Below are 101,722 nucleotides of genomic sequence, written 5' to 3'. Positions count from 1 at the left end.
CGGTTCGCTCTGGTGTCTCGTCCCATAGGCTCCATCCATACTCACTTCGGAGCCTCCGGTGAAACCGGAGCGGTTCAACCTGTTCCCCTCTCGGCGGCAGGCTAGGCATGCGCCTGCCGGTCAGTGCATGAGCCGATCCGGAAACGTCTGGGACAACTCGGCCATGGAGAGCTTTTTCTCATCGCTGAAGACCGGGCGGATGGCTGGCAAGGTCTACCGCAGGCGCGACCACGCCCGGGCGGGCCGACGTGTTCGATGATATTGAACGATTCCAAAATCCTAGCCGCCGTCGTTCGAAACTCGGGTATCAAAGTCCCATGGCGTTCGAGGCCCGATCCATGCAACCCTAACCCGGTGTCCACAAAACCGGCAGCCGGCCACACCGCCTTCGTAGAGGCCGAATGGACTTGTGGGGTGGGTGAAGCCGGCAGATCAAGCGGATCCACCCACCCTACATAATTTACGACTCACCGCATGAACTTCTTGTGTTTCAGGCGCTTGGGTTCGAGGGCGTCCGCCCCGAGGCGGCGCTTCTTGTCTTCTTCGTAGTCGGTGAAGCCGCCTTCGAACCATTCCACATGCGCCTCGCCCTCGAAGGCGAGCATGTGCGTGCAGATACGGTCGAGGAAGAAGCGATCGTGCGAGATGACCACGGCGCAGCCGGCGAAGTCCACCAAGGCGTCCTCCAGCGCGCGGAGGGTTTCCACGTCGAGGTCGTTGGTCGGTTCATCGAGCAGGATGACGTTACCGCCTTCCTTAAGTAGCCGCGCCATGTGCACACGGTTGCGTTCACCGCCGGAGAGAAGGCCGACCTTCTTCTGCTGGTCGCCCCCCTTGAAGTTGAAGGCACCGCAATAGGCGCGGGAGTTGATCTCCGCATCGCCGAGCTTGATGATCTCCGCCCCGCCGGAGATCGCCTGCCAGACGGTGTCGTCGGGTTTCAGATCGTCGCGAGACTGGTCGACGTAGGACATCTGCACGGTGTCGCCCAGTTCGATCGTGCCGCTGTCGGGCTGTTCCTGCCCGGTAAGCATCTTGAAGAGCGTGGATTTGCCGGCGCCGTTGGGGCCGATCACACCGACGATGCCGCCGGGCGGCAGCGAGAAGGAGAGATCCTCGATCAGGAGCTTGTCGCCCATCGCCTTGTTCAGGTGCTCTACCTCGATAACCTTGGAGCCGAGGCGCTGACCGTTGGGAATGATGATCTGGGCGCGCGAGAGTTTTTCGCGCTCCGACTGGTTTGCCATCTCGTTGTAGGCCGCGATCCGCGACTTGGACTTCGACTGGCGCGCCTTGGCGCCCTGACGGATCCAGTCGAGTTCGCGTTCCAGCGTCTTCTGCTTTGCCTTGTCCTCGCGGGCTTCCTGCTCAAGCCGCTTGGCCTTTTGTTCAAGCCAGGCAGAGTAGTTGCCCTCGTAAGGGATTCCGCGGCCGCGGTCGAGTTCGAGGATCCAGCCGGTGATGCTGTCGAGGAAGTAGCGGTCGTGGGTGACGATCAGGATCGTGCCCTTGTAGTCGATCAGGTGCTGCTGCAGCCAGGCGATGGTTTCCGCGTCGAGGTGGTTGGTCGGTTCGTCGAGCAACAGCATGTCGGGCGCTTCGAGCAGCAGCTTGCAGAGCGCGACACGTCGGCGTTCACCCCCCGACAGAGTCGCCACGTTGGCGTCGTCCGGCGGGCAGCGCAGAGCCTCCATCGACACGTCGATCTGGCTATCGAGATCCCAGAGGTTCTCGGCGTCGATCTGGTCCTGTAGCTTGGCCATCTCGTCCGCGGTCTCGTCCGAGTAATTCATGGCAAGTTCGTTGTACTTGTCGAGAACGGCCTTCTTCTCGGCCACGCCCAGCATGACGTTCTCGCGGACGGTTAGGGATTCATCGAGTTGCGGCTCCTGAGGCAGGTAGCCGACCTTCGCGCCCTCGGCGGCCCAGGCTTCGCCGGTGAAGTCCTTGTCTATGCCGGCCATGATTTTCATCAGCGTGGACTTACCCGCGCCGTTGACGCCGACGACACCGATCTTCACCCCCGGTAGAAAGGAGAGACGGATGTTTTCAAAGCATTTCTTGCCGCCGGGGTAGGTCTTCGACACCCCGTCCATGTGGTAGACATACTGGTAAGAGGCCATTTCGCGTGCTCCCCTTCGGAAAAGCTGGTTCGGCAGGGGGAGTACCGCGTCTGGACGGCGCGCGCAATGCGGTGGGGGCCGGTGCTGCCGTGGCAAATTGTAGACGAAGTTTCATCGTACAGGGAGCTGGAGGCAGGGGGGAATTAATTCTCCGTTGAGGGGAAGTCACTATTCCGAAGCTTGATGATGGGGCAAATTCTGGCCCCGATGGCCGGACAGACATGAAGGAGCCTCCGATGCCCTTGCCGCCCGGAGTTAAGAAGAACCGCCGCAATCACTGGAAGCGTCTGACGCTGCGCTGGAAGTTGCCGATCCTGATCGCGGTGCCGGTGGTGCTTGCGCTTGTCGCCGTTGCCTTCGGTATGTACGAGCTCGGCGCGAAGGAAACCGCGCTGCAGCGGAAGGCGTCGATGCTACGGCTGCTGGACGTCAAGGTCAGAGAGACCGAGACCTGGTTCGCGAGCGTCGAACGACAGGCGCTGCAACTGGCAAGCAGCCAGGGCGCGCGTGATGCCGTTCGCGAGTTCGGCGCGGGCTGGGAGGCCTTCGGAGCGGATGCCCCGGCGCAACTGCGCAGGCTCTACGCCGAGCAGAACCCGTTTGCCCCGGAAGAACGTCGCGCGATGGACAGTGCCGATGACGGGTCCGCCTGGACGAAGGGGCACCAGCATTTTCACCAGAGCTTCCGGGAATTCATCCGCCTCGGACCCTTCTTTGACCTTTACATCTTGGACGTGGCGGGAAACGTCGTCTACTCCGTTGCGAAGAAGGACGATTTCGCGACCAACATGCGGGATGGCCCCTATGCGGACAGCGGCTTGGGTCGGGCCTATGCGGCAGCTCGAGAACTGTCGGCGGGTGAAGCGGCCTACTCGGGCTACGTCACCTACGGGCCCAGCGGCACACTGCCGTCGAATTTCGTCGCCGCCCCGGTCTTTGACGAAGCGGGCGACCGGATCGGGGCCGTGGCGCTGCAGGTCGATGTCGGCGAGCCCGCTCGGCAGATGGCGCACAGCACGCTGCTGGGAGATCACGGGGAGGTCTACGCCTTCGACGAGGCCGGACACGCGCTGACTGCGTCGGAACGCCCCGGCGGGTTGCAGGTGCTCGATCCCATCCCGGATCTCGACCACCTTGGCCGGGTGCTTGCGGGTGAGGACGTGAAGATCCCCGAAGCCCCCGGCCTGCGCGGCAATACCGTCGAGGTGGTGGGCATCACGCGCGAGATCGCCGGCCAGGAATGGCACATCGTGGCGGAGGATGACCTGTGGTACGCCCGCGCGCAGGAGCGCAAGCTTCTGCACTCGACGCTGATCCAGTCCGCCATCGTCGCCTTCATGGTCATGGGCATGGGTGTCATCGTGGCGGGCTACGTGACGAACCGCGTCCGGCTGTTGTCGGGAAGCGTGAGTGCGGTGGCCGCGGGCGACTACGAAAGCGAGATCCAGCAGACCAGGACCGGCGACGAGATCGGCGATATCGCGCGGGCGTTGAATTCCTTTCGCGGCGATCTTGGGGAGGTGGCGAAGACCCGCGCCAAGATACAGGAGGCTTCCGCGCATCAGGCGGATGTCGTGGGTACCCTGCGCGACAAGCTGGTACAGCTTGCCGACGGTGATCTGGGCTGCCGGATCGAAAGGGACCTTGGCTCTGACTACGAGGAGTTGAAGGGTTATTTCAATTCCACGGTAGACAGCCTGACGGCGATCATCGACGAAATGCGTGCCAGCGCCGAGTCGATCGATACGGATGCCCGGTCGCTGAGCGAAGGCTCGGAGGCGCTGTCGCGGCGGACGGAAAACCAGGCCGCCACGCTGGAGGAAACCGCGGCGGCGATGGACGAGATTTCTGAGAGCGTGAACGCCACGGCGCGCGGGTCGAAGGAAATCGTGACTGCCATCGGGCAGGCCCGGAGTCAGGCGGAACGCGGGCAGGAGGTGCGCAACCGCGCGGTGGAGGCGATGGGCCAGATTGAGGCATCTTCGCGACAGATTTCGCAGATCATCACGGTGATCGAGGACATCGCTTTCCAGACCAACCTCTTGTCCTTGAACGCCGGGGTGGAGGCCGCGCGGGCTGGTGAGGTGGGGCGCGGCTTTGCCGTCGTTGCAAGCGAGGTGCGTGCGCTGGCGCAGCGGTCCTCGGACAGTGCGGCGGAGATTCGCGGCCTGATCGCGGAGTCGGGGCAGAACGTGGCGCACGGGGTTCAGCTGGTGTCCGAGTTGGGCACGGCGATGGAGGGCATCCTCGAAGAGGTGGTCGCGGTCACCGAACGGGTGGGTCATATCGCCACCAGTGCGGGAGAGCAGGCTCAGGGCATCGGCGAGATCAACAACGGAATCGCGGCGCTGGATCAGGTGACGCAGCAGAACGCGGCCATGGTCAACGAAAGCGCGGCCTCGGGCAAGGCGCTCCAGGAAAAGGCTGGCGAGTTGCGCAATCTTGTGGCTCGGTTCCGCACCAGGGACGCGGGAACATTTGCAGCGCCCGCGCCGAAGATCGGAGAAAAGGCGCGTACCGCGCCCGCCGCATCGCCTGACAAGGCGGTGGTCAGCACGGCGAAGAAGAACGGGTCTGAATCCGGCGCGAAGTCCCATGCAGATACATCTGACCTGGGCTGGCAAAGCAAGGATGCGCGACCGATGCCCTCGGGCTCCGAGAAGCCAAAAGGGCCGTCTGCTACCAACGCACCGGTGCCCGAACCCGCAAAGGCGGCGGGCGGCGGCGGGGCCAGTCCGTGGCAGGATTTCTGAGACCGTTTCTGTCGGCCCCTGCTTGCCACTGGTCCGGCTGAAGACTAGGTTCCCACGCGGGTTAAGCATGGGAGGAGCCGCCTGTGACAATCGAGGACGGCCGCGCCCTGTTTCGCCCCGGCGCTCGGGTAGGTTTGCTGGGGGGGTCTTTCGATCCGCCGCACGAAGGGCACCTGCACCTTTCGTGCGAAGCCTTGAAACGCTTTGGGCTAGACGGCGTCGTCTGGCTGGTCAGTCCGGCAAACCCGCTGAAGGCGCACGCACCGGCAGCGATGGCGGTCCGGTTGGCGGCGGCCAAGGATCTGATCGACCATCCGCGGATAGCGGTCAGCGACATCGAAGTGGAACTGGGCACATGCTACACTGCCGAAACGCTGGCTGCGCTGACTGGTATGTTCCCGCAGGTGGCCTTTACCTGGCTGATGGGGGCGGACAATCTCGTGCAGTTCGACCGATGGGAGGATTGGCAGCAAATTCTGGACTTGGTGCCTGTGGGGGTATTGGCGCGTCCCGGACTGCGCGGCGCAGCGCTGCGATCGCGCGCGGCGCGGATCTATGCCGCCGCGCGTCTGCCCGCGCGGGACAGCCGGGCATTGGGCGGGATGCGGCCACCGGTCTGGTGTTTTGTCAACATGCCGATGCGGAGCGTCAGCAGCAGTGCTTTGAGGCAGGTAACGGCGGGCGAAGAGGCGCCGGATGCGCCTGTGAAACAGGGGGAAACGTGACGCGGGCGGCGAGACTGCCCTGTTGCAGCTCGGCTGTGGATTGGCTTAGATCGCGGATATGACACGGGGATTCTCAAGGCGTACCTTCCTGCGCGCGGCTTCGGCGGCGGCGCTGCTGATCGTGCCGTTGCAGGCGCGTGCAGGCGCACCGTCGGCTTCGCTGCGGCCGGTGGCACGTGGCGAGGATCTGCGGCGGCGGCTGCAACCGTCGGCAGAAGCGCTGATCGCGGCGGCGCGGCTCGACGGCAACGTGGGGTACTGCGTGGCAAACGCCCGCACCGGAGAGGTGTTGGAAACACACCACGCGGAGCTTGGCCTGCCGCCCGCCAGCGTGGCGAAGGCGCTCACGGCGGGCTACGCGCTGGCCCATTTGGGGGGGGGGCACCGGTTCGCGACGCAGGTGCTGGCCACTGGTGGCGTGAAGGACGGCGTAGTGCAGGGCGATCTGGTGCTGGCGGGCGGTGGCGATCCGACGCTGGACACCGACGGGTTGGCGACGCTTGCCGCGCGGCTGGCCGAGGCCGGGATCACCGGGGTGAAGGGAGCCTATCAGGTTTGGGGTGGGGCGCTGCCCTACGCCCGCGCCATAGACCCTGAACAGCCGGAGCATGTGTCCTACAATCCAGCCGTGTCGGGGCTGAACCTGAATTACAATCGGGTATTCTTTGAGTGGCGGCAGTCCGGTAAAGACTACGCAGTGTCGATGGATGCACGTTCGGAGCGCCACAAGCCGCAAGTGCATATGGCGCGGATGGCGGTGGAGCGGCGCAGCACGCCGGTCTACACCTATGCCGACGCCGGCGGGCGCGACAACTGGACGGTTGCACGCGGCGCACTGGGCAAGGGGGGCGCGCGTTGGCTGCCGGTACGCAAGCCAGAGCTTTACGCGGCGGAGGTGTTCCAGAGTCTCTGTGCCGGGCAGGGCATCACGCTGTCCGCGCCGGTCGTGATCCAGGTGCGCCCTGCGGACGGCGTGCTGTTGGCGCAGTATGAAAGCGCGCTGCTTACGGATATCCTGCACGACATGCTGAAATGGTCGACCAACCTGACGGCGGAGGTCGTCGGGCTGAGCGCCAGCGCAAAGCGGCTAGGTCGGGTGCCCGCAAGCCCGCGCGAATCGGCGGCGGCGTTGAATGTCTGGGCGGCGGAGACACTGGGCGTGAAGTCGCTGGCGCTGGAGGATCACTCCGGTCTGGGCGACGACAGCCGGGTGAAGGCGGCGGACATGATGACGGCACTTCTGGCGCTGCGGCCGACGCAACCACTGAAGCCTCTGCTGAAGGAATTCCTGATGCGAGACGCGAAGCGCCGGGTAATCGAGGACCACCCGATCTCGGTCCATGCCAAGACGGGGACGCTGAACTTTGTCAGTGGGCTGGCGGGATTCGCCGATCTGGCGGGCGGGACGGAGTTGGTCTTTGCCATCTTCGCTGGCAATCTGGAGCGGCGCGACAGATTGACCAAGGCCGAACGGGAGAACCCGGAGGGCGGTTCTGCATGGAACGTCCGGGCGAAGACCCTGCAGCAGAAGCTGATCGAACGCTGGGGCGTGATGTACGCGGAAACCTGAGGTGGGGCAGGTCAGGCCCCTTGGGTTCGAAAAGCGGACCGGCTCAGTTCTGGATGACTACGCGCATGTTTTGTTTTCCCACCTGCTGAGTGAGGCCAAAGAGTACCGCCGCGTGTTCGGGGTGCAAGCGTACGCAGCCAGCGGATGCAGGGCGGCCAAGCCGCGATATCTGATTCGTGCCGTGGATCGCGTAATTGCCGTTGAAGAAGATCGCAAAGGGCATGGGAGCGTTATCGTAAAGGCTGGAACGGTGGTTGCGCGACAGCCATTTCGCCGACCACGTTCCACGGGGCGTGTATTTCCCATTGCGGGCGGTGGAGACGGGCCACTGGTAGGTGATCTGACCGTTGTAGATCACCGTCATGGACTGTGCGGAAATGTCGACCTTCGCCACAAGCGGGGCGGCCCGGGTGGCGAGCGGCAGAAGGCAGGTCAGGGCCGCACCGAAGGCGGCCGCAAGAATGCGGGTCATGAAGTCCCTCCAGGAAAAGCGCCGCAGCGCGCCGGCTGAATGTTGCCTGAAGAAACTGTACAATCAGGTAAACGCTGTGCGAGTCCGGTAATCCCGACCTGCACGGCGGTTTTGTGGCGAGCGATGCAGGGAAACCCCACTCGGACCCCGCAACGTGCTGGAATGCCTCCCGGTTCGGCTGGCTCAGACCGACAAGTGCCGCGCCCGGGCGCCCCGTTCAATCGCGGCGGCGTGCAGCCGGTCGATGTTCAGTTCGTAGCGAATCTCTTCGAGCAGGCGCAGTTCGGTTTCGCGCAGGGTGCCATCGGCGGCAGCCACGTCGCAGGCCAGCGCATAGGCGGTTTCGAACAAGCGTTCGGGAAGGTTGGCGCGCACCAGTCCGAAAAGCGCGTCGAGCCCGTCCTCCTGTTCGAAGAGGTCGGCCACGAGCGAGGAGACCGTGCGCACCCGGTCGGCATCGAAATCGGCGAAGACCGGAAGCATGTTCACTGCCGAATCAATCTTGACCAGTTCGGCGGTCCGGATGTCCTCGTCGGACATGGAAACGGCGATCATGACCGCGACGAGGCAGTCCTGCGGGCTCAGCGGGTGTGTTTCGTCGGTCATCTGCGTTTTATGTCCATTGATGCGGCAATGCAGCGCAATTTATTGACGGTTCGCGCATGTCGCAATAGGAAGCGCTGGTTCAATCTCAGGAGATCCGGAAATGTCCGACACGCGCGAAGCCGCCATGAATGCCAAGGCCTGGCCGTTCGAAGAGGCGCGCCGGATCCTGAAACGCTACGAGAAGGCGCCGCCGGAGAAGGGCTACGTCCTGTTCGAGACAGGCTATGGCCCCTCGGGTCTGCCGCATATCGGAACCTTCGGAGAGGTGGCCCGGACCTCTATGATCCGCCGCGCCTTTCAGGAAATTTCGGACATCCCGACGCGGCTGTTCTGTTTCTCGGACGATATGGACGGAATGCGCAAGGTGCCGGGCAATGTGCCCAACCAGGAGATGCTGCGCGAGCATCTGCAGAAGCCGCTGACTTCGGTGCCCGATCCGTTCGGGGAATTCGAGTCCTTCGGCCACCACAACAACGCCATGCTGCGGCGCTTCCTGGACACCTTCGGGTTCGAGTACGAATTCTACTCGGCGACCGAATTCTACCGTTCAGGCGCCTTCGATGCGACGCTGCGCCTGGCGGCGGAACGGTACGACGATCTGATGAAGATCATGCTGAAGAGCTTGCGCGACGAGCGGGCGGCAACCTATTCGATCTTCCTGCCGATCCATCCAGAGACGGGGCGGGTTCTGTATGTGCCGATGAAGAATGTCGATGCTGCGAAGGGCGAGATCACCTTTGACGATGAGGACGGGCGCGAGTGGACGTTGCCGGTAACCGGCGGCAACGTGAAGCTGCAGTGGAAGCCGGACTTCGGTGCGCGCTGGGCGGCGCTGGGCGTCGATTTCGAGATGTACGGCAAGGACCATTCCACCAACACACCAATCTACGACGGCATCTGTCGGGCGCTTGGCAAAAAGCCGCCGGAGCATTTCACGTATGAGTTGTTCCTCGACGACAAGGGGCAGAAGATCTCGAAATCCTCCGGCAACGGGATTTCGATCGACGAGTGGCTGACCTATGCCTCGGCTGAATCGCTGTCCTATTTCATGTTCCAGAAGCCGAAGACGGCGAAGCGGTTGTTTTTCGACGTAATTCCGAAGGCTGTTGACGAGTACCACCAGCAGCTTCGGGCGTTCCGGGGGCAGACGCTGGACCAGCGGCTGAACAATCCGGTGTGGCACATCCACGGCGGCGACGTGCCGGAGAGTACCATGGTTGTCCCCTTCGCCATGCTGCTGAACCTCGCGAGCGCAGCCCATGCGGAGGACAAGGAGGCGATGTGGGCCTTCATCCGCCGTTACGCGCCAGATGCTTCGCCTCAGACGCACCCGGATGTGGACGCGGCCGCGGGCTTTGCCGTGAAGTACTACGAGGACTTCGTGAAGCCGTCGAAGGTCTTCCGCGCGCCCGACGCGCAGGAGCGGGCGGCGATGGAGGATCTTTCGGCACAACTGAAGGCTTGGGATGGCCCGGCGGAGGACGAGACGCTGCAATCGGCAGTCTTTGCTGTAGGCAAGGCGCACGGGTTCGAGAACCTGCGCGCGTGGTTCCAGGCGCTCTACGAAGTACTTCTGGGCCAAAGCCAGGGTCCGCGTTTCGGCGGTTTCATCGCGCTTTACGGGGTGACGGAAACGGCGAACCTGATCGACAAGGCTCTGGCGGGCGAGTTGGCGGCCTGAAAGCGTTCCGGCACTCAAAGCGACCGAGGGATTGAAAATTTTTTGGCAGCGCGTGGACGTGCTTCACCTTCGTCATAACTGAAGGGAGGTTCTGTCCATGCGCTATTGCCTTGTCCCGATCCTCTTCGTCTGGGGCCTGATGCTGCGCGCAGAGGAGGTTCCGCACTCGTCCGACAGAGAAGGGGTGGGCGCCGATCAGACAGAGGCTTTCCTGGGGGGCGATTTCTCTGCTGCTTTCCGCCGCGTCGGCCCCGGGCTACAGGGAACGTTCGGCACGCCCGACAGCTTTGGTGCCATGGTGCGGAACAGATACCCGGTGGTCTGACCCTCGGGCATTGTCCGGTTTGGCGCGCCGCAGGGCGCGGATGGCGGGCTATCGCCGGAGGTGCTGATTGAGGATCTGGAGGGGCAGCGTTTCCGCCTTGTCAATCGGATGGAATAGGTCGCGGGCGTGCAGGTGATCCCGGCAGCAACGTGTGTCTGGCCCGCCGCTACCAGGTCGAAAATTCGGGGGGCCGGCCCCCCGTCTCCCGAGGTATTTTAGAACCAAAGAAGCAGGGCGCCGCGCTTGGGTTCTTCCTTGGAGAAAATAGTCCGATGTGTGCCGCAGGGGCGGTGATAATGCCCGCTTCCGCCGCACCGAAGCACCGTGCGCTGCGGTCCGGGACCGTTAACCTGCCGTTGATACTGCCTCTTTCCGATCGGGGCTCGGGGCCTCTTCGCGTCGAAAGGGAACGAGATGAATAAGGCGATCACCGAAGGACTGGTTTTCATGCCACCCGCGTTTGCGGCCGGGAACCTGGGGTTGTTCTCTCGGGGTGACGGGGTTCCGGGCTCGGCGTCGTACCTGGGCTGGGCTTCGGCCGCCTTTGTGCCCGCAGACCAGGACTTCGATGGTTGCCTCGAAATTCAGAAGACCGATGCCATTCAGAAGCTACGGTATACAGGGCAAACGCCCCTACCCCAAGGGTGCTACCTGCGGGTGACCGTACGGGTGAAGGCAGTCGCCGGTGCGCTGCCGTCTGTGCGGATCGCCGCTTTTGCGGCGCGGGCCGGCGGGGCGGCGGTGAGCGGGGTCGTGACCGCTGGCGCGGAGGTAGCTTTGACCTCCTACGGTCAGGTGGTCGAGGTTTCGGCCATCGTCGGCGCGGGCGGCCGGGGCGGGGTGGATCTTATCTGGGGCACGAACGCGGTCTATGGGCATTTCGGCATCGACCTGACCGGGCCGAACGGCGGGGTCGTGCGGGTCGACGACATCGTGATCGAGGATGTCACCAGCGTATTCCTGCGCGACCTGATGAACTGGGTCGACGTGCGCGATTTCGGGGCAAAGGGCGACGGGGTGGCGGATGACTCGGCCGCCTTTGCCGCCGCCGATGCCGCTGCGGGCGGGCGCCGTGTGTTGGTCTCTGCCGGGACATATTACCTTGGAAGTTCAGTGACCTTGGAGAACCGGGTTCAGTTCGAAGGCACCGTGACCATGCCGACGGCAGCCATCCTTTCCCTGACCCGGGATTTCAACCTGGCGACCTATATCGACGCATTCGGGGGCGACGAGGAACTGGCATTCCGCAAAGCGGTGCAGTCGCTGCTGAACGGGGCCGATCACGAGAGCCTGGACCTTTGTGGGCGGCGTGTATCGGTAACGGGCCCCATCGATGGGCAGGCAGCGGTGCCGAACAGGACATCATTTGCGCAGCGCCGGGTGATCCGCAATGGACAATTGCGCGCCGAGGACACCGGCAACTGGACGCCTGAAACCGTGACCAGCATCGCGACCTATAGCGCGGCGGACCCGTGGACGCTGACCGGCGTGGGTAACGTCGCCAATATCCGCACTGGAAGTCTGGTAACCGCGGCGGGAGTCGGGCGCGAGGTCTACGTGCGGGCGGTTAACGTGGCGGCGCAGGAAGTCACGCTGAGCCAACCCCTGTCGGATGCGGTGGGGCTACAGACCTATAGTTTTACCCGGTTCCCTTTCCTGCTGGATCTGACGGGTTTCGAACGGCTCGATGGATTCGAGTTGGAAGGCATCGAATTTCAGTGCAATGCGCTGGCGAGCGGCGTGCTATGGCCCGCGTCGGGCGAAGGGAACGTGGTGCGCAACTGCGTCTTCAGCCGGCCTGGCCATCGGGGGCTGGTTTCGATCGGTGACGGGTGCCACGGTGGACTGATCGATCTTTGCCGGTTCGTCAGTTCCGAGGGAGACGTTCTGGCACAGAACCGCCAGACTGTGGCCATCGTCACCAACGCAAGCGATGTGAAGATCCGCAACTGCCGGGCGGATCGGTTCAAGCATGGCGTCGTGGTCTCGGGGGCGCGGAGCATGATCGCGGGGTGCCATTTCGCGCAGGGTGATGCCGCGACGAGCGGCGCGCGCACGGCGGGGATCGTGGTGGCGCAGCGGGCCTGCACCATCCAGATCAGCGGCAATACCATCGACAATTGCCACATCGAGTGGACAAATGAACGCGAGCCGGACCCCGATTACACTGGCGGCAACGGATTTGCTGGCTTGTCGATCACCGGCAACGTGATGGTGTGTTCCAGTGTGTCGGCGCTCCACAGCTTCATCGTGGTGAGGCCCTACGGCTCGGGGCATTTCATCGCGGGGATGACCGTTTCGGGGAATACCTTCCGGTCGGAGGATGTGGTGATCGAGCGGGGCGAGCGGGTGGACACGTCCTTTGGCCAGATGGTGAAGGAGAGCTTCCGCAGTGTGTCCTTTGTCGGCAATACCTATCACAAGGTGGCGGCGGAGGCGCGGAACCCGCTGACGGTGAAGCACGGTCAGAACACCCATGCGCAGGTGTGGGAGGTTTCCTCGGTCGGGGCGCTGCCTTTCGAGGGCAAGGCGCTGCAGGTGGACAGCGTGACGACGACCTCGAGGCCGCGCAACGCGTCGAACCAGTCGAACTACGCGATGCCCTATGCCACGGCGCAGACCGGGTCGAATGGCGACAGCGTTCAACTGATCTGGCCGGAGCCGGTGTTGGGGGATGTCGTGGTAGTGATGCGGTCGGATATGTGACGGGAGGGGACCCGTCCGGGTAATTTGTGCCGGAGGGCCCGTGACTCTCAGGCGGCTTGCGAGATGGCGAGGCGCGCGGCGTTCTGTACCGGGGCCAGCAGCAGGGCAAAGACAAGGCGCAGGAACTCTGCCGTCAGGTCCGCCAGGGTTGCTGTGGCAGCCATTGCTGCGCGCCCCACGAGACCGAGCGCCGCGCGCACGAAGCGCAGGGTGAGGTCTCCGATGCGGCGGGACAGGTGGGCGGCGTTGCTGATCGCCTCGACCATGCGGTCGAGCACGGTGATCCCCGCCGACAGCGCCAGACCGCCGAGGTTCAGAAGTGCCATGATCCCTGCCAGCGCCATGGATAGCGCCCGGTAGCCAAGCGCGGAGAACCCCTGCGACCGTTCTACGAGTCCAAGCCAGTAGTCCGGATCGCTTTTCACCGGGACGGGCGCAAGGGTTGGCCAGCCCTCGGCGGGCATGCGATTGCGATACTGGATGCGGTCGTGCGCCAGCGGTGTGATGCGGGCAAAGCCGAAGTCGAGCCCGGTGGCGCCGGTGGCGAAGTGCATGAAGGGCAGGAGCGGCAGCATCGGCACCGGGTCGGAGACGGAATAGACACGCCGCATGCTGGAGGGCGTCAGCACGCACCGCAGTGCGGTGTTCAGGCCGACGCCGCCAATGCGCGGCGTACCGAAGGTATAGAGGTGGCAGGCCCGCCCGCCTGTCGCCAGGCCGAAGTCCGCCATGGCGAGCGTCGCCATACAGCCGCCCAGCGAATGCCCGACGAAGTGCAGAACCTCCGGGTTGCCACGCGCGATCAGAGCGCGCAACTCGTCCCGCAGCGTGGCATAGATGCGGTTGAAGCCCGCGTGCACGATGGCCCCGCCCGGCCCGGCCTCCATCCCGACGTTCAGGTTGGAAACCCAGTCCAGCGCGGAGACCGTGCCGCGAAAGGCAATGACCATCTCTCGCGCCGGGGCGCGGCGTTCGAAGATCGCGCCGAAGCCGGAGTCCTGCTTCAGGTCAAAGGCCCCGGAACGGCCGGTAATCCCCGCGCAGGTGGAGAACGCCCCGAAGGTGCCGGCATTGCGTTTCTGAAGCGCCGCGAGCGAGCCTTGCGCGCGCCATTCGGCGGCGGCGCTGTCGGCGGCCACGGCGGTATCATAGGCGAGATCGGCGAAGGTCGCGGCCTGCGATGCCGTGAGCAGGGTCATGGCGCCTCGGCTCCGATCAGGCTGCAGGTGCCGAAATGGATGTCGTCGGCGTAGGGATCTAACAGCGTTCGGCATCGGATGTTGAAGGCCCTACCCATCGTTTCAGCGTTCAGGGCAAGTCCCCGGGTAGAGAGGGTAAGGAACTGGAAGGGGCCTTCGGGAAGGTCCGCAAAGTAGTCCTGCGTAACCGCTTCGCGCGCCGGGATGCGCTCGAACAGCCCGCGTTTCGGATGGACCGGGCCGAAAGAAAAGCGTCCCTCTGCATCGGTCACCGTGCTGTCCTCTCCGCGCTTGCCACGCCAGAACCACGAGCGACGCACAGGCGTGTCCGGGACTGGTGCGCCCTCGGGTGTCACCAGTTGTCCCGTCATGGGCGAGCAGAGATATTCCTTGGCGCGGGCCACGGAGGTCGATCCAATAAACAGAAGGGCCGCCAGCGCTGCGATGCGCAGGATGGGGGCCGGTGAACTCAATGACATTGCGTCCTTTGTGGCCGGGGCGGCGCCGGCGGGGTAGTCAGGAATACCTGACGCAGCGTCAGTAGTGGCCGGGCATGCTGGTCGAAGAGGGCAGGGGGAATCAGAACTCCGCCCAGAGGCCGAACTTCAGCCCCATGCTGCTGTCCCCCGCCAGCCCCCAGGCGCCTCCGAACTCTCCCTTGATGCGTTTGCGCAGGGGGAAGACCAAAGAGGGCGCGAAGCGGGCGAAGGCCGGGTCGTCCTGTTGCAGTCCGGTCTGCAGTTGCAAAATCAACATGAAATTGCGTGGCAAATTCCAGCCACGGGTGATGTCGAGTTTGGTATCGGCGGCACCCGTGGCGCGGATCTCTGCCACACCGTCCAGAGCGAGCCAGCCGTTCCGCAGCCCCCAGCCAAGCGAAAGACCGGGCCGCAGGACCGTTTCGCCAGAGATCTGCCCCAATCCCATCTGCGCGGCGATCTTCGGCCCCCTGTCGCGGTCGCGTAACGGCATCTGGAGAAAGGCCACCGTCTTGCCGGCACCAGAAACGGAGCGCCCGACGTCCAGGCCCAGCGTCAGCCGGTCGGTCAGCCCGTATTCGATATAGAGCGTCTGGTAATCTTCGGTCGGAGACAGCGATGTCCAAAGCGTGATGTCCTGCGGCCATGTGAGCCGGGTGGCCACTGCGAGGAAGCCCGCGCCCTTGTCGCGAGGCCATGCCCCCGCCTCGGCCTGCGCGGGCAACGCCAGGGTGAGGCAGGACAGCAGGGCGAGCAGCACGCGCATGACAACTCCGACGGGCATTCCGGGGCGGAAGGCCGAGAAACCTTGCGTCAACTGCGGTTAAATCCCGGTTAACCAAGTTCTGTGCCTCTGGCGGAGCAGACGGTGCCCCGGCCCCCTGCTGCGGGCGCGAAGGGGCTGGTATCCGGGCTGTCGCAGGGGCAGTATCGCCCGGAACAACGGGGGATGGACATGGCCGGAAAAGTGATCACGGTGGCCCAGCAAAAGGGCGGATCGGGCAAGACGACTTTGGCCGCGCATCTCGCGTTGGGGTTTCTGGCGGAGGGCAAGCGGGTCGGGCTGGTCGATCTGGATCCGCAGGGTTCGTTGGGGCGCTGGTACGTCACGCGGCTTGAGGCCGACGCGGCCGCTTGCGAGGGGCTGGACTTCGCCACATCCTCCGCCTGGGGCATTTCGATGGAGGTGCGCAAGATGGCCGGCACCTGTGACGTCGTCATCATAGATACGCCGCCGAAAGTGGACAGCGATCTGCGGCCAGCGCTGAGGGTCGCTCATCTGGTGCTGGTGCCGATCGCCGTCGGGCACATGGACCTTTGGGCGACCGAAGGGGTGATGGACCTCGCCGCGCGCGAGGACAAGCCGCTGCTGCTGGTAATGAACCGCACGCGCGCGGGCACCCGATTGGGCGCGGAGGTGGCAGAGGCGGCAAAGGCTTTGGGGGCGCCGCTGGCGAAGGCGATGCTGGCGCAGCGCGTGGGCTACGCAGAGGCCATGGGTCGCGGGCGCGGCGCGGTGGAGGCGAAGGGTCCTGCACGCGACGAAGTCACGGCCCTTGTCGCGGAGGTGGCGGAACGGCTGAAAGCGGGGTAAGGCCTGCGCGACAGACCCCGCCCGAGGAGAGCCCGATGACCGTTCCCAGCAGACCGCGCGCCGAGCACGGCGATATTCTCGGCGCCATTCACGCCTATCGGGGCGCCGAAGGGCAGCCCATCTCTCGGCTGGGCTACTTCACCGCACCGTTCCGTCCGGCAACCGGGCCGCTGGCGGATCGCGTCATCAAGGTCTACCGCAGCGCGGGATCGCGGGCGGCGACGGACCGGTTGGCGGAGTGCCACGCAGATTACGTCTCCGCGCTGCAGGCGGCAGGCGTACCGATGCCGGAGACGGAGTTTCATCTGGTCGGAATGCCCGTGGCAGGGCACACGGAGGTGACCCCGATCGTGGTGCAGGAGGCGCTCGACCCGGCCTGCCTGATGCGACCCCTGATGCTGTCATCCACAACAGAGCGGACGCTGGAGATGATGGAGGCCGCCGGGCAGGTGATCGCCCGCTTCTGGCATTGGGCAGAAGGGTTCGACGGGCGCGTCGGATTTCACCCTTCGATCCGGAACTTTGCCATTTTGGACGGCCGCGCGGTGTTCTTCGACACTTTCCCGCCGCTGATCCACTACACGCGCGACGAGATGGGGCAATTGCTGCTGCAATTCTCGGAAAAGCGGCTGATGCGGCTGGTCGGCCCCCTCGTGCAGAAGAAGGTAACGGGCATACAAGACGAATGGTACTCGCCCGCCGAAACGCTGGTGGGCATGGTCGGCTCCGCCTGCCGTCTGCGCCCGGATGACGCGCAGGCATACCTTTCTTGGGGCCGCGATTTCGTCGCGCGGGAGATGCAGCCCTGGGCCGACGAGGCGCTGCCGGGTCTGGCGGAGGCGCCGAAGCTGCCGGGCTACTGGACAGGTTTCCGCAAGGTTCTGGGGCTGCAGGGAGAACCGAACGTGTGAATGTGCAAAGCCGCCCTCGCAGGGCGGCTTTGACAGAGGTGCTACAGGAAGCGCTTCGGTAGGCCCGCGGTGCAGGTTGGTCAGGAATCGAGCTCTGGCAGTTCCTTCAGGGCTTTGACGCTGTGGTCGGTAATCAGGCGCTTGTTTTCCGAATCGTACTTGAGGTCCGACAGCGGCAAGGCGACTTCACGTTCGCCGATGCCGAGAAATCCGCCGACTTCGATCACGGCGCTGATGGGCCGCCCAGTGGCATCGGCGAGGATGTCCTCCACCTCGCCCACGGATTCCCCGTTGGCGAAGACCTCCATACCTTCCAGGTCCCGAACCGTGACAGTCACGGTTTCGCCCGCACCGGCGGTGGCGATCTCATCCGATACTTTTCCCGATCCCTCTTTTGCGCGCGGATCGTTGGTAGCCCCCTCGGGCAGCGGCTCGGCCTCGCCCGCGGTCACGTAGGGCTGGTCGTCGATATTGTCCTCGTCTTCGTCGCCCTTCACGTCCTGCATGGTTTCGTCGGCCGCCTGCTCGCTGGAAAGTTTCTCGAACTGGACCGAGCAGTCGCCAGCGGTGCCGGCGTCCTCCAGCATCCTGATGTGTTTTTCAGGGTCTTCAGTCTGGCTGATGGCATCGGCAATCGCGGCGCAGTTGACCGGAGAATCGGCCTCTGCGTTGTTTGTGGCGGACTTGACCTCGGGGAGGGTTTTCGTCTGGGGCCCATCCGTGGAGGATGCCTCACCCCGGGTGGTTTCTCCCCCAGACTGCGTTTCCCCGGAGGTCGAAATCGAATCCTCGGTCATCTGCGTCTCCGCGCTGGAGGAAGACGAGTTCTGGCCGGTCTGGCCTTGTGCTGTCTGGCCTTGTGCTGTCTGGCTCTGTGCGGCGGGGGCGGTAGCGTCGGTGTCCTGCGCGGTCGCGGTCTGCGCCAGCGCGCCGGAGGTCACAAGGATCAGGGCAGAGGTGCCGAGAAGGGTGTGAAGCGTTTTCATCTGTTTCTCTCCTGAGACGGTTCGGGAGGGAAACGTGCCTACGGCCCCAGACGTTCCGCGCGGCGGTGCCGCACCCGCTCTTTTCGGGCGTCAGGAACCAGGGCAGGGATTGCATTCAGGGATCAGGACCGGCACCCGCGGGGGGTGCCGGCCAGAGGCGTCTGTCAGACGATCTTGATGTTCGCCGCGGCGATGTCCTTGAGGAACTGATCGAGACCCTTGTCGGTCAGTACGTGGCTGGCCATCGCCTTGATCACGGCGGGCGGAGCGGTGGCGACGTCGGCGCCGATCAGCGCGCAGTCCTTCATGTGGTTCGCCGAGCGGATCGAGGCGGCAAGGATCTGCGTCTCAAACCCGTAGTTGTCGTAGATCGTGCGGATATCGCCGATCAGTTCCATGCCGTCGATGTTGATGTCGTCCAGCCGCCCGACGAAGGGAGAGATGAACGTCGCGCCCGCCTTGGCCGCCAGCACCGCCTGATTGGCGGAAAAGCACAGCGTGACGTTAACCATGCTACCCTCGTCCGAGAGTACCTTGCAGGCTTTCAGGCCGTCCCACGTCAGCGGCACCTTCACGGCGATGTTGTCGGCAATCTCGCGCAGCTTGCGGCCTTCGGTAATCATCTGGTCGGCGTCGATGGCGGTGACCTCGGCAGAGACCGGTCCGGAGACGATGGAGCAGATCTCCTTCGTCACTTCGAGGATGTCGCGGCCGGACTTCTTGATCAGCGAGGGGTTGGTGGTAACGCCGTCCACCATGCCGAGGTCGTTGAGTTCGCGGATGGCGTCGATCTCGGCGGTGTCTACGAAGAATTTCATGGTTCATCCCCTTGGGGTTTGTGGCAGGTGAGTCAGGGTTTCCGTGGCCTTGTAGCGGAAGGGAGACTGCGCGGGAAGGGTGGCGTTTGCGCTAACTTGGGTGGAGAGGGGGGCTCTGCCCCCGTCGCCCCTGCGGCGCGATTCCCCTGGAGATATTTGAACCAGGGAGAAGCAGGGGGCGTTGCGTACGGTCCCGGCTTGGGTCATCTGGAGGGGATGCAGGAGTTCTTTGACGCAGGGGAGCGCATCGGCGTTCTGACGACACAACCGCTGGACCGGGTGCTGGATTACCGCGCGCCGGGGGGGGGGTGTTTTCTGGGGGCCTTCGTCGAGGTGCCGCTGGGGCCGCGAAAGGTGCTGGGCGTGGTCTGGGGACCGGGAGCGGACGGTTTCGAAGCGTCGAAACTGCGTTCGGTCATCCGGGTACTCGACGCCGTGCCAATGCGCGAGGAGATGCGTGTATTCCTGGAAAAGGCCGGGGCCTACACGATGACGCCACTGTCCGCCATGCTACGGCTGGCCACGCGGGCCCCGGGTCTGGGCGATCCGCCGTCGATGCGCAAGGTCTACCGGCGCGGCGCCGGCGAACCGGAGCGGATGACCGACGCGCGAGCTCGGGTACTGGACGCGTCGGAGGAAATGGGCGGAATGTCGCTGACCTTGTCAGAGCTGGCGGAGGCCGCCGGGGTTACGTCCTCCGTCGTGAAGGGTCTCCTGAAGTCCGGTGCCATCGTCGAGGAGGAAAGCCCCCGCGATTCGCCTTTTGCCCGGCTCGACCCGGCGCACGGCGGCAAAACGCTGACTGACGACCAGGCGGGCGCCGCGGCGGTGCTGTGCGAAGGGCAGCGGTCCGGGCGGTACGGCACCGTGCTGCTGAAAGGGGTGACCGGGTCGGGCAAGACGGAAGTTTACCTTGAGGCCGTGGCGGAATGCCTGCGGACCGGGCGGCAGGCACTGGTGCTCCTGCCGGAGATCGCGCTGTCGGGCGAGTTCCTGCAACGGCTTGAGGCGCGGTTTGGCGCGCGCCCTGCCGAGTGGCATTCCGGCGTCACCATGACCGAACGCCGCCGCGTCTGGCGCATGGTGAGCGAGGGCCACGCGCAGGTGGTGGTGGGCGCACGTTCGGCGTTGTTCCTGCCTTTCCAGCGGCTTGGCCTGATTGTGGTCGATGAGGAACACGACACCTCCTACAAGCAGGAGGAGGGCGTGATGTACAATGCCCGCGACATGGCGGTGCTGCGGGCCTCGATCCTTGGCGCGCAGGTGGTTCTGGCCTCCGCGACGCCCTCGCTGGAAAGCTGGGTGAACGCCGATCTGGGCAAGTACCAGCGACTGGAACTGACCGCACGTTTCGGCCCCGCCGTCATGCCGGAAATGAAGACCATCGACATGCGCAGTCAGGAACTGGCGTCGAACCGCTGGGTCTCGCCGCGCCTGGTCACCGCAGTGAAGCAGCGCCTTGAGCGCGGCGAGCAATCGCTGCTGTTCCTAAATCGCCGCGGATATGCGCCGGTGACGCTTTGTCGGGCCTGCGGGCAGCAGATTGGCTGCGATCATTGCGACGCGCGCATGGTGGAGCACCGGTTTCTCAAGCGCCTCGTCTGTCACCAGTGTGGGGAGTCGAAGCCGATGCCGGAGACCTGCCCGTCGTGCGAGGCCGAGGGCAAGCTGGCAGCGGTGGGCCCGGGCGTCGAACGCATGGCGGAGGAAGCCGCCGAGCTTTTCCCGGACGCACGGGTGGCGGTGTTATCTTCCGACCTCTACGGCACGGCGCGCGAACTGAAGGCCCAGATCGAGGCTATCGCGCAGGGCGCCGCCGACATCATCATCGGCACGCAGCTTGTGGCGAAGGGACACAACTTTCCCAACCTTACGCTGGTGGGGGTGATTGATGCCGACCTGGGCCTGCAGGGATCGGACTTGCGTGCGGCGGAGCGAACCTTTCAGTTGATCCGGCAGGTGGCGGGGCGGGCGGGCCGCGCCGAGAAGCCCGGACAGGCGCTGCTGCAGAGCTTTCAGCCGGAGCACCCGGTGATCCGCGGCATTCTCGCGGGCGACGAGGAAGCCTTCTGGCGGGCAGAGGCCGACGAACGCCGCATCGGCGGCATGCCGCCCTTCGGCAGGCTGGCGGGTGTCATCCTGTCCGGGCCGGAGGTGGAACCGCTTTTCGAAATTGGAAACTGGCTTGCGCGGCACGATGGCCCGCTGCGGCAAATCGGGGCGCAGGTCTACGGTCCGGCGCCGGCGCCCATCGCCCGCGTCCGTGGCCGCCACCGCGTGCGTATGCTGGTCCGGGGTCCGAAAGAGGTCATGCTGCAATCGGCGCTGGCGGACTGGATCCGCCCCGTGCGTCTGAAGGGCGAGACCCGCCTCGCCATTGACATCGACCCGCAATCGTTCTTCTGAAAGCCCGCTCCCGACTTCTCTGTTTTTCCCGGTACTCTGAAGTGAAGCCCTCGCCCGGACGGCGCGCGAAACTCACAGTCAGGCGCGGTTAATACGCCCACCCGCTTGTCCCCGTGCGCCCTCGTCTCTACATGCGTTGACATGAAACGCTGGATCCCGTTTGTCAAAACCCCGCCCCGGGTCGCCGTCGTGCGGCTGCAGGGCGCCATCTCCGTGCCCACGCGGGGCAAGCTGAGCGATCGCACCATGGCGCCGCTGCTTGAAAAGGCCTTCCGCTGGAAGCCCGACGCCGTTGCGCTGGAAATCAATTCGCCCGGCGGATCGCCGGTGCAATCGTCCCTGATCGGCGCCCGTATCCGTCGGCTGGCGGAGGAACACGGCACCCCCGTATACGCCTTTGTAGAGGACGTGGCGGCCTCCGGGGGCTACTGGATCGCGTCCGCCGCGGACGAGATCTGGGCCGATCCGTCTTCGATCGTGGGCTCCATCGGCGTGATTTCCTCGGGCTTTGGCGCGCATGTCTTCCTGCAGCGACAGGGAATCGAGCGACGCGTGCATACGGCGGGCGAATCGAAATCCATGCTCGACCCCTTCCGCCCCGAAACCGAAGAGGACGTCGAGCGCCTGAACCGCCTGCTTGGCCAATTGCACAAGACCTTTATCGCGCAGATCAAGGCGCGGCGCGGCGCGAAACTGGCGGATGACCCGGAACTCTTCACCGGCGAGATCTGGATCGGGCAGGACGCGGTGGAGCAGGGGCTTGCCGACGGCGTTGGCCATATCGTGCCCAAGATGAAGGAACGCTTCGGCGAAAAGGTGCAGTTCAAGCGCTTCGAGGCGCGCCGGCCGCTGTTTCCGCGCTTTGGCCTCCAGATCGCGCAGGGTGCTCTGAACGAGATCGAGGAACGCGCGGATTACGCGCGGTTCGGTCTCTGAATGGTCGCAAAGCTCGTTCTCCTATTTCTCGTGATCATGGGCGTGATCGGTATTTTCGGCGGCTGGAAGACCAAATCCGCCAAACGCCTGCGTGACCTTGGCCGGATGACGCGGCTGGATGCGCAGAAATGCCCCGCCTGCGGCCGCTATAATATCGGCAAGGGACCGTGCGCCTGCGGCCGGGAGAAACGCTGACATGGTCTTTGTCTATGCCGTTCTCGGCCTTCTGATTCTGCTTCTGGCGGGCGACGCACTTGTGAAAGGCGCGGTAAACCTGAGCCTGCGGGTCGGCATTCCCGCGCTGATCGTGTCGCTGACCATCGTGGCCTTTGGCACATCCGCGCCGGAATTGCTGATCTCCACGCAGGCCGCGCTGCTGGGCGTGCCTGGGATCGCGCTGGGCAACGTGATCGGATCGAACACCGCCAATGTTTTGATGGTGCTGGGTATACCGGCGCTGATCACGGTACTGCATACCTCCGCTCATGATACCCGAAAGAGCTACCTGCAGATGTTGGGGGCCTCCGTGCTCTTCCTCCTGCTGGCTCTGCGGCAGACCTTTGACTGGGTCTCCGGCCTCGTGCTGCTGGTGGCGCTGGCCTACATGCTCTGGAACCAGATCCGCGAGGCACTGGCACACCGGCGCGCGGGTCAGGCATGCGAGGAGGAAGAACCGGAAGGCGCCGACCCGGACATGTCATGGTGGAAGATTGCCTTCTTCCTTGTCCTGGGGCTGATCGGCCTGCCTATTGGCGCGGATCTGCTGGTAGACAGCTCGACGGAAATCGCGCGCATGTTCAGCGTCTCCGATGAGGTAATCGGCCTGACGCTGGTCGCCGTGGGCACGTCCCTGCCGGAACTGGCCACAACGGTGATGGCGGCGATCCGCAAGCAGGCGGACGTGGCGCTGGGCAATGTGATCGGGTCGAACATGTTCAACCTGCTGGCCATCATCGGCGTGGCCTCGCTGATTGCTCCGATGCCCTTCCATCTGCCGGATCTGGCCTTTGATCTGGGCGTGATGCTGGCGGCCTCGCTGTTGCTGATCCCCTTCGTATTCCTAAAAAAGGACCTGACAAAGCTCTGGGGCGTGATCCTGTCGCTGCTTTACGTGGGCTATATCGTTTCGGTGCTTGTGTAACAAAGGCAGAATGGCATGACGGAAAAACGCGCACTGATCACCGGCGCGGGCAAGCGGCTGGGACGGGCGATGGCCCTCACACTGGCGGAGCAGGGCTACGACGTGGCCGTGCATTACGCAGGGTCGGAAGATGCCGCCGAAGAAGTCGCGGGTCTGATCCGTACCATGGGCTGCCGCGCCGAGACCGTTCAGGCGGACCTCCTGGAGGAACACGCCGTGCAGGGGGTGGTTGGACGTGCGGCGACGGCCCTCGGCGGGCCTCTGACGGTGCTGGTCAACAATGCCTCGATCTTCGAGAATGACGATTTCGCCAGCGCGACGCGCGATAGTTGGGATCGGGCGATCGGCAGCAACCTGCGGGCGCCCTTTGTTCTGACACAGCGTTTTGCCGAACAGGTCCCGGACCCGCTGCGCGATGCGCGCGGAGAGCCGGTGGCGCAGGGGCTGGTGGTCAACATGATTGACCAACGTGTGCGCAAGCTGACGCCGGATTTTGCCTCCTATACCATCGCGAAGGCAGGGCTCTGGACGCTGACGCAGACCGCCGCGCAGGGGTTGGCTCCACGCGTACGGGTGAACGGCATAGGCCCCGGTCCCACCCTCCAAGGCAGCCGCCAGAGCCCCGAGGATTTCGCCGCGCAGCGCGCTGCCTGCGTGCTGGAACGCGGTGCCGACCCCGAGGATATTTCCGCAGCACTCGTTTACCTGTTGGCTGCAAAAGCGGTCACCGGGCAGCTTCTGTGCATCGACGGTGGGCAGCACCTGGCGTGGCAGACACCGGACGTCGCCGGGTCTGAATAGGGATCACTGCCGCGAGTTTTGCACGGGTCACGCAACTTTGACAAAAGTGTTACAAAAACGATAAGAGTCTCAATGGGTTGTCGTGGATGAGAAAAATTACCTCATGTTTTCAGGGGGTTATTTTAGTGCCTAATATTTGTGCAGTGCTGCGAAGTAGGCTCTTTTCTTAAGAAATTTCAGCCTCCCCGGATTTTGTCTGCAGACTTATCCACAGAAACGGTGGATGCATTCCTGCTTGAAACGGACGCATGGCCATTGCAGCGAAGGGCGGGAATCGAAGAGGAGGAGCATGGTTAACAGGACGGGCGCGAAATGACCGAGACGATACAGCCGCAGCCGGTGCCAAAGGGCGCTTCGGTGATCCAGTCCTACCTCAGGACACTGGATGGATCGCCCGGCGTCTACCGGATGCTCGACGACCAAAGCCGGGTTCTGTACGTCGGCAAGGCGCGCAATCTGAAGGCGCGGGTATCGAATTACGCGCGGCAGAGCGGGCATTCCCGGCGCATCGCGCGGATGATTTCGGAAACCGCGTCGATGATGTTCCTTACCACTCGGACGGAGACCGAGGCGCTGCTGCTGGAACAGAACCTCATCAAGCAGCTGAAGCCGAAATTCAACGTCCTGCTGCGCGACGACAAGTCGTTTCCGAACATCCTCGTCACAGATCATGCGTTTCCACAGATCAAGAAACACCGCGGTGCGAAAACCGAAAAGGGGCAGTACTTCGGCCCCTTCGCCAGCGCGGGCGCGGTGAACCGGGTGCTGAACCAGCTGCAGAAGGCTTTTCTTTTGCGCAACTGCACCGACAGTCAGTTCGAGGGGCGCACACGGCCGTGCCTGCTGCACCAGATCCGGCGGTGTACGGCACCCTGTGTCGGCAAGATCGCCGAGGAGGACTACGCGGCCTCGGTGCGGGATGCCGCGCGCTACCTGTCGGGCAAGTCGACGGAGATCCAGACCAAACTGGCCACCGACATGATGGAGGCCTCCGAAGCGATGGAGTTCGAGCGCGCCGCCGCGCTGCGCGACCGCATCCGCGCGCTGACGCAGGTGCAGACAGCGCAGGGCATCAACCCGCAGGGTGTGGCGGAGGCCGACGTGATCGCGCTGCATATGGAGGGCGGGCAGGCCTGTGTGCAGGTGTTCTTCATCCGGGCGAACCAGAACTGGGGGAACAAGGATTTCTATCCCCGCGTCGGCGAGGACGTTGGCGAGGCAGAGGTCATGGAGGCATTCCTTGGACAGTTCTATGATCAGAAGGAACCGGCGCGGCTGTTGCTGCTATCGAACGGCATCGATGACCCCGACCTGATGTGCGCCGCCCTGTCGGAGAAGCTGAGTCGGAAGGTTGAGATCAGCGTGCCGCAGCGGGGCGAGAAGGCGGAGCTTGTCGACGGCGCGCTCAGGAACGCGAAGGAAAGCCTCGCGCGGAAAATGTCCGAGACCGCGACACAGGCGAAGCTGTTGCGCGGGCTGGCGGAGGCCTTCGGGCTGGATGCGCCACCGCAACGCATCGAGGTCTATGACAATTCCCACATCCAGGGCACCAATGCGGTCGGCGGCATGATCGTCGCGGGCCCGGAAGGGTTCATGAAGAACCAGTACCGCAAGTTCAACATCAAGGGCGAGGATCTGGTGCCCGGCGACGACTTCGGCATGATGAAGGAGGTGCTGAACCGCCGCCTGACCCGGCTGAAAAAGGATGACCCTGACCGGGAGAAGGGGCTGTGGCCCGACCTCATGCTGATCGACGGCGGCGCGGGGCAGGTGAGCGCCGTGGCGGAGATCATGCGTGAACAGGGCGTGTCGGACGTGCCCTTTGTCGGCGTGGCAAAGGGCGTCGACCGCGACCACGGCAAGGAAGAGTTCCACCGCACGGGCGAGCGCCCCTTCGCGCTCAGGCACAACGATCCCGTCCTGTATTTCGTGCAGCGCCTGCGGGACGAGGCGCACAGGTTCGCCATCGGGACGCACCGTGCAAAGCGCGCCAAGAGCCAGATGGCCAATCCGCTGGACGAGATCAGCGGCGTCGGCGCCTCGCGCAAGCGGGCCTTGCTGGCCCATTTCGGCTCGGCCAAGGCGGTGAGCCGCGCGAACCTCGCGGACCTGAAGGCGGTGGAGGGAGTATCCGAAGCGCTGGCGGAACGGATCTACGCATTCTTTCACGACGGCAAGTAACCACGCCCTAGAGCAGCACCTCGTCCAGGGGGCGCGGCGCGCCGGTGAGGTAGCCCTGCACGCGCTTCACGCCGATGGCCTCAAGCGCGGCGAGTTCGTCCCCGGTCTCGATTCCCTCGGCCACGAGGGTGACGCCGTTTTCGCGCGAGTAATCCAGAAGCGCCGAGGCGAGGCTGCCGCGTTCCCGGCTTTGATCGATGCCCGCGATCAGCGAACGGTCCATCTTGATGATGTCCGGACGCAACTGCACCACGTGGCGAAAGGTGGAGTATCCGGCGCCCACATCGTCGATGGCGACCCGGAAGCCCATGCCGCGGAGCCGGTTCAGCGCCGTGGAGAAACTGTCGTAGTTGCTGACGCGCTCGTGTTCGGTGATCTCGATGATGACGCGGCCGCGTTCATGGCTGGGGAAGATCCCGCTCAGATCCAGCGTTTCGATCGTGCTGACGGAAAAGTTGATCGACAGCTTCGCCTCGCGGGGGAGGCGCGCAAGCACCTCCCGTGCCTTGGCGGCGATGCGGGCCTCCATCGGTGCGATCACGCCGAGGAAACGAGAAAGACGAAAGATGTCCTCTGTGCTGCCGAGCGTGGCGGGAAACCGCGAGAGCAGTTCATAGCCCACGGTATGGCGCTCGGGCAGGGTCACGACAGGCTGAAGAAGAAACCGCACCGCGCCGTTGTCGAGCGCGTCGGTCAGGCGCAGCGCGAGGTCACTGAAATGCGCATCGAAGCTGTCCTCGATGTCCTGGGCCAGCAGGTCGGCAGTGAGTGTGACCAGCGCGAGGTCACGCCCGGTGACGTCGCCACGGGGGGCGGTGCCAAAGAGGCACAGCATCCCGTAGGTCACCCCACTGGTTAGCCGGATCGGCACGCTTAGATGCAAGCCTATGGGAGGCTCGAACTTGGAGTTGAGTTTGGCAAACGCGGGCTCCAATCGCGCATCCCTGACAAGGCGCGGCGCATATCCCTGTGCGACGCGGTAGCAGAAGCTTTCGTCGAGCGGACCGCAGGCCCCGGCGGCAAAGCCCTTCCCAAACGCAGAGTAGTGGCCATCTACGGTGTCAAAGACCCGCTGTCCGCCATCGAACCGTGAAATGAACGCAGCCTCGCACCCGAAGGCATGCCGCAGGCTTCGCAGAATGTGTTGCTTGCGTTCCAGAAGACCCCCTGCGGGGCTTCGGGGGCTGGCGCCGCCGATCGGAGGATCGAGCGGCCGTGTCACTGGCGTGGTGCCGACCGCACGACCGGTTGTCTGAGAGGTCTGTACTGCATGTTTCCCCTGCCGCGTGTTTGCTTTGACGACATGGTGTTCGGCCTGTGAGGGCCATTCGAAACAGTCTCGCGAGTGGTTGACGCAATGTCAAGCCACGGGGCCGATAGCCTCCGGGTTGACCAATAGCGCGGCGAAACGGTGGCGCAGCTGGTCCGGCATGGCGGTGGGGCGGCCATCGGGGCCGGTCAGAACCTGGGCAAAGAAGCCTTCGGCGCAGGCGTAGTCCTCGTCGTTGCGGAACAGTCCGATCTCGAAACGCAGCGAGGAGGTGCCAAGATGCCCGACGCGCAGACCGACGTGGATCAAGTCGGGAAACCCGGCCTGGGCGTGGTAGCGCGTGCCGCTTTCGACGACCAGAAAGCGATGCGCCTCCGGCCCGGTCAGCGCGATACCTTGTGCCAATTGCCAGAGCGATACGGCGGTGTCGAAAAGCGACAGGTATTCGGCGTTGTTCATGTGGCCGTACTGGTCGTTGTCCTTCCAGCGGGTCGGGATGGTTTGGAAGGCGCGGTAATCGGCGCGGTTGCCGGGCGGGATGCGTGCCATGGGACGCCTCAGGACGACCGCACGGCCCGGAAGGCAGCCGAGGCCCCCCAACCGGCGGCGATGGCCAGCGCGATGGACATCAGGCCGTACAGCAGCGGCTCCGCACGTGACAGCCCGTAGAGCCAGCGCTCCAGCCCGACCTTGCGGACATTGATGACCGTTGCGTACTGGGACACGACCCGGCCATTGCGGGTCAGGAAGATCCGCGTGGCATAGGCACCTTCGGTCAGGTTGGCGGGCATGGAGATGCGTGTGTCAAAGAGCGTTTCTTCGCGCAGGGTGACCGCGTTCTCCAGCAACATGTAGGAGCCGCTGTCCTTGCGGATGCGGATCAGCGCCTGGCTGAAGTTCTGGCTGTCCATGACCTCTGCCCCCACGGAGCGGATCGCCCGCCGGATGGAAACCCTGTGACGCAGGTCCTCGGTATCGGTGATCGCTTCGCGCCACGGCGCAGAGGTGGCGATGGCGTAGAATGTCGGAGCGGCGTCGACGACCACCTTCGCGGTGTTCATCCAGATGCCAAAGACGCGCTCCTTGCGGCGCACTGTCACCGGCAGGTCGGGGCCTTCGATGGTGACGATTACCTGCAGCGGGTCGGCCTCCAGCGCGGTTTCCCGCTTGATGGCGCCAAAGATCAGGATGTCGGACCCGTCGAAGTCGGTGGAGATGTTGACGCTGTCCTGCGAAAGGCCCAGCACGACTTCCTCTGCGGCAGCGTCTTTGGCCTGTGGTGGCAGGGCGAGCAGGGCGAGGAGTGCGAGAACCCGGCGCATGTCACTCCGCCCCCGGTGTCAGGCTGTAGACCTCGGACGGGGTCAGCAGCAGTTCCAGCGCGATCTTGGCGCAGACGAGCAGCACGAGGCCGGCGAGCAGGATGCGGAGTTGCTCGGCCTTCATCTTCGTGCCGATGGCGGTGCCAAACTGCGCCCCGATGACGCCACCGAGGATCAGCAACACCGCGAGCATGACATCGACGGTATAATTGGTCGTCGCGTGCAACAGCGTGGTGAAACCGGCCACGAAAATGATCTGGAACAGCGAGGTTCCCACGACTACCTTGGTCGGCATCCCCAGCAGATAAATCATGGCGGGAACCATGATGAAGCCGCCTCCGACGCCCATGATCGCGGAAAGCACGCCCACGGCGCAGCCCACGAGCACGGGCGGGATGACGGAGATATAGAGGCCGGATGTGCGGAAGCGCATCTTCAGCGGCAGGGCGTGCACCCATGTGTGTTTCTTGCGCTTGGACGGGGCGCCGCGGCGGGCCTTGCGCAGGGCGTTGAGGCTTTCGACGAACATCAGGCCGCCGACGACGCCGAGGAACAGGACGTAGCAGAGCCGGACCATGAGATCGACCTGGCCCAGCGTCTTTAGGTAGTTGAACAGCCAGACGCCGATGGCGGCCCCGACGAGGCCCCCCGACAGCAGGACGGTGCCCATGCGCAGGTCCACGGTCTTGCGCCGGAGATGCGCCAGCAGGCCCGAGAAGGAGGCCGCGACGATCTGATTCGCGCCGGTGGCCACGGCCACGGAGGGCGGAATGCCGATGAAGAACAGTAGCGGGGTTAGCAGGAAACCTCCGCCGACGCCGAACATGCCGGACAGCACGCCGACCAGGCCGCCGAGGCCCAGCAGCAGGAAGGCGTTCACCGCAACTTCGGAGATCGGGAGGTAGATCTGCATGGTTCACGCTAGTCCCGGTCGAGGGGTGTTTGCAAGTGCAGCAGAGCGCGGGTCGGAGAGGGTTTTCGCTTCGGCGTCGCCGAAGCGATTGGGGGGGCTTTGCCCCCGGCACCCCCCAGAGGTATTGGGACCAAGAAGAAGCACGAGGCGGCGTTCCGCTTGATCTGGCATCGGGATTGTCAGCGTTCCTTTACGTAGGGTGTGCCGCCGGCGCGCGGCGGGATCGCCTTGCCGATAAAACCCGCGAGAATGACGACGGTCAGGATATAGGGCAGGGCGTCCATGACCTGCACCGGCACGGTAAAGGCACCAAGGTCGAAGTTCTGGAAGCGGATCGCCACGGCCTGCAGGAAGCCGAACAGCAGGCAGGCGGCGAGCGCGTACCATGGCCGCCATTTGGCGAAAATCAGCGCGGCCAGTGCGATATACCCCCTTCCGGCGGTCATTTCCTTGCCAAAGAAGGGCTGCAGGCCGGTCGCCATGTAGGCGCCCGCGATCCCGCAGAGGATGCCGCAGATGGCGACGGCGGTGTAGCGCAGTCGGATGACGGATATGCCCGCAGTGTCCACGGCCTCCGGCGCTTCGCCCACGGCGCGCAGGCGCAGGCCGAAACGGGTGCGGAACAGAAGCCACCATGTCGCGGGGACCGCAAGGAAGGCCACGTAGACCAGCGGTGCGTGGCCGGAGATCACTTGGGCGTAGATCGGCCCCAACACTGGCACGTCACGGAGCGTTTCAGTCAGCGGCAGGTTGATTTCGTTCAGGCGTGCGCCGCCGGTGAGCGTGGGGGTCTTGCCGCCCTGCTTGTACCAGCTTTGCGCGATCAGGACGGTAATGCCAGAGGCGAGGAAGTTCAGCGCCACGCCGGAAATCAGCTGGTTGCCGCGGAACGTGATGGAGGCGAGCCCGTGGATCGCCGAAAGCCCCAGCGAGGCGCCAATGCCCGCCAAGAGGCCCAGCCAGACGTTGCCGGTGTTGTAGGCGATGGCGGCGGAGAAGAAGGCGGCGATCAGCATCTTGCCCTCGAGGCCGATGTCGAAGATGCCCGAGCGCTCGGAGAACAGGCCCGCGAGACAGGCCAGCAGCAGTGGCGTCGACATGCGGATGGTGGATTCGAGCAGCTGAAGGAGGGTCGCGAAATCCATCACTGTGCTCCTTTCGGGCGGAAGGCGAGAAAGGCGCGCTCAAGCGGCCAGCGCACCAGGTTGTCGAGGGCTCCGGTGAAAAGGATGACAAGCGCCTGGATCACGGTGACCAGTTCGCGGGGGATATTGGCCCAGAAGGCCAGTTCCGCGCCACCCTGGTAGAGGAAGCCGAAGAGCAGCGCGGCGAGGAAGACACCCACGGGGTGCGACCGCCCCATGAGAGCCACAGCGATGCCGATGAAGCCCGCGCCTTCGGAGGCGTTGAGCACGAGGCGTTCGGCTTCGCCCATCGTGGCGTTGATCGCCATCAGGCCCGCCAGCGCGCCGGAGATCAGCATCGAGACCACTGTGATCTTCACCGGAGAGATGCCGGCGTATTTCGCGCCGGTTTCGGAAAAGCCGAAGGCGCGCAGTTCGTAGCCCAGACGGGTGCGCCAGATCAGCAGCCAGACCCCGATGCAGGCAGCTACCGCGATGAAGAAGGTGATGTTCGCGGGCGACCCGCGAAACAGCACCGTCTCGGAGGTGGAGAACATCTGCTGGAAGGTGGGCAGGCTGGTGGCCGCCGGGAAGGTGGCGGTGGCGGGCTCCATCGCGCCTGCGGGGCGCAGCAGGTTGACCAGCACGTAGTTGATCAGCGCCGCGGCGATGAAGTTGAACATGATCGTGGTGATGACGATGTGCGACCCGCGCTTTGCCTGCAGAATGGCCGGGATATAGGCCCAGGCCGCGCCAAAGAGCGCGGCGGCCAGCGTCGCGGCAATCAGCGCCAGCGACCAGTGCGGCCAGGGGATGAAGAGGCAGGCCAGAGCCACGCCGAGACCCCCGATCTGGGCCTGCCCTTCGCCGCCGATGTTGAACATCCGGGCATGGAAAGCCACAGCCACCGCGAGGCCGGTGAAGATGAAGTTCGTGGCGTAGTACAGCGTATAGCCCCAGCCGGAGGACTTCATCAGCGCGCCTTCGACCATCAGTTGGAAAGCCTCGAAGGGGTTCATGCCAAGGGCGGCAATTACAAGAGCCGAGAGTACGGCGGCGATGAGGATGGAGATCAGGGGGACGAGGACGGCGTCCGCCCAGGCGGGCATCTTATCCATGGAGCGCATTCCTTTGGATCGGCGCGCCGGTGGCGGTGTGGGACGCCTCCGGCGGGAGTACTGGCGAAGCGGAGAAACGGGGAGCGGGGCGCTCAGTCATGCCGGGCGGCCTCGCGTTGGGCCTTGGCCGCCATCTGCTCGGTGACGGCCTCGATGATCGGCTTGTCCGGCATCTCGGTGACGCCCGCCATGAGCAGGCCAAGTTCCGTCTGGTTGGTCTCGGAGGGCAGGCGTGCGCCCATGATTTGGCCGTCGAACATCACCGCGATGCGGTCGGAGAGCGAGAAGATCTCGTCGAGTTCCACGGAGACCAGCAGGATCGCCTTGCCCGCGTCGCGCAGGGCGACGATCTGCTGGTGGATGAACTCGATGGCACCGATGTCGACGCCGCGCGTGGGCTGGCCGATCAGCAGGATGTCCGGGTCGCTCTCGATCTCGCGGGCGAGGACGATCTTCTGCTGGTTGCCGCCGGAGAAGTTCTTGGCCGCGAGGTTCGGGTTCGGCGGGCGGACGTCGTAGCGATCCATCTTGGCTTGCGCCTCGGCCTTGATCGCGGCGTTGTTCATGAAGGGGCCGGACTGGATCTCCGGATCGCGATGATAGCCGAAGATCGTGTTTTCCCAGGCGGTGTAGTCGAGGATCAGGCCTTCGTGGTGACGGTCCTCCGGAACATGGGCGATGCCGCGGGCGCGGCGCGACTGGCCGTCGGAATGCTTGCCCGTGAGGTCGATCTCCTGGCCCTTCACGCGGATGGTACCGGTGGCATTGGTCATGCCGCCCAGCACATGCAGCAGTTCCGACTGGCCGTTTCCGGAGACGCCCGCCAGTCCGAGGATCTCTCCCTTGCGCACGGTCAGCGATATGCCCTTCAGCCGCTCCACGCCATGCGCGTCCACGTGGCGGAGGTTCTCGATCTCGAGGATGGGCGCGCCGGGGGTGGCGGGGGCCTTGTCGACGCGCAGGAGCACTTTGCGACCCACCATCAGTTCGGCCAGCTGCTCGGGCGAGGTTTCGGCGGTCTTGACCGTCGCGGTCATCTCGCCGCGCCGCATGACAGAGACTGTATCGGTGATCTCCATGATCTCGCGCAGCTTGTGGGTGATGAGGATGATGGTCTTGCCCTCGCGACGCAGGCCTTCGAGGATGCGGAAAAGGTGGTCGGCTTCGGCGGGCGTCAGCACGCCGGTCGGCTCGTCCAGTATCAGGATGTCGGCCTGCCGGTACAGCGCCTTGAGGATCTCCACACGCTGCTGGTGGCCGACGGAGAGGTTCTCGATCAGGGCGTCGGGGTCGACCTGAAGCTCGTAGTCCTCGGCGAGGCGCTTCAACTCTCCGCGTGCCTTGTCGAGCGAGGGCCGCAGCATGGCACCGTCCTCCGCACCGAGGATGACGTTTTCCAGAACGGTGAAGTTCTGCACCAGCTTGAAGTGCTGGAAGACCATGCCGATGCCAGCGGCAATGGCGGCCTGGCTGTCGGTGATGGACTTCAGGTTGCCATTGACCCGGATTTCGCCGGAGTCGGCCTTGTAGAAGCCGTAGAGGATCGACATCAGCGTGGATTTCCCCGCGCCGTTTTCGCCGATGATGCCGTGGATCGTGCCCGGCATGACGCGAATCGAGATGTCCTTGTTGGCCTGCACGGGGCCGAAGGCCTTGGAAATGCCCTTGAGTTCGATCGCGGGTGCGGGGGAGCTTTCGGTCATTCTGGGGTCCATCGTGCTCCGGGGCGTGATCCGGGGCCTCTTGCCTTGAACGCGGATGTCCCGGGCCAAGGCATCGGGACGGTGTAAAAGCAAGCCGCGCCGGTTGTGACGGCGCGGCCCTCTCAGGTCATGCGGCCCGGATCAGAAGTCCAGCGCGGGGCAGCTGTCGTTGGCGTAGTAGGACACGACGTCGATGTCGCCGGAGATGATCTTCGCCTTGGCATCCTCGACGGTGGCCGTCATCTCGTCGGTGATGAGCTCTGAGTTGTTCTCGTCCACCGCGTAGCCGACGCCTTCCTCGGCGAGGCCCAGCGTCATGAACTTGCCGGTCTCGAGGTCGGCGCCCGCCGTCATGGCCTCATAGACGGCGTTGTCGACGCGCTTGAGCATGGAGGTCAGGACCGAACCCGGGTGCAGGTGGTTCTGGTTGCTGTCGACGCCGATCGAGTAAATGCCCTCGTCTGCGGCGGTCTGCAGAACGCCCAGACCCGTGCCACCGGCGGCGGCGTAGATCACATCCGCCCCCTGGCCGATCTGCGCCTTCGCCAGTTCCGCGCCCTTCACCGGGTCGTTCCATGCCGCCGGGGTGGTGCCGGTCATGTTCGCGATCACGTTGATGTCGGGGTTGACCGCCTTCGCGCCCTGGGCGTAGCCGCAGGCAAAGTGACGGATCAGCGGAATGTCCATCCCGCCGACAAAGCCGACCGTACCGGACTTCGACTCCATCGCGGCCAGCATACCCACGAGGTAAGAGCCCTGGTGTTCCTGGAAGTTGATCAGCAGAACGTTCTCAGGGATCTCCGGCAGGAAGCCGTCGACGTTCACGAACTTGGTGTCTGGGTAGTCGGCGGCGACGTTCTTGATCGGCTCGGCAAAGGAGAAACCGGTGGTGATGACCGGGTTGTAGCCTGCCTCGGCAAAGCGGCGCAGGGCCTGCTCACGCTGGGCTTCGGACTGCATCTCGATGTCCTTGTAGCTGCCGCCGGTCTCCTTCGCCCAACGCTCCGCGCCATTGTAGGCGGCCTCGTTGAACGACTTGTCGAACTTGCCGCCAAGGTCGTAGACCAGCGCCGGATCGGCCAGCGCGGCGCCGGCGGAGAGGGCCAGCGCGGCAACTGTGCCGAGGGTCTTCTGCATGAAGGTCATGGATGTCAGCTCCCAGGTGGTGGGGGCGAAAAGGCCCCTCGTTATCTGATGGACCCATCAAGACGCAGCCCCGCATGGGGGTCAAGGCGGATTCTTTAACGACGGAAGGTCACGTCAGGGCAGTATGCGTGTGAGAACAAGAGCATCATCGGCCGGTGCGCCGGGTTGCGGGTAGTAGCCCTTGCGAAGGCCGGCAGGGGTATACCCCGCAGCGGCGTAGAGCGCGCGGGCCGGGGCGTTTTGGCTGGCCACTTCGAGGAAAACGCGGCTGGCGCCTCTTTTTTCGGCATCCTGATGAAAGCACGCAAGAGTGCGCGCGGCGTGGCCTTTTCGCAGGTGGTCGGGGTCGGCGGCAAGGGCGAGAACCTCCGCCTCACCGGCCACCACGAGGCCGAGGACAAAGGCGTGCTCGGTCACGGTCAGCAGGGCGTGCGGGCGGGCCAGCGTGTCGGCGAAGGCCTGCGCCGACCATGGTTGCATGTGGGTGTAGGCGCGGGCCGAAAGATCCGCGAGGGATTCAGGTGTCATTTGGCGCGCCAATGCCGGCGTCGTCGAGGATCACCGGCGGCGGTTCTTTCGATGGTGCGGCGTCGGCAGGCCGGACATAAAGCGGCGCGGGGCGCTGGTCCGGCGTCTTGGCGGCGGCCACGCGCGCGATGGCGGCGGCCCACGCGGCCCCGGCGGGCGGCAGCGTCAGGCCTTCGTGCGGTTCTATCAGGACGGGTGTGCCACCGGGCGTGCAGGTGTAGACCTGTTGGCGCGGGGCGGGGACGGCGGCCTCCGCCTGCGGCGTGCCGTGGTGGATGACTTCGAAGGTGGAAACACCCACCGCCGGAACTCTCAGCCCCAGCGCCAGCCCGCGCGCGGTGGAGACGGAAATGCGGATGCCGGTGAAATTGCCCGGCCCGACACCGACGCCGATCCGTGTGATATCCTGCCAGCGCGCGCCAGCCTCGAGGAGGATCTCCTCCAGTAGTGGCATCAATCGTTCGGCCTGTCCGCGCCCCATTTCCTCGTTGCGGGTAAATAGGCGGTCGCCGTCCAACAAGGCGGCGATGACATGGCTGGTGGAGGTGTCGAAGGCGAGGATCATGCGCGCCTTATGCCGCGCCGGACGGGGCCGTGCAACGGGGTGGAGGCTGCGGCCGCGACGCAGACGGACCATGCAAAAGGCCGCCCCGGGGGGGCGGCCTCTGGTTCTGGCTTCGCCGATCGTATCAGACCGCGACGGGCCGGACCTCTGTCACCTCGGGAATGTAGTGCCGCAGAAGGTTCTCGATCCCCATCTTCAGCGTCAGCGTCGATGAGGGGCAGCCCGCGCAGGCGCCCTGCATGTGCAGGTAAACCACGCCCCGGTCAAAGCCGTGAAAGGTGATGTCGCCGCCGTCCTGTGCCACTGCGGGACGCACGCGGCTGTCCAGCAATTCCTTGATCTGGCCGACAATTTCCGCGTCCTCGCCAGAATGTTCCGCATGGCCACCCGCCTGAGCGCTGCCTTCGGCCATGACCGGCGCGCCGGACTGGAAATGCTCCATGATGGCACCGAGAATGGCGGGTTTCAGGTGGTCCCAATCGATGCTGTCGGCCTTCGTCACGGTGACGAAGTCCGTTCCGAAGAAGGCCCCGGTTACCCCGTTCACGGAAAACAGCCGCTGCGCCAGCGGCGAGGCGGTGGCGGTCTCTGCGGAAGGGAAGTCGGCGGTGCCCATCTCCAGCACGGTCTGGCCGGGCAGGAACTTCAGCGTGGCCGGGTTCGGCGTGGATTCGGTCTGGATGAACATCTGAAAGATACCTTGTCTGGGTTGCATACTATATGCGAAATGCGCCGCCCGACGTCAAGGATTGGAACGATTCTAAACATGGTCAGAGGATGCGCTGCGCGAGTTGCGCAGGGTCGGCTTCGCCCGGGGTCCAGAATGCGCGGGCCGCGGGGCCGAAGCGCTCCAGAACGCGGTCGAGATCGACCTGACGCAGGTGGCGGCGCAGAGCCCAGGCCGTGGCTTCGATCGCGTTGTCCGGAGTCAGGTTGTGGGCGCATCGATGGGACATGACCTCTGCGATGAACCTGTCGCGGTCGGCCCAGGGGGCAGGGCGGTCCGGGATCGTCCAGTCCTCGATCAGGATCGCTCGGAGAATGGGCGGCCGGACCTGCGCGAAATCGGCGACCTGTTGCGGCGACTGCCGGGCGCGAAAACAGTGCAGCACGGCTTCGACGGCGGTGTAGGTGGCATTATCGGTGGTCAGGTCCATCCTGTCAGCCGCATCCGCGAGGAAGGCGGAAAAATCCTTTTGCGAATGCCGGAACGTCCACGGCATCGGCATCAGGTGATGGCTTCCAGCCGCTCCTTCGACAGATCTCCGGGCACGATGGTGATCGGCACCGGTAGCGATCCGGCCGAACGGGTCATGTGGGTGACCAACGGGCCGGGGCCTTTCTTGTCGGCGGCAGCGCCAAGGACGAGGATGCCGATTTCCGGATCCTCACGCACCTGCGCGAGGATTTCGGCCACCGGGTCGCCCTCGCGGATGACGAGTTCGGGGTCCACGCCCTGCTTGTCGCGCATCCATTTGGCAAAGACCTCGAAATGCGCGTGGATGCGTTCGCGCGCCTCTTCGCGCATGATGTCCCCGACGCCGATCCAGTGGTTGAACTCCTCCGGCGGGATCACCGACAGGATCGCCACCGCTCCGCTGGACTTGGACGCACGCATGGCGGCGAAGCGCATGGCGTTCAGGCATTCTCGGGAATCGTCGAGCACGACGAGGAACTTGCGCATATGGTCTCTCCTGCGGGCGAAGAGTGGCAGAGGCTCGGGCGGCTGTCCACCACCGCGTTTCTGCGGCCCGACAGGGTCAGAGGCGGGTCAGCAGACCGGGGACGCGGGCCTCGATCCGCTCCGCACCGGCCGGTGGCAGGACGAAAAGCGCCACGTCCGTGCCGTTGTCCAACCGATAGAGCCCGCTTCCATCGGGCAGGGCGTGGGCGCAGTTTGCCAGTGCGGTTTCCAGATCGGTTGGTTCGGGGCGGTGGCCGGTGATGCGGGCAAGCTCCTCCGTCGGTACCGGGCCGGTCATGTCGACCAGCGCCGCGCGGGGAGACAGCGGACGGCCGTCGTCAGCGCGGCAGGCCAGCGTCAGCAGCAGGAGTCGCCACGGATCGTGCCGATAGCTTTGCTCCGGTCCCCATGCGAGCAGGTCTTCGCGCGACAGGCCCGCCGCCATCGGCAGCCCCGCCCGGGTCAGCACGTCGAGCTGATCGTCCAGCGTCGGCACGCGCGTGGCGCGATCCCGCATTTCGCGGCGATAGTTGTGCTGCACCACGAGCAGGACGACACCAAAAAATCCGAGGATAATCCCGATGACGATGAGCTTTGCCATGGTCTGGCCTCAGGCCGGACGCGCCCCGGACAGCGCCCAGTCCCAATACATATCGCGCAGGCGTTTCGTCATCGGCCCCACCTGGTAGGAGGTGTCCTCGAATCCCGTCACCGGTGTGATCTTGTTCATGTTGCCGGTGAGGAAAACTTCATCCGCTTCGGCGAAATCCTCGAAGCTCAGCACCGTTTCGAAGCAGTCGATGCCCTCGGCCTTCATGTTGGCCATGTGGCGGGCGCGGGTGATCCCAGCGAGAAAGGTGCCGTTTGCGATGGGAGTGAAAACCGCGCCGTCCTTCACCATGAAGACATTCGCCGTCGCGCTTTCGGCAACATTGCCCATGGCATCCGCCACCAATGCGTTGCCAAAGCCCCGGGCCCGCACCTCGGTGAGCATCCGCGCGTTGTTGGGGTAGAGGCAGCCGGCCTTTGCATTGACCACGGCGCTTTCCATGACGGGACGGCGGAAGCGCGTGCGGCCCAGCGTGGTGGCGGCCTCCGGCGGGGCCATGGGGATTTCCTCGAGGCAGATGGCAAAGCCGGTTTCCTCGGGTTGCGGCACAATGGCGGTGACGTCGCCATTGATGCCCCAGTACATCGGGCGGATATAGACGGCGGCGTTCTTCGGGTATTGTGACAGTCCTTCGCGGACGATCTCCACCATATCCCGGGGCGTGACGGTGGGGCGCAGCATCAGCGCCTCTGCCGAACGGTTCACGCGCGCGCAATGCGCGTCGAGGTCTGGGTGCACGCCATGGACGTAGCGCGCGCCGTCAAAGACATTGGACCCAAGCCATGCGCCATGGTCGGCGGCGCGGATGATCATGGCGTCTCCGTCGTGCCAGGTGCCGTTGAAGTAGGTGCGGATGTTCGTGCCGGTCGCCATGCGGGGTCTCCTTTTGCGCGCGAAGCTAGGCGCGTGGGACGCGGACGTCCAGACCGAAGCGGCCCCGCAGGCGGGGAGCGATCTTTCTGCGAAAAAAATTAGGTGCGCCTTCGCGACCGGGGGGCGTGGGGGACGATCTGAGTGCGAGTATTTGAACCTGGAAGAAGCCGGGGCGCGGTGATTTTGCCACCGTTTTTTCCGGTTTCGCACGCTTCGGGGCGCATCGGAAACCCGTCGCCGCAAAAACGCAGCCGAAGGTCGGCATTGTTCCATGCCTGCCGCCGTGAACATGGTTTAGTCAGCCCGCAAGCGTTCAGGGAGGCGTGCCCATGTCCGACATCATCCGATTCACCCTAGATGGGGAGCAGGTCGAGGCCGAGAAGGGCGTGACGATCTGGGAGGTGGCGCACGGTCGGGGGCTGAAGATCCCGCATTTGTGCCACAAGCCGCAGCCGGGGTACCGGCCCGACGGAAATTGCCGTGCCTGCATGGTGGAAATCGAGGGTGAGCGCACGCTGGCCGCCTCCTGCATCCGCGAGCCGGTCGAGGGGATGGTGGTCACCACCGCCTCCGCCCGGGCGCGTGGCGCGCGTAAAATGGTGATGGAGTTGCTGCTGGCCGACCAGCCCGAGAAGGCGGCGGCGCATGATGCATCGTCACACCTGTGGGACATGGCGGCGGAGAGCTGCGTCGCAGAGAGCCGTTTCCCGACGCTGGAGGCGGAGCGCATTCCGCTGCTCGATGACAGCCATGTGGCGATGCGGGTAAATCTGGATGCCTGCATCCAGTGCGGGCTGTGTGTACGGGCCTGCCGCGAGGTGCAGGTCAACGACGTGATCGGCATGGCCGGGCGCGGCCACGATGCCTACCCGGTCTTCGATATGGACGACCCTATGGGCGAGTCGTCCTGCGTGGCCTGTGGGGAGTGCGTGCAGGCCTGCCCGACCGGCGCGCTGATGCCGGCCTCGGCGGTGGACGCAAACCAGCAGGGCGACAGCAGGGATATCGACAGCGAGACAAAGACCGTCTGTCCCTTCTGCGGCGTCGGGTGCCAGGTCTCGGTCAAGATCAAGGAGGGGCGCGTCAAATCCGTCGAGGGCATCAACGGCCCGGCGAACGAGGGGCGGCTCTGCGTCAAGGGGCGGTTCGGTTTTGATTATATCCACCACCCGCACCGGCTGACCAAACCGCTGATCCGGCGGGACGATGCCCCCGACAAAGGGCTGAACGTGGACCCGGCAAACCCGTTCACGCACTTCCGGGAGGCGACCTGGGAAGAGGCACTGGACCGCGCCGCCCATGGGCTTGCGGATCTGCGGTCCTATTACGGGGGCACTTCCGTGGCGGGCTTCGGGTCCGCCAAGTGCACCAACGAAGAGGCCTACCTCTTCCAGAAGTTCATCCGACAGGGTTTCAAGCACAACAACGTCGACCATTGTACGCGACTGTGCCACGCGTCCTCGGTGGCGGCGCTGATGGAGAACGTCGGCAGCGGCGCGGTGACGGCGACCTTCAACGAGATCGAGAACGCAGACGTGGCGATCGTGATCGGGTCGAACCCGACAGAGAACCATCCGGTCGCGGCGACCTTCTTCAAGCAGTTCGCCAAACGCGGCGGCGAACTGATCATCATGGACCCGCGCGGCACCGCGATGAAACGGCACGCGACCCATATGCTGCAGTTCCGCCCCGGCACCGACGTGGCCCTGCTGAACGCGATCATGAACGTGATCGTTGAAGAAAAGCTATACGACCGGCAGTATATCGAAGGCTTTACCGAGGGGTTCTTTGAATTCCGCGACCATATCCGGGCCTTCACGCCCGAGCGTATGTCCGAACTCTGCGGCATTGAACCCGAGGTGATCCGAGATGTGGCGCGGCGTTTCGCCGGAGCGCGGGCGGGGATGATCTTCTGGGGCATGGGTATCAGCCAGCACATCCACGGCACCGACAACTCGCGCTGCCTGATCAGCCTCGCACTGCTTTGTGGCCATGTCGGGCGGCCGGGCACCGGGCTGCACCCGCTGAGGGGGCAGAACAACGTGCAGGGGGCGTCGGACGCGGGGCTGATCCCGCAGGTCATGCCGGACTACCAGCCGGTGACCGACGTGGAGGTGCGCGAACTGTTCAAGCACATCTGGCGCGGCACGGAGATCCAGGCCCAGCCGGGTCTGACGGTTGTGGAAATCATGGACCGCGTTTACCGCGGGGAGATTCGTGGCATGTACATTCTGGGGGAAAACCCCGCCATGTCCGACCCGGACGTGGAACACGCGAGGAAGGCGCTGGCCAAGCTCGATCACCTCGTCGTGCAGGACATCTTTCTGACCGAGACAGCGAACTACGCCGACGTGATCCTGCCCGCCGCCGCGATGCCGGAAAAGACGGGCACGGTAACGAACACCAACCGGCAGGTGCAGATGATGCGCGCGGCACTGCCCGCGCCGGGGGAGGCGCGCGAGGACTGGCAGGTGATCGTGGATCTGGCGCGCCGGATCGGACTGGACTGGGATTACGACGACCCGCGCGAGATTTTCGACGAGATGAAGATGTCCATGCGCAGCCTGCACCACATCACCTGGAAGCGGCTGGAGGCGGAGAGCGCGGTCACCTACCCCTGCAGCGGGCCGGACGATCCCGGACAGGCGGTGGTATTCGGCGACGGCTTCCCACGGCGGGCCGGCCGGGCGAAGTTCACGCCTGCGCGGGTGACGCCGCCGGCGGAGGTACCGGACGAGAATTTCCCCATGGTGCTGACCACGGGGCGGCAGCTGGAACATTGGCATACCGGGTCTATGACGCGGCGGGCAAGCGTGCTGGACGCAGTGGAGCCAGAGGCCAACTGCTCTCTGCACCCGTCCACACTGCGCAGGCTCGGGGTTGAACCGGGCGGCATGGTGCGTCTGGTGACCCGGCGCGGCGCGCTGGAGGTCATGGCCCGCGCCGACCGTGCGGTGGCACCCGACATGGTTTTCCTGCCCTTCGCCTACGTGGAGGCGGCCGCCAACATTCTAACCAATCCGGCCCTCGACCCGTTCGGGAAGATCCCGGAGTTCAAGTATTCGGCGGTGAGGGTGGAGGCTGTCGAGGACCGCGTCGCCGCCGAGTGAATGTGACGACGGGCGGGCGCTGTTTGCGCGGCGCGCAAAGGCGCCCCGCCCGCCGTCCCGCAGCGCATTGGTCCTGGCGTGGCGGGGGCCGTCGCGAGCGCCTGCGAGCATTTCTCCAATGAGAAGCGCAAGTGCGTTGACAGACCCAACCGATGCGCTGCGACGTCATGACCTCGGGTCGGGCGCGGGTTCTTTCGGCAAGCTGACGGCGGAAATGCGCCAGAGCGTCGTGGAGACCTGCGGGCCGCGACAGCAAGGGGGGCGGAATGCTTCGCAATGTGATTTTCTGGGCGCATCTATTGGCAGGACTAACCGCCGGACTGGTGGTTTTCGTTCTGGCGGTGACAGGGGCCTTGCTGGCCTTCGAGGGGCAGATCGAAGACTGGGTCCGCGCGCGCGCGATCGAGGCGCCACGGGATGCCGCCCCGCTATCGGTTGAGGTTCTTCTGGAGGCCACGGGTGCGCAGCCGGGGCAGGTTCTTACGCTGCCGCGCGGGGTGGGTGGGTTGGTGACGCTGTCGCAGGGGCGGCTGGCGTCCGTGATCGATCCATGGAGCGGCGCTGTCGTCGAAGGGGCGGGCGCGGGCGTCGCGGAATTCTTCCTCGCGGTGGAGGGGGTGCACCGTTGGCTGGCACCGGGCGGGCGGTCCGATCCGGGGCGGGAGGTGGTGGGGGCGGCGAACCTGCTTTTCCTCTGGCTCGTGGTCTCGGGGCTTTATCTGTGGTTGCCGAAGGCGTGGCGCTGGACGGTGCTGAAGACCAAGCTGTTCTTCCGCCGTGGCCTGCCGACGGCGCAGGCGCGGGATTACAATTGGCACCATGTCTTTGGCATCTGGGCGTTGGTGCCACTCTTCGTGATCGTGCTGACCGGGGTGGTGATGAGCTATTCGTGGGCCAACGCGCTGCTCTATGCCTCTGTCGGCGAGGTGGTGCCGCAGCGTGGCCCGCCCGCCAACGCACCGGCCGAAGGCCGCAACGGCACAGGCGGCGGGCAGGGCGTGCAGCGCGGCGCGAGCAATATCCCAAATGCTCTGGCAAGGCAGCCCTTGTCGGGTACGCCGCTATCCTATGCGGAGCTGATCGCAGTGGCGGAAGAGACCCGGCCGAACTGGAAGCGGGCGCAGATCGCGGTGCCGGAGAGCGGGGCAGGGGTTGTCGCGCTGACGCTGGATGCCGGTAACGGCCAGCAGCCGGCGGCAAAGACCCGGCTGGTGATGGATCGCGCCACCGGCGCGGTGATCAGAACGGAGACCGGGGCCACGGGCACGGTCGGCGCGCGGCTGCGGCTCTGGGCGCGGTTTGCCCATACCGGGCAGTACTATGGGCTGGTCGGGCAGGCCGTGGCGGGGCTGGCCTCGCTCGCTGCGGCGGTACTGGTCTATACCGGCATGGCGCTAGGGCTGCGGCGGCTCTGGCGGATGGCCCGACCGAGGCGAACCGCCTGAGACGATTTCAGCTCCAGGTGACGTCGCCGAGAAAGATGTAGCCAGCGCCGTAGATCGTCTTGATCAGGCGCGGGTTCTTCGGGTCCTCGCCGAGCTTTGTCCGCAGCCGCGAAATCCGCACGTCCATCGCCCTGTCAAAGCTGTCGCCCGCCGTGCCGCCAAGCGCCTCCTGCATCTGGGTCCGGGTGATCAGGCGCTTGGGGCTTTCGAGGAAGAGGCGCAGGACCTCCGCCTCTGCCTGCGAGAAGGCGGTCTCCTCCGCCCCGCGCTCCAGCGAGAACCGGTCGAAATGCGCGGTCCACTCGCCGAAGCGCGCCGTGGTCTGCTGTGGTCGCGCCGGTGCCTTGCGCAGGCGGGCGCGGACGCGGGCGACGACCTCGGCGGCCTCGAAGGGCTTTGTGACGTAGTCGTCGGCGCCCAGTTCCAGCCCCGTCACGCGGTCCTGCACCTGCGCGCGGCCCGAGATGATGATGACCTTCGCGCCCTGTTCCAGCGCCAGCCGGTGCACGAGCGTCAGCCCGTCGCGGTCGGGCAGGCCGAGGTCGACCAGTGCCACATCGGGCGTGGTGGTCCGGAGCGCGGCCTCGAATTCCGTCGCGCGCGAAAACGCGCGGGTGCGGAAGCCCGCCTCCTGCAGCGCCTCGGTGAGGATGTCGCGGATGGCGGGTTCGTCGTCGAGAATGGTGATCAGCGGTGCGTCGGTCATGCCCCTTCGTGACCTGTCGCGAGGAAGGCGGCAAGCGCTTCTGCGTCGAAGGGCTTCGCCAGCACCGGCGCGCGGGCGCGGGCTTCCGCGTGGTCGGGGTGGCCCCGCGGGAGCGAGGTCATCAACCGCAGCGGTATGCCGGGCGCGTGGTCGGCCAGCGCATAGCCCGGTGTGGAGCCTTCGAGCGAGACGTCCGAGAGGATCATCGCCACCGGCAGACTGTCGAGCAGGGTCGCGGCCTCGGTCACGGAGGCGGCTTCGACCACGGTATAACCGCTCGCCGTCAGCATATCGCGGATGGGGGCGCGCAGGTCGGGGCTGTCCTCTACCAGCAGAACAAGGCCGGTCTGAGGCAACACGGGCGCGAGACGCAAAGGCAGGCGCAGGGTTACGCGTGCGCCGCTGTCGGTATTGCCGAGCCGGATGGATCCGCCGGCAAGCTTCACCATGTCATAGACCATGGCCAGCCCGAGCCCCGAGCCTTCGCCCCCCTTTGTGGTGAAGAAAGGGGTGAGACCGCGCTCCAGCGCCTCCGTCGAAAAACCCGGGCCGGTGTCGCTGACGGTGATCTCCAGCCAGGTGCCCTGCACCTCGCGCGCGGCAAGGGTGATATGCGGAGCGCCGTGGCCCGCGCAGGCATGGGTGGCGTTCAGCACAAGGTTCAGAAGCGCGTCCTGCAGAAGCCCCGGATCGACCATCAGCGGCCCGGTGGTGGCGTCGTCCAGGGCGATGTCCAGACCCTCGGGCAGGGTGGGGGTCGCTAGGGTGCGCAAGTCCTCCAGAAAAGGCGTCAGCCGCAACGGTTGCGGCTGCCAGGTACGGGGCGAGGTAATGTCGGCGATGCGCTCGAGCAGCCGCCCGCCGCGCCGCGCGGCCTGCAGCGTGGCGGTAACGGAGGCGGTGGCGTCGTGGGGCAGGTCGAGCCGGGCGAGTTTTGCGTGGTGGCCGAGGATGATCGTCAGCAGGTTCGAGAAGTCATGCGCCAGACCCGAGGTCAGCTGCGCCGCCATCTCCCGTCTGCGGGTCTGTTGCAGCGCGGCGCGGGCCTGCGTCTCCTCTGTCACGTCCTGCGACAGGATGTAGACGCCCGGCTCCAGCGGGTCGGGGGTGAATGCGCCCCGGATGCGGCGCGAGGAACTTTCGTCGGTGAACTCGAAGGTCGAGGCGCGACCCTTCAGCGCCAGCTCGAAATGCGGCCGCACCCGTGCCCAGGCGGCCCCCAGTGCCTGCGAGGCATGCAGGCCGACGATGGTGGAGGGCCGCCCCGGCATCACGTCCGACAGGCGGTTGTTGGAAAAGGTATAGTGCCCGGTGGCATCGACGCGGGCGATATGGGCGGGCATCATCTCGGCGGTGGTGCGGGTGCGGGCCTCGATCTCCGTCAGCTGGCGGCGCGCCTCTTCGAGTGCGGTGATGGTGGCCGCGAGCTGGCGGTTGGTCTGGCTGAGTTCTTCGGAGCGGCGCAGGACCTCCTCCGAGAGCGTCTCGGAATGGGTGCGCAGCAGGGCTTCCTGTTGCTTGATCGCGGTGATGTCGGTGTAGACCGTCACCCATCCGCCCTGTGGGAGCGGCGCCCCCTCGACGGATATCATGCGCCCGTTGGCGCGGCTGCGCTCCATGTAATGCGGTTCGAAATCGCGGGCGAGGTCCACGCGGTCGCGGACGAAGGCGCCGGGGTCGTCGAGCGTGCCGTATTCGCCATGATCGACGAGGTGGCGGATGACTGCTTCGAAGGGGGTTCCGGGGGTGCAGAGCGCGTCGGGCAGGTCGAACATGCTCTGCATGGGGCGATTGACCAACACCAGCCGCAGGTCACGGTCGAAGATGGACAGAGCCTGCTGGATGAGGTTCAGCCCGGCGAGCGTATAGGCGGCGGTATCGGTGGTCGTGTGCATGGTGTCGAGGCTAGCGCCGGGCGCGGGCCGGGGAAAGAGGGGGCTCTGCCCCCGCCCGCCGGGGGCGGACTCCCCCGTGGTATTTGGAAACCAAAGAAGCGGGGGAGGGCAGCGCGGTGTACGAGGGTCGTCCGGTGGTGGCCCGCCGGGGCGGCGGCGCGCGCACTGCGGGGAGAGCGGGTGCAAGGTTTCGTTACATTCTGGAAATGCTCAGGAAAAAGTTGACCGTGAGCGTAGGGCAAGCCCAAACTGGCCTCAGAATCGTGGCGCGTGGCGTCAAAGCGGTCGCGGCCCCCGGAAAACGGGAGGGCAACAAAGGGAGTGCCGGAAACGGCATGGGGAGGAAGAACTTTGGCTCACAAGGCTGAGGGCGTAGAGGGCTTGCGTTCGATACCGGCGCTGTTGCACCGCAACGCGACGGAATTCGGCAACGCGCCCGCGTACCGCGAAAAGGAATACGGAATCTGGCAAAGCTGGACCTGGGCCGAGGCCGAGGAGGAGATCCAGGCTTTCGCGCTGGGGCTGCTGAACCTTGGCGTGGCGCCGGGCGACTACGTCGCGGTGATCGGGCGCAATCGCCCGACGCTGTACTGGTCGATGGTGGCTGCACAGATGTGCGGTGCGGTGCCGGTGCCGCTGTACCAGGATGCCGGGGCCGAAGAGATGGAGTACGTGCTGGGCCATTGCGGCGCGCGCTTTGTCATCGTTGCCGATCAGGAGCAGGTCGACAAGGTGATCGAGGTGCAGGACAGCCTGCACCAGTTCGAACACATGATCTACGTCGATCCGCGCGGCTTGCGGAAATACGACCACACGCATTTGCACGAGTACAGCCACGTTCAGGCGCAGGGCCGGGCGGCGCATGACGAGCTGACCGGCGAACTGGCCGCGCGCCGTGCGGGGCTGGGGTATGACGACACCTGCGTGATGCTGTACACCTCCGGCACCACGGGAAAGCCCAAGGGCGTCGTGCTGTCTAACCGCAATATCATCGAGGCGGCGCGGTCCTCTGCCGAGTTCGACCACCTCGGGCGCAATGACGAGGTGCTGGCCTATCTGCCGATGGCATGGGTGGGGGATTTCATCTTCAGCATCGGGCAGGCCTACTGGAAGGGCTTCTGCGTCAATTGCCCCGAAAGCGTCGAAACGCTGGCCACGGACCTGCGCGAGATCGCGCCGTCCTATTACTTTGCCCCGCCGCGGATATTCGAGACGCTGTTGACGCGCATCACGATCCGCATGGAGGATGCCAGCCCGTTGAAGCAGCGGATGTTCCGGTACTTCATGGCGCACGCGCGAAAGGTCGGTCCGGCCATCCTCGATGGCAAGCCTGTGGGGGGGATGGACCGCCTGAAATACAAACTGGGCGACTGGCTGGTCTATGGGCCGCTGAAGGACGCGATGGGGTTCAGCCGGGTGCGCGTGGGCTATACCGCCGGGGAGGCGATTGGGCCGGAAATCTTTGATTTCTTTCGGTCTCTGGGCATCAACCTCAAGCAGCTTTATGGTCAGACTGAGGCGTCTGTGTTCATCACGGTGCAGCCCGATGGCGAGGTGCGTTCCGATACTGTGGGCGTTCCCGCGCCGGGGGTGGAGATCCGCATCGGGGAGAGTGGCGAGGTCTACTATCGTTCGCCCGGCACTTTTGTCGAGTATTACAAGAACCCGGAATCCACCGCTTCCACCAAGGATGCGGAGGGCTGGGTGGCGACGGGGGACGCGGGGTTCTTCGAAGAGGCATCGGGACACCTGCGCATCATCGACCGGGCAAAGGACGTGGGACAGATGGCGGACGGATCGCTGTTCGCGCCCAAGTATGTTGAAAACAAGTTGAAATTCTACCCGAATATCCTTGAGGCGGTGGTCTTTGGCGCCGGTAAGGACCGCTGCACGGCTTTCATCAATATCGACCTGACGGCAGTGGGCAACTGGGCGGAGCGGAACAACATCGCCTATGCGAGTTACCAGGAACTGGCGGGGCATTCTCAGGTTCTGGAGACCATCCAGGGACATATCGAAGAAGTGAACGCTTCCGTCGCGCGGGACGAGATGCTGTCGGGCTGCCAGGTGCACCGCTTCATTGTGCTGCACAAGGAACTGGACGCCGACGACGGCGAGATGACCCGCACGCGGAAGGTCAAGCGCAAGGTGATCGCGGAGAAATTCCATGACCTTGTGGAGGCGCTCTATAGCGACGTGGATCAGATCTATACCGAAACCGAAGTGACGTACGAGGACGGGCGCAAGGGCCGGATCAAGGCGACGCTGGCGGTGCGGGATGCGGCGGTCGTGCCCGTCACGCCGCGCGCGGTGGCGGCGGAGTGAGCCGGTGCGGGACGAGACATTCAGAACAGACGATGGGGGCGTGATGCCGGACCAGAGCGAGGGTTACGTCACCGCAGATGGACGCCAGATTGGTGGCGTTCTGATGGAGATGCGCGATATTACCCTGAAATTCGGAGGGGTTACGGCGATCGAGGATATCTCCTTTGACATCCGCGAAGGCGAGATCCGGGCGATCATCGGCCCCAACGGTGCGGGCAAGTCGTCCATGCTCAACATCATTTCGGGTTTCTACACGCCCACCATCGGAGAGGTCTGGTACAAGGGCGCGAAGCGGCCGCCGATGAAGCCCTACGAGGTGGCGCGCTTGGGCGTGGCGCGGACCTTTCAGAACATTGCGCTGTTCGAGGGGATGACGGTGCTCGACAACGTCATGACGGGTCGGCTGACGCATATGAAAGCGGGTATTGCGGCGCAGGCGCTTTGGTTCGGCAAGGCCCGCGCGGAGGAGATGGAGAACCGCGAAGTCGTCGAAAAGGTAATCGATTTCCTGGAGATTCAGAATATCCGCAAGACGCCGGTGGGTCGTCTGCCCTATGGTCTGAAGAAGCGGGTGGAACTGGCTCGGGCGCTTGCCGCCGAGCCGTCTATCCTGCTGCTCGACGAGCCAATGGCGGGCATGAACGTCGAGGAGAAGGAGGACATGAGCCGTTTCATACTCGACGTGAACGACGAGTTCGGCACGACGATTGCGCTGATCGAACACGACATGGGCGTGGTCATGGACATTTCTGACCGGGTCGTCGTGATGGATTACGGCAAGAAGATCGGCGATGGGACGCCCAGCGAAGTACGCAGCAACCAGGATGTGATCGACGCCTATCTGGGGGTGGCGCATTGATGACCGGCGCTGACACGTGGGTGGCACGGCCCATGCACCCTTCAAGGACAACCCGTACAAAAGCGTTTTTCGCACATGATGCCGGGATCTCACCAGTAATTGTGCGCCGGATCGCGCCCCCAACTGTTGAATTTGGCCCCGGCGCGGGCGGCGCCCGGAAGGAGCACACATGCTGAACGACATTTTCATAGCGCCCTTCGCGGACATGATCGGCGCGCCGGACTTCCTGTTGCAGGTGCTCTGGGAGGGGTTGGTCTCGGGCGTGCTTTATGCGCTGATCGCGCTGGGCTTTGTGCTGATCTTCCGATCGAGCCGCATCTTCAACTTCGCGCAGGGCATCATGGTGGTCTTTGCCGCCCTGACGCTGGTCGGCCTTCACGCTTTCGGCATCCCGGCGTGGATTTCCGTGGCGCTGACGCTGGGGGTGATGTTTGTCCTCGCCGTCGGCATCGAGCGTATCGTGCTGCGGCCGTTGGTGGGCCAACCGGATATCATCCTTTTCATGGCGACTATCGGTATCACGCTGTTCCTGATCGGCGGCGGCGAGATCATCTTTGGTGGTGAAAACAAACAGATGATCACCGAAGAATTGGGGATACCGACCGGGGATACGGTGCTGGAGCCCTGGGGCGGGCTGCTGATCCTGCAGCATGTGGATATCACTGTGGTGGTGGTGGCCTGCACATTGGTGGCCGCGCTGCTGGGCTTTCTCAACTATACACAGATGGGGCGCGCGATCCGGGCACTGGGCGATGACCACCAGGCGGCTTTGTCGGTGGGGATCAGCCTTCAGACGGTCTGGGTGCTGGTGTGGTTCATCGCGGGGATCATCGCGCTGGTCACGGGCATTGCCTGGGGCGCGCGGGCGGGGGTCAGCTTTGCGCTGGAGGTCATCGCCTACAAGGCGCTGCCGGTCCTGATGCTGGGCGGCCTGGAATCCATCGCCGGTGCGATCATCGGCGGTCTGATGATCGGCTTGCTTGAAAAGCTTTTCGAAATCTATTGGGGGCAACCTCTGCTTGGTGGCAATACCGAGACATGGTTCGCTTTTGTGCTGGCATTGATCGTGCTGCTGTTCCGCCCGCAGGGGTTGTTCGGGGAACGTATCATCGAACGGGTATAGACCGGCGGGGGCGATCGTTCTGCGAAAGATCGGGCCTCCGGCGGGAGTACATGGACCAAGACGAAGCATGGGCGCTTTGGGAAGGGGGGACTGGAGAATGTCGAAGCTGATCGCGGTGCTGAACGTGGTGGCCTGGGCCGGGTTCTGGTCTTTCGGCTACCTCGCGCTGACGACGCCGCCGGAGGAAGGTTCGCGGGTGGTGGTGGCACTGCTGCTGGCGGCGCTGGGTGCGGCGCTGGGGATCTGGGCATGGTTCTGGATCGTGCGCCATTCGGAGGGGACGGGATATGCTCGACGCTCGAACAGCCGGGCGCGGTTTGATGCAGACGAAGGACTGGATGCCTGATGGCGACACGCAAGACTGAAACGCGCCCGGAAGGGGCGGCGCGGGCCCGAAAGGCGGCGACGGAAGAGGCGGCGGATCTCGCACGCGGGGCCAATGGCCTCGGTGACTACGCGGAGGCGCAGGAGGCGATGCAGGGCATGCTGGATGCGCAGATGAAGGCCGTGAACACCATGATGAGCGCCTCTGTGGAGGCAACGCAGGCCTCGCTGCGCGCGATGACGAGTTTCTGGGCGGCGGCTCTGCCCAAGGGGAACACGGAGCGCGACGACAAATAACTGCGCGGCGCGGGGAGGCGCTGCGAGTAACCCGGGGACGGCAGGCCGGAAGAGCGGGCCGCACAGGGTGACGACAAGGGGCGCAACGGCATGACCGGGGCGCGAAAAGGGGAGGAGCGCGGATGCTGTATCGCACCGCTGGACAGTTCAAGACGAGTTATGAGGCGGATCAGGCGCTGTTCCCGGTACGGCAGGACGCGGTGCTGCTCTGGGTGATCCTTGGCTTTGCCTGGGTAGTGTTCCCTATGGTGGCGACGGAATTCGCATTCCAGACCTTGCTGATCCCGGTGCTGATCTATTCGCTGGCGGCGTTGGGGCTGAACATCCTGACAGGTTATGCAGGACAGCTGAGCCTCGGCACGGCGGCCTTCATGGGGGTCGGCGCCTACGCCTGCTACAAGCTGATCACGCTGATGCCGTGGATGAATCCGATCATTGCGATCCTTTTGTCGGGCGTGTTTTCCGCGGGCGTGGGCGTGGCATTCGGCATCCCGAGCCTGCGGATCAAGGGATTCTACCTGGCAATCGCCACGCTGGCGGCGCAGTTCTTCCTTGTCTGGCTGTTCGAGAAATGGGCCTGGCTGTATAACTACAATGCATCCGGCGCGATTCAGGTGCCGAACATGGAGATGTTCGGTGTCTATATCGCCGGGCCGCAGGCCAGCAGCATAGTGCAATATTACGTCGTGCTGTTCATTGTCTGCCTGCTGACCATGGTCTGCATCAACCTTACGCGCGGCACATTGGGCCGGACCTGGAAGGCGACGCGCGACATGGACATCGCCGCCGAACTTATCGGCATCAATCTCATGCGTTCGAAGCTAACGGCCTTTGCGATTTCGTCCTATATCGTCGGGGTCGCCGGGGCGCTTTTCGTCTTCATGTGGCGCGGCGCGGCGGAGCCGAACCTCTTCGACATTCCGTTGTCGTTCCGCATTCTTTTCATCGCAATCATCGGCGGGCTGGGATCGATCATGGGCAACTACCTTGGCGCGATCCTGATCGTAGGTCTGCCGGTGGTGCTGAATCTGCTGCCGAACGCGCTGGGAATCCCGATCGACAGCGCCATGGTGGAACATCTCAACATAATGATCGTGGGCAGCCTGATCGTATTCTTCCTGATCGTCGAACCGCACGGGCTGGCGCAGCTGTGGCGGCTGATCCGGGAGAAGATGATCCTCTGGCCGTTCCCGCATTGAGGGGCTCGCATTCGACGGGCCCGGTGGTTCGATAACAAGGAGGTGGGTCGGAAAACCCAGCCTATGCCTCGCCTTTATGGGGCACCGTTTAGTCGAAGTGACAAGAATTCTCAGGGAGGAGAAACCATGAAACACTTCACCAAGCTGGCCGTGGCCGCCGTTGTGGCGGCGATCACCGCCTCGGCGTCGCTCGCGCAGGAGCTCTATACGCCGAATCTCGCCTACCGGACGGGGCCCTTCGCCGCGACCGGCATCCCGCTGATGAACGGGCAGGCGGATTATCTGAACATGCTGAACGCGCGCGATGGCGGCATCGGCGGCGTGCCCGTGAACGCGGAAGAATGCGAGACCGGCTATTCCACCGAGAAGGGCGTGGAGTGCTACGAGAAAACCAAGGGCACGGCCATCGTGACCCAGCCCTGGTCCACCGGCATCACCCTGCAGGTGCTGCCAAAGACCAATGTGGACGAAATTCCGCTCCTTGCGCCGGGCTATGGTTTCAGCCCGATGATGGACGGCAAGACCTTCCAGTGGGCCTATAACGCGCCCGCCGGGTACTGGGATGCCGCCGACATGATCATCCAGTACCTCGAAAGCCAGGGCGACCTGAAGGGCAAGAAGATCGTGCACCTGCACCTCGATCACCCCTTTGGCAAGGAACCGCTGCCCGTGCTGGAGGCGCTGGCCGAGGAGAAAGGCTTTGAGCTGGTGCCGATCCCGGTCGGCCTGAAGGAGATGCAGAACCAATCGGCGCAGTGGCTGCAGATCCGCCGAGAGCGTCCCGACTACGTCATCATGTGGGGCTGGGGCGCGATGAACGCGGGCGCCATCACCGAGGCTGTGAAGACCAAGTTTCCGATGGAGAACTTCGTCGGTGTCTGGTGGTCCGGGCATGATGCCGACCTCGCCATCGCGGGTCAGGACGCCAAGGGATACAAGTCGATCTCCTGGTCCTTCCCGAACGCCGATGCACCGGTCATGGCGGCGATCAAGGAGCACGTGGTGGACAAGGGCAACTCCAAGTCCAACGAGGAGGAGATGTCGGGCGTTTTCTACGGTCGCGGGATCATCATCTCGGCCATCCTCGCAGAGGGTATCACGGCGGCGCAGAAACACTTTGAAACCGCCGAGATCACGGCTCCGCAACTGCGCTGGGGGCTGGAGAACATCGACATGAGCGAAGCTCGGATCAAGGAACTCGGCCTCGAAGGCATGGTGCCGCCGTTCAAGACCACCTGCGCCAACCACACCGGAAATTCCGGCGGCTGGATGCTGGAATGGGACGGCGAGAAATTCGTGAAGGCGTCCGAGCTGCTGACCGCGAACACCGAGGGTTATGCAAGCATCGTTGCCGAGAAGGCGCAGGAATACGCTGACGCCAACCAGCCCTGGGCGGTGAACGGGGACTGCTCCGAATAAGGGGCACGGTCCCGGCGGCGGCCCGCGTGGTCGCCGCCGGGAACTCCGGCGCGCCCGCCCGGCCGAGGCGCTGGCGGGACACGCGGACAAGTCGAGTATTTTCAAAGCAGAGAAGCAGGGGGGCGGCGCAGGTGCCGGACCCTGGCCGGACCTTGGGGAGGCGTCATGCTGGATGGTGTGAAGACGGAAGCGGGCAGCGGCGGGACGGCCGCTGCGAGCGAGACCTTGCTGGAGGTCAACAATATCGAGGTGATCTACAACCATGTGATCCTCGTGCTGAAGGGCGTGTCGCTGACGGTGCGCAAGGGCGGCATCACGGCGCTTCTCGGCGGTAACGGCGCGGGCAAGACCACGACGCTGAAGGCGATTTCCAACCTGCTGCATTCCGAGCGCGGCGAGGTCACCAAGGGGTCGATCCTCTACAAGGGCGAGCGGGTGCAGGACCTCGACCCGGCGGCGCTGGTGAAGCGCGGCGTGATCCAGGTGATGGAAGGGCGGCACTGCTTCGAGCACCTCACCGTGGAGGAGAACCTGCTGACCGGCGCCTACACGCGCAAGGATGGCAAGGCGGCGGTGATGGCCGATCTCGAGATGGTCTACGACTACTTCCCGCGGCTGAAGGAACGGCGCCGGAGCCAGGCGGGCTATACCTCTGGCGGGGAGCAGCAGATGGTGGCCATCGGCCGCGCGCTTATGAGCCGGCCCGAGACGATCCTGCTGGACGAGCCCTCCATGGGGCTGGCGCCGCAGCTGGTGGAGCAGATCTTCGAGATCGTGAAGGCGGTGAACGAGGGGGAGGGCGTGTCCTTTCTGTTGGCCGAGCAGAACACCAACGTTGCGCTGCGTTACGCGCATTCGGGATACATTCTCGAAAACGGGAGGGTCGTGATGGAAGGCCCGGCAGGAGAGCTGCGCGAGAACCCGGATGTGAAGGAGTTCTACCTAGGCATGTCCGACGAGGGCCGAAAGAGTTTCCGCGATGTGCGATCCTATCGCCGCCGCAAGCGTTGGCTTGCCTGAAGCAATAGCGAAAGGGCAGGAAATGAGACTGGCAGCAGGCGTGAACCGGGCAGCGCGGGGTATCGAAGGGCTGATCGAGCGGGCAATCCGCAGCGACGACCCGCCGATGCTGAAAGCATACCGGGGCTACGCCGAGCCGGGCGGGCTGGTGGTGCAGGGCAGGGTGCTGAGCGCGGTCCGTCGGAGCGCGCCCGAAGACGATCAGTCGAAATGGGCGAACTTCCGACAGATGGTGTCGCTGTTCCTGACGTCCGAAGTGCTGGGGGTCAGGGTGCGCGCGGAGGGCGTCGAGGCGGTGAGCGACGCGGAGGGCTATGTCACGCTGCGGGTGCCGCGCGCGCCGGAGCACGCGGGCTGGGTCCACGTGGAGGCGGAACTGCCCGATTGCGACCATACGCCCGTGTCCATGCCGGTCCTCGTGCCGCAGGCGGAGGCGCGCTTCGGCGTGATTTCCGACATTGATGACACAGTGCTGCACACCGGGGCCTATTCGCTGGCGCGCAACCTGTGGACGACTTTCACCGGCAACGCGCTAACGCGGGAGGTCTACCCGGACGCGGTCACACTCATGCGTGGGCTCAGCGAGGGCGGGCGCAACCCGGTGTTCTATGTCAGCTCATCGCCGTGGAACCTCTTTGGGTTCCTCGAGGGGATTTTCGACCGGGCGGGGCTGGTGCCGGGACCGATGTTCCTGCGCGATCTCGGCGTGTCGGAGCACGGGCTGATCGGCAAGGGCCACGGCGATCACAAGGGGGAGGCCATCGACCGGGTGCTGGCGGCGGTGCCGGACCTGCGCTTCTGGCTGATGGGGGATACCGGGCAGAAGGATGCGTTTGTCTACCGCGATGCTGTGGCGCGGCACCCGGGGCGCATTGGTGGCGTGATCCTGCGCGAGGCTTCGGGGCAGGTGCCGCAGGAGGCCCGCGCGGCCGTGGACGAGATTGTGGCGGCCGGGGTGCCCTGTGCCGTCGTGGCGGATTTCGGTGCGTTGGGGGATAATGTCCTGCCCGGACCGCCAGACCAGACACCTCAGAGAGGGGACAGGGGATGACCACCTATTTCGACGACCTTGAGACGCGGTCGCAGGATGCCCGCGAAGCCGCGCAACTTGAGACGCTGAACGCGCAACTGGCCCGTCATGCCATGGACCCGGTAGAGGACCTGGCCGGGCTGGCGCGCTATCCGGTGCTGCGCAAGTCCGACCTGTCGGAGCGACAAGCGGCGAAACCGCCCTTTGGCGGGCTGCCGGTCGGCAATGTGGCGCATGTCTTCCAGTCGCCGGGTCCGATCTACGAGCCCGGCGGAGCCGGCCATGACTGGTGGCGGATGGGGCGCTTCCTGCATGCCTGCGGGATCGGGCAGGGCGACGTGGTGCAGAACTGTTTTGGCTACCACCTGACGCCGGCGGGGATGATTTTCGAGAACGGCGCGCGGGCGGTGGGGGCCATGGTGCTGCCCGCAGGGACCGGCCAGACGGAACTGCAGGCCCGCGCGGCGAAGGACGTGGGCGTCACCGCCTACGCGGGCACGCCGGATTTCCTGAAGGTGGTCCTGGAAAAGGCCGACGCGATGGGGCTGGAGCTGGGCATCACGCGTGCGGCGGTGGGTGGCGGAGCGCTCTTTCCCTCGCTTCGGCAGTGGTACAGGGACCGCAGCATCACCTGCCTGCAGTGCTATGCGACGGCGGACCTTGGCAATGTGGCCTACGAAAGCCCCGCGATGGAAGGGATGATCCTCGACGAGGGCGTGATCGTCGAGATCGTCACGCCCGGCACCGGCGACCCGGTGGCGCCGGGCGAGGTGGGCGAGATGGTCGTCACCACGCTGAACCCCGACTACCCGCTGATCCGTTTTGCCACGGGGGATTTGTCGGCGGTGCTGCCAGGTTCGTCGCCCTGTGGACGCACCAACACACGTATCAGGGGCTGGATGGGCCGCGCTGACCAGACCACGAAGATCAAGGGCATGTTCGTGCGTCCCGAGCAGGTGGCACAACTGGTGGCACGCCATCCGCAGATCGCGCGGGCGCGCGTGGTGGCGGGGCGTTCGGGCGAGATGGACACCATGACTGTGCGAATCGAAAGCGAGTCCGCGGCTATCGAGGGCGTGGAAGGCAGCATCGCGGAGGTGCTGAAGCTGAAGGGCGCCGTGGAAATGGTCGCCCCCGGCGAATTGCCGCGCGACGGGTTGGTGATCGAGGATCGGCGAAAATACGACTGACGTTGCGGCATCCTTCTGATTTGCTGGGCCTTTTTTGCATCGCCCGCTGCCGTCGCGCCCCGCGTCCAGACTCGCAGGGCGCGAAGTTTTGCGAACGCCCGCAATCCTGTCTTGTGATGTGCGGCGCGCCGGGTAGGCTCGTGAAAAAGGAGGATTTGTCATGCGGATTCTTGCACTTGCCATCGGTGGGCTGGTTTCGGCCACGACAGCGGCCCAAGCAGGCGGCGACGCGCTGGTGATCGGCAACAGCACCTACAACGGCGTTCAGACCCTCTTTGCCGCCACACAGGTGGCGGAGGCCGCCGGGGCCATGCGGGCGCAGGGCTTTGACGTGACGGAGGCCAATGACGCAAACGGGACCAAGATGAAGCAGGGCTTTGCCGATTTCGTCGGGACGCTGGATGACGACGGCGGCCCGGTGGTGGTTTTGCTGGCGGGGGCCTTCCTGCATTCGGCCACCGGCGCCTATCTGCTGCCCGCCACCGATGGTGCGGCGCTGGCGGATCAGGCCGTGATGGTGGAGGCGTTTCCGATCGACGCGCCGCTGAGCGTGCTGGCGAAATACCCCGGCCGCGCCTTTCTGGTGCTGAGCGAAAGCGCCGTGGCGGCGGATTACGGCGACTTCCTGGAGGCCGGGCTCGGGGAGCTTAACATTCCGTCGGGTGTGACCGTGCTGCATGGACCGGAAACAGCGGTCTCACGCTTTGCATCCGGTGGGCTGACCAGGGTCGACCAGCCGTTGGTGGAAAGCGCGCGGGCGGCCGGTCTGACGGTGAAAGGTTACGCGGCTTCGGAACTTGTGGTGGTTCGCGCCTCTGACGTGCCGGGTGCAGCCGCCGACAGCGCTGTGGAAAAGGCTACCGTCGAAGAGGCCGCGCCCGAACCCGAAGCCATGGCCGAGGCGGAGCTAACCCCCCAGCCGATGCCCGAGGCCGCGCCGGAATCCGCCGCCGTGGCGGAGCCGTCACAGGTCTCCGAGGTCGCCCCGCAGGTGGCCGAAGAGGTCGCGCCGGTGACCCCGTCCCCCCCCGAAGAGGTGGTCACTGCGGAGCCTGAGCCCATGATGGAGACTGCGGAAGGCGAGGCCATGGAAGAGACGGCGCCTGCGATTGAAGCCGGCGAGGAGGCCATGGCGGAGGCAAAGCCGGCGATGGAGTCGGACTCCGACGCCAGGGCGGAGGCCGTACCCGAGGTGGACACCCGGTCCGAGGTGGAGATCGCCGCTGACGAGGCCGCCTGGCGCGCCGCCCGAATCCAGAACTCGGAGGAAAGCTACCAGTCCTACCTCGTGGCCCAGCCGGACGGCGTCTATGCCAATGCCGCCAACCAGCGGATCAAGGCGATCAAGGCCGATCCCTTCTACGACCTGCGCCGGGCCGAAGATTTCCTGCGGCTGGACCGCGAGGCACGGCGCCAGATCCAGCGCGATCTGGACACCCTTGGGCATTATCATTGGGGCGTGGACGGAATATTTGGCGATGGTACGCGGGACGCGGTGCGCGCCTGGCAGAAGGCCGATAACCGGGAGGCTACCGGCTACCTCGATCTGAACCAGATCGCGGCGCTGGATCGGCAAGCTACGGCGGCGAAGGAAGCAAAGAAGCAGGAGAGCGCGCGCCGCGCCCAGACGGCCGCCGCCGAAGCAAAGCGCAAGCGCGAGCAAGCCGCGGCCGCCGCACAGGCCCGGAAGGAAGCCGAGGCCGCCGCAACGCCGGATGCGACCGAGGCACCGCGCCGCGCCGGTCCGTCGGATCAGGCGATGTGGGCGGAGGTGGAGCGTCTTGGCTCGGAACAGGCGGTACGGCGCTACCTCAATGCCTACCCGAACGGCGCCCGCGCCACACGCGCGCGCCAGATGCTGGAAGTCATCGAACGGATGCGCGGCGGGTGAGTCGGAGGAGGGAGGTGGGCCTCCATCACGGGCGAAACGGACGTGCAGAAAAGCAAAAACCCCCGAGGCCAAGCCATCGGGGGTTTCAGCTGTTCGTGACGGTCAGACCGGTCAGTCTCAGCCCTGGCGGGCTTTGAAACGACGCTGGGTCTTGTTGATCACGTAAACGCGGCCCTTCCGGCGCACAACGCGGCAGTCGCGGTGGCGGTTCTTGAGCGAGCGGAGCGAGTTTGCGACTTTCATCGAACTGTCCTTCGTCTATCGCGGCGCGCGAGCGCCTGAGTTGCAGCCTGTCCCCGGAAAACGGCGGGCGCGGTCCGTATCCGGATGCGCCCGTGCCCCGAGGGGTGAGAATTCCATGGTGGGCGATACTGGGATCGAACCAGTGACCCCTTCGATGTCAACGAAGTGCTCTACCGCTGAGCTAACCGCCCCTATGGCCTGCGCGTTGTCCCGTATCCCGTCCCCTCATCAGGTCCGTTGCACTGGATGGCTGCGCCGGTGGAGGGGTCTATAATTAGGTTCTCAGGTGGGATCAAGGGCTTTTGGCGAAGAAAGAAATCGGTCTATGATTTCCTGCAAAGGATGGCCCATGACCAGTAGCGCATATCATCTTCACCTGCCGGACGCGCTGACGTCGCGGGTGGTGTTTTCCTCGCCGCACTCGGGCCGTGATTACCCGGCCTCCTTCATTGGCGCCAGTATGTTGGACGAGACGACGATTCGATCATCGGAGGATGCCTGGGTCGACAGGTTCTTTGACTGCGCGCCGGAGTTCGGGGCGCCGCTGCTGCGCGCCGGGGCGCCCCGCGCCTATGTGGACCTCAACCGTGCCGCCGACGAACTGGATCCGGCGTTGATCGACGGCGTGCGCCGGGCCGGGCACAATCCCCGCGTGGCGAGCGGCCTTGGCGTCGTCCCGCGGGTCGTGGCCGGCGGACGCGCGATTTACCGCGGCAAGTTGCCGATGGCAGAGGCAGAGCGCCGTATCACCCGAATCTGGCATCCCTATCATCGAAAGCTCGCCTTGCTTCTCGAAGGGGCGCGCGCGCGATTCGGGGAGACGGTGCTGATCGACTGCCATTCAATGCCCCGCGAGGCGCTGGATGGTGCCCTGCGCAATGGCGGGCCGCGCCCGGAGGTGGTGATCGGCGACCGATTCGGTGCCTCCTGCGGACCGGAGATGGTGGCGGAAGTGGAGGCGATCTTTCGCGCGGCGGGATTCGTGGTGGCTCGCAACACGCCTTTTGCCGGGGCCTACACCATGATGGCCTATGGCCGCCCCGCAAAGGGGCAGCACGCAGTGCAGGTGGAAATCGACCGCTCGCTTTATATGGACGAGCGGCGAATCGAGCCAAACGCCCAGTTCGAGACAGTGCGTGGCGTGCTGCGCGGTGTGGTCGCCGAACTGGCGCGGCTGGGCACGGTTGAAGAGGTGCCACTGGCGGCCGAGTGATCTCGGGCCTCGGCGGATTTCAGAGCAGCCGGTCGAGCGCCGCATCCAGCGGCCCGGCGTCGTCGAACTCCAGACGCACGGGCAGGGTCAGCACCTGGCCGCGCAGGGCGGGCGGCAGTCGGACGGCGTCCTTCTCTGTGGTGACCATCTGCGCGCCGTGGCGGGCTGCGTCCTGCGCGATGCGTTGCAGCAGCGCCGTGGTGAAGGGCTGATGATCCCCCAGCGCCACAGTGGCTTTCAGATCGGCGCCTTGCGCCTTCAGGGTGGCAAAGAACTTCTCAGGGTGGCCGATCCCGGCGAAGGCCAGCACCGGCAGACCCTCCCAGTCCATTCCCGTCTGCAAGGGGGCCAGCGAGGCGGTCAGGTGGGGGAGGCTGACCTGCGCGCCCCATACTTCGGCGAACCGGTCCTGCGCGGCGGGCGGGCCGATGGTCAGCAACAGGTCGGCGCGCTTCATGCCTTCTGACAGGGGTTCCCGCAACGGTCCGGCGGGCAGACAGCGCCCGTTGCCGAAACCCACGTGGGCATCGACGCAGACGATGGTCAGGTCCTTCGCCACGGAAGGGTTTTGCATGCCGTCATCCAGCACGATCACCTGCGCGCCCGCAGCCTCCGCCGCATGCGCTCCGGCGGCGCGGTCCCGTGCCACCCATGTGGGCGTGAAGGCGGCAAGCAGCAGTGGCTCGTCGCCGGTCTGACCCGCGTCGTGGGTCAGGGGATCGACCTGCACCGGCCCGTCGAGCGACCCGCCGTAGCCGCGCGAAACCACATGCACCGCCAACCCGCGGGCCTGCAGGCGCTGGACCAGCGCGATGGCGGTTGGCGTCTTGCCCGTCCCGCCCGCGTTGATATTGCCGACGCAGATCACGGGCACGCCCGGGCGGACCGCCGGCGACTGCGCCACGCGCCGCGCCGTGGCGTGCGCGGTCAGCGCGGCAAGGGGCGCCAGCAGGCGGGCCTGCCATGCGGGGGCGTCGGGCGGTGTCGCCCAGAAGCGGGGAGCCTGCATCAAACCGTGGCCTTTGCGTCGAGAATGTCGGCGACCTCGGCGATGACCTCGTCCACCAGTTCGGCACCCGAAGAGATCACCTCCCACCCGGCATGGGCCATCTGCGCCGCCGCGTCCGGGGCAATCAGCTGCAGCACCGCCGTAGCCAGCGAATCGGCATCCCGCACGATGCGCGCGGCGCCCGCGCCCACCAGCCGGGTATAGCTGGCAAGGTGCCGACCCACGTTCGGGCCATACAGGATCGCCGTGCCGAGGGTTGCCGCCTCAAAGGGATCTTCGCCGCCATGGCCGGTCAGCAGCGAGCCACCAAGAAAAGCGAGCGGCGCGAGCCGGTACCACAGACCCAGCTGCTCCGGTCCCTCCGTCAGCAGGACCTGCGTGTTTTCGTCAGGCGTTTCGCCCGCGTCCCAGTTGCAGACGCGCAGCTGGCTGGCGGCTGCGGCCCGCTCGGCGCGGTCGGCGTCCTCCTCGGTGGCGGGAACGATGACCAGAAGAAGCCGGTGGTTGAGGCGCACGGCCTGGCGGTGGGCCGAAAGCACGTCGCGCGCCTCGAGGCCGCGCAAACGGGCGGCCAGCCAGACCGGGCGACCGGCCATCAGCCCGGCGATTTCCTCGTGCTGGGTTTCGTCGCAGGGCAGGGGCATTTCGGCGTCCAGCAGCGGCTGGGCGGCGTGCACGCGGGCGGGCTCCATACCCAGACGGCGCAGGCGGCGGGCGGCACGTTCGTCCGTGGAATAGAGGCTGTGGAACAGGGCCAGCGTGGCGGGCGCGGGATCGGGCAGCCAACGCGCGGCGGCCGGGGTCTCGATCCCCTCCGGTTCGAGGTCGAGCGCGACAAGATGCGCGCCCTCCTGCCGCGCGGCCGACAGCAGCGCCGGGCGCAGCGCGCCCCCGGCCCAAAGCACCACGTCGGGCGCGAGGTGCCGCATGTAGGTCACGCAATCTGCCAGCCGCTCGGGCGGGGCGGCGACGTGGGGCATGTCGTCGTGCGCCACCATGTCCCCCGACAGGATCACCGAGGCGTCGGGGTGTTGCGCCATGAGGCGCGCGCACAGGCTGGCCAGCGCGCGGCCACGCTCGGCCCCCGTCGCATGGGCCCAGACCAGCCGCCCGGGCGGGCGGGGCGGCAGCGCCGGCATGTCGGAACTGCCAGAGCCGCGCGTGGTGGCCAGATAGGCCTGCAGCGACAGCGCGCGGCTCGACATGGCGGCTTAACCCAGTTCCTCGGTCGAGGACGCTTCGGTCGCTTCCTCGCGCAGGCGGTGCAGGTGGGCAATGAAGTAGCGCATGTGGGCATTGTCCACGGTCTTCTGCGCCTCTGCCTTCCATGCGTCGTAAGCAGCCTGGTAGTTCGGGAAGATGCCAACCACGTGGATGTCGTCGACATCGCGGAAGACGGTCTTCGTCGGATCGACGAGTTCGCCGCCGAAGACGAGGTGAAGGCGTTGCATCAGGGTCTCTCCCATCTTGGAGGATCTGTCAGGCGCGGACCGGGGCGGTCCCGCGCGCGAAGGTAACGGGCGGGCGGGCGGGGTCAAGTCGCCCGGCCGCGCCGCATGGGGCGAAGAATGGCATGGTGGAGGTCAAGACTCTCTTGATGCACGGCTGGATTCCGCGCCGGATCCGGTAGGCGTATCGCCCGGCAGGAGCCGCTGCAGGAAGGCATCGTGCAGCGCCGGATTGGCGGCCACCATGCCGTCGGCCTGCGGGTGGGGCGCATTGAACTGCAACCGCCCACCGCGGCGATCGCTGACCCGCGCGCCCGCTTCTGACAGGATCAGGGAGCCCGCGGCGATGTCCCATTCCCACGTCGGGCGGAAGGTGAACATGGCGTCAAAGCGCCCCTCCGCCACCAGCGCCTGCCGGTAGGCCAGCGAGGGGCGGTGGTGGCGGCTGACCCGCGGCACGCCGCCGGGCCAGTGGTGCGGCTCCAGCGAAGACCGCGTCGCCAGCACCTCGGCCCGTTCGGGCAGGGCGCGCCGTGTCACCGTGATGGGCAGCCCGTTCAGCCGGGCGCCGTGGCCAAGGGCTGCGGTATACATGCGGTCCAGCATCGGCAGGAAGACCACCGCCGCCGTCACTGTGCCCGCCTGCGCCACGGCCAGTGCGTGCGCCCATGTGTTTGCGCCCTCGATGTACGATCGGGTGCCGTCGATGGGGTCGACGATGAACGCCGTCTCTGCCGCCATGCGCGCGGTGTCATCGGTCGATTCCTCCGACAACCAGCCATAGCCGGGGCGGGCATCGCGCAGGATCTCCTCCAGCCGGGCGTTGACGGCGAGATCGGCCTTCGTCACCGGGCCGGCATCGCCGTCCTTGTAGCGGATGTCCAGCGCCTGCCCGAGAAAGCCACGCGCCACGGTGCCCGCCTCATGCGCAGCCCGCGTGAGAAGGGCGAGGTCAGTCTCCGGCAAGCGTCAGCCCCTCGACCAGCAGCGATGGTACGACGCGGGTCAGCCACGGACGGGCGTCGTTCGCCGGGACCAGTGTCCGGAGCATCTCGCGCAGGTTGCCCGCGATGGTCACGCCGGAGACCGGATAGACGGGCTCACCGTTCTCGATCCACCAGCCCGCCGCCCCGCGGGAATAGTCGCCGGTGTTGGGGTTGATGGTGGAACCGATCATGGAGGTCACCAGAAGGCCGGTGCCCATCTGCTTCATCAGCTCTTCGCGGGTCTGCGCCCCTTGGGTCAGGGCCAGGTTCCAGCAGGCCGGGCCGATCCCGCCGGAGGTGCCGCGCGCGGCGTTGGCGGTGCTCTCCATCCCGAGCTTGCGGGCGTTGGCGAGGTCTAGCGTCCAGCCCCTGATCATACCGTTTTCGACCAGCGTGCGCGGGCGTGTCGGAAGACCCTCCCCGTCGAAGGGGCGTGAGGCTGCGGCGCGCGGGCGATGCGGGTCCTCGGTGAGCGACAGTGCCTCGGGCAGGACCTGTTCACCCAGCGCGTTCAGCAGCCAGGACGATCCGCGCGCAATGGCGGCGCCGCTCATCGCCGCCGTCAGGTGGCCGATGAGGGAGGAGGAGATACGCTCGTCGTAGAGCACCGGGTAGGCGCCGGTCTTCGGGCGGCGGGGGTTCAGCCGTTCCAGCGCGCGGGCGCCGGCGGTGCGGCCGATCTCCTCGGCGGAGCGCAGGTCCGACTGGAAGGTTCGGCTGTCGCCGTCGTAGTCGCGCTCCATCTTGAGGCCTTCGCCCGCCATGGCCACGACCGACCGCGCGCGGGAGGTGCGGCGATAGCTGCCCTCGAAGCCGTTGGTGGCGGCGATACAGACATTCTGCGCGGAATACTGTGCAGAGGCCGACTGCACCTGCGTGATGCCGGTGACCGCCAGCGCGGCGGCCTCGGCGGTGCGGGCGTCGTCTTCCAGCTCGGCGGGGGAGGGCTCGGCCGAGGGATCGGCCAGCTCCAGCGCGGCGAGGTCCCAGCCGCGGGCCAGCTGCGACGGGTCGGCGAGCCCCACGTATTCGTCCTCGGGCGCCTCGCGGGCCATGGCGACGGCGCGTTCGGCCAGCATGGCCAGCGTTTCGGGGCGCATGTCCGAGGTCGACACCGAGGCCACGCGCTTGCCGACGAAGACCCGCAGCCCGAGGTCGCGCCCCTCGGAGCGCTCCGCCTGCTCCAGCGCACCGGCGCGGACGTCGATGGACAGCGCGGTGCCATCGAGCGCCACGGCATCGGCGGCATCGGCCCCGGCCGTCAGCGCGGCATCGAGGGCAAGACGGGTCAGGTCGGCGGGGGTGTGGGACATGGGCGGCCTCCTTGCGGTCCCAACCGAGGTAGGCTGCGCGCGCCTCGGGTGCAAGCACCTGCTGTGTCCGAAGAGGGCGAGGCGGCGTCACCGGGCGGTCAGGGGCGACACTCTATATAGGCGGTGAAGGCCTAGGCGCGTTCCGCCTGTTCTTCCGGTGTCAGCGCCGCCAGCGGGGCGGTCGCGCAGCGGCGCGAGTCCGTGACGTGCGAGGAAACCCTGCGCCACCGCGCCCCGGACGGCAAAGTTGATGCTTTGCGCCGTGGCCCCGTCGGGGCGGTCAAGCAGCCGTGCCGTCACCACGCCCACCACGCGCCCGTCCGTTGCCACCAGCGGCCCGCCGGAGTTGCCCGGCTGCACCGGCGCGGTGTTCTGCAACCAGTCGGGATCACCGCCGACGCCCGTCACCGACGACACCGCGCCGCGCGTCAAATTCAGGCCGCCGAGGATGTCGGAGAAGCGATACCCCAGCGCTGTCACATCGGCGTTGAGCCGCGCTTGCGCGTCGGAGAAGACTGCTACCGCCTTGGCCTGTGCGCTGGCCGATAGCAGGAGGGCAAGGTCGAGGCCCGCGTCGGTCGCGGGTCAGCGCGGCTCCGTCACCGCCACGATCGGACCCATGCGGCGGCCGAGGTCGTCACGGCCAAGATCCGGAGCATAGAGGCGCGAGATATTGCCGTCGAGAAACAGCGCATCGGGCAGCTTAAGGCCATCGCGGAAGAAACGCGCGAAGTCATGGAAATTCACGAGGTTCTGAGAGATCACGAAGACCGCGCGTTTACCATCCTTCGTGGTGCCCACGCCGTTGCGGATGTAGCGCGACGTCGAATCAGCGAGGAAACGCGGGTGCAGGTCGCCGTCGATCACCAGCATTGGCCCCGATTGCGTCGCATCGCGGCAGGCGGGTTTCTGTGCCAGGAAATCGCGTGTCTCGTAAACCCGTGCGCGCGTATCGGTCAGGCAGAACACCCCGTTGGGCAGCAGGCCGAAGTTTCCCGGCCCGGGAGAGGAGATAACGCGCATAGCCTCCTTGCCATCCTCGACGTAGTGGCCGACCGGAGCGCGGTTCTCGTGGTACATGCCCGCGTTCATGGCAAAGACAACACGCTTGCCATTCTGCGCTGCGAGTTCGTTCAGGCGGGAGAACTGCCCGATCCGCTTGCCCTTGGCATCGTCGAGGTAAAGCCGCAGGTCTTCCTGTGCAGGGTTCACCGTGCAAACCGCGTAGCGGTTGCCCTCGAAGGCGAGGTTTTCGCAGGTCACGGCCTGCGCGCGAGGCGCCGCCGCCACCGCCACCGCCACCATAGCAAACGCCGCAAGGAGGACCAGCCGCCGCATCACTCGGTATCGCGCCGCACGGTATCGTCGGAGAACAGCCGCCGCGTCTCGTCGAGGTGATCGAAGGTCTCGTCGAGGCGGAAGCGCAACTCTGGCGAGAATTTCAGTGACAGGCCCTTGGACACGGCGCGGCGCAGCTCATGCTGGTTGCGTTTGAGCAACTCGAACATCTCTTCGGTCTTCTGGCCACCGAGCGGGCAGACATAGGCCGTCGCCACCTTCAGGTCGGGGGAAACGCGGACCTCGCCCACGGTGATGGTCATGCGGTTGAGTTCCGGGTCGTGCACATCGCCGCGCATCAGCACGTCGGAGAGTTGCCGCCGGATGACCTCGCTGACGCGAAGTTGCCGCTGGGAGGGGCCGGAGCCGCCGTCTTGGAATCTGTTCTTTGCCATGTGGGGACAGTTAGAGCGTCGCTGGTGCTTTGCCAAGCGGGGCGGGCGGATGTAATGGGAAGGAAAGGCAGGATTTGGAGAGAGTGATGACGGAACAGCCGGGTGTCGTGGTGACGGGCGTCTCGGGGCGCATGGGGCAAATGCTGGTGCGGGAGATCAACGCCTCCGAGAAGCTGCGGCTGGTCGGCGCGCTGGAACGCAAGGGCCACGACTGGATCGGTCGGGATCTGGGCGAGGCGATGGGCATGGCCCGCATGGGCGTGATGGTGGAGGACGATCCGCTGGAACCCTTCGCCCGCGCACAGGCGATCATCGACTTCACCGCGCCCGCCGCCACGGTCGCCTTTGCCGAGCTGGCAGCGCAAGCGCGTGCGGTGCATGTGATCGGCACCACAGGCCTGTCCGAAGACGATATCGCTGCCATCGACCGTGCCGCGCATCACGCCGTGGTGGTCCGGGCAGGCAACATGTCGCTGGGCGTCAACCTGCTGACCCGGCTGGTAAAGCAGGTTTCCGCCGCACTCGACGCCGACTGGGACATCGAGGTGATCGAGAGCCACCACCACCACAAGGTGGACGCGCCTTCCGGCACCGCGCTGATGCTGGGCGAGGCCGCTGCCGAGGGCCGGGGCGTGGCGCTGGAGGAGGCATCCGACCGTGGCCGCGACGGTATTACCGGGGCGCGCAAGCGGGGCGACATCGGCTTCCACGCCATTCGGGGCGGCGACATCGTGGGCGAGCACGAGGTGCTCTTTGCCACGCCCGGCGAGCGGATCGTGCTGAAGCATGTGGCCTCGGACCGGGCGCTCTTTGCCCGGGGCGCCTTGCGGGCGGCGCTCTGGGGGCAGGACCAGGGGCCGGGCCATTACGACATGCTGGACGTGCTCGGGTTGAAGTAGGTCGGCGGGCCGGGGGGCGACTGTTGCCTCCGGCAAGTGCGCCCGCCCACCGGCCCTTCGGGGACCTTCGTTGCGGGGGCGTGCCGGTTCACCAGGCCAAAGGCCCCAAGCCCCCCGCGTGATCCTTGCGCGACAACCCGCCCCACCCGGTCAAGTGCAATAGGGGCTCCCCGCAGGCGGGGCCCCACGGCGATTGCGCCGGATCGGGTGGCGGTGCCCGTCCCGGTTGCCTCAAGCGACGGGGCCTCCGGGTAAAAGGCAGGACGGGGGGCGTGCTTGCACGCGGAGGCGGGCCTTCGGGTGGGGGGGCGTGGTTGCCGGGGCTGTTTTGCCGTGCTCGAGGGGCAGGCGTGCCCGGGATGGTTGGGTGTGGGCGGCGCCTATCCTGCGGAAAGGCGCGATTGCCCACTGGCAGCGCGCGTCGAGACGCGCCCTGCCTAGAAATCTATCGCGATGCCCTTCTTTTCCCAGTCGCCATAGCGCACGGGTTCCGGGCCTTCACGGCCACCGTATTCCTTGGGACGGGCTTTCGCCTCGGCCTCATCCTTGGCGCGGCGCTCCGCGGCTTCGGCCAGCGCGCGTTGCGCGGCGGGGGGGAGGTCCTTCGGGGTGTCATCGGACATGAGGGTTTTCCTTGTGTGCTGGGGTTGATATAGGCCTCGCCACCCCTTCCCGGCAAGGCCGGGACCGTTTTCCGGAGACATCCATGAGCGCCCCTCACCCCGCCAGACTGGCCGCCCTCGACCTTTTGGACCAGGTGCTGGAGCGCGGTTTGCCGTTGTCCGAAGATGCCCGGCTGGAGCGTCTGGCTCCGGCGGAGCGTGCGACCGCCGCGCGGCTGGCCGCCGAGGTGTTGCGCGGGCTGGAGCGCGCGGACAAGATCCTTTCGGGATATCTGCGCAAGACGCCGGAGCCGCGTGTGCGCAACATCCTGCGGCTCGGCTGTGTCGAACTTTGCACTGGTGGGGCAGCGCATGGCGTCGTCTCGGATTGTGTCGAGATCGCCGCCCGCGGCAAGGTCACGCAGGGCGCCAAGGGGTTGGTGAATGCCGTGCTGCGCAAGGTGGCCGCCGAAGGCCCCGCCATCTGGGGCAAGCTGCGCGTGCCGCGCCTGCCGAAGTGGCTGCGCAAGCCACTGGTTGACGCCTGGGGTCCGCAGGTGGTGGCGGAAATGGAACGCGCGCATTTCAACGGTGCGCCGGTGGATGTGACGCTGAAGGGCGCCCGGCCCGAGGGGCTGGAGGGCACGCTGCTGCCGACAGGCTCGATCCGGCTGGAAAATCCGGGGCAGGTCAGCGTCCTGCCGGGCTTTTCGTCGGGCGACTGGTGGGTGCAGGATGCCGCCGCCGCTCTGCCGGTAAAGCTGTTGGACAATGTAAGCGGTCTTGAGGTGCTCGACATGTGCGCGGCCCCCGGAGGCAAGACGCTGCAACTGGCCGCCGCCGGGGCCAAAGTCACGTCGCTTGACCTGTCCGAGCCGCGCATGGTGCGGGTGCGCGAGAATCTCGACCGATGCGGTCTGGAAGCGACGCTTGTCGTTGGCGATGCGCTGGAGCATCAGGGGCAGTACGATGCCATCCTGCTCGATGCACCCTGTTCCGCCACCGGCACCATTCGCCGCCACCCCGACCTGCCGCATGCGCATCAGGGCGAGAAGATATCGGAACTGATCGGGTTGCAGTCTTGGATGCTGGACCATGCGCTGAGCCTCCTGAAACCTGGCGGGCGGCTGGTCTTTGCCACCTGCTCGTTGATCCCGGACGAGGGCGAATGCCAGGTGGAGGAGGCGCTGGCGCGTCACCCCGGACTGAGGGTGTTGCCGCCCGAGCAGGACTGGGTCGAGGAGCGCTGGCGTTCCGAAGAGGGCGGGCTGCGGCTGCGGCCCGACTTCTGGCCGCAGCGCGGCGGTATGGACGGTTTCTACATGGCCGTTCTGACGCGAAGCTGAATGGAGGGAGCCCGGGGGAGTCCCCGGTAGCGCCACCATGTGCGGCAAAAGCGCTAACACTTTGTTAACTGGAGAGATGACTCGGTAACCTTTGCGCGTTAGGATGCGCGCAAACGCCCGGGAAGGGCCACCCCGGCCCGTCCGGCGCGGGGCCTTCCGAGGGCAGAGGCAAGGCAGAGATGACAACGCAGCGGAACTGGCGCACGACGCCTGCGCGGGTCATGAACCGCGTGCACGCACGGCTGGCGGCCCGGGCGCGGCCCGCCGATGGCTTTGTCAGCCAGCCGGAACCGCGCACCGTCGGCTTCTTTGCGCGCGGGCGGCAGATGATCGCGGGGAACCTGATGTTCGCCGGCCATCTGGTGGAGGCGAAAGGCGCCTCGCTCTGGGAAATCGAGCCGCCCGACCCGGCCTTTGCCGAAGAGATCCAAGGCTTTGCCTGGCTCGACGACCTTGTGGCCGTGGGCGACATGAAGGCGCGCGGCCTCGCGCAGGCCTGGACCTGGGGCTGGATCGAACGCTACGGCCGGGGCAAGGGGCCTGGCTGGACCCCGGAGATGACCGGGCGGCGGGTCATCCGCTGGATTCACCATGCGCTTTTCCTGCTGCGCGGTTTGCCGGCCGAGAAATCCGATGCCTTTTACGCCGCGCTCGGTGCGCAGGCGCAGTTCCTCGCGAAACGCGGCACCTCTGCCGCGCCAGGGCTGGCGAAGTTCGAGGCCATGACGGGGCTGCTCTATGCCGGGCTGTCGCTGGAGGGGATGCAGGCGCATGTTACCCCGGCGCGCGATGCGTTGGGTGCGGAATGCGAGCGGCAGGTGGATGCGCAGGGCGGCATCCCCACCCGCAACCCGGAGGAGTTGCTGGAAGTCTTTACCCTGCTTACCTGGGCGCAATCTGCGCTGGAGGAGGCGGGCATCGCGCTGCATCCCGGCCACGAGGGGGCCATTCGCCGCATCGCGCCGACGCTCCGCACCCTGCGCCACGCGGACGGCGGGCTGGCCCGGTTCCACGGCGGGGGCAGGGGGCTGGACGGGCGGCTGGATCAGGCGCTGGCGGCGTCGGGGTCTAAGAAACGGCAGACGGACGGGCTGGCTATGGGGTTCACGCGGCTCTCCGCCGGGCGGACGTCGGTTATCGTCGATGCCAGCCCGCCGCCTTCCGGGCTGGCTTCTGCCAATGCCCATGCTTCCACGCTGGCGTTTGAACTCACGTCCGGGCGCCGCCCGTTGATCGTTTCCTGCGGGTCAGGCGGCGGTTTCGGCGAGGACTGGCGCCGGGCCGGACGTGCGACCCTGTCGCATTCGGTGCTCTGCCTGCAGGGCTACAGCTCTGCCCGGCTGAGTACGCCACGCTGGATCGGGGAGCGGCGGCGCGAACTCCTGGAGGACGGACCGAAGGACGTCCCCATCCACATGGCCCACCTGACGGAGAGCCTGCGCTTCGAGGGCGGTCACGACGGCTATGTGCGGGAGCAGGGGCTGACCCATGCCCGCAGTCTCGAACTGACGCTGGACGGGCGCAGCCTGCGCGGTGAGGATTACCTGGTCACTCTCGACGACAAGGCGAAGCGGCGTTTCGACGCGGCAATGGACGCGGTGAAGCTGGCGGGCCTGCCTTTCGAGATTCGCTTTCACCTGCACCCGGATGTGGATGTGGCGGTGGACATGGGCGGCACGGCGGTCTCCATGGCGCTCAGGTCCGGTGAAATCTGGATCTTCCGCTACGAGTCGGGGGTAGAGATGACGCTTGAAGCGTCGGTTTATCTGGAAAAGGGGCGACTCCGGCCCCGTGCGTCAACGCAGGTGGTTCTATCCGGGCGGGCAATGCAGTATGCGACCCGCGTCCGCTGGTCCCTGGCCAAGGCGCAGGACACGGCGCTTGCCGTGCGTGATCTCTACAGGGAAGAGCCGGACGCCTGACCGTTTGACCTTTGGGAGCCCCCTGATGACCGTCCAAGATCTCGCACCCGTGCGCCGCGCGCTGATTTCCGTCTCCGACAAGACCGGCCTGATCGACCTCGCCCGCGCGCTCGAGTCCCTGAAGATCGAGATCCTCTCGACCGGCGGCTCCGCCAAGGCGATCCGCGAGGCGGGAGTCGCGGTGCGCGACGTGTCCGAACTGACCGAATTCCCCGAAATGATGGACGGGCGGGTGAAGACGCTGCACCCGAAGGTGCACGGCGGGCTGCTGGCCCTGCGCGACAACGGGATGCACGTGGCGTCCATGGCGGAGCACGGCATCGTGCCGATCGACCTCCTGGTGGTGAACCTCTACCCCTTCGAGGCGGCGCTGGCGCGCGGCGCGGGCTATGACGAGATGATCGAGAACATCGACATCGGCGGTCCGGCGATGATCCGCGCGGCGGCGAAGAACCATGCCTTTGTCACCACTGTTGTGGATGTGCAGGATTACGGCGCCCTGCTGGAGGAATTGAAGGCGCATGGCGATGAGGCGCAGACGTCGTATGGCTTCCGCCAGAAGATGGCGCAGATCGCCTACGCCCGCACCGGCGCCTATGACGCGGCGGTCAGCACCTGGATGGCCTCGGCCATCGGCGAGGAGACGCCGCGCCGCCGCGTTTTTGCCGGCGAGCTGAAGCAGACGCTGCGCTACGGCGAGAACAGCCACCAGAACGCCGCCTTCTACACCGACGGCAGCAACCGTCCCGGCGTGGCCGTGGCGGAACAGCTGCAGGGCAAGGAACTGTCCTACAACAACTTCAACGATACCGACGCGGCTTTTGAACTCGTGTCGGAGTTCCTGCCCACGGACGGCCCGGCGGTGGCGATCATCAAGCACGCCAACCCTTGCGGCGTGGCGAAGGGAGCGACCATGAAGGAGGCCTACCAGAAGGCCTTCGACTGCGACCGGACCTCGGCCTTTGGCGGGATCGTGGCGCTGAACGGCGCGCTGGACGGGGAGACGGCGGAGGCGATTTCGGAGATTTTCACCGAGGTTGTCATCGCGCCGGCGATCCACCAGGAGGCAAAGGACATCTTCGCCAGGAAGAAAAACCTGCGGCTGATCCTCGCGCCGGGGCTGGCAAACACCGCCGAGGCGGGGCTGGCGTGGAAGCAGGTCTCGGGCGGCATCCTCGTGCAGGACCGCGACAACGGCGCGCTGACGGTCGACGACCTCAAGGTAGTGACCAAGATCACGCCGACCGAGGCGCAGATGCTGGACCTGCTGTTCGCCTGGAAGGTGGCGAAGCACGTGAAGTCCAACGCCATTGTCTACGTCAAGGACGGTGCGACCGTGGGCGTCGGCGCGGGCCAGATGAGCCGCGTCGATTCGGCGCTGATCGCGGCGAAGAAGGCGGAGCGCATGGCGCAGGCGCTGGAACTGCCGCAGCCGCTGACCATCGGCTCGGCCGTGGCTTCGGACGCGTTCTTCCCCTTCGCGGACGGCCTGCTGGAGGCAGCCGCGGCCGGTGCCACCTGCGTCATCCAGCCGGGCGGGTCGATGCGCGACGAAGAGGTGATCGCCGCCGCCGACGAGGCGGGGCTGGCCATGGTCTTTACCGGCATGCGCCACTTCCGGCACTGACCGGCACAACGGGCCGAGCGGGTAACCTATTCCTTTGCGCGGTCTACCGGCAACGGCCTGAGGTTGTGCGCCCCTGCGGGGGCGCATAGACTTTGTGGCCAAGAATGCCGTCGCGAGCGACCGGGACAGGCGACCAGGCCGGCGTTTTTGCGGGCGCTAAGCCGCAGTCAGGCGAGTCTTCGCGCAGCGATCGCGGTGGCATCCGGGAGAAAGCCGCTGTCCTCGCAACGCTCCGCAAGGGCGAAACAGGTAATCCGGCGGAAACGCCCGAGAGGCAGTCATGAGTGAGACAGCAGCGGTGACACGCAGGCAAAGCAGCCCTTCCACCAGCCCCCTTCGCACCGTCTGGTGGATGGCATTCTGGATATTTGTCATCGATCAGGTGACGAAGATATGGGTGGTCCATCTGCTCGATCTCAAGAACCTCCTGCAGATCGAGGTCGTTCCGCCCTACCTGAACTTTCACATGGCGTGGAATTACGGCATCAACTTCGGCCTGCTGGCCGGGCAGGCGCCGGTGACGCGCTGGATCCTGATCTTCGTGGCGCTGGCGATCGTATTGTTCGTGGTGATGTGGATGCGGCGCGATCCGCCGGGGCGGTTGGGGCTGATCTCTGCCGGGCTTCTGATCGGCGGCGCGCTGGGCAACGTCATCGACCGTCTGGCCTACGGCGCGGTAGCGGACTTCCTCAACATGTCCTGCTGCGGGATCAACAATCCCTTCGCTTTCAACGTGGCGGATATAGCGATTTTTGCCGGGGCCTTCGGGCTGGTGTTGTTTCCGTCTGCGAAAAAGGGCGCCTGAGCCGGGACCGTCCAAAAGACCCACCCGAGCCGGGACCGGCGAAAAAGGCCTCCTGGGCCATTCGCAGGCAAAAGCCCGCGTGACGCCGCCGGGACAATGGGTTAGAACCGACACGACACGACGAGTGGAGGGTGTGATGCGAGCTGCGCATCTGGCGATCATCGCAACGATTGGCGCGCTTGCGCTGTCCGGCTGTACTTCGCGCTTCGGGGCGGGTGCATCCCGACCGCTGCACGACCTGCGCGCAAATTCGGGCGAGCCGGAGGAATTCGCCATCGTCCCGAACAAGCCGCTCGAACTGCCGCAGACATTCGCGGAACTGCCGCAGCCGACGCCGGGCGGGGCGAACCGCACGGATCAGACGCCGCAGGCTGATGCAGTGGCCGCGCTGGGTGGCAACCCGGCTGCCACGGTTGCTCGGGGTGGAACCGTTGGCGCGGGCGATCAGTCCGTGGTGCAGGCCGCCAGCCGCTACGGCCGTGACGGCCAGATCCGGGAAACGCTGGCTGCCGAGGACGAGAATTATCGCAAGCGGAAGGGGCTGTTCACCTGGTCTCTGGTGCCGCGCGACAACTACTCCGCCGCCTACAAGCGTCAGAAGCTCGACCCCTACGCATGGCTGCAACGCTATCGCGCAGCCGGTGCACGTACCCCGGCAGCCCCGCCGGTGGAGTGAGGGGCGCGGCTACCAATCACGTCTGCGCCAGCCGGGCGTGTCAGCGTCATAGTTAACTTGAACTTAATGGCCCTCCGCGTAGGTAATGGAACAATCGTTCCGTTTCCATGAAAGGGTCCTTCATGCGCCACCTGCCCCTCAGTCTTGCTACTATGGGCCTCGCCTTGGCCCTGACGCCTGCAATGGCCGTCACCGCACGGGCGGAGGCTCCGGTTACCACCTTCACTCTGGACAACGGGATGCAGGTCCTCGTAATCGAGGACCATCGTGCCCCCGTGGTTGAACACATGGTCTGGTACAAGGCCGGTTCCGCCGACGAAACGCCCGGCGTTTCGGGTGTCGCGCATTTCCTGGAACACCTGTTGTTCAAAGGTACGAAGACGCTGGAACCCGGCGAGTTTTCGAAGGTCGTGGCGCAGAATGGCGGCACGGACAACGCGTTTACCAGTCTTGACCAGACCGTCTACCACCAGCGTGTCGCGGCCGACCGACTGGAGCTGATGATGAAGATGGAGAGCGACCGCATGGTCAATCTCCAACTCGACGAGGCCGACATCTTGACGGAGCGCGACGTCATCATCGAGGAACGCAACATGCGGACCGAGAACGATCCCGGCGCGCTGTTCCGCGAACAGGCGATGGCGGCGCAGTATCTCAACCATCCCTATGGCACACCGGTGATTGGCTGGCGGCACGAGATGGAGCAACTCGACCTCGACGCGGCGCTGTCCTACTACCAGCAGTTCTACGCCCCCAACGACGCGGTTCTGATTGTTGCGGGCGATGTCGAGCCGGATCGGGTGCTGGCGCTGGCAAAGGACTATTACGAACCGCTTCCCGCCAACCCGGAGCTGGAGGTGCGCGATCGTCCCGCCGAGCCGCGTCAGACCGCCGAGCGGCGTCTGACGTTCCGTGACGCGAGGGTGTCCACGCCCTACGTCATGCGCACTTATCTCGCCCCCGAACGCGATCCCGGTGCTCAGGAAAAAGCCGCCGCGCTGACAATCCTCGCGGAGGTTCTGGGGGGCGGCCAGACCTCCGTTCTGAACCAGAAGCTGCAATTCGGGCTGAAGAAGGCGGTCTATGCTTCCGCTTTCTACAACGGCACCTCGCTGGACGACACGACCTTTGGCCTTGTCGTTGTTCCCGCACCGGGGGTGAGCCTCGATGAAGCTGAAAGAGAGATGGACGCCGCAATCGCGCAGTTCATCACCGATGGCGTGGACGCGGCCCAGTTGGAGCGGATCAAGTTCCAGGTGAAGGCTTCGCAGATCTACGCGCAGGACGACGTGAGCCAGCTGGCGCGGCGTTACGGCGACGCGCTGACATCCGGGCTGACGGTGGAGGACGTAAAGGCCTGGCCGGATGTTCTGCAAGCCGTCACCGGCGAGGACGTGATCGCCGCAGCGAAGGAGGTTCTTGACCGCAATCAGGCCGTTACCGGCTACCTGATGCCCGCCGAGGAGGTCACTCAATGATCAGACGTTTCATCATGGCCTGCGGGCTGGTCCTCGGCGGTACGCTTGCCGCCCATGCGGAGATCGAGATCCAGCAGGTTCAAAGCCCCGGCGGCTTTGACGCTTGGCTGGTGGAGGACCATCAGATCCCCTTCGTCGCGCTGGAGTTGCGCTTCAAGGGGGGCGGCTCTCTCGACCTTGACGGAAAGCGTGGCGCCACCAACCTGATGACGGGGTTGCTGGAGGAGGGGGCTGGCGAGCTGGATGCGCAGGGGTTCGCTGCCGCCAAAGAAGCCATCGCCGCCGATATCGGCTACCGTCTGACGGATGACACGCTGGGCATTTCCGCGCGCTTTCTGACAGAGACGCAGGAGGAGGCGGTGGCGCTGATCCGCGCCTCCATCGTGGAGCCCAGCTTTGACGAGGAAAGTGTGGAACGTGTGCGCCAGCAGGTGCTGTCGGGCTTGCGCTCCGATGCCACCGACCCGGACGAGATCGTCAGCCGCGCCTTCGACAAGGCGGTGTATGGCGATCACCCCTACGGGTCGTCCTACCAGGGTACCATCGAGAGTGTCGGCGCCCTGAGCCGTGACGACGTCGTGCAGGCGTGGAAGAACGCCATCGCGCAGGACCGCGTGGTGGTCTCTGCTGCCGGTGACATTACGGCCGACGAACTGGGCAAGGTTATGGACAGGCTGCTGTCGGATCTGCCGGAAACGGGCGCGCCCCAACCGGATCGGGTTGAGGTGCAAACGACGGCGGGCGTGACCGTGGTGCCCTTTGCCACGCCGCAATCGGTGGCCATTTTCGGCCACCACGGCATGAAGCGAAACGACCCCGACTTCTTTGCCGCCTACGTGCTGAACACCATTTTTGGTGAGGGCGGGTTCGAGTCGCGGCTGATGAACGAGGTGCGCGAGAAGCGAGGCCTGACCTACGGCGTCTACTCCGCTCTGGTCCCGAAGGACCACGCGGAACTGGTGATCGGGCGCGTGGCCTCGGCCAACGACCGCATAGCGGAGGCGATTTCCGTGATCAGGGAGGAGTGGGCCAAGGTCGCATCGGAGGGTGTCACGCAGGAGGAACTGGATCAGGCAAAGACCTACCTGACCGGTGCTTATCCGTTACGTTTCGACGGTAACGCGCCGATTGCAAAGATCCTCGCCGGGATGCAGATGGACGACCTCGACCCCGACTACATCAAGACCCGCAACACCAATATCGAGGCAGTCACGCTGGAAGATATCAGGCGCGTGGCGGCGGAGCTGATGAAGCCTGACGAATTGGTCTTCGTCGTGGTCGGCCAGCCAGAGGGGCTGGACGCGGCGACCATGGGCCAGTGAACGATGATCGAGACCGAGAGGGCGGGGCTTTCCCCGCCCTTTTTCGTGGTGGAACGAAGCGGCGTGGGCGGGCGTTTTCCTCCTTGTAGCAGAGGATGGCATCCATGGCACCAAAGGACAGCGGCAAGTCCGCAAACGGCAGCAAGCAGGACGCGGCGTCCTGCGGCAAGGGGCCGGAGGAGAAGAAGAAGGCGCATGACGCAGACGACGCCGCCCCGGAGGTGGAGTTGAAAAGCCGGGTCGAAGACTTTCGCCGCCTAACCGAACGCTTCGTCGCTGACCCCTGCATCATGCGGCCCTCGGACATGAAGGGAGAGGCCCGCCGCCGCCATGTGCGCGAAACCATCCTTGAGGATCATGCCCTGCGCATCGCCCAGCAAGCCGTTGGCGCGCGGGCGAAGTTCGAGCGGCTGGCGAAATCCCGCTTTGCCTTTTTCCGGGGCACGTCGCTGCTGTTTCACCGCGACATGTTGGGCGAGGATGCCCGGATGCCCACGGTACTGGTGCTGGGCGACGTGCATCCGGAGAATTTTGGCGTGATGCCCAACGCCGATAACGCGCCGATCTTTGGTGTGAACGATTTCGACGACGTCATATATGGCCCGTTCACATGGGACCTGAAGCGCGGCACCACCGGTTTCCTGTTGGCGGCGGAAGAAGAGAGCGACCTGTCGAAGAAGCACCGCATCAAAGTCGCGCGCAGGTTCATCGAGGGCTACCACGAAGGCATCGCCTTCTATGCGCGCCACGGCGTAGAGGCCAGCCAACAGATCCGGCAGGACAACGCGCCGAAGGTGATCCGCAAACTCTTCGAGGAGGCGCAGACCAGCCGCAAAGACTGGCTCTGGGACCGGTATCTGGCGGAGAACGGTCTGGGATTTCGCGTCAACCACGAGCTGACGCCGGTTTCCTCCCGAGTGGAGGAGTTTCAGGCCTATATCGACCAGTTGGCCAAAGGCGCCGGGATCAAAGACGTGGGCCGCTCCGGTAGCATGAAGGTCAAGGATGTCTGCCTGCGCCACGGGCAGGGCACGGCCTCGCTGGGCCTGGCGCGCTACTATGTGCTGCTCGAAGGCCCCAGCGCCAATGCCACCGATGACCTGATCGTGGAATTCAAGCGCGCGCGGCCCTCGGCGCTGGAGGGGCTGGTGCCGCCGAACGACTTCGACGCGGGCGGGGAGGGCGATCGCATCGCCCATGGACAGGCGGTACACCTTGCCAATGGTGACGTCTTCTACGGCGCCGTGGAGATCGACGGCGCGTCCTTCATGTCGCGCGAACGGGCGCCCTTCCGTGAAGACATCGATCTTGACGACCTGTCAAAGAAGGGCTGGAAACGCTACGCACATGCCTGCGGGCAGGCTCTGGCGCAGGCACACGCGCGATCCGATGACGCGGGGCAGCTGGATTACCGGATCGAGCCGCACATTCTGGAGGCAATGCAGCCGCTGGAACTTTTCATAGATGATATGCTGTGCTTTGCTCGGGAAGCGGTGGATCGGCTGGACCGCGATCACGCGTACTACCGGCGGGATCTGGAACTGGGGGCCTTCACCAACACGATGAAGGCCTATCGCTGAGCGTTCAGAAGACGCGTACAAGCCGTTAAAAAAAGGGGGTGTCCGCAAACCGTGTTGGTTCGCTTCGTCTTAACGCGAAAGGGCCTATCTTACTCCGCTTTTCCCGCGGAGGATGCCCTTGCTAAACCACGACTTTCGCCGCTTTCTCGATGCCCTCGACGACTTGAACCCGGCCCAGATCGAGGACGCTCAGACGAAGATCGGTGATCTCCGACGAAAGACGGAGGCGATCTCGGAGATCGAAGCACGGACAAACCAAGAACACAAGTGTCCGTTCTGCGGCGACGATCGTCGCCAGAAATGGGGCCGCACGCGAACCAAGATCCAGCGCTACCGATGCTCTGGCTGCAAGAAGACCTACTCGGGCCGAACCGGGAGCGCCATCGGCCGCATCCATCGTCCTGACCTGTTCATGGAGGCGCTGAGGGATATGCTGGGCAGCCCGGCTCCGCAATCGGTGCGCAAGCTGGCCAAGCAGCTCGACCTCAACAAATACACGATCTGGCGCTGGCGTATGGTCGTGTTCTCTATCATCGAGAGCAGTAGCGTAGCGGCGAGCTTCTCCGGGATCATTGAAGCAGACGAGACCTATCAGCGGGAGTCGCGCAAGGGGTCACGGGAGTGGGTTCGATACTTCGCCAACACCCAGAATGTGCCGAAGCCGCCGCGCCCCCGCTGGGAAGACTACACGACACAGGGGCTGAAGATGATGCGTGGCCTCTCGAAGTGGCAACTCCCCATTCTCACCGTCGCTGATCGCGGTGGGTCTCGTCTCTTCCGGCGACTTCCGGACCGCAAGAGCGCCACCGTGGAGCGCGCCATGAGCCCCCTCGTGCCGGGAGATGCCGTGCTCTGCTCGGATGGAGGCAATGGCTACAAGGATCTCGCAGCGGTGCGTGGCCTTGAGCACTTCGTAGTGGGCAGCAAGCCGGGCACGCGCGTCGCGGCGGGCTGCTACCACATCCAGAACGTCAACTCGCTGCACGCCCGCTACGACAGGTTCATCAAGCCCTTTTGCGGGCCAGCTACGAAGAATCTCAACGGCTACATACGGTGGCTGGAAGTGAGGCTGGCGGGGATGGCACCCGCAGACATCATCAGGGCTGCATAACCGGCTCGGTGTAAACCACAACAGACCGGACCTATGTCTAAGTCTATGGGAGAGATGACGCAGAAGAGCAACCTGGACACCGAAGATTCACGAGGAGTGCCACAACAGGCTGAGACTCGCGGGATTGCCCTCACGTCTTGGGCGTGGGCGACAGGCATGGCGATCGTTGCAGCCGTCGCATACCGTTTTTGGTCCGATCCCATTGCTTTCGAATGTCCGAGGCCAACGGCCGGCACGCTGAACGAAGGCGTGATTTATGTTTGCTCGTTTGGGTATCCCAAGCTCGAAGTCGACAACCTCTTTTTTGGATGGCTCTATGTCTGGACCGCAGTCTCGCTGCTTACCACTTTGTTCGGAATGAGCTGGAGGGCAGCAGGCGTGGTTATCATTGCGATCTTCTCCCTTTTAGTCGCGGATATCTCATCTGAGGCAATCGCAAAGTATCTTATGTAGAAGTTCTGCGGCAAAGCCTTCGGCTGCCAACACGGTATGCGGACACCCCCTAAAAAAAAGGGGTTGTCCGCAAACCGTGTTGGCCGGTGTTCAGACAAGGCTGTCGGTTGATACCCGCGCAGGCTCCAACCAGGAGAATTTCTTGGCCGTGCGGCCCCGTCCATGCCTGAGGTTGCCCGTCGACGGCCCTCAGGAACATGCAGTCGCTGACTGCACCGGCCGCTTCGGCGATTCGGGGAAGGGCCTTGGGCTCGCGTTGTGGAGGCAAGTCACGCGCGGGTCGTTGATCATTCTGTCAGCAAACGCAGATCGCTCGCCCTCGTCTCCGACATGACTCAGAATGGCAGTGTGAAACACTCGGTGCTTCGGCGATGAATGGAGAACCTGTCGAAGTTCGCCGGCGACGACCCGGGGAGGCCGGGCACGGGCGATCCCGATGGATGGCCTGTCTCAACATGTCAGACGACTTTGGTGTTCGGCCCGGACGAGTGTTTCAAGCCATGCAACATCCTCGTCCTGCGGGACATCGCGCGGGTTCGGATCAGGTCCTGGCCCTCACGGAAGAAGGTTGGCTTCCCTCCACGAAACCAAAACGAGCCAACACAGTTTGCGGAAACTCCCAAAAGAAAAGGGCCGGTCGACCCGGCCCTCTCGTCTTTCAGTTCATGAGGCCCGCATGTCGGAGGCCGGCGTCGATCTTCTCCTGCACCGGTTCGGTCACGGTGACCAGCGGCAGGCGCACGGAGTTCTCGCAAAGCCCCAGCTTCGACATGGCGTATTTCACGCCGCACAGGCCCGGCTCCACAAAGATCGCCTGGTGCAGCGGCATCAGCCGGTCCTGCAGGTCCAGGGCCTTGGCATAGTCACCAGCAAGGCAGGCCTCCTGCATCTGGGCGCAGAGCGCGGGCGCGACGTTCGCGGTGACCGAGATCATGCCGACGCCGCCCTGCGCGTTGAAGCCATGCGCGGTGCCGTCCTCGCCCGAAAGCTGGATGAAAGCCTTGCCACAGGTGATCCGCGTGGCGTTTACTCGGGCGAGGTCGCCTGTCGCATCCTTCACACCGACGATATGCGGCAGCTTTGCCAGTTCACCCATGGTGGCGGGGGACAAATCCACAGCGGATCGGCCGGGGATGTTGTAGATGATGATGGGCAACTGTGCCGCGTCGTGGATCGCCTTGAAGTGCGCGATCATGCCTGCCTGTGTCGGCTTGTTATAGTAGGGCGTCACGATCAGCACGCCATCGGCGCCGACGTTCTTTGCGTGTACGGCAAAGCGGATCGCCTCGTCTGTATTGTTCGACCCCGCGCCCGCGATCACCGGGATGCGACCGGCGGCGGCCTCGACAACGGCCTCGATGACCTGCTCGTGCTCCGAGTGGGTCAGGGTCGGGCTTTCGCCCGTGGTACCGACCGGCACGAGCCCGTGGGTGCCCTGCTCAACGTGCCAGTCCACCAGTTGTTTGAGCGTGGCGAAATCCACCGCGCCGTCCTTGAACGGCGTGACCAGGGCAGGCATCGATCCCTTGAACATTTCACGCTCCTTTGCTGTGGTTTCGGGCTCTTGCACGTCTGGGAGGATTTCCGCCGACCCTGCGGGAATGTGAGTTGAAGACAGGGGTTCGGGCGATATCCTCCGAGGTGGGTCTATCAATCCTTCACCGGAGAAATGCAAGCCGATGTCGCGCGTTCTTGCCGTATTGCTGTTAATCGGCACCAGCCTTTGCGCCGGTGCGCTGTTGCCCGCGCCGGCCGGGGCGCAGACCGGAGGGCAGGGCCAGCAAACCGGTCAGCAGGCCGGGCAGGCGCTGGCAAAGGCCATGGCCTACATGCGCGAAGGCAACTGGGCGGCAGCCAAGATCGACGCTCGCGGTGACGGACAGATCGCCGTCGATATCATCGAATGGCACGCTCTGCGCGCGGGCCGGGGCGACGCGGCCGAGGTCATGGACTTTCTGTCACGCCACCCGGACTGGCCGGGGATGGAGTATCTTCGCGAGAAATCCGAGCCGGTGATCGCCGATGGCGCGACGGAGGCGGAGGTGCGGCACTTCTTTTCGGAGACCCAGCCGCAGAGCGGAGCGGGCGCGCTGGCGCTGGCGCGTGTGCATATGGCGGACGGTGATCTGGGCCTGGCGCAGGCGGACATCGTGCTGGCATGGCGCACGCTGTCGCTGACAGGTGACGAACGGCGGGCGTTCCTCGAGTCCTGGGGGGATCTGCTGGGCCCGCACCATGTGGCGCGACTGGACATGGCGCTGTGGAAGGGGTGGGCACAGAACGCGGGCGCGATGATCCCCTACGTGGACGACGGCTGGAAGGCGCTGGCAGAGGCGCGGCTCGGCCTGCGCACCGGCGCGGGCAACGTGGACGCGCTTATCGCAAAGGTGCCCGAAAAGCTGCAGGACGACGCGGGGCTTGCCTTCGAACGGTTCCTCTGGCGGGTGAAGAAACGTCGCAGCGAGGATGCCGTGGCGCTGCTGAAGGAACGCTCGGTCAGCCTGCAAAAACTGGGCGAACCATGGGCCTGGGCACGTGGCCGGCGCGACCTCGCACGCGAACGGATGCAGGCCGGGCAGTATGGCGAAGCCTATGAGATCGCCTCGCGCCATTTTCTTGTCGATGGGTCGGACTACGCCGAACTGGAATGGATTTCCGGCTATCTCGCCTTCCGGTTTCTCGACCGGCCCGACCTCGCCGTGCGGCACTTCGGCAACTTCAGGGAGGCAGTCTGGACGCCGATCTCCGTCGGGCGCGCGGGCTACTGGCTTGGACGCGCGCTGGAGGCCACTGGCGACACCATCGGGGCAAAGGACGCCTACAAGCACGGCGCGCAGTTCCAGACGTCGTTCTACGGGCTGCTCGCGGCGGAGCGCGGCGGGCTTCCACTGAACGCGACGCTGGCGGGGGAAGAAAGTTTCACGGACTGGCGGCAGGCGGCCTTTACCAAATCCAGCGTATTTCAGGCAGCCGTGCTGCTGCTGGCAGCGGGAGAAGTCGACCTTGGCGAACGCTTCATGACGCATCTGGGCGAAAGCCTTGATCGTGACGGCATGGGCCAGCTTGGTGCCATGCTGGCAGAGATGAAGCGCCCCCATATCGAGGTCATGCTGGGCAAGCGCGCCGCGCAGTTCGGCATCGAGTTGCCGGGGCCCTATTACGCGCTGCATCCGGAGGTCGTGGCGACGGAGTACCCCGTTCCCAAAGAGTTGGTTCTCGCGATCGCGCGCCGCGAATCGGAGTTCGACCCGAAGGTAATCTCTGGCGCGGGGGCGCGCGGGTTCATGCAACTGATGCCGGGCACTGCGCGCGAAGTCGCCTCTGCACTGGCGGTCGATTACGACGCCGACCGGCTGCTGGAGGACCCTGCCTACAACGCGACGCTCGGATCGAACTACCTTGCCGGGCTGGCCGACCGCTACGACGGCAACCCGGTAATGATGGCTGCCGCCTACAACGCCGGGCCGTCACGCCCGGACCGCTGGATGCAGGAACTGGGCGACCCGCGAAAGGGCGCGATCGACGTGGTTGACTGGATCGAGATGATCCCCTTTGACGAGACCCGCAATTACGTCATGCGGGTGACCGAGAGCCTGCCGGTTTACCGCGCGCGGCTGGGCAAGGACCCGCTGCCGGTTCCCTTTTCGCAGGAGCTGGTGGGCAAAACCATGCAGGCCGTGCGCTAGGGGTTGCGGCGCTTTTCCCGTTTCTCACGCACCCGTGCCCGCCAGAGAGTGAAAAGCCCTGCTGCCACGATCAGCCCCGCGCCGGTGATGACATTGAGTCGGAGTGTCTCGCCAAAGACCACCAGCCCAAGTGTCGAGGCGAAAACCAGCTGCAGGTAGGCAAAGGGCTGCACGGCGCTGGCCTCAGCCACTTCGTAGGCGCGGATCATCAGATAATGCCCCGACACGCCGGTCAGGCACAGCAGCGCCATCCAGGCCCAGTCCGGCGCGGTCATCGGCTGCCAGTACCAGGCCCCGATCAGCGTGGCGACCACGGCCCCGGCGGTGCCGGTGTAGAAGAACGACGTCGCGGCGCTGTCGGTGCGGGCCACGTAGCGGGTCAGCAGTGCATAAAGCGCGAACATCAGCGCGGCGCAGAGCGGGATCACGGCATAGGGGGAAAAGACCCCGCCCGAGGGTTGCAGGATAATGATGACGCCGACAAAGCCCACGCCGATCGCCGTCCATCGCCGCCAGCCGACCTGCTCGCCCAGAACCGGGCCGGAGAGTGCCGCCACCAGCAACGGGTAGGCGGCAAAGACGGCATGGCTTTCGACCAGCCCGAGGTAGACGAATGCCAGCACCATGACGTTGATTTCGACCACCAGCAGCGCACCGCGAAAACACTGCACCACCGGGTGGCCGCTGCGCATGGCACGCTTCAGCCCGCCCGACTGACGGGCGGCGATGGTCATGACGAAGAGGGCGAAGAACCAGTAGCGGATCATCACCACCATCATTGTGTTGTACTCGCTGGCCAGATGCCGCGAGAGCCCGTCCTGCATGGCAAAGACAAAGGTCGTCACCACCATGAGCCAGATGCCGAGGCGGGTGTTCTGTTCGGTCATGTCAGTCTTCCGCAGATGCTTTTCGGGCGGTTGTCATGTGGCGCTTGCGGCCATAGCCGGGCTGGCGCGTGACAGCGAACCCGGCTTCTGCCAATGCGCGGCGCACGTGGCCTGCCGCGGTATAGGTGGCGAGCGTGCCCCTCTCCGCGCTATGGTCGTGCACCGCCTGCATGAGATCGGGCGCCCAGAGTTCGGGGTTCTTCGCCGGGGCGAATCCATCGAGGAACCACGCGTCGGCCTGCGCCTCCCACGCGGGCACGGTCTGCCGTGCGTCGCCGTTGATCATGGTAAAGGAGAGATCGGGAAGGGTGAAAACCCGGATGTTCTTGTGCCAGTAAGGAGCGAGTTCCGCTGCGATGCCTGCGAGGTCCGCGAAGCGTGCCTGCGCCCGGACCATCTCTGTACCACTCAGCGGGTAAAGCTCGAAGGTGGTGTAGATCAGCCGCCCTGCCTGTCCGCTGGCACGCCAGAGAAGTAGCGCGGCCAGGAGGTTCAGACCGGTGCCGAACCCCAGTTCGGCGATATGGAAACCATCGTGGAACCGCTCCGGCAGCGCGTTGCCGGCGAGGAAGGTATGCCTCGTCTCCGCCAGTCCGTTGTCGAGTGAATAATAAGGGTCGTCGAAGCGGGTCGAAACGGGGATGTCGTCGCGCCAGTCGAGCAGGGGGCTCTGGTCGGGCATGGGGAAATTCCTTAGAGATGCCCGAGAGATGACGCGAGGGGCAGGCAATGGCAAGCTATGATGTGACGATCCGCGGGGCGGGCATATTCGGTCTGTCCATCGCCTGGGCCATGGTCGCGCGCGGCGCAAAGGTTCGCGTTGTGGACCCCTTGGGCGCGGGGGCGGGATCGTCAGGGGGCATCGTCGGCGCGCTGGCCCCGCACGTGCCGGAGAACTGGAACCCGAAGAAGGCCTTCCAGCTGGAGAGCCTGCTGATGGCCGCGGACTTCTGGCAGGGGGTGGAGGCGGCAGGCGGTGTCCCGGCGGGATACGGCCGCACGGGGCGGCTGCAGTCGGTCATGGATGCGCGCGGCCTGGAACTGGCGCGGGCACGGGCCGACAGTGCGGCGACGCTTTGGCAGGAACAGGCCGTGTGGGAGGTGATCCCGGCGGGCGGGGACTTTGCGCCACTCTCGCCGACGGGCTGGCTGATCCGCGACACGCTCTCGGCCCGGATGCACCCGCGCCGGGCCTGCGCTGCGCTGGTCGCCGCCCTGGCGTCGCGCGGCGTGGAGGTGGTGCCGGAGGCGGAGGACGAAGACGCGGTCGTCTGGGCCTGCGGCTGGCGGGGTCTGCGTGATCTGTCGGACGCATTGGGCGCCAAGGTCGGGGACGGCGTGAAGGGCCAATCGGCGGCCTTCCGGTTCGACGCCCGTGAGGCACCGCAACTATTCGTCGAAGGGCTGCACATCGTCCCGCACGCGGACGGCACAGTGGCAGTCGGTTCGACGACAGAGCGCGAATTCTTGTCTGAAAACTCCGTGGATGAGCAATGCGAGGCACTGATTGCCCGGGCCCGGGCGGCGCTACCTGCGTTGGCGGCGGCAGAGGTCGTGGAACGCTGGGCAGGTGTGCGGCCTCGGGCGAAGTCGCGCGCGCCCGTCTTGGGCGCATGGCCGGGACGCGCCGGGCATTTCGTCGCCAATGGCGGTTTCAAGATCGGCTTCGGAATGGCACCCAAGGTAGCGGAAGTCATGGCCGACCTCGTGCTTGAGGGGCGCGATGCCGTGCCGGACGGGTTTCAGCTGGAGAAATGCCTCTGAACGCGAAAAGGCGCCCGGAGGTGCCTTTGTGCTGTCGTGTTTGCCCCGTGATTAATCGAACTTTCGCGAAGGCGCGAGCACCTTTGCCTCGCCGATAACGACCTTCTTGCCATCCACGGCGCAATGGGTTTCCAGCGTGACCCGGCGTTTGGCGATGTCGATATCGATCACCTTCACTTCGGCATAAACGGTATCGCCGGGGCGGACGGGGGCGAGGAACTTCAGCGACTGACCGAGGTAGACGGTGCCGTGGCCGGGCAGCTGTTCGCCGATCACTGCCGAGATCAGCCCGGCGGTGAGCATCCCGTGCGCGATGCGCCCCTCGAAGATCGTGTCCTGTGCGTAAGCGTCGTCCAGATGCACCGGATTGCGGTCGGTGGACACCTGCGCGAACATCTCGATGTCCTGATCCGTCACCTGTTTGCGCAGGTAACGGGTCATGCCCATCTCGATGTCCTCGATGCAGATCGTTCCGCGCGGCAGGTTGTCCAACATCTCGCCCTCCATCGGCATCCGTCCGGTAATAAAATCGCCATACGGCGCTCTGTATCGTAATTTTATTACTTTGCGGATGCAGCGAAAGCAAGTGCAAAATGCGTTAGCGCAATTGCCCGATGGTGAAGGTCGGGTTGATGTTTTCCTTTTTCAGATAGGCGTTTAGCGCCTCCGGTTCCGGTTGATGCGACGTTTTGGTTTCCTCTCGGGCGAGGCCCCCGGAGATAAAAAGGGAATCGATATCCTCACCCATGGCGCCGTCAATGTCCGTATGTGCGCCGTCGCCGATGGCGAGGATGGCGCTGTCGGGAATGCCGGGGCGGACCTGCGCGAGCCGGCGGCGGGCGAGGTCGTAGATCGGAGGGTGTGGCTTGCCGAAATAGAGGCTCTCTCCGCCCATTTCGGAATAAAGCTGCGCCAGCGCACCCGCACAATACTCTCGGCTTTCTCCGCGATCGACGACGATATCCGGGTTGGCGCAGAGCAGTTTCAGGCCCTTTTGCTTTGCAATGAGGAACTCCGGACGGTTGACCGCGGGATCCGCGAGCGGGTCGAAGGGACCGCAGCAGACGATGCCCTCTGCCTGGTCAAGCGGCGTGCGGGTGATTTCGACCGGATCATCCACGAGGGCCAGCGGCTCGAAAAAGGTTTCATCCCATGGCTGGCCCATGAACCAGACCTTCGCCCCCACCGCACCCTGAAACATCGCGGCGCGGGCGGAGTCGCCGGAGGTCGCGATGGCGTCGTGGCAATCCTCGGGCACGTTGAGTTTTATCAATTGCTTTGCCACGTGGAGACGGGAGCGCGGGGCATTGGTGACAAGCACCACGAGACCGCCCCCGGAGCGGTATTCGCGCAGCGCCTCCACGGCAGACGAATATGCGGTGACGCCGTTGTGCACGCAGCCCCAGAGGTCGACGAAAAGCGCCTCGTAACGGCTGGAGATATCGGCGAGGCGGTCGATGATGTCGGTCATGGGGGCTCCCGTCTGGTCTGTCTTGGCCTTGCTTACGGGCAACGCGGCCAAAAGGACAGGGTTCCGGTGGCGGGGATGAAGGCGGGTACCTTCTGGGGAGGGAATATGCGGGGCAGGAGGTAAGCCAGGCGTGGCGCGAGCGCCGGCCTCGGTGGTCAGGCGTCGCGAGCCGCCAGCTTTTCCCGAGGTTTAGTGACGGAAGGGATGAACTGGCCGGTCGATAACCTTTGGCCGCGCGTAGGCCTTGCGCCGCATCGCGGCGTCCAGTTTGGCGCGGCGAAGCCTGCGCGGGGGGGGAGCCAGTACGGCGGGGCGGTCAGCCCTGCGCGTTGTGCAAACGTTCGGCGTAGGCGCGCATTTCTTCGGCCTCTTGCCGCGCCTCGCGCAGCCCATCCATGGCGGCGGAAAGCTCTGCCTCCGTCTGGGCAAGCTGGTTGGTCAGCTCCGCCTCCCGCTGCTGAAGATAGGTGATCGCCTGGTCGCGGGTCTCTTCAGCCTCGTGCAACTCCTGACTCATGCGCTCAAGTTGGTCCATGTCGGCCTGACTGACGCGTTTGAAGCGGTGGATGAGCCAATGGGCGAACCAGCCAAGGCTGAACGCCACGAAGAGAATGATCGCGGTGGTGATGATGAACTGCGGTCTGTCCATTTCTTTTTCTGTCCCTCGGACGGTTTATCCGTCGTTGCCGGTTGTGTCCGGCTTGAAATCTGGTTCGCGCACCGCTGCGTCCGGCACGGCCTTGTCGGCACCGATACCGGCGGCGGCCTCTGTCGCGGCGGGGGCCTGCATCGGCGGTGCCTCAACCGCGGGCTCTTCTGCGGTCGTATCCTCCGCAGGGGCATCGGAGGTGGCTTCTGCCGTGCCGACCTCCTGATCCTTGCTGTCGTCCTGCTTCTGGCCCTCGTCCTGTGCTTTTTCGCCGTCTTTCGGAGTGTCGTCTTCGGCTTCTTCCGGCGTGGCGTCCTCCTTGGCGGTCTCGGCGCTTCCCGCGTCGGCACCCTGCGTGGCGACGACGGCCTCGGCGGGCGGGCCGATCAGCTTGAATTCGATGCGGCGGTTGGCCTCGCGGCCTTCGTCGGTATCGTTTTCGGCGATGGGCTGCTCTTCGCCGTAACCCTTCACCGAGTAGCTGGCGACGGGCACGAGACGGGTGCGCAGCGCGTCAAGTACGGCCTGCGCGCGCTTCTGCGACAGCTGCTGGTTCATCGACTCGCGCCCCTGGCTGTCGGTGTGGCCGCCGATCTCCAGCGGGATGTCACCGCATTTCTTCAGAAGGTCCGCGAGGTCGTTGAGAATGTCGCGCGCTGAGCCATCGAGCGTGGCTGAGCCGGGTTCGAAGCTGAGCTTGCGGCTGCCGACAGTTTCCACGATCAGTTGCTCGCATTCCTGCGGGGAGGGCAGGCCCAGCGTGGGGTCAAGGCGTTCGATATAGGTCACGTCGATGTCGAAGGTTGCCTGTTCGCCGAGCTTTCCGGCCAGCAGGGCGGCGATCTGTGCGTTGGCCTCCACATTGCCGGTCTGGCCGGTCACGGTGACGCGGTCGGGGGTGACGGCGACGGTGCCGTTAGCCAGCATCGACAGCGCCTCAAGCCCGGCGAGGGTACGGACGGACCAGTCGGCGGGCAGGTTTTCGACCACGCGGGCGGCGGTATAAACCTGACCGGAACCAAAGCGGGCCTTGGCATAGCTGTCGGCAGTCTGGCGCGCGATCTCCGACGCAAGACGGCCGCGCAGCTGTACACGGCCCTCGGGGGACAGCGTGGCGGTGAAGTCGGGCGGACCCTCCGCGGCTTGCTCCGGCGGCTTCGGCAGCACAGCGTGCAGGGCGAAGACATCCGGCAGGGTCGATTCCAGTTCGCCCACCACGCGGTCAAAGGCGTCCTGCGCGGTGCCTTCGACAGCCACGAGGGTGACATCGGCATTGGAAAACGTGATGGAGCCGCCACCGATTTCCTTGAGCTTCGAAATGCCCAGTTCGACGGCATCGGCCCAGCGGCGCGAGGGCACGCCAAGGCCGAGTGTGCAGATGGCCTTTGCTTCCAGCCCGGCACGGGCGGCGGCGCGCAGGATGCGGGCGCGGCTCTCCTCGGTATCGGCGGAGCAGGCGTCGAAGCGGGCACCGTTCTCGTCGATCAGGAAGCGCAGGGTGAAGGGTGTGATGACCGGGCGCGGCGCGGTCAGTTCCAGTGCCAGCCGCAGGGCGGCGGGCTTGCGGCGGGTGAGGGTGGTTTCCAGCCGGGTGCGGGCTTCCGCGCTTTCGGTCATGGCCTTGATGTCGACCCGGTCGGCAGCGACAGAGACCTTCGAACGCGGCAGGTCGCGCAGGGCGGAGGTTGCGTAGCGCAACGCGTCCTCCCAGCCGTCGGGAACGGGGAAATCGGCGGTCTCCAGCAGGTCGGAAACCTCGTCCTGCCCGGCGATGGCCTGAAAGCTTTCGACCAGCGCGGTGCGGTCGGTGGCGGCGGGGATCAGTCCGATGACCGAGATGCCCGCGTCGTTTCGGAGGATCTCCACCGAGAAGCGCGGCGCGGCCATGTCCTCGGGTTCTTCGACCAGCATCTGGTCGATCACGCGGGAGGCGTCGACCACGCGCCCGGCTGCCGACAGTGCCTGAAAGCGCGCGGCTTCGTCCGGTGCCGTGCCTATGAGGAAGACCTGCAGCCCGTTGGTATCGACCTCGGCCCAGGTCAGCCCCTCGGCGTCGAGTTCGTTCAGCACCCCCGACTGCGACGCGGTCTCGACCAGTGTCGCCGAGAAGTTGGCCGCGAGGAGGCTGGCGCCACCCGCCGCGGCGAAGGTTCCGGCGATGAGGGCAAGCGTGGACAGTCGCATGAAGGGCTTCGTTCCAGGTTCCGGGTTATGGTCTGATACGCGTCAAGGGGGGACGGCGCAATCAGGCGATTATGGCGGCGGCGAAAAACAGCACGGGCAGGAGGCCCGCGTCGCGGTTCGCGCGAAAGAGCTGTAGCAGCCGTTGGTTGTCATCCAGTTTCAGGCGCCGCAGTTGCCAGAGCATGTGCCAGCCCATCGCCCAGGGCGCGAGGATCAGCAGCGCGAGTTTCAGCGGTTCGCCCGCAGGGGCGGCATAGATGGCGGCGGCGCCCATCAGGGTAACGGTAGCCACGAGGAACAGCGCCAGCCAGCGCGGCGAGTCCTCGCCGAACAGGCGGGCGGTGGATTTCACGCCGATGAGCGCGTCGTCCTCGGTGTCTTGATGGGCATAGATGGTGTCGTAGAACAGCGTCCAGGCCATGCCCGCAACATAAAGCAGTACGGCGGGTAGTTCGAGCCGCCCGGTGTGAGCCGTCCATGCCAGCAGCGCGCCCCAGTTGAACGCGATGCCGAGGAATATCTGGGGCCACCATGTGAAACGCTTGGCAAAGGGGTAAATCGCCACGGGGGCGAGAGAAAGCACGCCGAGCGCGATGGCGGCGGGCGGGAAGGTGACGAGGATGGCAAAGGCCACAAGGCTTTGCGTCACGGCCCAGGCGAGGGCCTGTCTGGCCGTCACTTGCCCCGATGGGATGGGCCGTGAAGCGGTGCGCGCCACGCGTCCGTCGATGTGGCGGTCGGTAATGTCGTTCCATGTGCAGCCCGCGCCACGCATGAGAAAGGCACCGATGCCGCAGCCCGCAAAGATCCAGGCGTCGAACCAAGAGGGGTCGCCATGCGCCACCATCGCCAGCGTCAGCCCCCACCAGCAGGGCAGCAGCAGGAGCCAGGTGCCGATCGGGCGGTCGGCGCGGGACAGGCGCAGGTAGGGGCGGGTCCAGCGGGGCGCGAGGGTGTCGACCCAGTTGCCCTTCACTGCGTCGGAAACTTGTCCCGCGGTGTCTGGCGTCTGTTGCGTGCCGGTCATATGTTCCGCCTCATGGATCAGGAAAAGCCAAAAGTTCGCCTGTTTGTAGACCAGCCCTTGGACGAGGAACAGGCCGTGAGTCTGTCAAGGGAGCAGGCGCATTACCTCTTTGGCGTGATGCGGCTGGGGCCGGGAGCAAATGTGGCGCTGTTCAACGGGCGCGACGGGGAGTGGCGCGCGGAGGTCGCGGAGGCTGGAAAACGCGGCGGCGTGCTGGTCTGTCGCGCCCGGAGCGCGCCGCAGGGCGAACCGCCGGACCTCTGGCTGATGTTCGCCCCGGTGAAGAAGGCGCGGACCGATTTCATCGTCGAAAAGGCGGTGGAGATGGGCGTGCGCCGGGTGCTTCCGGTTCACACGGATTTTACCAACGCCGAACGCTGGCGGCAGGACAGGCAGGAGGCCCATGCGATTGAGGCGGCGGAGCAATGCGGTGGCACCTTCGTGCCGGAGATCTGCGCTATGGCAAAGTTCGACCGCGTGCTGGCGGATTGGGACCCTTCGCGCCGCATCCTGTTTTGCGATGAAAGCGCCGTGGGGGCCAGGGTGTCGCTCGACGGGCTGGAGCCCGGACCATGGGCGGTGCTGGTCGGGCCTGAGGGCGGGTTTTCGGATTCGGAACGTGCGCGCTTGCGAGGCATGGACTGCGCGCGGGCCATCAGCCTGGGGCCGCGCATCCTGCGGGCGGAAACGGCGGCGGTGGCGGCGCTGACGCTCTGGCAGGTGGCCGCCGGCGATTGGCGGTGAAGAAAGTGAACGGGACCGCCGGGGCGGGCCCCGGACAAAGGGAGAGACAGGGATGATCCGCAAGGCAGGAATGCAGGATGCAGGGGCAATCGCGGCCTTTCTGGAGGGGCGCATCGAGACTTCGATGTTCCTGCTGGGCAACCTCGAGGAACACGGCACCGACAATCGCGATCACCCCTACGGCACGGCCTTTTTCCTGCGGGAAACGGGGGAGGGGATCACCGGCGTCTTTGGCGCGACAAACGGCGGTTCCCTCATGTGCCAGCTGCCGGGACTGAGTACGACAGAGGCACAGACCTATGCGCACCTGCTAAAGGGCTATTCGATGCAGGCGATCACTGGCGAGGCGGGGCAGGTCGCGGTGCTGATCGACGCCCTGCCGGTGCCGGAGGACGCGTGGCGCTTGAACCAGGTCCAGCCGCTCTACCGGCGACGACTGGCGGGGCTGGTGTCGCATGACACCACGCGGCTGGTGGCGCCGGGCGACGTGGACCGGCTGACGGATTGGTTCGCGCGCTATCTGGAAGAGACGCAGACGGCACCTCCGGGGGATGTGACCGACGCGGCGCAGCAGAGGGCGGAGGCTTCGGTCGGCGCACCTCACATCAGGCTGCTGGTCGAGGGGGGTGAACCCACGGCCATGGCGGCGATGAACGCGCAGGCGGGCACGGCGTTGCAAGTCGGTGGCGTTTTTGTCCCGCCGGAACTGCGTGGCATGGGGCGCGGCGGCCGGGTGGTGGCGGCACTTCTGGCCGAGGCGGCGTCGAACGGGGCTGAACTGGCGATCCTCTTTGCGGCCTCGCCACAGGCGGCGCAGGTCTATGAACGCATCGGTTTCGAGCGGTGCGGCGACTATCGTGTGGCGGTGCTGAACCGGCCCGTCACGCTGGAGAACGCGACGTGATCCGACCGGAGGTCCGTGCGGGACTGCGCCGCTGGCAGGAGGTGCTGGCGGGGGCGGGCGTCGTGGGCCTCGGGCTATACTGGGCTTTCTTTTCAGGCGGTCTCTTGCATTGGATCGGCTGGGGCGTGGCGGGCCTTGGCGTGCTATGGGTCTTTGCCGGGGTGCAGCGAGCGCGGTTCGCCGTGGGCGAGGACGGCCCCGGCGTCGTGCAGGTGGTAGAGCGGCGCATCAGCTATTTCGGCCCCAGCGAGGGCGGCATCCTCGACCTCGAGGCACTGGGATCGCTGGTCCTTGACCCCGGATCGGAGCCGCCCGCATGGGTGCTGCGCGCTCCCGGACACGATCCGCTGCGCATCCCGCTGACCGCCAAGGGGGCGGATCAACTGTTCGACGCCTTTGCCAGCCTGCCCGGCATCCGCACCGAGCACATGCTGCGTCACATGGAAACCCTGGCCCCCGGTCCGGTCGTGATCTGGCGCAGGGGACCTGCGCGCGAGGCAGCCATTCGGTTGCATTGACACTCTGGAATATTGCCGACAGGACGTTACCTGACGACGACACCAAACGCAGCGGGAGCGCTCACATGTCCATTCCTCAGTCCGGCGGCGGGCCGATCGAGCGCCACGAGCAACTGGTCGAATACATGGCCTCGGGGTGCAAGCCGCACGACGACTGGCGGATCGGCACCGAGCACGAGAAGTTCGGTTACTGCAAGGACACGCTGAAGCCGCTGCCCTATGACGGGGATCGCTCCATCCGTGCTGTACTGGAGGGGCTGCGCGACCGATGGGGCTGGACGGAGGTGCGTGAGGCCGGCAAGCTGATTGGCCTGACCAAGGACGGTGCCAACGTGAGCCTTGAACCCGGCGGCGCGCTGGAACTGTCCGGTGCCCCGCTGGAAACGATCCACCAGACCTGCGACGAGGTGAACGAACACCTGCGCGAGGTGAAGGATGTCTCGGACGAGATCGGCGTGGGCTTCATCGGGCTGGGTGCTGCGCCGATCTGGACGCATGCCGAGATGCCGCTGATGCCCAAGGGCCGGTACAAGCTGATGGACGCCTACATGCCCACAGTCGGCACCACGGGGCGCGAGATGATGCGACGGACCTGCACCGTGCAGGTCAACCTCGACTTCGCCTCCGAGGCCGACATGGTGCAGAAGCTGCGCGTGGCGCTGGCTCTGTCGCCGGTGGCCACGGCGCTCTTTGCCAACTCGCCCTTCTTCGAGGGCAAGCCGCTCGATGTGAAGTCGAAGCGCATGCAGATCTGGGAGACGCTCGACGATTCGCGCACGGGAATGCTGCCGTTCGTGTTCGAGGAGGGCTTTGGCTTCGAACGCTACGCGGAATACGCGCTGGATGTGCCGATGTACTTTGTCTACCGCGACGGCCAATACATCGACGCGCTGGGCCAGTCGTTCCGCGATTTCCTGGAGGGCAGGCTGCCCGCGCTTCCCGGCGAAAAGCCGACGCTGTCCGATTGGGCCGACCACCTGACGACGGCCTTCCCGGACGCGCGGGTGAAGAAGTATATCGAGATGCGCGGCGCGGACGGCGGGCCGTGGCGCAGGCTTTGCGCGCTGCCGGGCTTCTGGGTCGGGCTGATGTACGATCAGGGTGCGCTGGACGCGGCATGGGATCTGGTAAAGGGCTGGGATGCGGAAACCCGCGAGGCGCTGCGCCACGCAGCGACGCGGCAGGCGCTGCAGGCCGTAGTGGGCGACATCAGGATGCACGACCTCGCGCGCGAGGTTCTGGAGATCGCCGAAGCGGGCCTGAAGGCGCGCGCCATGCCTGGCGCGGGCGGGCTGGTGCCGGACGAGACGCATTTCCTGAACGCGCTGAAAGAGAGCGTGGAGTCGGGGAAAGTGCCGTCGGACGAGCTGCTGGAGCATTACCACGGCGTTTGGAACGGCGATCTGACGAAGATCTACGGCGCCTATTCCTACTGAGGGTGCTCGGGCCGGGCGGCCGGAAACACTCCGGCGCGTTGCCTGCCTGTCCAGGGACGTTGCGGCGGTAGTATTCGCTGACCTTTGCTTTCGCGCGGCGTCTATCTCGGGCGCCTGCGCCATTCCCGCGATCTGCAGGACGGCTCAGCCCAGTATGGGGTCGTTCTTTTCCCAGGCGGGTTGTAGAGGTTTCGCGTTCAGGGTGTCGGACCGGGGCGCGCGGTTGCGGGAGCGGACCAGGGCGGTGAACGGCAGGCGCCTATGAACCTGTCCATGGGAAAGCGCCGATCACGGCAGGAAACAGGCGCCGTCAGGAATTCCTGACGGCGCCCATGGTGACCTGCCCGTGCCTTGTGACCTGCCCGTGCCTTGTGACCTGCTTGCGCTTTGAGGGCGCCGCCGGTTCAGTAGCCCAGAGCGCAACCGTCCTTTCGGGGGTCGGAGGCGCCTTCTAGCACGCCCGAACCATGGATCACGATCGCCTGTGCGCCGCCGATCGGAGTCTCCGGCGTCTCGACCGCGTGACCGCGCTCGGCCAGTTCCGCCGCGACCTCGGGGGCGTAACCACGCTCAAGCTGGAGCGTCGCACCTTCGGCAAAGCTGCGCGGAGCGTCGAGCGCGGTCTGAGGGTCCATGCCGAAATCGGTCATGTTGGACAGCACACGTGCATGCCCGTTGGGCTGGTACTGCCCGCCCATCACCCCGAACGGCATGGTGACCCGGCCGCCGTCGCGGACCATGGCCGGGATGATGGTGTGCATCGGCCGCTTGCCTCCGGCCATCTCGTTGGCGTGGCCTTCCGTCAGGCTGAACCCGGCACCGCGGTTCTGGAACAGAATGCCGAAACGATCAGAGGCAAGCCCGGAGCCGAAGCCGTGGAAGATCGAGTAAATCAGCGACACCGCCATACGGTCGCGGTCCACGACCGTGAGGTAAATGGTGTCCTTGTGCACGGCCTCGGAAAGGCTGGTGGCCGAAGGCATGGCGCGTTTCATGTCGATGAGCGCGGCCATCTTTGCCGCCGTTTCGGGGGACCGCAGATGGTCGAGCCGGGTCATATGCTCCGGGTCGGACAGGAAACGGTTGCGCGCGTCATAGGCGAGCTTGGCTGCCTCGGCCTCCACATGGGCGCGGTCGGCGCCAAATGGGTCCATGTTGGCGATGTCGAAATGCGACAGGATATTCAGCATCAGGTGCGCCGTGATGCCCTGACCGTTCGGCGGATGCTCCAGCAGTTCGCGGCCCTTGTACTGGCCCGACAGCGGTTCTCCGAAGCTGGTCTGCGTCGTGGCGAAATCTTCCAGGCTGTGGCGCCCGCCAAGGGCGTTGAGGCTCGCGACCATGTCCTCGGCCACTTCGCCTTCGTAAAACCCCTTGCGGCCGTCACGCGCGACGCGGCGCAGCACCTCGGCCTGGCCGGGCAGGGCAAGGCTGTCGCCCACCTTCGGCGCGCGGCCCCATGGCAGGAAATGGTCGCGGGCGCGGCCCTGCAGCACGTCGTGCTTTTGCGCGTAGTCGAAAGCGACGCGGGCCGCGACGGGGATGCCGTCCTCCATGTACTGGATCGCGGGGGCAAGGCTGTCGGCGAGGCCAAGCTTCCCCCAGCGGTCGGACATGGCGCAGAAGGCATCAACGGCACCGGGCACGGTGACGGCGTGGGCGCTGTCGAGTGGTACCGTGGCGTGGCCCTCTGCCCGGAGGTCAGCGGCATTGTGCGCGGCGGGGGCGCGGCCGGAGCCGTTGACGGCGTGGACCTCCTCGCTGCCGGCAGGCGAAACCAGCGCAAAACAATCTCCGCCGATGCCGGTCATTGCGGGCTCGGCGCAGCCAAGGATCACCGCGCCCGCGATGGCGGCGTCCATGGCATTGCCGCCGCGGCGCAGGATGTCGATAGCCGCGCTGGCGGCGAGCGGATGTGACGTGGCGCAGAGTCCGTTGGTCGCCAGAACGGCCGAGCGGCCGGGTATGTGAAAGTCGCGCATTGTGTCCTCCCTGTCGCGGCGCAGGATGGCGGCGCTCGACGTCGGCGTCAATGCGATGCGCCAATGCGCCGCGATGCGACGCATGGTCGGGAAATTGTCCGGCGATGTTGCGAGTTTAGGCGCGCATGGAGACCTCGGCGCCGGGCACTGGGTGGGGGCTGAAAGTCGCCCGGCCCCGAGGTGAAGCCTATGCAGCTACAAGTCCGGTTATCGTTTCCGAACGGGGCGGGAATATGGAGCGGCTCGGGTCATTTGTAGGCGCCCGTGCGGTCCATTTGTGGGCGGCCATGCCGCGCACCCGGCCAAAGACGAAAAGACCCGCCGAAGCGGGCCATGGCGTGTTCGTTGTGGGGGCTGGGGGGAGGGGTTGGAGACCTCGGCGCCGGGCACTGGGTGGGGGCTGAAAGTCGCCCGGCACCGAGGTGAAGCTTTTGCAGCTACAGCCTCGTTTATCAGGTGCGAAGCGGGCGGGAATAAGGTCGCAGCGGGGAGTTTTGGAGGCCGCGATGCGGGCGAGGATGGGGGCGAACCTGACCGCGAGGCCCTAACGGGAAAAACGCCCCGGAGGGCGTGCACGTCAGGGTGAAGTCCCTCGGCGCCGGGCACTGGGTGGGGGCTGAAAGTCGCCCGTCGCCGAGGGGAAGCTTGTGCAGCTACAAGACCGAGATTGCCCTTTGAATCGGGCCGGATTGGGACCGGGGTACGGTCATTTCCGGGCCTGTCGGCGCGCGCGCTCCGCGTCGGTCATACCGGCGGCAGGATCGGCAAGGGGGATGTCCAGCTCAAGGTGATTGCACCCGTCGCGGCGATGGTAGTCGATACGGCGCGCAAAGCCGCGGATAAGCTGCCAGCCGAAACCGCCTTCTGGCAGGTCGGCGCGGGGCACATCGAGATCGGCGGTGGGTGATGGCGGCAACATGCCCCCCGGCATGGCATGACCGTTGTCCCGGAAACTGGCACAAAGGCCTGCGGGGCGAAAGTCGAGGCGGAGCGTGATCTCCCCGCCCAAATGGTTCTCGAATGCGTGTTCCACGATGTTGTTGAGGACTTCTGCGACGACGATTTCCCAATGCGGGGCTCGCGCCGTTCCGTCCTGAACCAGGTGCTGACGGATTTCGAGCAGCGCAGCGGTCACTGCATCAGGCACGGCAGCAACTGTGCCGTGGATCGAAAAGACGTCGCCCTCCAGTCGTTCCGCGATCATCTGGACGCCCCCCGCGGCGCTTCCGTCAGTCAGACCCCTGCGGAGGCCCCGATGGCCCCGATGGCCCCGATAGCGAAGCCTGCCGGTATTATGCCCTGCGGCTGCTTGGCCACGCCCTGTGTCAGACTGGCGCGCGATCCCGTTAGGGATTGCCCGCTTGCCCCGCCTGGCGTCTCCGGCGCGTTGGACACGGCGGCGGTCATGCCTCCAGCGCCGTGCCGGCGGAGGGATGGATGACAAAGATCGAATCCATCCGCGTCATGCGAAACACCTTGTCGACGGCGGCGGTAAGTCCGGCAAGCTCCAGCTTGATCCCCGGCGGCATCAGCTTCATCGCGGCAACGATGGCCCCGAGACCGGAGGAGTCGATGAAATCGACCTCCTCGAGGTCGAGGATCACGCGACCTGTTGCACCACCGAGCGCCTCGCGCATACGGTCCTTGAAATGGATGGCGACGGCGGCATCGATCCGATCCGCCTCGACACGGACAATGTCGATGTCGCCTTCCTTGCGGGTGTTCAGTAGCATGCGGTGCCTCGTTACCAATGGGTCGTGACCAGTGCGGGCCGGGGCGGGTTTGTCGGACAAACATTCCTGGTCACGGATACCGCGCCGCTCATCCCTCGGATCGCCACGGGAGGCTAGACGCTAATCCTTACCATTCGGTATGCAGGGCACATGGCTTTTGCGGGAGAGAGAACATGAAGGACGTGGTGATCACCGGGGCGGCGCGCACGCCGATGGGCGGCTTTCAGGGCGTCTTCGAGGACGTTCCTGCGGCGACGCTCGGCGGCGCGGCGATCCGGGCGGCGCTGGCAGAGGCCGCACCCGCTCAGGTGGACGAACTGCTGATGGGCTGCGTGCTGCCCGCAGGGCAGGGGCAGGCACCGGCGCGGCAGGCGGGCTTTGCCGCCGGTCTGGGAGAGGACGTTCCTGCCACAACGCTGAACAAGATGTGCGGTTCGGGGATGAAGGCGGCGATGATGGCCTGGGACCGGCTGGCACTGGGCCAGGCGGCCTGCATCGTGGCCGGTGGCATGGAGTCCATGTCGCAAGCGCCCTATCTGCTGCCCAAGATGCGTGGCGGCGCGCGAATCGGCCACAGTCAGGTTGTCGATCACATGTTTCTTGACGGACTTGAGGACGCATATGATCGGGGCCGCCTGATGGGCACCTTTGCAGAAGATTGCGCGGAGGCCTTCCAGTTCACCCGCGAGGCGCAGGACCAGTACGCGCTGGCTTCGCTGTCGAACGCGCTCGACGCGGAACGCTCAGACGCCTTCGACAACGAAATCGTTCCCGTCACGCTGCACACGCGGCACGGCGAAGAGATCATCACCCGCGACGAACAGCCCGGCAAGGCCCGGCCCGAAAAGATCCCGATGCTGAAACCGGCCTTTCGCAAGGGCGGCACGGTGACCGCGGCGAATTCCTCGTCGATCAGCGACGGCGCGGCGGCGCTGGTGATGACCACGCTTGACGTGGCGGTCGCTGCGGGCAGCACGCCCCGCGCCCGCATCCTCGGCCACGCCAGCCACGCGCAGGCGCCAAGGGATTTCCCCACGGCCCCGGTCCCGGCCGCGAGAAAGCTGCTGGAACGGATCGGCTGGAAGAAGGGCGACGTCGACCTCTGGGAGGTGAACGAAGCCTTTGCCGTGGTGCCGATGGCGTTCATGAAGGAAATGGGCCTTCCCCGCGACATCGTGAACGTGAACGGCGGCGCCTGCGCTCTGGGCCACCCCATCGGCGCGTCCGGTGCGCGGATTATCGTCACGCTTCTGAACGCGCTGGAAAAACGTGGGCTGAAGCGCGGTGTCGCGGCCATCTGCATTGGCGGCGGCGAAGGCACGGCCCTCGCCATCGAACGCCTCTGACGCCGCAGCGGGAGGGGTGCGCTTCTCCTTCTTCTTTGGTTCGAAAATACCTCGGGGAGCGCGAGGGGCTGGCCCCTCGCCTTGACCCGTGGCAGAAGCAGCCCCATGAAAATCGATTACGACACCCTCACAAAGACCGTTGCCGCCCTGACCGAGGGCGAGACGGATTCCGTCGCCCTCATGGCGACCCTCGCCTGCGAGGTACAGCACGCCGACGACCGTTTTCACTGGACCGGCTTCTACCGCGTGACCGCACCGGAGCTTCTGAAGATCGGCCCCTATCAGGGTGGGCACGGCTGCCTCGTGATCCCCTTTGCACGGGGCGTCTGCGGCGCCTGTGCGCGCACCGGTGCAGCGCAGCGCGTCGCGGATGTGGAAGCCTTCACCGATCATATCGCCTGCTCCAGTTCGACCCGGTCGGAACTTGTTCTGCCGGTGCGTGACGGGCAGGGGCGGTTGCTTGGTGTCTTCGACATCGACAGTGATTTCCCGGACGCGTTCACCGAAGAGGACGAAGCGCGGT

92 protein-coding genes, 1 tRNA gene and 2 pseudogenes (1 of these 95 cut by a window edge) are annotated in these 101,722 nt (G+C 65.5%); 48 read left to right on the top strand and 47 right to left on the bottom strand.

What is annotated here, in order from left to right:
* Window positions 1-127 precede the first annotated feature (127 nt).
* A pseudogene (locus J5474_RS03945) lies at window positions 128-350 on the top strand (IS3 family transposase); the annotation flags it as partial.
* Window positions 351-467: 117 nt separating this feature from the next.
* Here J5474_RS03945 and ettA read toward each other — a convergent pair.
* Complete coding sequence (gene ettA, locus J5474_RS03940) at window positions 468-2,123, bottom strand: energy-dependent translational throttle protein EttA (RefSeq protein WP_209359460.1); 1,656 nt, start codon at window positions 2,121-2,123, stop codon at window positions 468-470.
* Window positions 2,124-2,359: 236 nt separating this feature from the next.
* Here ettA and J5474_RS03935 point away from each other — a divergent pair, with 236 nt between their 5' ends.
* The 3 genes from J5474_RS03935 (at window position 2,360) to dacB (ending at window position 7,171) form a co-directional block, all read left to right on the top strand.
* On the top strand, window positions 2,360-4,876 hold the full coding sequence (locus tag J5474_RS03935; RefSeq protein ID WP_209359459.1) for a methyl-accepting chemotaxis protein: 2,517 nt from the start codon (window positions 2,360-2,362) through the stop codon (window positions 4,874-4,876).
* Window positions 4,877-4,959: 83 nt separating this feature from the next.
* The gene (locus J5474_RS03930) at window positions 4,960-5,601 is read left to right on the top strand and encodes a nicotinate-nucleotide adenylyltransferase (protein ID WP_342454003.1); all 642 of its coding nucleotides are present in this window, start codon (window positions 4,960-4,962) and stop codon (window positions 5,599-5,601) included.
* 58 nt (window positions 5,602-5,659) lie between these two features.
* A complete protein-coding gene (gene dacB, locus J5474_RS03925; RefSeq protein WP_209359458.1) occupies window positions 5,660-7,171 on the top strand; it encodes a D-alanyl-D-alanine carboxypeptidase/D-alanyl-D-alanine endopeptidase in 1,512 nt (503 codons plus the stop codon).
* 43 nt (window positions 7,172-7,214) lie between these two features.
* On the opposite strand, the gene J5474_RS03920 is transcribed toward dacB, so the two are convergent.
* Window positions 7,215-7,643: a L,D-transpeptidase gene (locus tag J5474_RS03920; protein WP_209359457.1), complete on the bottom strand. Its 429-nt coding sequence runs from the start codon at window positions 7,641-7,643 to the stop codon at window positions 7,215-7,217.
* Between the two features lie 183 nt (window positions 7,644-7,826).
* Window positions 7,827-8,249 (bottom strand): tellurite resistance TerB family protein, encoded by a 423-nt coding sequence (locus J5474_RS03915; RefSeq protein ID WP_209359456.1) that lies wholly within the window; start codon window positions 8,247-8,249, stop codon window positions 7,827-7,829.
* A 100-nt stretch (window positions 8,250-8,349) separates the two neighbouring features.
* Between J5474_RS03915 and J5474_RS03910 the strand changes: the two genes are divergently transcribed.
* The 3 genes from J5474_RS03910 to J5474_RS03900 all read left to right on the top strand — a co-directional run bounded on the left by J5474_RS03910 (window position 8,350) and on the right by J5474_RS03900 (window position 12,961).
* Window positions 8,350-9,930, top strand: a complete 1,581-nt coding sequence (locus J5474_RS03910; protein ID WP_209359455.1) for a lysine--tRNA ligase — start codon at window positions 8,350-8,352, stop codon at window positions 9,928-9,930.
* A gap of 97 nt (window positions 9,931-10,027) precedes the next feature.
* Entirely contained in the window at window positions 10,028-10,255 is a 228-nt protein-coding gene (locus J5474_RS03905) for a DUF4864 domain-containing protein (RefSeq protein ID WP_209359454.1), read from the top strand.
* Window positions 10,256-10,924: 669 nt separating this feature from the next.
* Window positions 10,925-12,961: a right-handed parallel beta-helix repeat-containing protein gene (locus J5474_RS03900; protein WP_342454002.1), complete on the top strand. Its 2,037-nt coding sequence runs from the start codon at window positions 10,925-10,927 to the stop codon at window positions 12,959-12,961.
* 47 nt (window positions 12,962-13,008) lie between these two features.
* Here J5474_RS03900 and J5474_RS03895 read toward each other — a convergent pair whose 3' ends face one another.
* From J5474_RS03895 to J5474_RS03885, 3 genes are all read right to left on the bottom strand, one after another.
* Complete coding sequence (locus J5474_RS03895) at window positions 13,009-14,160, bottom strand: lipase family protein (protein WP_209359452.1); 1,152 nt, start codon at window positions 14,158-14,160, stop codon at window positions 13,009-13,011.
* The gene (locus tag J5474_RS03890) at window positions 14,157-14,633 is read right to left on the bottom strand and encodes a DUF6795 domain-containing protein (RefSeq protein ID WP_209359451.1); all 477 of its coding nucleotides are present in this window, start codon (window positions 14,631-14,633) and stop codon (window positions 14,157-14,159) included. The genes J5474_RS03895 and J5474_RS03890 overlap by 4 nt, the downstream gene beginning before the upstream one ends.
* 106 nt (window positions 14,634-14,739) lie before the next feature.
* A complete protein-coding gene (locus J5474_RS03885; protein ID WP_209359450.1) occupies window positions 14,740-15,405 on the bottom strand; it encodes a hypothetical protein in 666 nt (221 codons plus the stop codon).
* A gap of 189 nt (window positions 15,406-15,594) precedes the next feature.
* Between J5474_RS03885 and parA the strand changes: the two genes are divergently transcribed.
* Both parA and J5474_RS03875 read left to right on the top strand, forming a co-directional pair.
* Window positions 15,595-16,233 carry a ParA family partition ATPase gene (gene parA, locus J5474_RS03880; protein WP_209359513.1) on the top strand — a complete coding sequence of 213 codons (639 nt, stop codon included), beginning with the start codon at window positions 15,595-15,597 and terminating at the stop codon, window positions 16,231-16,233.
* Window positions 16,234-16,268: 35 nt separating this feature from the next.
* Entirely contained in the window at window positions 16,269-17,144 is an 876-nt protein-coding gene (locus J5474_RS03875) for a DUF6206 family protein (protein WP_245216201.1), read from the top strand.
* An 80-nt stretch (window positions 17,145-17,224) separates the two neighbouring features.
* Here the strand turns inward: J5474_RS03875 and J5474_RS03870 are convergent, their stop codons facing one another.
* Together J5474_RS03870 and fsa are read right to left on the bottom strand one after the other, a co-directional pair.
* Complete coding sequence (locus J5474_RS03870; RefSeq protein ID WP_209359449.1) at window positions 17,225-18,130, bottom strand: PRC-barrel domain-containing protein; 906 nt, start codon at window positions 18,128-18,130, stop codon at window positions 17,225-17,227.
* A gap of 164 nt (window positions 18,131-18,294) precedes the next feature.
* Window positions 18,295-18,948: a fructose-6-phosphate aldolase gene (gene fsa / locus J5474_RS03865; protein WP_209359448.1), complete on the bottom strand. Its 654-nt coding sequence runs from the start codon at window positions 18,946-18,948 to the stop codon at window positions 18,295-18,297.
* A 216-nt stretch (window positions 18,949-19,164) separates the two neighbouring features.
* Between fsa and J5474_RS03860 the strand changes: the two genes are divergently transcribed.
* From J5474_RS03860 to uvrC, 6 genes are all read left to right on the top strand, one after another.
* Entirely contained in the window at window positions 19,165-21,354 is a 2,190-nt protein-coding gene (locus tag J5474_RS03860) for a primosomal protein N' (protein ID WP_209359511.1), read from the top strand.
* Between the two features lie 141 nt (window positions 21,355-21,495).
* Entirely contained in the window at window positions 21,496-22,290 is a 795-nt protein-coding gene (locus J5474_RS03855; RefSeq protein WP_209359447.1) for a S49 family peptidase, read from the top strand.
* Window positions 22,291-22,485, top strand: a complete 195-nt coding sequence (locus tag J5474_RS03850; protein WP_209359446.1) for a hypothetical protein — start codon at window positions 22,291-22,293, stop codon at window positions 22,483-22,485.
* A 1-nt stretch (window position 22,486) separates the two neighbouring features.
* A complete protein-coding gene (locus J5474_RS03845; protein ID WP_209359445.1) occupies window positions 22,487-23,431 on the top strand; it encodes a calcium/sodium antiporter in 945 nt (314 codons plus the stop codon).
* Between the two features lie 15 nt (window positions 23,432-23,446).
* Window positions 23,447-24,232 (top strand): SDR family oxidoreductase, encoded by a 786-nt coding sequence (locus J5474_RS03840; RefSeq protein ID WP_209359444.1) that lies wholly within the window; start codon window positions 23,447-23,449, stop codon window positions 24,230-24,232.
* Between the two features lie 312 nt (window positions 24,233-24,544).
* Window positions 24,545-26,413, top strand: coding sequence for an excinuclease ABC subunit UvrC (gene uvrC / locus J5474_RS03835; protein WP_209359443.1), 1,869 nt, complete (start codon window positions 24,545-24,547; stop codon window positions 26,411-26,413).
* Between the two features lie 7 nt (window positions 26,414-26,420).
* Here the strand turns inward: uvrC and J5474_RS03830 are convergent, their stop codons facing one another.
* The 15 genes from J5474_RS03830 to J5474_RS03760 all read right to left on the bottom strand — a co-directional run bounded on the left by J5474_RS03830 (window position 26,421) and on the right by J5474_RS03760 (window position 39,269).
* Complete coding sequence (locus J5474_RS03830) at window positions 26,421-27,635, bottom strand: sensor domain-containing phosphodiesterase (protein WP_209359442.1); 1,215 nt, start codon at window positions 27,633-27,635, stop codon at window positions 26,421-26,423.
* 138 nt (window positions 27,636-27,773) lie between these two features.
* Window positions 27,774-28,232, bottom strand: coding sequence for an acyl-CoA thioesterase (locus tag J5474_RS03825; RefSeq protein WP_209359441.1), 459 nt, complete (start codon window positions 28,230-28,232; stop codon window positions 27,774-27,776).
* Window positions 28,233-28,240: 8 nt separating this feature from the next.
* Window positions 28,241-29,005 (bottom strand): TIGR02186 family protein, encoded by a 765-nt coding sequence (locus J5474_RS03820; RefSeq protein WP_209359440.1) that lies wholly within the window; start codon window positions 29,003-29,005, stop codon window positions 28,241-28,243.
* A 1-nt stretch (window position 29,006) separates the two neighbouring features.
* The gene (locus tag J5474_RS03815) at window positions 29,007-29,918 is read right to left on the bottom strand and encodes a sulfite exporter TauE/SafE family protein (protein ID WP_209359439.1); all 912 of its coding nucleotides are present in this window, start codon (window positions 29,916-29,918) and stop codon (window positions 29,007-29,009) included.
* A gap of 179 nt (window positions 29,919-30,097) precedes the next feature.
* Complete coding sequence (locus tag J5474_RS03810; protein ID WP_209359438.1) at window positions 30,098-31,063, bottom strand: ABC transporter permease; 966 nt, start codon at window positions 31,061-31,063, stop codon at window positions 30,098-30,100.
* The gene (locus J5474_RS03805; protein ID WP_209359437.1) at window positions 31,063-32,160 is read right to left on the bottom strand and encodes an ABC transporter permease; all 1,098 of its coding nucleotides are present in this window, start codon (window positions 32,158-32,160) and stop codon (window positions 31,063-31,065) included. The genes J5474_RS03810 and J5474_RS03805 overlap by 1 nt, the downstream gene beginning before the upstream one ends.
* A gap of 92 nt (window positions 32,161-32,252) precedes the next feature.
* The gene (locus tag J5474_RS03800; RefSeq protein ID WP_209359436.1) at window positions 32,253-33,863 is read right to left on the bottom strand and encodes an ABC transporter ATP-binding protein; all 1,611 of its coding nucleotides are present in this window, start codon (window positions 33,861-33,863) and stop codon (window positions 32,253-32,255) included.
* A 141-nt stretch (window positions 33,864-34,004) separates the two neighbouring features.
* Window positions 34,005-35,009, bottom strand: coding sequence for a BMP family lipoprotein (locus J5474_RS03795; RefSeq protein WP_209359435.1), 1,005 nt, complete (start codon window positions 35,007-35,009; stop codon window positions 34,005-34,007).
* A 114-nt stretch (window positions 35,010-35,123) separates the two neighbouring features.
* Window positions 35,124-35,537 (bottom strand): GNAT family N-acetyltransferase, encoded by a 414-nt coding sequence (locus tag J5474_RS03790; protein WP_209359434.1) that lies wholly within the window; start codon window positions 35,535-35,537, stop codon window positions 35,124-35,126.
* A complete protein-coding gene (tsaB, locus tag J5474_RS03785; protein ID WP_209359433.1) occupies window positions 35,527-36,102 on the bottom strand; it encodes a tRNA (adenosine(37)-N6)-threonylcarbamoyltransferase complex dimerization subunit type 1 TsaB in 576 nt (191 codons plus the stop codon). Before tsaB ends, J5474_RS03790 begins: the two co-directional genes overlap by 11 nt.
* Window positions 36,103-36,226: 124 nt before the next feature.
* Window positions 36,227-36,790 (bottom strand): NifU family protein, encoded by a 564-nt coding sequence (locus tag J5474_RS03780; protein WP_209359432.1) that lies wholly within the window; start codon window positions 36,788-36,790, stop codon window positions 36,227-36,229.
* An 82-nt stretch (window positions 36,791-36,872) separates the two neighbouring features.
* Window positions 36,873-37,331, bottom strand: a complete 459-nt coding sequence (locus J5474_RS03775) for a DUF2267 domain-containing protein (protein WP_209359431.1) — start codon at window positions 37,329-37,331, stop codon at window positions 36,873-36,875.
* Complete coding sequence (locus J5474_RS03770; protein WP_209359430.1) at window positions 37,331-37,786, bottom strand: universal stress protein; 456 nt, start codon at window positions 37,784-37,786, stop codon at window positions 37,331-37,333. Before J5474_RS03770 ends, J5474_RS03775 begins: the two co-directional genes overlap by 1 nt.
* Before the next feature lie 76 nt (window positions 37,787-37,862).
* On the bottom strand, window positions 37,863-38,387 hold the full coding sequence (locus J5474_RS03765) for a hypothetical protein (RefSeq protein ID WP_209359429.1): 525 nt from the start codon (window positions 38,385-38,387) through the stop codon (window positions 37,863-37,865).
* A 9-nt stretch (window positions 38,388-38,396) separates the two neighbouring features.
* Window positions 38,397-39,269, bottom strand: a complete 873-nt coding sequence (locus tag J5474_RS03760) for a branched-chain amino acid aminotransferase (protein WP_209359428.1) — start codon at window positions 39,267-39,269, stop codon at window positions 38,397-38,399.
* A gap of 329 nt (window positions 39,270-39,598) precedes the next feature.
* Between J5474_RS03760 and fdhF the strand changes: the two genes are divergently transcribed.
* Together fdhF and J5474_RS03750 are read left to right on the top strand one after the other, a co-directional pair.
* Window positions 39,599-42,379, top strand: coding sequence for a formate dehydrogenase subunit alpha (gene fdhF, locus J5474_RS03755; RefSeq protein ID WP_209359427.1), 2,781 nt, complete (start codon window positions 39,599-39,601; stop codon window positions 42,377-42,379).
* 266 nt (window positions 42,380-42,645) lie between these two features.
* Window positions 42,646-43,824: a PepSY-associated TM helix domain-containing protein gene (locus J5474_RS03750; protein WP_209359426.1), complete on the top strand. Its 1,179-nt coding sequence runs from the start codon at window positions 42,646-42,648 to the stop codon at window positions 43,822-43,824.
* A 7-nt stretch (window positions 43,825-43,831) separates the two neighbouring features.
* Here the strand turns inward: J5474_RS03750 and J5474_RS03745 are convergent, their stop codons facing one another.
* Complete coding sequence (locus J5474_RS03745; protein WP_209359425.1) at window positions 43,832-44,530, bottom strand: response regulator transcription factor; 699 nt, start codon at window positions 44,528-44,530, stop codon at window positions 43,832-43,834.
* Window positions 44,527-46,425: a PAS-domain containing protein gene (locus J5474_RS03740; protein ID WP_209359424.1), complete on the bottom strand. Its 1,899-nt coding sequence runs from the start codon at window positions 46,423-46,425 to the stop codon at window positions 44,527-44,529. Before J5474_RS03740 ends, J5474_RS03745 begins: the two co-directional genes overlap by 4 nt.
* A gap of 351 nt (window positions 46,426-46,776) precedes the next feature.
* Here J5474_RS03740 and J5474_RS03735 point away from each other — a divergent pair, with 351 nt between their 5' ends.
* From J5474_RS03735 to J5474_RS03685, 11 genes are all read left to right on the top strand, one after another.
* A complete protein-coding gene (locus J5474_RS03735) occupies window positions 46,777-48,750 on the top strand; it encodes an AMP-binding protein (protein ID WP_209359423.1) in 1,974 nt (657 codons plus the stop codon).
* A 43-nt stretch (window positions 48,751-48,793) separates the two neighbouring features.
* Window positions 48,794-49,609 (top strand): ABC transporter ATP-binding protein, encoded by an 816-nt coding sequence (locus tag J5474_RS03730; RefSeq protein WP_209359422.1) that lies wholly within the window; start codon window positions 48,794-48,796, stop codon window positions 49,607-49,609.
* A gap of 169 nt (window positions 49,610-49,778) precedes the next feature.
* The gene (locus J5474_RS03725) at window positions 49,779-50,732 is read left to right on the top strand and encodes a branched-chain amino acid ABC transporter permease (RefSeq protein WP_209359421.1); all 954 of its coding nucleotides are present in this window, start codon (window positions 49,779-49,781) and stop codon (window positions 50,730-50,732) included.
* A 97-nt stretch (window positions 50,733-50,829) separates the two neighbouring features.
* A complete protein-coding gene (locus tag J5474_RS03720; RefSeq protein ID WP_209359420.1) occupies window positions 50,830-51,078 on the top strand; it encodes a hypothetical protein in 249 nt (82 codons plus the stop codon).
* A complete protein-coding gene (locus J5474_RS03715) occupies window positions 51,078-51,353 on the top strand; it encodes a hypothetical protein (RefSeq protein ID WP_209359418.1) in 276 nt (91 codons plus the stop codon). The genes J5474_RS03720 and J5474_RS03715 overlap by 1 nt, the downstream gene beginning before the upstream one ends.
* 122 nt (window positions 51,354-51,475) lie before the next feature.
* Window positions 51,476-52,552, top strand: a complete 1,077-nt coding sequence (locus J5474_RS03710) for a branched-chain amino acid ABC transporter permease (RefSeq protein WP_209359416.1) — start codon at window positions 51,476-51,478, stop codon at window positions 52,550-52,552.
* A gap of 126 nt (window positions 52,553-52,678) precedes the next feature.
* Window positions 52,679-53,971 (top strand): ABC transporter substrate-binding protein, encoded by a 1,293-nt coding sequence (locus J5474_RS03705; RefSeq protein ID WP_209359414.1) that lies wholly within the window; start codon window positions 52,679-52,681, stop codon window positions 53,969-53,971.
* Window positions 53,972-54,136: 165 nt separating this feature from the next.
* Window positions 54,137-54,991: an ABC transporter ATP-binding protein gene (locus J5474_RS03700; protein ID WP_209359412.1), complete on the top strand. Its 855-nt coding sequence runs from the start codon at window positions 54,137-54,139 to the stop codon at window positions 54,989-54,991.
* Window positions 54,992-55,013: 22 nt separating this feature from the next.
* Window positions 55,014-56,042, top strand: a complete 1,029-nt coding sequence (locus tag J5474_RS03695; RefSeq protein WP_209359410.1) for an App1 family protein phosphatidate phosphatase — start codon at window positions 55,014-55,016, stop codon at window positions 56,040-56,042.
* Entirely contained in the window at window positions 56,039-57,211 is a 1,173-nt protein-coding gene (locus J5474_RS03690; RefSeq protein WP_209359407.1) for a phenylacetate--CoA ligase family protein, read from the top strand. Before J5474_RS03695 ends, J5474_RS03690 begins: the two co-directional genes overlap by 4 nt.
* A 160-nt stretch (window positions 57,212-57,371) precedes the next feature.
* Window positions 57,372-59,102, top strand: coding sequence for a peptidoglycan-binding protein (locus J5474_RS03685; RefSeq protein WP_209359406.1), 1,731 nt, complete (start codon window positions 57,372-57,374; stop codon window positions 59,100-59,102).
* Between the two features lie 117 nt (window positions 59,103-59,219).
* Here J5474_RS03685 and ykgO read toward each other — a convergent pair whose 3' ends face one another.
* On the bottom strand, window positions 59,220-59,345 hold the full coding sequence (gene ykgO, locus J5474_RS03680) for a type B 50S ribosomal protein L36 (RefSeq protein ID WP_170125850.1): 126 nt from the start codon (window positions 59,343-59,345) through the stop codon (window positions 59,220-59,222).
* Between the two features lie 116 nt (window positions 59,346-59,461).
* Window positions 59,462-59,536 (bottom strand) — tRNA-Val (locus J5474_RS03675).
* A 158-nt stretch (window positions 59,537-59,694) separates the two neighbouring features.
* Here J5474_RS03675 and J5474_RS03670 point away from each other — a divergent pair.
* Window positions 59,695-60,558: an N-formylglutamate amidohydrolase gene (locus J5474_RS03670; RefSeq protein WP_209359404.1), complete on the top strand. Its 864-nt coding sequence runs from the start codon at window positions 59,695-59,697 to the stop codon at window positions 60,556-60,558.
* 19 nt (window positions 60,559-60,577) lie between these two features.
* Here J5474_RS03670 and lpxK read toward each other — a convergent pair whose 3' ends face one another.
* The 8 genes and pseudogenes from lpxK to rbfA form a co-directional block, all read right to left on the bottom strand.
* The gene (lpxK, locus tag J5474_RS03665; protein WP_209359401.1) at window positions 60,578-61,567 is read right to left on the bottom strand and encodes a tetraacyldisaccharide 4'-kinase; all 990 of its coding nucleotides are present in this window, start codon (window positions 61,565-61,567) and stop codon (window positions 60,578-60,580) included.
* Window positions 61,567-62,772, bottom strand: coding sequence for a 3-deoxy-D-manno-octulosonic acid transferase (locus J5474_RS03660; protein WP_209359399.1), 1,206 nt, complete (start codon window positions 62,770-62,772; stop codon window positions 61,567-61,569). The genes lpxK and J5474_RS03660 overlap by 1 nt, the downstream gene beginning before the upstream one ends.
* Window positions 62,773-62,778: 6 nt before the next feature.
* On the bottom strand, window positions 62,779-63,021 hold the full coding sequence (locus tag J5474_RS03655; RefSeq protein WP_209359510.1) for a DUF4170 domain-containing protein: 243 nt from the start codon (window positions 63,019-63,021) through the stop codon (window positions 62,779-62,781).
* Window positions 63,022-63,150: 129 nt separating this feature from the next.
* Window positions 63,151-63,981 (bottom strand): inositol monophosphatase family protein, encoded by an 831-nt coding sequence (locus J5474_RS03650; RefSeq protein ID WP_209359397.1) that lies wholly within the window; start codon window positions 63,979-63,981, stop codon window positions 63,151-63,153.
* Complete coding sequence (locus tag J5474_RS03645; protein WP_209359394.1) at window positions 63,968-65,314, bottom strand: TldD/PmbA family protein; 1,347 nt, start codon at window positions 65,312-65,314, stop codon at window positions 63,968-63,970. Before J5474_RS03645 ends, J5474_RS03650 begins: the two co-directional genes overlap by 14 nt.
* An 87-nt stretch (window positions 65,315-65,401) precedes the next feature.
* Window positions 65,402-65,881: pseudogene (locus J5474_RS03640) on the bottom strand (trypsin-like peptidase domain-containing protein); the annotation flags it as partial.
* Window positions 65,882-65,899: 18 nt separating this feature from the next.
* Window positions 65,900-66,652, bottom strand: coding sequence for a phosphodiester glycosidase family protein (locus J5474_RS03635; RefSeq protein WP_209359392.1), 753 nt, complete (start codon window positions 66,650-66,652; stop codon window positions 65,900-65,902).
* Window positions 66,652-67,047 (bottom strand): 30S ribosome-binding factor RbfA, encoded by a 396-nt coding sequence (gene rbfA, locus J5474_RS03630; RefSeq protein WP_209359390.1) that lies wholly within the window; start codon window positions 67,045-67,047, stop codon window positions 66,652-66,654. Before rbfA ends, J5474_RS03635 begins: the two co-directional genes overlap by 1 nt.
* Before the next feature lie 86 nt (window positions 67,048-67,133).
* Between rbfA and dapB the strand changes: the two genes are divergently transcribed.
* Window positions 67,134-67,946, top strand: a complete 813-nt coding sequence (gene dapB, locus J5474_RS03625) for a 4-hydroxy-tetrahydrodipicolinate reductase (protein WP_209359388.1) — start codon at window positions 67,134-67,136, stop codon at window positions 67,944-67,946.
* 437 nt (window positions 67,947-68,383) lie between these two features.
* Here dapB and J5474_RS03620 read toward each other — a convergent pair whose 3' ends face one another.
* Window positions 68,384-68,569: a DUF1674 domain-containing protein gene (locus J5474_RS03620; RefSeq protein ID WP_209359386.1), complete on the bottom strand. Its 186-nt coding sequence runs from the start codon at window positions 68,567-68,569 to the stop codon at window positions 68,384-68,386.
* Window positions 68,570-68,652: 83 nt separating this feature from the next.
* Here J5474_RS03620 and J5474_RS03615 point away from each other — a divergent pair, with 83 nt between their 5' ends.
* The 10 genes from J5474_RS03615 to J5474_RS03570 all read left to right on the top strand — a co-directional run bounded on the left by J5474_RS03615 (window position 68,653) and on the right by J5474_RS03570 (window position 80,868).
* Window positions 68,653-69,894 carry an RsmB/NOP family class I SAM-dependent RNA methyltransferase gene (locus tag J5474_RS03615; protein WP_209359384.1) on the top strand — a complete coding sequence of 414 codons (1,242 nt, stop codon included), beginning with the start codon at window positions 68,653-68,655 and terminating at the stop codon, window positions 69,892-69,894.
* Window positions 69,895-70,073: 179 nt separating this feature from the next.
* Window positions 70,074-71,816, top strand: coding sequence for a heparinase II/III family protein (locus tag J5474_RS03610; RefSeq protein ID WP_209359382.1), 1,743 nt, complete (start codon window positions 70,074-70,076; stop codon window positions 71,814-71,816).
* Between the two features lie 25 nt (window positions 71,817-71,841).
* On the top strand, window positions 71,842-73,443 hold the full coding sequence (purH, locus tag J5474_RS03605; protein WP_209359380.1) for a bifunctional phosphoribosylaminoimidazolecarboxamide formyltransferase/IMP cyclohydrolase: 1,602 nt from the start codon (window positions 71,842-71,844) through the stop codon (window positions 73,441-73,443).
* Window positions 73,444-73,723: 280 nt separating this feature from the next.
* Window positions 73,724-74,248, top strand: coding sequence for a signal peptidase II (gene lspA, locus J5474_RS03600; RefSeq protein ID WP_209359378.1), 525 nt, complete (start codon window positions 73,724-73,726; stop codon window positions 74,246-74,248).
* A 136-nt stretch (window positions 74,249-74,384) separates the two neighbouring features.
* Window positions 74,385-74,924, top strand: a complete 540-nt coding sequence (locus tag J5474_RS03595) for a DUF3035 domain-containing protein (protein ID WP_209359377.1) — start codon at window positions 74,385-74,387, stop codon at window positions 74,922-74,924.
* A gap of 122 nt (window positions 74,925-75,046) precedes the next feature.
* Window positions 75,047-76,402, top strand: coding sequence for a M16 family metallopeptidase (locus J5474_RS03590; protein WP_425342854.1), 1,356 nt, complete (start codon window positions 75,047-75,049; stop codon window positions 76,400-76,402).
* Window positions 76,399-77,724 carry a M16 family metallopeptidase gene (locus J5474_RS03585; RefSeq protein ID WP_209359375.1) on the top strand — a complete coding sequence of 442 codons (1,326 nt, stop codon included), beginning with the start codon at window positions 76,399-76,401 and terminating at the stop codon, window positions 77,722-77,724. Before J5474_RS03590 ends, J5474_RS03585 begins: the two co-directional genes overlap by 4 nt.
* A gap of 104 nt (window positions 77,725-77,828) precedes the next feature.
* A complete protein-coding gene (locus J5474_RS03580; RefSeq protein ID WP_209359373.1) occupies window positions 77,829-79,304 on the top strand; it encodes a DUF2252 domain-containing protein in 1,476 nt (491 codons plus the stop codon).
* 118 nt (window positions 79,305-79,422) lie between these two features.
* The gene (locus J5474_RS03575; RefSeq protein WP_209359371.1) at window positions 79,423-80,415 is read left to right on the top strand and encodes an IS1595 family transposase; all 993 of its coding nucleotides are present in this window, start codon (window positions 79,423-79,425) and stop codon (window positions 80,413-80,415) included.
* A 156-nt stretch (window positions 80,416-80,571) separates the two neighbouring features.
* Window positions 80,572-80,868, top strand: coding sequence for a hypothetical protein (locus J5474_RS03570; protein WP_209359370.1), 297 nt, complete (start codon window positions 80,572-80,574; stop codon window positions 80,866-80,868).
* 658 nt (window positions 80,869-81,526) lie between these two features.
* On the opposite strand, the gene dapA is transcribed toward J5474_RS03570, so the two are convergent.
* Window positions 81,527-82,402, bottom strand: a complete 876-nt coding sequence (gene dapA / locus J5474_RS03565; RefSeq protein ID WP_209359368.1) for a 4-hydroxy-tetrahydrodipicolinate synthase — start codon at window positions 82,400-82,402, stop codon at window positions 81,527-81,529.
* 145 nt (window positions 82,403-82,547) lie between these two features.
* Between dapA and J5474_RS03560 the strand changes: the two genes are divergently transcribed.
* On the top strand, window positions 82,548-84,554 hold the full coding sequence (locus tag J5474_RS03560) for a lytic transglycosylase domain-containing protein (protein WP_209359366.1): 2,007 nt from the start codon (window positions 82,548-82,550) through the stop codon (window positions 84,552-84,554).
* Here the strand turns inward: J5474_RS03560 and J5474_RS03555 are convergent.
* Both J5474_RS03555 and mnmC2 read right to left on the bottom strand, forming a co-directional pair.
* Complete coding sequence (locus tag J5474_RS03555; protein WP_209359364.1) at window positions 84,551-85,441, bottom strand: DMT family transporter; 891 nt, start codon at window positions 85,439-85,441, stop codon at window positions 84,551-84,553. The two genes, J5474_RS03560 and J5474_RS03555, sit on opposite strands and share 4 nt — an antisense overlap.
* Before the next feature lies 1 nt (window position 85,442).
* A complete protein-coding gene (mnmC2, locus tag J5474_RS03550; protein WP_209359363.1) occupies window positions 85,443-86,123 on the bottom strand; it encodes a tRNA (5-methylaminomethyl-2-thiouridine)(34)-methyltransferase MnmC2 in 681 nt (226 codons plus the stop codon).
* A gap of 47 nt (window positions 86,124-86,170) precedes the next feature.
* Between mnmC2 and J5474_RS03545 the strand changes: the two genes are divergently transcribed.
* Window positions 86,171-87,205: an NAD(P)/FAD-dependent oxidoreductase gene (locus J5474_RS03545; protein WP_209359362.1), complete on the top strand. Its 1,035-nt coding sequence runs from the start codon at window positions 86,171-86,173 to the stop codon at window positions 87,203-87,205.
* Window positions 87,206-87,256: 51 nt separating this feature from the next.
* On the opposite strand, the gene J5474_RS03540 is transcribed toward J5474_RS03545, so the two are convergent.
* The 5 genes from J5474_RS03540 to ubiA all read right to left on the bottom strand — a co-directional run bounded on the left by J5474_RS03540 (window position 87,257) and on the right by ubiA (window position 92,536).
* Complete coding sequence (locus tag J5474_RS03540; RefSeq protein ID WP_209359360.1) at window positions 87,257-87,700, bottom strand: MaoC family dehydratase; 444 nt, start codon at window positions 87,698-87,700, stop codon at window positions 87,257-87,259.
* A gap of 103 nt (window positions 87,701-87,803) precedes the next feature.
* The gene (locus tag J5474_RS03535) at window positions 87,804-88,676 is read right to left on the bottom strand and encodes an HAD family hydrolase (protein WP_209359358.1); all 873 of its coding nucleotides are present in this window, start codon (window positions 88,674-88,676) and stop codon (window positions 87,804-87,806) included.
* A gap of 316 nt (window positions 88,677-88,992) precedes the next feature.
* The gene (locus J5474_RS03530) at window positions 88,993-89,325 is read right to left on the bottom strand and encodes a hypothetical protein (protein ID WP_209359357.1); all 333 of its coding nucleotides are present in this window, start codon (window positions 89,323-89,325) and stop codon (window positions 88,993-88,995) included.
* Between the two features lie 24 nt (window positions 89,326-89,349).
* Complete coding sequence (locus tag J5474_RS03525; RefSeq protein ID WP_209359355.1) at window positions 89,350-91,509, bottom strand: OmpA family protein; 2,160 nt, start codon at window positions 91,507-91,509, stop codon at window positions 89,350-89,352.
* 61 nt (window positions 91,510-91,570) lie between these two features.
* Window positions 91,571-92,536, bottom strand: coding sequence for a 4-hydroxybenzoate octaprenyltransferase (ubiA, locus tag J5474_RS03520; protein ID WP_209359353.1), 966 nt, complete (start codon window positions 92,534-92,536; stop codon window positions 91,571-91,573).
* A gap of 12 nt (window positions 92,537-92,548) precedes the next feature.
* Between ubiA and J5474_RS03515 the strand changes: the two genes are divergently transcribed.
* From J5474_RS03515 to J5474_RS03500, 4 genes are all read left to right on the top strand, one after another.
* Window positions 92,549-93,280 carry a 16S rRNA (uracil(1498)-N(3))-methyltransferase gene (locus tag J5474_RS03515; protein ID WP_209359507.1) on the top strand — a complete coding sequence of 244 codons (732 nt, stop codon included), beginning with the start codon at window positions 92,549-92,551 and terminating at the stop codon, window positions 93,278-93,280.
* Between the two features lie 52 nt (window positions 93,281-93,332).
* Window positions 93,333-94,184, top strand: a complete 852-nt coding sequence (locus tag J5474_RS03510) for a GNAT family N-acetyltransferase (protein ID WP_209359351.1) — start codon at window positions 93,333-93,335, stop codon at window positions 94,182-94,184.
* Window positions 94,181-94,702 carry a hypothetical protein gene (locus J5474_RS03505; protein WP_209359349.1) on the top strand — a complete coding sequence of 174 codons (522 nt, stop codon included), beginning with the start codon at window positions 94,181-94,183 and terminating at the stop codon, window positions 94,700-94,702. The genes J5474_RS03510 and J5474_RS03505 overlap by 4 nt, the downstream gene beginning before the upstream one ends.
* Before the next feature lie 65 nt (window positions 94,703-94,767).
* Window positions 94,768-96,138, top strand: coding sequence for a glutamate--cysteine ligase (locus tag J5474_RS03500; protein WP_209359347.1), 1,371 nt, complete (start codon window positions 94,768-94,770; stop codon window positions 96,136-96,138).
* 404 nt (window positions 96,139-96,542) lie between these two features.
* Here J5474_RS03500 and J5474_RS03495 read toward each other — a convergent pair whose 3' ends face one another.
* The 3 genes from J5474_RS03495 to J5474_RS03485 all read right to left on the bottom strand — a co-directional run bounded on the left by J5474_RS03495 (window position 96,543) and on the right by J5474_RS03485 (window position 99,853).
* Window positions 96,543-98,120 carry a gamma-glutamyltransferase family protein gene (locus J5474_RS03495; RefSeq protein ID WP_209359506.1) on the bottom strand — a complete coding sequence of 526 codons (1,578 nt, stop codon included), beginning with the start codon at window positions 98,118-98,120 and terminating at the stop codon, window positions 96,543-96,545.
* A 706-nt stretch (window positions 98,121-98,826) separates the two neighbouring features.
* Window positions 98,827-99,324 carry an ATP-binding protein gene (locus J5474_RS03490; RefSeq protein ID WP_209359345.1) on the bottom strand — a complete coding sequence of 166 codons (498 nt, stop codon included), beginning with the start codon at window positions 99,322-99,324 and terminating at the stop codon, window positions 98,827-98,829.
* A 199-nt stretch (window positions 99,325-99,523) separates the two neighbouring features.
* On the bottom strand, window positions 99,524-99,853 hold the full coding sequence (locus J5474_RS03485) for an STAS domain-containing protein (protein ID WP_209359343.1): 330 nt from the start codon (window positions 99,851-99,853) through the stop codon (window positions 99,524-99,526).
* Between the two features lie 173 nt (window positions 99,854-100,026).
* Here J5474_RS03485 and J5474_RS03480 point away from each other — a divergent pair, with 173 nt between their 5' ends.
* Window positions 100,027-101,199: a thiolase family protein gene (locus J5474_RS03480; RefSeq protein WP_209359341.1), complete on the top strand. Its 1,173-nt coding sequence runs from the start codon at window positions 100,027-100,029 to the stop codon at window positions 101,197-101,199.
* Between the two features lie 105 nt (window positions 101,200-101,304).
* A protein-coding gene (locus tag J5474_RS03475) for a GAF domain-containing protein (protein WP_209359339.1) crosses the window boundary here: on the top strand, window positions 101,305-101,722 show its 5' portion. 41 nt of this gene lie beyond the right edge of the window; only the first 418 of its 459 coding nucleotides appear in the window; it begins with the start codon at window positions 101,305-101,307; its stop codon lies beyond the right edge, outside the window.

It is taken from the genome of Sagittula salina, from assembly GCF_017813235.1.
GTDB lineage: Bacteria > Pseudomonadota > Alphaproteobacteria > Rhodobacterales > Rhodobacteraceae > Sagittula > Sagittula salina.
The sequence above is the reverse complement of the archived record's forward strand: the minus strand, read 5'-3'. Positions and strand labels throughout refer to the sequence as shown.

Bases quoted from the DNA above. Each gene is read 5' to 3' on its own strand.
- J5474_RS03915 (WP_209359456.1), bottom strand. From the start codon at position 8,249: ATGACCGACGAAACACACCCGCTGAGCCCGCAGGACTGCCTCGTCGCG.
- ykgO (WP_170125850.1), bottom strand. From the start codon at position 59,345: ATGAAAGTCGCAAACTCGCTCCGCTCGCTCAAGAACCGCCACCGCGAC.
- J5474_RS03775 (WP_209359431.1), bottom strand. From the start codon at position 37,331: ATGCCGATGCCGTGGACGTTCCGGCATTCGCAAAAGGATTTTTCCGCC.
- J5474_RS03485 (WP_209359343.1), bottom strand. From the start codon at position 99,853: ATGCTACTGAACACCCGCAAGGAAGGCGACATCGACATTGTCCGTGTC.
- J5474_RS03840 (WP_209359444.1), top strand. From the start codon at position 23,447: ATGACGGAAAAACGCGCACTGATCACCGGCGCGGGCAAGCGGCTGGGA.
- J5474_RS03695 (WP_209359410.1), top strand. From the start codon at position 55,014: ATGAGACTGGCAGCAGGCGTGAACCGGGCAGCGCGGGGTATCGAAGGG.
- J5474_RS03760 (WP_209359428.1), bottom strand. From the start codon at position 39,269: ATGGCGACCGGCACGAACATCCGCACCTACTTCAACGGCACCTGGCAC.
- J5474_RS03545 (WP_209359362.1), top strand. From the start codon at position 86,171: ATGGCAAGCTATGATGTGACGATCCGCGGGGCGGGCATATTCGGTCTG.
- dapB (WP_209359388.1), top strand. From the start codon at position 67,134: ATGACGGAACAGCCGGGTGTCGTGGTGACGGGCGTCTCGGGGCGCATG.
- J5474_RS03905 (WP_209359454.1), top strand. From the start codon at position 10,028: ATGCGCTATTGCCTTGTCCCGATCCTCTTCGTCTGGGGCCTGATGCTG.
- dapA (WP_209359368.1), bottom strand. From the start codon at position 82,402: ATGTTCAAGGGATCGATGCCTGCCCTGGTCACGCCGTTCAAGGACGGC.
- J5474_RS03820 (WP_209359440.1), bottom strand. From the start codon at position 29,005: ATGCGCCGGGTTCTCGCACTCCTCGCCCTGCTCGCCCTGCCACCACAG.
- J5474_RS03530 (WP_209359357.1), bottom strand. From the start codon at position 89,325: ATGGACAGACCGCAGTTCATCATCACCACCGCGATCATTCTCTTCGTG.
- J5474_RS03705 (WP_209359414.1), top strand. From the start codon at position 52,679: ATGAAACACTTCACCAAGCTGGCCGTGGCCGCCGTTGTGGCGGCGATC.
- purH (WP_209359380.1), top strand. From the start codon at position 71,842: ATGACCGTCCAAGATCTCGCACCCGTGCGCCGCGCGCTGATTTCCGTC.
- ettA (WP_209359460.1), bottom strand. From the start codon at position 2,123: ATGGCCTCTTACCAGTATGTCTACCACATGGACGGGGTGTCGAAGACC.
- rbfA (WP_209359390.1), bottom strand. From the start codon at position 67,047: ATGGCAAAGAACAGATTCCAAGACGGCGGCTCCGGCCCCTCCCAGCGG.
- J5474_RS03620 (WP_209359386.1), bottom strand. From the start codon at position 68,569: ATGTCCGATGACACCCCGAAGGACCTCCCCCCCGCCGCGCAACGCGCG.
- J5474_RS03790 (WP_209359434.1), bottom strand. From the start codon at position 35,537: ATGACACCTGAATCCCTCGCGGATCTTTCGGCCCGCGCCTACACCCAC.
- J5474_RS03720 (WP_209359420.1), top strand. From the start codon at position 50,830: ATGTCGAAGCTGATCGCGGTGCTGAACGTGGTGGCCTGGGCCGGGTTC.
- J5474_RS03730 (WP_209359422.1), top strand. From the start codon at position 48,794: ATGCCGGACCAGAGCGAGGGTTACGTCACCGCAGATGGACGCCAGATT.
- J5474_RS03770 (WP_209359430.1), bottom strand. From the start codon at position 37,786: ATGCGCAAGTTCCTCGTCGTGCTCGACGATTCCCGAGAATGCCTGAAC.
- J5474_RS03560 (WP_209359366.1), top strand. From the start codon at position 82,548: ATGTCGCGCGTTCTTGCCGTATTGCTGTTAATCGGCACCAGCCTTTGC.
- J5474_RS03535 (WP_209359358.1), bottom strand. From the start codon at position 88,676: ATGACCGACATCATCGACCGCCTCGCCGATATCTCCAGCCGTTACGAG.
- J5474_RS03800 (WP_209359436.1), bottom strand. From the start codon at position 33,863: ATGACCGAAAGCTCCCCCGCACCCGCGATCGAACTCAAGGGCATTTCC.
- J5474_RS03725 (WP_209359421.1), top strand. From the start codon at position 49,779: ATGCTGAACGACATTTTCATAGCGCCCTTCGCGGACATGATCGGCGCG.
- J5474_RS03595 (WP_209359377.1), top strand. From the start codon at position 74,385: ATGCGAGCTGCGCATCTGGCGATCATCGCAACGATTGGCGCGCTTGCG.
- J5474_RS03935 (WP_209359459.1), top strand. From the start codon at position 2,360: ATGCCCTTGCCGCCCGGAGTTAAGAAGAACCGCCGCAATCACTGGAAG.
- J5474_RS03580 (WP_209359373.1), top strand. From the start codon at position 77,829: ATGGCACCAAAGGACAGCGGCAAGTCCGCAAACGGCAGCAAGCAGGAC.
- J5474_RS03670 (WP_209359404.1), top strand. From the start codon at position 59,695: ATGACCAGTAGCGCATATCATCTTCACCTGCCGGACGCGCTGACGTCG.
- J5474_RS03815 (WP_209359439.1), bottom strand. From the start codon at position 29,918: ATGCAGATCTACCTCCCGATCTCCGAAGTTGCGGTGAACGCCTTCCTG.
- lspA (WP_209359378.1), top strand. From the start codon at position 73,724: ATGAGTGAGACAGCAGCGGTGACACGCAGGCAAAGCAGCCCTTCCACC.
- J5474_RS03895 (WP_209359452.1), bottom strand. From the start codon at position 14,160: ATGACCCTGCTCACGGCATCGCAGGCCGCGACCTTCGCCGATCTCGCC.
- J5474_RS03540 (WP_209359360.1), bottom strand. From the start codon at position 87,700: ATGTTGGACAACCTGCCGCGCGGAACGATCTGCATCGAGGACATCGAG.
- J5474_RS03855 (WP_209359447.1), top strand. From the start codon at position 21,496: ATGAAACGCTGGATCCCGTTTGTCAAAACCCCGCCCCGGGTCGCCGTC.
- J5474_RS03910 (WP_209359455.1), top strand. From the start codon at position 8,350: ATGTCCGACACGCGCGAAGCCGCCATGAATGCCAAGGCCTGGCCGTTC.
- J5474_RS03515 (WP_209359507.1), top strand. From the start codon at position 92,549: ATGGATCAGGAAAAGCCAAAAGTTCGCCTGTTTGTAGACCAGCCCTTG.
- J5474_RS03660 (WP_209359399.1), bottom strand. From the start codon at position 62,772: ATGTCGAGCCGCGCGCTGTCGCTGCAGGCCTATCTGGCCACCACGCGC.
- fdhF (WP_209359427.1), top strand. From the start codon at position 39,599: ATGTCCGACATCATCCGATTCACCCTAGATGGGGAGCAGGTCGAGGCC.
- J5474_RS03500 (WP_209359347.1), top strand. From the start codon at position 94,768: ATGTCCATTCCTCAGTCCGGCGGCGGGCCGATCGAGCGCCACGAGCAA.
- dacB (WP_209359458.1), top strand. From the start codon at position 5,660: ATGACACGGGGATTCTCAAGGCGTACCTTCCTGCGCGCGGCTTCGGCG.
- J5474_RS03690 (WP_209359407.1), top strand. From the start codon at position 56,039: ATGACCACCTATTTCGACGACCTTGAGACGCGGTCGCAGGATGCCCGC.
- ubiA (WP_209359353.1), bottom strand. From the start codon at position 92,536: ATGACCGGCACGCAACAGACGCCAGACACCGCGGGACAAGTTTCCGAC.
- J5474_RS03860 (WP_209359511.1), top strand. From the start codon at position 19,165: ATGCAGGAGTTCTTTGACGCAGGGGAGCGCATCGGCGTTCTGACGACA.
- parA (WP_209359513.1), top strand. From the start codon at position 15,595: ATGGCCGGAAAAGTGATCACGGTGGCCCAGCAAAAGGGCGGATCGGGC.
- J5474_RS03710 (WP_209359416.1), top strand. From the start codon at position 51,476: ATGCTGTATCGCACCGCTGGACAGTTCAAGACGAGTTATGAGGCGGAT.
- J5474_RS03570 (WP_209359370.1), top strand. From the start codon at position 80,572: ATGGCGATCGTTGCAGCCGTCGCATACCGTTTTTGGTCCGATCCCATT.
- J5474_RS03525 (WP_209359355.1), bottom strand. From the start codon at position 91,509: ATGCGACTGTCCACGCTTGCCCTCATCGCCGGAACCTTCGCCGCGGCG.
- J5474_RS03845 (WP_209359445.1), top strand. From the start codon at position 22,487: ATGGTCTTTGTCTATGCCGTTCTCGGCCTTCTGATTCTGCTTCTGGCG.
- lpxK (WP_209359401.1), bottom strand. From the start codon at position 61,567: ATGCAGGCTCCCCGCTTCTGGGCGACACCGCCCGACGCCCCCGCATGG.
- J5474_RS03555 (WP_209359364.1), bottom strand. From the start codon at position 85,441: ATGACCGAACAGAACACCCGCCTCGGCATCTGGCTCATGGTGGTGACG.
- J5474_RS03510 (WP_209359351.1), top strand. From the start codon at position 93,333: ATGATCCGCAAGGCAGGAATGCAGGATGCAGGGGCAATCGCGGCCTTT.
- fsa (WP_209359448.1), bottom strand. From the start codon at position 18,948: ATGAAATTCTTCGTAGACACCGCCGAGATCGACGCCATCCGCGAACTC.
- J5474_RS03920 (WP_209359457.1), bottom strand. From the start codon at position 7,643: ATGACCCGCATTCTTGCGGCCGCCTTCGGTGCGGCCCTGACCTGCCTT.
- J5474_RS03480 (WP_209359341.1), top strand. From the start codon at position 100,027: ATGAAGGACGTGGTGATCACCGGGGCGGCGCGCACGCCGATGGGCGGC.
- J5474_RS03875 (WP_245216201.1), top strand. From the start codon at position 16,269: ATGACCGTTCCCAGCAGACCGCGCGCCGAGCACGGCGATATTCTCGGC.
- J5474_RS03715 (WP_209359418.1), top strand. From the start codon at position 51,078: ATGGCGACACGCAAGACTGAAACGCGCCCGGAAGGGGCGGCGCGGGCC.
- J5474_RS03635 (WP_209359392.1), bottom strand. From the start codon at position 66,652: ATGCGGCGGCTGGTCCTCCTTGCGGCGTTTGCTATGGTGGCGGTGGCG.
- J5474_RS03645 (WP_209359394.1), bottom strand. From the start codon at position 65,314: ATGTCCCACACCCCCGCCGACCTGACCCGTCTTGCCCTCGATGCCGCG.
- J5474_RS03850 (WP_209359446.1), top strand. From the start codon at position 22,291: ATGGTCGCAAAGCTCGTTCTCCTATTTCTCGTGATCATGGGCGTGATC.
- J5474_RS03495 (WP_209359506.1), bottom strand. From the start codon at position 98,120: ATGCGCGACTTTCACATACCCGGCCGCTCGGCCGTTCTGGCGACCAAC.
- J5474_RS03490 (WP_209359345.1), bottom strand. From the start codon at position 99,324: ATGATCGCGGAACGACTGGAGGGCGACGTCTTTTCGATCCACGGCACA.
- J5474_RS03805 (WP_209359437.1), bottom strand. From the start codon at position 32,160: ATGGATAAGATGCCCGCCTGGGCGGACGCCGTCCTCGTCCCCCTGATC.
- J5474_RS03685 (WP_209359406.1), top strand. From the start codon at position 57,372: ATGCGGATTCTTGCACTTGCCATCGGTGGGCTGGTTTCGGCCACGACA.
- J5474_RS03750 (WP_209359426.1), top strand. From the start codon at position 42,646: ATGCTTCGCAATGTGATTTTCTGGGCGCATCTATTGGCAGGACTAACC.
- J5474_RS03745 (WP_209359425.1), bottom strand. From the start codon at position 44,530: ATGACCGACGCACCGCTGATCACCATTCTCGACGACGAACCCGCCATC.
- J5474_RS03810 (WP_209359438.1), bottom strand. From the start codon at position 31,063: ATGGATTTCGCGACCCTCCTTCAGCTGCTCGAATCCACCATCCGCATG.
- J5474_RS03795 (WP_209359435.1), bottom strand. From the start codon at position 35,009: ATGACCTTCATGCAGAAGACCCTCGGCACAGTTGCCGCGCTGGCCCTC.
- J5474_RS03590 (WP_425342854.1), top strand. From the start codon at position 75,047: ATGCGCCACCTGCCCCTCAGTCTTGCTACTATGGGCCTCGCCTTGGCC.
- J5474_RS03585 (WP_209359375.1), top strand. From the start codon at position 76,399: ATGATCAGACGTTTCATCATGGCCTGCGGGCTGGTCCTCGGCGGTACG.
- J5474_RS03615 (WP_209359384.1), top strand. From the start codon at position 68,653: ATGAGCGCCCCTCACCCCGCCAGACTGGCCGCCCTCGACCTTTTGGAC.
- J5474_RS03780 (WP_209359432.1), bottom strand. From the start codon at position 36,790: ATGTTCATCCAGACCGAATCCACGCCGAACCCGGCCACGCTGAAGTTC.
- J5474_RS03885 (WP_209359450.1), bottom strand. From the start codon at position 15,405: ATGCGCGTGCTGCTCGCCCTGCTGTCCTGCCTCACCCTGGCGTTGCCC.
- uvrC (WP_209359443.1), top strand. From the start codon at position 24,545: ATGACCGAGACGATACAGCCGCAGCCGGTGCCAAAGGGCGCTTCGGTG.
- J5474_RS03870 (WP_209359449.1), bottom strand. From the start codon at position 18,130: ATGAAAACGCTTCACACCCTTCTCGGCACCTCTGCCCTGATCCTTGTG.
- J5474_RS03700 (WP_209359412.1), top strand. From the start codon at position 54,137: ATGCTGGATGGTGTGAAGACGGAAGCGGGCAGCGGCGGGACGGCCGCT.
- tsaB (WP_209359433.1), bottom strand. From the start codon at position 36,102: ATGATCCTCGCCTTCGACACCTCCACCAGCCATGTCATCGCCGCCTTG.
- J5474_RS03825 (WP_209359441.1), bottom strand. From the start codon at position 28,232: ATGGCACGCATCCCGCCCGGCAACCGCGCCGATTACCGCGCCTTCCAA.
- J5474_RS03765 (WP_209359429.1), bottom strand. From the start codon at position 38,387: ATGGCAAAGCTCATCGTCATCGGGATTATCCTCGGATTTTTTGGTGTC.
- J5474_RS03740 (WP_209359424.1), bottom strand. From the start codon at position 46,425: ATGCACACGACCACCGATACCGCCGCCTATACGCTCGCCGGGCTGAAC.
- mnmC2 (WP_209359363.1), bottom strand. From the start codon at position 86,123: ATGCCCGACCAGAGCCCCCTGCTCGACTGGCGCGACGACATCCCCGTT.
- J5474_RS03610 (WP_209359382.1), top strand. From the start codon at position 70,074: ATGACAACGCAGCGGAACTGGCGCACGACGCCTGCGCGGGTCATGAAC.